Origin of the sequence: Devosia sp., from assembly GCF_017744655.1 — a bacterium.
In the GTDB taxonomy this organism is placed as follows: Bacteria; Pseudomonadota; Alphaproteobacteria; order Rhizobiales; family Devosiaceae; genus Devosia.
The window spans coordinates 168165-280559 of sequence record NZ_JAGIAW010000007.1 but is presented as its reverse complement, the minus strand read 5'-3'; the positions used below and the strand labels follow the sequence as shown (position 1 = coordinate 280559).

113 protein-coding genes, 2 tRNA genes and 2 pseudogenes (2 of these 117 running past the window's edge) are annotated in these 112395 nt (G+C 62.3%); 46 read left to right on the top strand and 71 right to left on the bottom strand.

Annotation, left to right across the window (positions count from 1 at the left end):
• From J7557_RS15105 to J7557_RS15065, 9 genes are all read left to right on the top strand, one after another.
• Positions 1–86 carry the 3' end of an acyl-CoA dehydrogenase gene (locus J7557_RS15105; protein WP_291420873.1) on the top strand. The gene continues 2380 nt to the left of window position 1, outside the view, so only the last 86 of its 2466 coding nucleotides appear in the window; its start codon lies off the left edge, out of view; it ends in the stop codon at positions 84–86.
• Positions 87–129: 43 nt separating this feature from the next.
• Complete coding sequence (locus J7557_RS15100; protein WP_291420872.1) at positions 130–2091, top strand: 3-hydroxyacyl-CoA dehydrogenase NAD-binding domain-containing protein; 1962 nt, start codon at positions 130–132, stop codon at positions 2089–2091.
• Positions 2092–2105: 14 nt separating this feature from the next.
• The gene (locus tag J7557_RS15095) at positions 2106–3392 is read left to right on the top strand and encodes an acetyl-CoA C-acetyltransferase (protein WP_291420871.1); all 1287 of its coding nucleotides are present in this window, start codon (positions 2106–2108) and stop codon (positions 3390–3392) included.
• Positions 3389–3550, top strand: a complete 162-nt coding sequence (locus tag J7557_RS15090; protein ID WP_291420870.1) for a hypothetical protein — start codon at positions 3389–3391, stop codon at positions 3548–3550. Before J7557_RS15095 ends, J7557_RS15090 begins: the two co-directional genes overlap by 4 nt.
• A 325-nt stretch (positions 3551–3875) precedes the next feature.
• The gene (locus J7557_RS15085; RefSeq protein ID WP_291420869.1) at positions 3876–5492 is read left to right on the top strand and encodes a peptide ABC transporter substrate-binding protein; all 1617 of its coding nucleotides are present in this window, start codon (positions 3876–3878) and stop codon (positions 5490–5492) included.
• A gap of 164 nt (positions 5493–5656) precedes the next feature.
• The gene (locus tag J7557_RS15080; protein ID WP_291420868.1) at positions 5657–6580 is read left to right on the top strand and encodes an ABC transporter permease subunit; all 924 of its coding nucleotides are present in this window, start codon (positions 5657–5659) and stop codon (positions 6578–6580) included.
• Positions 6580–7500 (top strand): ABC transporter permease, encoded by a 921-nt coding sequence (locus J7557_RS15075; protein WP_291420867.1) that lies wholly within the window; start codon positions 6580–6582, stop codon positions 7498–7500. Before J7557_RS15080 ends, J7557_RS15075 begins: the two co-directional genes overlap by 1 nt.
• A gap of 12 nt (positions 7501–7512) precedes the next feature.
• Positions 7513–8355 (top strand): ATP-binding cassette domain-containing protein, encoded by an 843-nt coding sequence (locus J7557_RS15070; protein WP_291420866.1) that lies wholly within the window; start codon positions 7513–7515, stop codon positions 8353–8355.
• On the top strand, positions 8352–9224 hold the full coding sequence (locus J7557_RS15065) for an ABC transporter ATP-binding protein (RefSeq protein ID WP_291420865.1): 873 nt from the start codon (positions 8352–8354) through the stop codon (positions 9222–9224). Before J7557_RS15070 ends, J7557_RS15065 begins: the two co-directional genes overlap by 4 nt.
• Positions 9225–9259: 35 nt before the next feature.
• Here the strand turns inward: J7557_RS15065 and J7557_RS15060 are convergent, their stop codons facing one another.
• The 9 genes from J7557_RS15060 to J7557_RS15020 form a co-directional block, all read right to left on the bottom strand.
• Positions 9260–10051 carry an anti-sigma factor gene (locus tag J7557_RS15060; RefSeq protein WP_291420864.1) on the bottom strand — a complete coding sequence of 264 codons (792 nt, stop codon included), beginning with the start codon at positions 10049–10051 and terminating at the stop codon, positions 9260–9262.
• Positions 10048–10554 carry a sigma-70 family RNA polymerase sigma factor gene (locus tag J7557_RS15055; protein WP_291420863.1) on the bottom strand — a complete coding sequence of 169 codons (507 nt, stop codon included), beginning with the start codon at positions 10552–10554 and terminating at the stop codon, positions 10048–10050. Before J7557_RS15055 ends, J7557_RS15060 begins: the two co-directional genes overlap by 4 nt.
• A 14-nt stretch (positions 10555–10568) precedes the next feature.
• A complete protein-coding gene (locus tag J7557_RS15050) occupies positions 10569–10961 on the bottom strand; it encodes a hypothetical protein (protein ID WP_291420862.1) in 393 nt (130 codons plus the stop codon).
• 81 nt (positions 10962–11042) lie between these two features.
• Positions 11043–11588 carry a hypoxanthine phosphoribosyltransferase gene (gene hpt, locus J7557_RS15045; protein ID WP_291420861.1) on the bottom strand — a complete coding sequence of 182 codons (546 nt, stop codon included), beginning with the start codon at positions 11586–11588 and terminating at the stop codon, positions 11043–11045.
• Positions 11589–11856: 268 nt separating this feature from the next.
• Positions 11857–13284, bottom strand: a complete 1428-nt coding sequence (locus J7557_RS15040; protein ID WP_291420860.1) for a glutamate synthase subunit beta — start codon at positions 13282–13284, stop codon at positions 11857–11859.
• 11 nt (positions 13285–13295) lie between these two features.
• Entirely contained in the window at positions 13296–17969 is a 4674-nt protein-coding gene (gltB, locus tag J7557_RS15035; protein WP_367272905.1) for a glutamate synthase large subunit, read from the bottom strand.
• A 591-nt stretch (positions 17970–18560) separates the two neighbouring features.
• The gene (locus J7557_RS15030; RefSeq protein ID WP_291420858.1) at positions 18561–19607 is read right to left on the bottom strand and encodes a hypothetical protein; all 1047 of its coding nucleotides are present in this window, start codon (positions 19605–19607) and stop codon (positions 18561–18563) included.
• A gap of 106 nt (positions 19608–19713) precedes the next feature.
• Positions 19714–20187, bottom strand: coding sequence for a DNA starvation/stationary phase protection protein Dps (dps, locus tag J7557_RS15025; RefSeq protein WP_291420857.1), 474 nt, complete (start codon positions 20185–20187; stop codon positions 19714–19716).
• 147 nt (positions 20188–20334) lie between these two features.
• Positions 20335–20790, bottom strand: coding sequence for an Hsp20 family protein (locus J7557_RS15020; protein WP_035086989.1), 456 nt, complete (start codon positions 20788–20790; stop codon positions 20335–20337).
• A 570-nt stretch (positions 20791–21360) separates the two neighbouring features.
• Here J7557_RS15020 and J7557_RS15015 point away from each other — a divergent pair.
• Genes J7557_RS15015 through J7557_RS15000 form a run of 4 tightly spaced genes read left to right on the top strand, consistent with a single transcriptional unit; the run spans position 21361 to position 24799 of the window.
• Complete coding sequence (locus J7557_RS15015; RefSeq protein ID WP_291420856.1) at positions 21361–22335, top strand: alpha/beta fold hydrolase; 975 nt, start codon at positions 21361–21363, stop codon at positions 22333–22335.
• Between the two features lie 60 nt (positions 22336–22395).
• Entirely contained in the window at positions 22396–23751 is a 1356-nt protein-coding gene (locus J7557_RS15010) for a TadE/TadG family type IV pilus assembly protein (RefSeq protein ID WP_291420855.1), read from the top strand.
• Positions 23748–24281 (top strand): TadE/TadG family type IV pilus assembly protein, encoded by a 534-nt coding sequence (locus J7557_RS15005; protein ID WP_291420854.1) that lies wholly within the window; start codon positions 23748–23750, stop codon positions 24279–24281. Before J7557_RS15010 ends, J7557_RS15005 begins: the two co-directional genes overlap by 4 nt.
• Positions 24278–24799: a TadE/TadG family type IV pilus assembly protein gene (locus J7557_RS15000; protein ID WP_291420853.1), complete on the top strand. Its 522-nt coding sequence runs from the start codon at positions 24278–24280 to the stop codon at positions 24797–24799. The genes J7557_RS15005 and J7557_RS15000 overlap by 4 nt, the downstream gene beginning before the upstream one ends.
• Before the next feature lie 2 nt (positions 24800–24801).
• On the opposite strand, the gene hisN is transcribed toward J7557_RS15000, so the two are convergent.
• On the bottom strand, positions 24802–25596 hold the full coding sequence (hisN, locus tag J7557_RS14995) for a histidinol-phosphatase (RefSeq protein ID WP_291420852.1): 795 nt from the start codon (positions 25594–25596) through the stop codon (positions 24802–24804).
• Between the two features lie 344 nt (positions 25597–25940).
• Entirely contained in the window at positions 25941–26771 is an 831-nt protein-coding gene (locus tag J7557_RS14990; protein WP_291420851.1) for an N-formylglutamate amidohydrolase, read from the bottom strand.
• Positions 26772–27024: 253 nt separating this feature from the next.
• On the opposite strand from J7557_RS14990, the gene cpdR reads away from it, so the two are divergent.
• The 3 genes from cpdR to J7557_RS14975 all read left to right on the top strand — a co-directional run bounded on the left by cpdR (position 27025) and on the right by J7557_RS14975 (position 27720).
• Positions 27025–27384: a cell cycle two-component system response regulator CpdR gene (cpdR, locus tag J7557_RS14985; protein ID WP_035086991.1), complete on the top strand. Its 360-nt coding sequence runs from the start codon at positions 27025–27027 to the stop codon at positions 27382–27384.
• A gap of 157 nt (positions 27385–27541) precedes the next feature.
• Positions 27542–27616: transfer RNA gene (locus tag J7557_RS14980), tRNA-Val, on the top strand.
• A 29-nt stretch (positions 27617–27645) separates the two neighbouring features.
• Positions 27646–27720, top strand: a tRNA-Val gene (locus J7557_RS14975).
• A 70-nt stretch (positions 27721–27790) separates the two neighbouring features.
• Here J7557_RS14975 and J7557_RS14970 read toward each other — a convergent pair.
• Positions 27791–28471, bottom strand: coding sequence for an outer membrane protein (locus tag J7557_RS14970; RefSeq protein WP_291420850.1), 681 nt, complete (start codon positions 28469–28471; stop codon positions 27791–27793).
• 171 nt (positions 28472–28642) lie between these two features.
• Here J7557_RS14970 and J7557_RS14965 point away from each other — a divergent pair, with 171 nt between their 5' ends.
• The gene (locus tag J7557_RS14965; RefSeq protein ID WP_291420849.1) at positions 28643–30616 is read left to right on the top strand and encodes a PhoX family phosphatase; all 1974 of its coding nucleotides are present in this window, start codon (positions 28643–28645) and stop codon (positions 30614–30616) included.
• An 84-nt stretch (positions 30617–30700) separates the two neighbouring features.
• Here J7557_RS14965 and J7557_RS21490 read toward each other — a convergent pair whose 3' ends face one another.
• The 4 genes and pseudogenes from J7557_RS21490 to J7557_RS14950 all read right to left on the bottom strand — a co-directional run bounded on the left by J7557_RS21490 (position 30701) and on the right by J7557_RS14950 (position 33119).
• Positions 30701–30904, bottom strand: coding sequence for a phytase (locus tag J7557_RS21490; RefSeq protein WP_367272902.1), 204 nt, complete (start codon positions 30902–30904; stop codon positions 30701–30703).
• Positions 30905–30930: 26 nt separating this feature from the next.
• Positions 30931–31767, bottom strand: a pseudogene (locus J7557_RS14960) (phytase); the annotation flags it as partial.
• Positions 31760–32419 carry a hypothetical protein gene (locus tag J7557_RS14955; protein ID WP_291420847.1) on the bottom strand — a complete coding sequence of 220 codons (660 nt, stop codon included), beginning with the start codon at positions 32417–32419 and terminating at the stop codon, positions 31760–31762. The gene J7557_RS14955 and the pseudogene J7557_RS14960, both read right to left, overlap by 8 nt.
• A gap of 79 nt (positions 32420–32498) precedes the next feature.
• On the bottom strand, positions 32499–33119 hold the full coding sequence (locus J7557_RS14950; RefSeq protein ID WP_291420846.1) for a pyridoxamine 5'-phosphate oxidase family protein: 621 nt from the start codon (positions 33117–33119) through the stop codon (positions 32499–32501).
• A gap of 125 nt (positions 33120–33244) precedes the next feature.
• On the opposite strand from J7557_RS14950, the gene msrB reads away from it, so the two are divergent.
• Positions 33245–33646: a peptide-methionine (R)-S-oxide reductase MsrB gene (msrB, locus tag J7557_RS14945; RefSeq protein ID WP_291420845.1), complete on the top strand. Its 402-nt coding sequence runs from the start codon at positions 33245–33247 to the stop codon at positions 33644–33646.
• 199 nt (positions 33647–33845) lie between these two features.
• On the opposite strand, the gene hrpB is transcribed toward msrB, so the two are convergent.
• Positions 33846–36290: an ATP-dependent helicase HrpB gene (gene hrpB, locus J7557_RS14940; RefSeq protein ID WP_291420844.1), complete on the bottom strand. Its 2445-nt coding sequence runs from the start codon at positions 36288–36290 to the stop codon at positions 33846–33848.
• 204 nt (positions 36291–36494) lie between these two features.
• Between hrpB and J7557_RS14935 the strand changes: the two genes are divergently transcribed.
• Positions 36495–37361: an aldose 1-epimerase family protein gene (locus J7557_RS14935; RefSeq protein ID WP_291420843.1), complete on the top strand. Its 867-nt coding sequence runs from the start codon at positions 36495–36497 to the stop codon at positions 37359–37361.
• A 268-nt stretch (positions 37362–37629) separates the two neighbouring features.
• On the opposite strand, the gene J7557_RS14930 is transcribed toward J7557_RS14935, so the two are convergent.
• Positions 37630–39141 carry an ATP-binding protein gene (locus J7557_RS14930; RefSeq protein ID WP_291420842.1) on the bottom strand — a complete coding sequence of 504 codons (1512 nt, stop codon included), beginning with the start codon at positions 39139–39141 and terminating at the stop codon, positions 37630–37632.
• Between the two features lie 89 nt (positions 39142–39230).
• Positions 39231–39854 carry a class I SAM-dependent methyltransferase gene (locus tag J7557_RS14925; protein ID WP_291420841.1) on the bottom strand — a complete coding sequence of 208 codons (624 nt, stop codon included), beginning with the start codon at positions 39852–39854 and terminating at the stop codon, positions 39231–39233.
• A 94-nt stretch (positions 39855–39948) separates the two neighbouring features.
• Between J7557_RS14925 and J7557_RS14920 the strand changes: the two genes are divergently transcribed.
• The 5 genes from J7557_RS14920 to J7557_RS14900 all read left to right on the top strand — a co-directional run bounded on the left by J7557_RS14920 (position 39949) and on the right by J7557_RS14900 (position 47408).
• Positions 39949–40854: a LysR family transcriptional regulator gene (locus tag J7557_RS14920; protein ID WP_291420840.1), complete on the top strand. Its 906-nt coding sequence runs from the start codon at positions 39949–39951 to the stop codon at positions 40852–40854.
• 139 nt (positions 40855–40993) lie between these two features.
• Positions 40994–41671, top strand: a complete 678-nt coding sequence (locus tag J7557_RS14915) for a GntR family transcriptional regulator (RefSeq protein WP_291420839.1) — start codon at positions 40994–40996, stop codon at positions 41669–41671.
• A 98-nt stretch (positions 41672–41769) separates the two neighbouring features.
• On the top strand, positions 41770–43458 hold the full coding sequence (locus tag J7557_RS14910; RefSeq protein ID WP_291420838.1) for an ABC transporter ATP-binding protein: 1689 nt from the start codon (positions 41770–41772) through the stop codon (positions 43456–43458).
• A complete protein-coding gene (locus J7557_RS14905) occupies positions 43455–44429 on the top strand; it encodes an aldo/keto reductase (RefSeq protein WP_291420837.1) in 975 nt (324 codons plus the stop codon). The genes J7557_RS14910 and J7557_RS14905 overlap by 4 nt, the downstream gene beginning before the upstream one ends.
• Before the next feature lie 69 nt (positions 44430–44498).
• Positions 44499–47408 carry an insulinase family protein gene (locus J7557_RS14900; protein WP_291420836.1) on the top strand — a complete coding sequence of 970 codons (2910 nt, stop codon included), beginning with the start codon at positions 44499–44501 and terminating at the stop codon, positions 47406–47408.
• A gap of 77 nt (positions 47409–47485) precedes the next feature.
• Here J7557_RS14900 and J7557_RS14895 read toward each other — a convergent pair whose 3' ends face one another.
• The 8 genes and pseudogenes from J7557_RS14895 to J7557_RS14860 all read right to left on the bottom strand — a co-directional run bounded on the left by J7557_RS14895 (position 47486) and on the right by J7557_RS14860 (position 55974).
• On the bottom strand, positions 47486–48889 hold the full coding sequence (locus J7557_RS14895) for an NAD(P)(+) transhydrogenase (Re/Si-specific) subunit beta (RefSeq protein WP_291420970.1): 1404 nt from the start codon (positions 48887–48889) through the stop codon (positions 47486–47488).
• 8 nt (positions 48890–48897) lie between these two features.
• On the bottom strand, positions 48898–49260 hold the full coding sequence (locus J7557_RS14890; RefSeq protein ID WP_291420835.1) for a proton-translocating transhydrogenase family protein: 363 nt from the start codon (positions 49258–49260) through the stop codon (positions 48898–48900).
• A 400-nt stretch (positions 49261–49660) separates the two neighbouring features.
• Positions 49661–50887, bottom strand: a pseudogene (locus J7557_RS14885) (Re/Si-specific NAD(P)(+) transhydrogenase subunit alpha); the annotation flags it as partial.
• Positions 50888–50944: 57 nt separating this feature from the next.
• Positions 50945–51109, bottom strand: a complete 165-nt coding sequence (locus J7557_RS14880) for an aa3-type cytochrome c oxidase subunit IV (RefSeq protein WP_291420834.1) — start codon at positions 51107–51109, stop codon at positions 50945–50947.
• Between the two features lie 48 nt (positions 51110–51157).
• Complete coding sequence (locus J7557_RS14875; RefSeq protein ID WP_291420833.1) at positions 51158–52960, bottom strand: M3 family oligoendopeptidase; 1803 nt, start codon at positions 52958–52960, stop codon at positions 51158–51160.
• 67 nt (positions 52961–53027) lie between these two features.
• On the bottom strand, positions 53028–53786 hold the full coding sequence (locus J7557_RS14870) for a sulfite exporter TauE/SafE family protein (protein ID WP_291420832.1): 759 nt from the start codon (positions 53784–53786) through the stop codon (positions 53028–53030).
• A 292-nt stretch (positions 53787–54078) separates the two neighbouring features.
• Entirely contained in the window at positions 54079–54801 is a 723-nt protein-coding gene (locus J7557_RS14865; protein WP_291420831.1) for a DUF1013 domain-containing protein, read from the bottom strand.
• 138 nt (positions 54802–54939) lie between these two features.
• Positions 54940–55974, bottom strand: a complete 1035-nt coding sequence (locus tag J7557_RS14860; RefSeq protein ID WP_291420830.1) for an NAD(P)H-quinone oxidoreductase — start codon at positions 55972–55974, stop codon at positions 54940–54942.
• A gap of 78 nt (positions 55975–56052) precedes the next feature.
• Here J7557_RS14860 and J7557_RS14855 point away from each other — a divergent pair, with 78 nt between their 5' ends.
• The 3 genes from J7557_RS14855 (at position 56053) to J7557_RS14845 (ending at position 57420) form a co-directional block, all read left to right on the top strand.
• Entirely contained in the window at positions 56053–56244 is a 192-nt protein-coding gene (locus J7557_RS14855; RefSeq protein ID WP_367272901.1) for a DUF1192 domain-containing protein, read from the top strand.
• Between the two features lie 97 nt (positions 56245–56341).
• Positions 56342–56563 (top strand): hypothetical protein, encoded by a 222-nt coding sequence (locus J7557_RS14850; RefSeq protein WP_291420829.1) that lies wholly within the window; start codon positions 56342–56344, stop codon positions 56561–56563.
• Positions 56564–56904: 341 nt separating this feature from the next.
• Positions 56905–57420 carry a DUF1465 family protein gene (locus J7557_RS14845; protein WP_291420828.1) on the top strand — a complete coding sequence of 172 codons (516 nt, stop codon included), beginning with the start codon at positions 56905–56907 and terminating at the stop codon, positions 57418–57420.
• Positions 57421–57483: 63 nt separating this feature from the next.
• Here the strand turns inward: J7557_RS14845 and J7557_RS14840 are convergent, their stop codons facing one another.
• A complete protein-coding gene (locus tag J7557_RS14840) occupies positions 57484–57783 on the bottom strand; it encodes a DUF1232 domain-containing protein (RefSeq protein WP_291420827.1) in 300 nt (99 codons plus the stop codon).
• Positions 57784–57856: 73 nt separating this feature from the next.
• Positions 57857–58060, bottom strand: coding sequence for a DUF4287 domain-containing protein (locus tag J7557_RS14835; protein WP_291420826.1), 204 nt, complete (start codon positions 58058–58060; stop codon positions 57857–57859).
• A gap of 142 nt (positions 58061–58202) precedes the next feature.
• On the opposite strand from J7557_RS14835, the gene ispG reads away from it, so the two are divergent.
• Positions 58203–59444 (top strand): flavodoxin-dependent (E)-4-hydroxy-3-methylbut-2-enyl-diphosphate synthase, encoded by a 1242-nt coding sequence (gene ispG / locus J7557_RS14830; RefSeq protein WP_291420825.1) that lies wholly within the window; start codon positions 58203–58205, stop codon positions 59442–59444.
• A gap of 66 nt (positions 59445–59510) precedes the next feature.
• Here ispG and J7557_RS14825 read toward each other — a convergent pair whose 3' ends face one another.
• From J7557_RS14825 to J7557_RS14800, 6 genes are all read right to left on the bottom strand, one after another.
• The gene (locus J7557_RS14825) at positions 59511–60698 is read right to left on the bottom strand and encodes a diguanylate cyclase (RefSeq protein ID WP_291420824.1); all 1188 of its coding nucleotides are present in this window, start codon (positions 60696–60698) and stop codon (positions 59511–59513) included.
• A 78-nt stretch (positions 60699–60776) separates the two neighbouring features.
• A complete protein-coding gene (locus tag J7557_RS14820) occupies positions 60777–61211 on the bottom strand; it encodes a PACE efflux transporter (protein ID WP_291420823.1) in 435 nt (144 codons plus the stop codon).
• A 105-nt stretch (positions 61212–61316) separates the two neighbouring features.
• Entirely contained in the window at positions 61317–61973 is a 657-nt protein-coding gene (locus J7557_RS14815) for a methyltransferase (RefSeq protein WP_291420822.1), read from the bottom strand.
• Positions 61955–62422: a YbaK/EbsC family protein gene (locus tag J7557_RS14810; RefSeq protein ID WP_291420821.1), complete on the bottom strand. Its 468-nt coding sequence runs from the start codon at positions 62420–62422 to the stop codon at positions 61955–61957. Before J7557_RS14810 ends, J7557_RS14815 begins: the two co-directional genes overlap by 19 nt.
• A gap of 12 nt (positions 62423–62434) precedes the next feature.
• Positions 62435–63067, bottom strand: a complete 633-nt coding sequence (locus tag J7557_RS14805; protein ID WP_291420820.1) for an MOSC domain-containing protein — start codon at positions 63065–63067, stop codon at positions 62435–62437.
• A 1-nt stretch (position 63068) separates the two neighbouring features.
• The gene (locus J7557_RS14800; protein ID WP_291420819.1) at positions 63069–63971 is read right to left on the bottom strand and encodes a polyprenyl synthetase family protein; all 903 of its coding nucleotides are present in this window, start codon (positions 63969–63971) and stop codon (positions 63069–63071) included.
• An 84-nt stretch (positions 63972–64055) separates the two neighbouring features.
• Between J7557_RS14800 and J7557_RS14795 the strand changes: the two genes are divergently transcribed.
• The gene (locus J7557_RS14795) at positions 64056–64769 is read left to right on the top strand and encodes a transglycosylase domain-containing protein (RefSeq protein WP_291420818.1); all 714 of its coding nucleotides are present in this window, start codon (positions 64056–64058) and stop codon (positions 64767–64769) included.
• Between the two features lie 150 nt (positions 64770–64919).
• On the opposite strand, the gene J7557_RS14790 is transcribed toward J7557_RS14795, so the two are convergent.
• The 3 genes from J7557_RS14790 to J7557_RS14780 all read right to left on the bottom strand — a co-directional run bounded on the left by J7557_RS14790 (position 64920) and on the right by J7557_RS14780 (position 67787).
• Positions 64920–65891, bottom strand: coding sequence for a prephenate/arogenate dehydrogenase family protein (locus tag J7557_RS14790; RefSeq protein ID WP_291420817.1), 972 nt, complete (start codon positions 65889–65891; stop codon positions 64920–64922).
• Positions 65888–66982: a histidinol-phosphate transaminase gene (gene hisC, locus J7557_RS14785; RefSeq protein WP_291420816.1), complete on the bottom strand. Its 1095-nt coding sequence runs from the start codon at positions 66980–66982 to the stop codon at positions 65888–65890. Before hisC ends, J7557_RS14790 begins: the two co-directional genes overlap by 4 nt.
• Before the next feature lie 73 nt (positions 66983–67055).
• Positions 67056–67787, bottom strand: a complete 732-nt coding sequence (locus J7557_RS14780) for a class I SAM-dependent methyltransferase (protein ID WP_291420815.1) — start codon at positions 67785–67787, stop codon at positions 67056–67058.
• Between the two features lie 83 nt (positions 67788–67870).
• Between J7557_RS14780 and gloB the strand changes: the two genes are divergently transcribed.
• Positions 67871–68638, top strand: a complete 768-nt coding sequence (gene gloB, locus J7557_RS14775) for a hydroxyacylglutathione hydrolase (protein ID WP_291420814.1) — start codon at positions 67871–67873, stop codon at positions 68636–68638.
• Positions 68639–69093: 455 nt separating this feature from the next.
• Here the strand turns inward: gloB and J7557_RS14770 are convergent, their stop codons facing one another.
• From J7557_RS14770 to J7557_RS14755, 4 genes are all read right to left on the bottom strand, one after another.
• Entirely contained in the window at positions 69094–69543 is a 450-nt protein-coding gene (locus J7557_RS14770) for a hypothetical protein (RefSeq protein ID WP_291420813.1), read from the bottom strand.
• 58 nt (positions 69544–69601) lie between these two features.
• On the bottom strand, positions 69602–70501 hold the full coding sequence (locus J7557_RS14765) for a 2-dehydropantoate 2-reductase (protein ID WP_291420812.1): 900 nt from the start codon (positions 70499–70501) through the stop codon (positions 69602–69604).
• Positions 70502–70703: 202 nt separating this feature from the next.
• Positions 70704–71762, bottom strand: coding sequence for a Gfo/Idh/MocA family oxidoreductase (locus tag J7557_RS14760; protein WP_291420811.1), 1059 nt, complete (start codon positions 71760–71762; stop codon positions 70704–70706).
• Between the two features lie 16 nt (positions 71763–71778).
• The gene (locus J7557_RS14755) at positions 71779–73263 is read right to left on the bottom strand and encodes a GMC oxidoreductase (protein ID WP_291420810.1); all 1485 of its coding nucleotides are present in this window, start codon (positions 73261–73263) and stop codon (positions 71779–71781) included.
• 166 nt (positions 73264–73429) lie between these two features.
• On the opposite strand from J7557_RS14755, the gene J7557_RS14750 reads away from it, so the two are divergent.
• Positions 73430–74314 (top strand): sugar phosphate isomerase/epimerase, encoded by an 885-nt coding sequence (locus tag J7557_RS14750; protein WP_291420809.1) that lies wholly within the window; start codon positions 73430–73432, stop codon positions 74312–74314.
• 124 nt (positions 74315–74438) lie between these two features.
• On the opposite strand, the gene J7557_RS14745 is transcribed toward J7557_RS14750, so the two are convergent.
• The 4 genes from J7557_RS14745 to J7557_RS14730 form a co-directional block, all read right to left on the bottom strand.
• Entirely contained in the window at positions 74439–75260 is an 822-nt protein-coding gene (locus J7557_RS14745; RefSeq protein ID WP_291420808.1) for a sugar phosphate isomerase/epimerase, read from the bottom strand.
• 125 nt (positions 75261–75385) lie between these two features.
• Positions 75386–76786 (bottom strand): class II fumarate hydratase, encoded by a 1401-nt coding sequence (gene fumC, locus J7557_RS14740; protein ID WP_291420807.1) that lies wholly within the window; start codon positions 76784–76786, stop codon positions 75386–75388.
• A gap of 131 nt (positions 76787–76917) precedes the next feature.
• Positions 76918–77097 (bottom strand): 50S ribosomal protein L32, encoded by a 180-nt coding sequence (gene rpmF / locus J7557_RS14735; protein WP_061908829.1) that lies wholly within the window; start codon positions 77095–77097, stop codon positions 76918–76920.
• Between the two features lie 166 nt (positions 77098–77263).
• The gene (locus J7557_RS14730) at positions 77264–78235 is read right to left on the bottom strand and encodes a DUF2125 domain-containing protein (RefSeq protein WP_291420806.1); all 972 of its coding nucleotides are present in this window, start codon (positions 78233–78235) and stop codon (positions 77264–77266) included.
• Positions 78236–78414: 179 nt separating this feature from the next.
• Between J7557_RS14730 and J7557_RS14725 the strand changes: the two genes are divergently transcribed.
• Positions 78415–78966 carry a gamma-glutamylcyclotransferase gene (locus tag J7557_RS14725; RefSeq protein WP_291420805.1) on the top strand — a complete coding sequence of 184 codons (552 nt, stop codon included), beginning with the start codon at positions 78415–78417 and terminating at the stop codon, positions 78964–78966.
• A 5-nt stretch (positions 78967–78971) separates the two neighbouring features.
• Here the strand turns inward: J7557_RS14725 and J7557_RS14720 are convergent, their stop codons facing one another.
• The 4 genes from J7557_RS14720 to J7557_RS14705 form a co-directional block, all read right to left on the bottom strand.
• Positions 78972–79319 (bottom strand): hypothetical protein, encoded by a 348-nt coding sequence (locus J7557_RS14720; protein ID WP_291420804.1) that lies wholly within the window; start codon positions 79317–79319, stop codon positions 78972–78974.
• 103 nt (positions 79320–79422) lie between these two features.
• Positions 79423–80223 carry a 1-acyl-sn-glycerol-3-phosphate acyltransferase gene (locus tag J7557_RS14715; RefSeq protein WP_291420968.1) on the bottom strand — a complete coding sequence of 267 codons (801 nt, stop codon included), beginning with the start codon at positions 80221–80223 and terminating at the stop codon, positions 79423–79425.
• 143 nt (positions 80224–80366) lie between these two features.
• Positions 80367–81314, bottom strand: coding sequence for an ABC transporter permease (locus J7557_RS14710; RefSeq protein WP_291420803.1), 948 nt, complete (start codon positions 81312–81314; stop codon positions 80367–80369).
• On the bottom strand, positions 81307–81969 hold the full coding sequence (locus J7557_RS14705; RefSeq protein WP_035086807.1) for a cell division ATP-binding protein FtsE: 663 nt from the start codon (positions 81967–81969) through the stop codon (positions 81307–81309). Before J7557_RS14705 ends, J7557_RS14710 begins: the two co-directional genes overlap by 8 nt.
• Before the next feature lie 180 nt (positions 81970–82149).
• On the opposite strand from J7557_RS14705, the gene J7557_RS14700 reads away from it, so the two are divergent.
• Both J7557_RS14700 and J7557_RS14695 read left to right on the top strand, forming a co-directional pair.
• Positions 82150–83181, top strand: coding sequence for a zinc-ribbon domain-containing protein (locus tag J7557_RS14700; RefSeq protein ID WP_291420802.1), 1032 nt, complete (start codon positions 82150–82152; stop codon positions 83179–83181).
• Between the two features lie 104 nt (positions 83182–83285).
• Positions 83286–83696 carry a response regulator gene (locus J7557_RS14695; protein WP_291420801.1) on the top strand — a complete coding sequence of 137 codons (411 nt, stop codon included), beginning with the start codon at positions 83286–83288 and terminating at the stop codon, positions 83694–83696.
• Between the two features lie 201 nt (positions 83697–83897).
• On the opposite strand, the gene lysA is transcribed toward J7557_RS14695, so the two are convergent.
• The 3 genes from lysA to argH all read right to left on the bottom strand — a co-directional run bounded on the left by lysA (position 83898) and on the right by argH (position 87651).
• A complete protein-coding gene (gene lysA, locus J7557_RS14690) occupies positions 83898–85184 on the bottom strand; it encodes a diaminopimelate decarboxylase (RefSeq protein WP_291420800.1) in 1287 nt (428 codons plus the stop codon).
• 159 nt (positions 85185–85343) lie between these two features.
• Entirely contained in the window at positions 85344–86060 is a 717-nt protein-coding gene (locus tag J7557_RS14685; RefSeq protein ID WP_291420799.1) for a gamma-glutamylcyclotransferase, read from the bottom strand.
• A 142-nt stretch (positions 86061–86202) separates the two neighbouring features.
• Positions 86203–87651, bottom strand: coding sequence for an argininosuccinate lyase (gene argH, locus J7557_RS14680; protein WP_291420798.1), 1449 nt, complete (start codon positions 87649–87651; stop codon positions 86203–86205).
• Between the two features lie 23 nt (positions 87652–87674).
• On the opposite strand from argH, the gene J7557_RS14675 reads away from it, so the two are divergent.
• The gene (locus J7557_RS14675; protein ID WP_291420797.1) at positions 87675–88334 is read left to right on the top strand and encodes a redoxin domain-containing protein; all 660 of its coding nucleotides are present in this window, start codon (positions 87675–87677) and stop codon (positions 88332–88334) included.
• On the opposite strand, the gene J7557_RS14670 is transcribed toward J7557_RS14675, so the two are convergent.
• The 3 genes from J7557_RS14670 to J7557_RS14660 form a co-directional block, all read right to left on the bottom strand.
• Positions 88331–88534 carry a hypothetical protein gene (locus J7557_RS14670; protein WP_291420796.1) on the bottom strand — a complete coding sequence of 68 codons (204 nt, stop codon included), beginning with the start codon at positions 88532–88534 and terminating at the stop codon, positions 88331–88333. The two genes, J7557_RS14675 and J7557_RS14670, sit on opposite strands and share 4 nt — an antisense overlap.
• A gap of 10 nt (positions 88535–88544) precedes the next feature.
• A complete protein-coding gene (locus J7557_RS14665) occupies positions 88545–88727 on the bottom strand; it encodes a putative motility protein (RefSeq protein ID WP_291420795.1) in 183 nt (60 codons plus the stop codon).
• Between the two features lie 65 nt (positions 88728–88792).
• On the bottom strand, positions 88793–89368 hold the full coding sequence (locus J7557_RS14660) for a rhomboid family intramembrane serine protease (protein ID WP_291420794.1): 576 nt from the start codon (positions 89366–89368) through the stop codon (positions 88793–88795).
• 6 nt (positions 89369–89374) lie between these two features.
• On the opposite strand from J7557_RS14660, the gene J7557_RS14655 reads away from it, so the two are divergent.
• On the top strand, positions 89375–89611 hold the full coding sequence (locus J7557_RS14655; protein ID WP_291420793.1) for a hypothetical protein: 237 nt from the start codon (positions 89375–89377) through the stop codon (positions 89609–89611).
• Between the two features lie 66 nt (positions 89612–89677).
• Here J7557_RS14655 and J7557_RS14650 read toward each other — a convergent pair whose 3' ends face one another.
• Both J7557_RS14650 and J7557_RS14645 read right to left on the bottom strand, forming a co-directional pair.
• Positions 89678–89878: a twin transmembrane helix small protein gene (locus J7557_RS14650; protein ID WP_035086799.1), complete on the bottom strand. Its 201-nt coding sequence runs from the start codon at positions 89876–89878 to the stop codon at positions 89678–89680.
• Between the two features lie 21 nt (positions 89879–89899).
• Positions 89900–90790 carry a LysR family transcriptional regulator gene (locus tag J7557_RS14645; RefSeq protein ID WP_291420792.1) on the bottom strand — a complete coding sequence of 297 codons (891 nt, stop codon included), beginning with the start codon at positions 90788–90790 and terminating at the stop codon, positions 89900–89902.
• 88 nt (positions 90791–90878) lie between these two features.
• Here J7557_RS14645 and J7557_RS14640 point away from each other — a divergent pair, with 88 nt between their 5' ends.
• Positions 90879–91829 (top strand): NAD-dependent epimerase/dehydratase family protein, encoded by a 951-nt coding sequence (locus J7557_RS14640; RefSeq protein ID WP_291420791.1) that lies wholly within the window; start codon positions 90879–90881, stop codon positions 91827–91829.
• A 195-nt stretch (positions 91830–92024) separates the two neighbouring features.
• On the opposite strand, the gene gluQRS is transcribed toward J7557_RS14640, so the two are convergent.
• Positions 92025–92873, bottom strand: coding sequence for a tRNA glutamyl-Q(34) synthetase GluQRS (gene gluQRS / locus J7557_RS14635; RefSeq protein WP_291420790.1), 849 nt, complete (start codon positions 92871–92873; stop codon positions 92025–92027).
• 4 nt (positions 92874–92877) lie between these two features.
• Here gluQRS and J7557_RS14630 point away from each other — a divergent pair, with 4 nt between their 5' ends.
• The 5 genes from J7557_RS14630 (at position 92878) to J7557_RS14610 (ending at position 95480) form a co-directional block, all read left to right on the top strand.
• The gene (locus J7557_RS14630; RefSeq protein WP_291420789.1) at positions 92878–93549 is read left to right on the top strand and encodes a DNA-3-methyladenine glycosylase 2 family protein; all 672 of its coding nucleotides are present in this window, start codon (positions 92878–92880) and stop codon (positions 93547–93549) included.
• Positions 93546–94199: a phospholipase gene (locus tag J7557_RS14625; RefSeq protein ID WP_291420788.1), complete on the top strand. Its 654-nt coding sequence runs from the start codon at positions 93546–93548 to the stop codon at positions 94197–94199. The genes J7557_RS14630 and J7557_RS14625 overlap by 4 nt, the downstream gene beginning before the upstream one ends.
• 89 nt (positions 94200–94288) lie before the next feature.
• Positions 94289–94846: an HNH endonuclease gene (locus J7557_RS14620; RefSeq protein ID WP_035086793.1), complete on the top strand. Its 558-nt coding sequence runs from the start codon at positions 94289–94291 to the stop codon at positions 94844–94846.
• A gap of 77 nt (positions 94847–94923) precedes the next feature.
• On the top strand, positions 94924–95187 hold the full coding sequence (locus J7557_RS14615; protein WP_035086791.1) for a type II toxin-antitoxin system ParD family antitoxin: 264 nt from the start codon (positions 94924–94926) through the stop codon (positions 95185–95187).
• Positions 95187–95480 carry a type II toxin-antitoxin system RelE/ParE family toxin gene (locus J7557_RS14610; protein WP_291420787.1) on the top strand — a complete coding sequence of 98 codons (294 nt, stop codon included), beginning with the start codon at positions 95187–95189 and terminating at the stop codon, positions 95478–95480. The genes J7557_RS14615 and J7557_RS14610 overlap by 1 nt, the downstream gene beginning before the upstream one ends.
• Here J7557_RS14610 and J7557_RS14605 read toward each other — a convergent pair.
• On the bottom strand, positions 95477–95980 hold the full coding sequence (locus J7557_RS14605) for a disulfide bond formation protein B (protein WP_291420786.1): 504 nt from the start codon (positions 95978–95980) through the stop codon (positions 95477–95479). The genes J7557_RS14610 and J7557_RS14605 overlap by 4 nt on opposite strands.
• Before the next feature lie 79 nt (positions 95981–96059).
• Positions 96060–96887 carry a DUF72 domain-containing protein gene (locus J7557_RS14600; protein WP_291420785.1) on the bottom strand — a complete coding sequence of 276 codons (828 nt, stop codon included), beginning with the start codon at positions 96885–96887 and terminating at the stop codon, positions 96060–96062.
• Between the two features lie 146 nt (positions 96888–97033).
• Here J7557_RS14600 and J7557_RS14595 point away from each other — a divergent pair, with 146 nt between their 5' ends.
• Both J7557_RS14595 and J7557_RS14590 read left to right on the top strand, forming a co-directional pair.
• Positions 97034–97834, top strand: coding sequence for a thermonuclease family protein (locus J7557_RS14595; protein ID WP_291420784.1), 801 nt, complete (start codon positions 97034–97036; stop codon positions 97832–97834).
• Positions 97831–99312 (top strand): M48 family metalloprotease, encoded by a 1482-nt coding sequence (locus J7557_RS14590; RefSeq protein ID WP_291420783.1) that lies wholly within the window; start codon positions 97831–97833, stop codon positions 99310–99312. Before J7557_RS14595 ends, J7557_RS14590 begins: the two co-directional genes overlap by 4 nt.
• A 111-nt stretch (positions 99313–99423) precedes the next feature.
• Here J7557_RS14590 and mutT read toward each other — a convergent pair whose 3' ends face one another.
• The 4 genes from mutT to J7557_RS14570 form a co-directional block, all read right to left on the bottom strand.
• Positions 99424–99831 carry an 8-oxo-dGTP diphosphatase MutT gene (mutT, locus tag J7557_RS14585; protein ID WP_291420782.1) on the bottom strand — a complete coding sequence of 136 codons (408 nt, stop codon included), beginning with the start codon at positions 99829–99831 and terminating at the stop codon, positions 99424–99426.
• Entirely contained in the window at positions 99828–100586 is a 759-nt protein-coding gene (locus J7557_RS14580; protein WP_291420781.1) for a GNAT family N-acetyltransferase, read from the bottom strand. The genes mutT and J7557_RS14580 overlap by 4 nt, the downstream gene beginning before the upstream one ends.
• Before the next feature lie 115 nt (positions 100587–100701).
• On the bottom strand, positions 100702–101937 hold the full coding sequence (gene argJ, locus J7557_RS14575) for a bifunctional glutamate N-acetyltransferase/amino-acid acetyltransferase ArgJ (RefSeq protein WP_291420780.1): 1236 nt from the start codon (positions 101935–101937) through the stop codon (positions 100702–100704).
• A gap of 158 nt (positions 101938–102095) precedes the next feature.
• Entirely contained in the window at positions 102096–102326 is a 231-nt protein-coding gene (locus tag J7557_RS14570; protein ID WP_291420779.1) for a hypothetical protein, read from the bottom strand.
• Between the two features lie 79 nt (positions 102327–102405).
• On the opposite strand from J7557_RS14570, the gene J7557_RS14565 reads away from it, so the two are divergent.
• Complete coding sequence (locus J7557_RS14565) at positions 102406–103047, top strand: TetR/AcrR family transcriptional regulator (protein ID WP_291420778.1); 642 nt, start codon at positions 102406–102408, stop codon at positions 103045–103047.
• A gap of 139 nt (positions 103048–103186) precedes the next feature.
• On the opposite strand, the gene J7557_RS14560 is transcribed toward J7557_RS14565, so the two are convergent.
• Positions 103187–104122, bottom strand: coding sequence for a peptidylprolyl isomerase (locus J7557_RS14560; protein WP_291420777.1), 936 nt, complete (start codon positions 104120–104122; stop codon positions 103187–103189).
• A gap of 447 nt (positions 104123–104569) precedes the next feature.
• On the opposite strand from J7557_RS14560, the gene secA reads away from it, so the two are divergent.
• Positions 104570–107272: a preprotein translocase subunit SecA gene (secA, locus tag J7557_RS14555; protein WP_291420776.1), complete on the top strand. Its 2703-nt coding sequence runs from the start codon at positions 104570–104572 to the stop codon at positions 107270–107272.
• Between the two features lie 201 nt (positions 107273–107473).
• On the opposite strand, the gene J7557_RS14550 is transcribed toward secA, so the two are convergent.
• The 5 genes from J7557_RS14550 to J7557_RS14530 all read right to left on the bottom strand — a co-directional run.
• The gene (locus tag J7557_RS14550) at positions 107474–108463 is read right to left on the bottom strand and encodes an esterase-like activity of phytase family protein (protein WP_291420775.1); all 990 of its coding nucleotides are present in this window, start codon (positions 108461–108463) and stop codon (positions 107474–107476) included.
• Positions 108463–110349: a cobaltochelatase subunit CobT gene (gene cobT / locus J7557_RS14545; RefSeq protein ID WP_291420774.1), complete on the bottom strand. Its 1887-nt coding sequence runs from the start codon at positions 110347–110349 to the stop codon at positions 108463–108465. Before cobT ends, J7557_RS14550 begins: the two co-directional genes overlap by 1 nt.
• 12 nt (positions 110350–110361) lie before the next feature.
• Complete coding sequence (locus tag J7557_RS14540) at positions 110362–111102, bottom strand: bifunctional 2-polyprenyl-6-hydroxyphenol methylase/3-demethylubiquinol 3-O-methyltransferase UbiG (protein ID WP_291420773.1); 741 nt, start codon at positions 111100–111102, stop codon at positions 110362–110364.
• A gap of 156 nt (positions 111103–111258) precedes the next feature.
• A complete protein-coding gene (gene cobS / locus J7557_RS14535; RefSeq protein WP_291420772.1) occupies positions 111259–112242 on the bottom strand; it encodes a cobaltochelatase subunit CobS in 984 nt (327 codons plus the stop codon).
• Positions 112243–112349: 107 nt separating this feature from the next.
• Positions 112350–112395, bottom strand: the final stretch of a protein-coding gene (locus J7557_RS14530; protein WP_291420771.1) for a J domain-containing protein. 581 nt of this gene lie beyond the right edge of the window; the window shows 46 of its 627 coding nt (coding positions 582–627); its start codon lies off the right edge, out of view; it ends in the stop codon at positions 112350–112352.

Here is a 112395-nt window from a genome sequence, read left to right as displayed (position 1 = left end):
ATGAGGCGACGGAACGCGCCGTGCATGTCGATGATTTCGACAAGGACGTTTTGAAGCATGCCGAACCGCGCGCGGCAGCCGAATAAAATAAGAAGCCGGCGGATCGACAGGGAATACCGAGGAGCAAGCATGATCGCCCCACAGGCAACCGAGACCAAGCACTGGAGTTTCCATACCGATATCGAGAATATCGGCTGGCTCATCATCAACTCGCCGGGCGGCTCCGTAAACGTGCTGAGCCGCGAGGCGATCATGGAGCTCGAAACGCTGGTGGCGCGGTTCGAGGACCTGGCCAACAGCAAGGAACTCGTCGGTGTGGTGCTGCTCTCGGGCAAGGAGAGCGGTTTTATTGCCGGAGCGGACGTTGCCGAATTCGATGCGATGAGCGATTTTTCGGTGCTGCCGGAGGCGCTGCGGCGGACGCATGCGCTGTTCGCACGGATCGAAAATCTGAAGATTCCGTTCGTGGCCGGCATTCATGGGTTTTGTCTGGGCGGCGGGCTCGAACTGGCGCTGGCGTGCCACTACCGCATTGCCGTCAATGACGACAAAACCCGCATCGGTTTTCCTGAGGTCAATCTGGGGATTTTCCCGGGCTTTGGGGGCACGGGCCGTTCCATTCGGCAGGCCGGACCTGTGGATGCAATGCAGATCATGCTCACCGGCAAGATGCTGAAGGCTGGCACGGCGCGCGGGCTCAATCTCGTCGACAAGCTGGTGCGGCATCGCGACATGCTGCGCTGGGAAGGCCGCAAGGCCGTGCTGCAGAATCGGAAGTCCGTTCCAGCCGGTTTTGCCAAGCGCGCCATGGCCGGGTCGCTCCTCCGCGACTATGTCGCCAACAAGATGCGCGAAGAGGTTGGTAAGAAGGCCAACCGCGTCAATTATCCCGCGCCCTATGCACTGATCGAGCTGTTCGAAAAGCACGGCAATGACTGGCAGGCCATGGTGCGCGGGGAGGTCGATGCCTTCGTGCCGCTGATGGGCTCGCCGACGGCGACCAATTTGCGGCGCGTGTTCTTCATGTCCGAGGGGCTGAAGAAGCAGGGGCTCAAGGGAGCAAAATTCTCGCGGGTGCATGTGATTGGCGCGGGTGTCATGGGCGGCGATATTGCGGCCTGGTGCGCCTATCGCGGCATGAGCGTCACGCTGCAGGACCTCGATATGGCGCGCATTCAGCCGGCGCTCGATCGGGCCAAAAAGCTGTTCCAGAAGCGCTACAAGAAGAAGCACGAAGTCGATGCCGCCATGCTGCGGCTGACGCCGGACCCGCAGGGCAATGGCGTGCCGCGGGCTGATGTGATCATCGAGGCCGTGGTCGAAAAGCTCGAAGTGAAGCAGTCGATCTTCTCGGGCGTCGAAGGCAGGCTGAAGCCGGGCGCGATCCTTGCGACCAATACGTCTTCCATTGAGCTGGAGCGGATTGCCGAAGCGCTGAAGGAGCCGGGGCGATTGATCGGGCTGCACTTCTTCAACCCGGTGGCGCAGTTGCCGCTGGTTGAGGTGATCAAGTCGAAATTCAATTCGGACGAGGCGATCGGCAAGGGCGCGAGTTTTGCGCTGGCGATTGGTAAGTCGCCGGTGGTGGTCAAGTCGGCGCCGGGTTTCTTGGTCAATCGCGTGCTCATGCCCTACATGCTTGGCGCTGTGGAACGGGTCGAGCGCGGCGAGAGCAAGGAATTGCTCGATGCAGCAGCCGTGGCCTTTGGTATGCCGATGGGGCCGATCGAACTGATGGATACGGTCGGGCTCGATGTCGGCAAGTCGGTGGCGACCGAGCTAGGGCATTCCGTGCCGTCGGATAGCAAGTTTGCCCGGCTGATTGCCGAGGGCAAATTGGGCCGCAAGACCAATGAAGGCTTTTACAAATGGGAGAATGGCAAGGCCGTGAAGGGCTCGACGCCGCCCAATGCCGATCTCGTGGCGCTCGGCCGTGAGCTGGTAAAGCCGCTGGTCGATACGACTGAGATCGTGGTGGGCGAGGGTGTCGTCGCCAATGCCGACCTGGCCGATATCGGCGTCATCATGGGTACGGGCTTTGCGCCATTCCTCGGCGGGCCGATGCGCGCCCGTGCGGATGGTCGGGCCTAAGGGGGAACAGAAGAATGACTGAACTCAAGCGCGTTGCCATTGTCGGCTCGGCTCGCATTCCCTTTGCCCGTGGTGGCACGGCTTATGTGGATGAAACCAATCTCTCCATGCTGGCGGCGACCCTCGGGGGGCTCGCGGACAAGTATGGGCTCAAGGGAGAAAAAGTGGATGAGGTGATTGCCGGGGCGGTGATCAACCACTCTCGAGACTTTAATATCGCTCGCGAAGCCCTGCTCGATGCTGGCCTTTCGCCGCGGACGCCGGGGACGACGTTGCAGATCGCCTGTGGCACGAGCCTCCAGGCGGCGCTGGTTCTGGCGGGCAAGATTGCTTCTGGGCAGATCGATAGCGGCATTGCCGCCGGGTCGGATACGGTTTCGGATAGCCCCATCGTTTTCGGTTCAAAATTCCAGCATCGGCTGCTCAGTGCCAATGCGGCCAAGACGACGGGTCAAAAGATAAAGGCCTTCACCAAGGGCTTTTCCTTTGGCGAACTGACTCCGGTGGCGCCCTCGGTCAATGAGCCGCGCACCGGGATGTCCATGGGCCAGCATTGCGAATTGATGGCCCGCGAATGGGGTATCTCGCGAAGGGCGCAGGATGAATTGGCGGTGGCGAGCCACCAGAACGCGGCAAAAGCCTATGACGAGGGGTTCCATGATGACCTGCTCGTCCAGTGCGCGGGCCTCGTGCGGGACAACAATGTTCGGGCGGACAGCAATCTCGACAAGATGTCGACGCTGAAGCCGGCCTTCGACAAGTCGTCGGGGCATGGCACTTTGACGGCCGGCAATTCGACGCCGCTGACGGATGGTGCTTCGAGTGTGCTGCTGGCGAGCGAAGAATGGGCCAAGGCGCGGGGCCTGCCGATCCTTGCCTATCTGACGGTTGGCCGTGTCGCCGGTAATGATTTCGCGCATGGCGAGGGCCTTCTCATGGCGCCGACCATTGCGGTTTCGGAAATGCTGCAGCGTGCCGGCCTGGGCTTTGCCGATATCGACTATTTTGAGCTGCACGAGGCTTTTGCTGCGCAGGTATTGTGCACGCTCAAAGCCTGGAAGGACCCGACCTATTGCAAGGACGTGCTGGGGCGCGACAGCGTGCTCGGAGAAATCGATCCGGCAAAGATCAATGTGAAGGGTTCGAGCCTTGCTTACGGCCATCCCTTTGCGGCGACGGGCGCGCGCATCCTGGGCCTGACGGCAAAACTGCTGTCCGAACAGGCAAATAAAAGAGCGTTGATTTCGGTGTGTACGGCGGGTGGCATGGGCGTCGCGGCGCTGGTAGAAAGCGCGGCATGAGTGACAATGTCGTAAAATTCCGCCGGCCCGAAAAGCAGCCCGAACCCCCAAAGGTCCGGCCGCCTAGAGGGCCCATGCCGAACTGGCTGCCTTTTGTCGTGCTGTTGGCTTTGGCGCTGGTTATCTATTTCGTCCAGCAGGCCGGCCTTATCGGCTGACGCCCTGCGCCAATTCGCCCCACGGAAAATTCAAAGGCACCGCTGCGTCCCGCGCAGGGGTGCCTTTTTGTCTTTCGGCAGGTTTGCGGAAAGTGCTGCTGCCAAACAATTGTGAAGTGAAAAGCCTTGCTATGGCTTCCGAGATGTTAACAAAAAGACGCACGTTTACGCTTAGGTCAATGTTTTGCTTGTCAGTGGACGCTTTTGCAAGATACCGTCCAGCAATCTTGACCGAAGGGACAAACCCTTTGCGTAAGGGGTGGAGCCGCGTGGGCAAACATGCGGGTCAACAAGCTCAAGAATTCCACAAGGAGATGGGACGAGAATGAAGTTCACCACTGCCATTAAGGCGATTGCGACTGCCGGCGCCATGGCGCTGATGATGTCGACGGCGGCTTCCGCCGTGACCCTGCAGATGCACAATGGTGGCGATCCGGGCACGCTGGATCCGCACAAGGCCTCGGGCGACTGGGAAAACCGCGTTATCGGCGACTATATCGAAGGTCTGCTGACCGAGAATGCCAAGGCTGAAGCCATTCCGGGCCAGGCCGAAAGCTGGGAAATCTCGGAAGACGGCACCGTCTACACCTTCAAGCTGCGTGATGGCATTCAGTGGTCCGATGGCACTCCGGTGACCGCTGGCGACTTCGTCTTCGCCTTCCAGCGTCTGTTCAACCCGGCAACTGCTGCGGACTACGCTTACCTGCAGTTCCCGATCAAGAACTCGGAAAAGATCAACTCGGGTGAAATCACCGATTTCAACGAGCTCGGCGTCAAGGCTATCGACGACAAGACGCTCGAAATCACCCTCGAAGCGCCGACCCCGTTCTTCCTCGACGCGCTGACCCACTACACCGCCTATCCGGTGCCGAAGCATCTCGTCGAGAAGTTCGGCGATGACTGGACCAAGGTCGAGAACATCGTCGGCAATGGCCCGTACCTGATCAAGGAATGGCTGCCGGGCTCCTATGTCCGTTCGGAAAAGAACGCCGACTACTACGATGCCGCCAATGTCCAGATCGACGAAGTGTTCTACCACGTGCTCGAAGATCAGGCCGCGGCGCTCAACCGCTATCGCGCTGGTGAATTCGACATCCTGACCGACTTCCCCGCTGATCAGTATCAGTGGCTGCAGGACAATATGCCGGGCCAGGCTCACGTGGTGCCGTTCCTCGGCGTCTACTACTATGTGATGAACCAGGAAGAGGGCCAGGTGCTCTCCGACGTCCGTATTCGTGAAGCGCTCTCGACCACCGTCGTTCGCGAAGTCATCGGGCCCGATATCCTGGGCACCGGCGAACTGCCGGCCTATGGCTGGGTCCCGCCGGGCACCAACAACTATGTCGACACGGCCTATGCTCCGGAATGGGCTTCCATTCCCTATGAAGAGCGTGTTGCCCATGCCAAGGAACTCATGACCGAAGCCGGTTATGGTCCGGACAAGCCGCTGACCCTGCAGCTGCGCTACAACACCAATGACAACCACCAGCGCATCGCCGTGGCGATTGCCGCCATGTGGGAGCCGCTCGGTGTCAAGGTTGAGCTGTTCAACGCCGAAACCGCCGTGCACTACGACGCACTGCGCGCTGGCGACTTCCAGGTCGGCCGTGCCGGCTGGCTGCTCGACTACAACGATCCGTCCAACACGCTCGACCTGCTCAAGACTGGCATCAGCCAGGACGGCACGATGAACTGGGGCAACAACTACGGCCGTTATTCCAACGCCGAATATGATGACCTCATGAAGCAGGCTTCGACCGAACTCGATCTCGTCGCCCGCGGCAAGCTGCTTGCCAATGCCGAAAAGATCGCCATGGACGAATTCGCTGCGATCCCGATCTACTGGTACGTGTCCAAGGACGTCGTATCGCCCAAGATTTCGGGCTTCGAAGAGAACGCCAAGAACATCTTCCGCACCCGCTGGCTCTCGAAGTCGGAATAAGCGGAAAAAATGAGATCGTGGGGGCCAGCGGCCCCCACGGTTCTTTTGCCGTATAGCGCCCCCCGGCCTTTCCGTTTCCGGCGCTTCGGAGGTTTAATAGAGCATCGGATAGGTCCGAAAACCGCTTTGCACTTTTCGGTCCGATGCCCTTGGAGTCCTAACACATGTTGGCCTATGCCTTCCGGCGCGTGCTTTCGGCTATTCCGATTGCACTGATCGCCGTTACAGTCTGTTTTTTCATTCTTCGCCTGGCGCCCGGTGGCCCCTTCGACGGCGAGCGCGCGCTGCCGCCGACCGTGCTGGCCAACCTGCGTGCGCATTACAGCCTCGATCAACCGCTGATCATGCAGTACTTCATTTATGTGGGGCGTCTGCTGCAGGGTGACCTTGGCCCCTCCATGGTGATCGACGGCTTCCGCGTCGCGGACCTGATCCGCATCGGCTTCCCGTTCACGCTGACGCTGGCGCTTTATGCCTTCGTGATCGCCACTGCCATCGGCGTCGTCGCCGGCATCATTGCCGCGGTGAACCAGAACAAGTGGCCGGACTATGTGCTGGTGCTGATTGTGATGATCGGCGTGGTCATTCCCAATTTCCTCAATGCCGCCCTGCTGCAGCTCGGCTTTGCCGTGCATCTGCGCTGGCTGCCGGCGGGTGGCTGGGTTTCCGGGTCCATCGCTCATTTGATTCTGCCGGTGACGGTGCTCGCCTGGCCGCATGCGGCACGTATCAGCCGCCTCATGCGTGGCTCGATGATCGAAGTGCTGGGCTCCAACTATGTGCGAACGGCCCGTGCCAAGGGGCTTGGCGAGCGTCTGGTTCTGGCGCGTCACGCCATCAAGCCGGCGCTTCTGCCCGTCGTGTCCTATCTCGGACCGGGCCTTTCCTATCTCCTTACCGGCTCGCTGGCCGTTGAGCAGATCTTTGGCCTTCCCGGTATCGGCAAGTACTTCGTGACCGCGGCGCTCAACCGCGACTATGGCATCGTGCTCGGCACGACGATCCTCTACATGTTCATCATCCTCGCCCTCAATCTGATCGTCGACCTCGTCTATGCCTGGCTCGACCCCAAGGTGAGGTATCGCTGATGCCCGGCCTTACCGGTAAAGACCAGGTCCTGACGGACTACGCCAACAAGCTGGCCGTGCTCGACGCGCCCAAGGGCCGTTCCCTGACACAGGACGCGCTGCGACGCCTGTCCAAGAACAAGGCTGCGGTCGTTTCGATCGGGATCGTCGTTCTGATCATCCTCGTTGCCTTCATCGGCCCCTATTTCGTGCCGTGGGGTTATTCGGAAGTTGACTGGACCTCCATCCGCAAGCCACCTGATTTCGATAAGGGCCACTTCCTCGGCACCGACCAGAACGGTCGCGACATGCTTGCCCGCGTGCTGCAGGGCACGCAGATGAGCCTGATCGTGGCGGCCGTGGCAACCGTGGTTTCGGTCACCATCGGCGTCATCTATGGCGCTGTGTCGGGCTATTTCGGTGGTCGCGTCGACTCGCTGATGATGCGCTTCGTCGACGTCATGTATGCGCTGCCCTACATCCTCTTCGTCATCATCCTCGTCGTGATGTTCGGGCGTAATCCGGTGCTGCTCTTCGTCGGTATCGGTGCGATCGAATGGCTGACCATGGCGCGTATCGTGCGTGGACAGACCCTCTCCATCAAGGAGAAGGAGTTCATCGAAGCGGCCCGTGCGAGCGGGGCAAAGCCTTTCGCCATCATCATGCGTCACATCGTGCCCAACCTTTCCGGGCCCGTCGTGATCTATGCCACCTTGACGATCCCCGAGATCATCATCGCGGAAAGTTTTCTGTCTTACCTCGGCCTTGGTGTGCAGGAACCGCAGACGTCTCTTGGCACTCTCATCTCTGCCGGTGCGCCGGTGGCGGAAGTGCTGCCCTGGATGCTGTTGGGACCGGCAGCCGTGCTCGTCACGCTGCTGCTCTGCCTCACCTATATCGGCGACGGTCTGCGCGACGCGCTCGACCCGAAAGACCGGTAAGGAGGCACAGTTATGGCATTGCTAGAAGTCAAGAATCTCAAGATCGACTTCCTCACGCATGACGGCCCCGTCCATGCAGTGAAGGATCTCAACTACACGCTCGAAAAGGGCAAGACGCTTGCCATTGTGGGCGAAAGCGGTTCGGGCAAGACCCAGGGCGCCTTCGCGCTGATGGGGCTGCTGCCAAAGAACGGTCGCGCCTCCGGCTCGGTCATGTTCGATGGCAAGGAAATCCTCAACCTCCCGACCAAGGAGTTGAGGTCCTACCGCGCCGAGCGCATCGGGATCATCTTCCAGGATCCGATGACCTCGCTTAATCCCTATCTGCGCATCTCGCGGCAGATGACGGAAGTGCTGGAACTGCACCGTGGTATGAGCCACGCGGCGGCGCTGGCCGAGAGCGTGCGCATGCTCGAAGCGGTGCGGATTCCGGACGCGAAGAACCGTGTGCATATGTATCCGCACGAGTTTTCGGGCGGTATGCGTCAGCGCGTGATGATCGCCATGGCGCTGCTGTGTAGCCCAGAGCTGCTCATCGCCGACGAACCGACCACGGCGCTCGATGTGACCGTGCAGGCCGAGATCATTGATCTCCTCGTCGACCTGCAGGAAGATTTCAACACCGCCATCATCCTCATCACCCACGATCTCGGCATCGTCGCGGGCACCTGCGAGGATACGCTGGTGATGTTCGACGGGCGGGTGATGGAATATCGCAAGACCGCCGATATCTTCGACAAGCCCGAGCATCCCTATACACAGGGGCTCCTGGCGGCGGTGCCGCGGCTCGACAAGAAGGTCGATCGCCTGTCGACCGTTTCCTACGACTTTATGGCCGCAAAGGGTGAAGCATGAGCGCGAGCGAAAGAGAACCCATCCTGAAAGTCCGTGATCTGTCGGTGGAATTCACCCTCGGCTCCAACGGACTTTTCGGCGGCAAGAAAATCCTGCGTGCGGTCAAGGGCGTGTCCTTCGACCTCTATCAGGGCGAGACGCTTGGCATCGTGGGCGAAAGCGGTTGCGGCAAGTCCACGCTGTCGCGCGCGATCATCCGGCTGCTGCCGGCGAGTGCGGGCGAAGCGGTGTGGCTTGGCCGTGATATCCAGAAGATGAACTCGAACGAGCTTCTGGACCTGCGCAAGGATATCCAGATGATCTTCCAGGATCCTCTGGCCTCGCTCAATCCCCGCATGACGGCGGGCGATATCATCGCCGAGCCGCTCAAAATCCACATGCCCAATATCGGCAAGGCCGAGCGGGCGGTCCGGGTCGCCGAGATGATGCAGAAGGTTGGCCTGCTGCCGACCATGATCAACAAGTATCCGCACGAGTTCTCGGGCGGCCAGTGCCAGCGTATCGGCATTGCGCGGGCTTTGATCACCAATCCCAAGCTGATCATCTGCGACGAGGCCGTGTCGGCGCTCGACGTGTCGATCCGCGCTCAGGTGGTCAACCTCTTGATGGACCTGCAGAAGGAACTGGGCATTTCGCTCCTGTTCATTTCGCACGATATCGCCGTTGTCCGGCACATCGCCCAGCGCATCATGGTGCTCTATTTCGGCGAAGTGGTTGAGATCGGCGAGGCGGAACAGGTGACTATGGACCCGCACCACGATTACACCAAGCGCCTGATTGCCTCGGTGCCGGTGCCTGATCCCAAGGTGGAAATGGAACGCCGCGAAGAGCGGCGCAAGCTGCGCAGAGCTGCTGCCAAGGCGGCGTAGAGATCAAAAGGCCGGGGAGACCCGGCCTTTTTGTTTCAGGTCCGATAATCCGGTCCGGACGGATTGAGCTGCGAGAATACCGTCTTGGCGATGGCTTGCAGTCTGTCGGCCGGGTAGGGGGCGGTGATGGTGCAACTGATGACATCGTCGGCCCAGAAGAGCGCCGTATCGAGACCGAGATTGGCCAGCTCATAGCTTGGCGTATTGGGACCGGGCGAAGGAGTCACATAGAGCGTCAGGCGGGCGCCGGTAGTGTCTTCGTACATGAGCTGCGCTGCGCGTCCCCCGGGCACATTGGGGGCGGGAAGCAGGCGGCCGCCGAGGAAGGTGAGGCCCGAGGCGCTGAGATCAGGCATGGCAAGCGTCGTCTGCAGCCGGTTAGAGAGCCAGGAGGACAGGTGCTCGCTATCGGCGCCGTTTACTTCCACGGCGTGGCGGTTTTCGAGGACATAGACAGTGTGGGCGCTGACGGCGTCGGCGATGAGCTGATCAGCGATGCCGGGCGTATCCGCCTGGCCGCGGAGTAGCCAGCCGGAGCCGAGGCCGAGACCAACGAGGACGACGGCGGCGGCGGCGCTGGTCCAGAATCTGCTGCGGCGCTTTTGTTGGGTTTGAAGCAGCTTGTCGACCGAGAGGCGCGGCGGCACGGGCTCGGCGGCGACCGGTCCATAAAGCGTGCGAATGGCATTTGCCTGACGCTGCATCAGCGCGACTTCAGTTGCCGCGTCCGGGCGATCGGCGAGATAGGCGTCCACCTCCGCGCGCTCCGCCGGGGAGAGCGCGCCGTCGGCATAGGCCATCAATGTGTCGCGGCTGATCTCGCTCATTTCACGGTTCTTAAATGCGGTTCGGAAGGGGTGCCAGTCATGGTCTTGAGCGTGGCACGGGCCCGGCCGAGCCGGCTCATCAGTGTGCCGAGCGGAATGTCCAAGATTTGGGCTGCTTCGGCGTAGGGTAGGCCTTCAAGGGTCACCAGTAGCAGGGCCTCCTTCTGTTCGTTTGGCAGCGTGCCTATGGCGCGGTCAAGTTCGGCGAGCGCCATATGGCCGGGCTGCGGCGCTGGCACCGAGAGCTCGGGAATATCGGCCAAATCCACCACCTCGCCGCGGCGACGCGTGCCGCGCAGGCTATTGCGGTGGACATTGACCAGAATGGTGAAGAGCCAGGCGCGCACCGGACCTTTCGGCCGGAAGAGACCGCGCTTGGCGAGGGCCCGTTCGAGACAATCCTGCACGAGGTCATCGGCGCGATCGAAGTCGCGCGTCAGCGCCCGGGCATATCGCCTGAGCGCCGGCACAGCGGCCTCGATCTCGTGAAGGATGTCGACCAAGAAAGGCCTCGATATTATTCGATGGCAAGATGCCAGACGCCACCGACGCCGTCACCCTTGATGTCGCCGGGGGCCATGTCTTCATACCAGTAGTAAAGCGGCATGGACTTGTAGGCCCACATCTTGGTGCCATCGGTACGGTCGACCAGGGTGAAGTCACCTTCAGCCTTGGCCGAGGCATCGGCGAAGAGCGGGGGCCACTTTTCGGCGCAGGTGTCATAGCAATTGGTGACGCCGGCGGTGTCCTTGTCGAAGATGTAGAGGGTCATGCCATTGGCATCGGTCAGCACCATCTTGCCGCTGATGTCGGTGGATTTGACCGCGCCGCCGAGATAGTCGGTGGCAAAGGTCGGGGCGACGATGAGGGCGAGGGCCGCTGCACCGGCGAGAAGCGAACGCAGGATCATGATTTGTCTCCTCTTGGCGAGCGCTTGATGCGGCCCGCAAAGAGAAGAACACCAGTGTAGCGGGTTTAATCCCGCCGGGGATTAATTTTCTTCGGTGAAGCGGACGGCGCCGATGTGGGGGAGGTTGCGGTTGCGCTGGGCGTAGTCGATGCCATAGCCGACAACGAACCGGTCGGGGATTTCGAAGCCCAGCCATTTGGCTTCGATGTTGGTCTCGCGGCGGCTCGGTTTCGAGAGCAGGGCGCAGACTTCCATGCGGCGGGGATGGCGCGTTTCGAGGATTTCGAGGACGTGCTTGAGGGTGTGTCCGGTGTCGATAATGTCTTCTACAACAAGGACATCGCGGCCAGCGATCTCGCCGCGCAGGTCTTTCAAAATGCGCACCTCGCGGCTCGATTGCATCGCGTTTCCATAGGAGGACGCTTCGATGAAATCGACTTCCACCGGCAGGTCGAGTTCGCGGACGAGGTCGGCGATGAAGATGAAAGAGCCGCGCAGGAGCCCGACGACGACCAGCTTGTCGGTGTCGGCGAAGTGGGTCGAAATCTCTTTGGCGAGGGCTTCGACGCGAGCGGCGATGGCCTTGGCGGAGATCAGTTCGTCGACGACGTAGGGCTTTTGGGTCATGGCGAGTCCGAGTAGCGCAAGCGCGAGTCTGTTAGCAGACTGTTGGCATCGAGGGTAGCGCCGGGACCGAATAGGTCACAGAACGGCGACACCTCCGGAGGTGATCCGGAGGTATCGGTGTTTGCTGCTGCTATTTTTGAGTGTGACCCCTCGAGTTGAGGCGGAGGGCGTCGGTGTCTGTGGAGGCTGTTTGCTGGAAACTGCTGGAGACTGTTAAGTGCAGAACCCTCGGGTCGAGCCCGAGGGTGACGCGTTGCTGTGGGTGTGACTACCGCGGCAAATCCGTCTTGCCCATGAGATCGAAATCGATCGAGCGGGCGGCCTGGCGGCCTTCGCGGATGGCCCAGACGACGAGCGACTGACCGCGACGCATGTCGCCGGCGGCGTAAACCTTGGGCTTGGTCGTGCGGTAGGTCATGGTGTCGGCAAAGAGATTGCCGCGCTTGTCGTAGTCGGCGCCGAGTTCGGTCAACATGCCTTCGTGCACCGGACCGGCAAAGCCGATGGCGAGGAGCACGAGGTCGGCCTTGATGATGAATTCCGAGCCGGGGATCGGCTGGCGCTTGCGGTCGACACGGGCGCATTCGACGCCGATGACGTCGCCGGCGGCATTGCCGATGATCTTCATGGTGCCGGCGGAGAACTCGCGGATGGCGCCTTCGGCCTGGGAGGACGAGGTGCGCATCTTGACCGCCCAGTTGGGCCAATTGGTCAGCTTGTTTTCGAGTTCGGGCGGCATCGGGCGGACGTCGAGCTGGGTCACGGCGATGGCGCCCTGACGGAACGAGGTGCCGACGCAGTCAGAAGCGGTGTCGCCACCACCGACGACGACGACATGCTTGCCGGCGGCAGTGAGCTGGACTTCGTGGGAAACGTCTTCGTAGCCGACGCGACGGTTCTGCTGCACGAGGAAGGGCATGGCGTAGTGGACGCCATTGAACTGCTGGCCATCGACGTCGACTTCACGGGGACGTTCCGAGCCGCCGCAGAGGAGGACCGCGTCGTGGTCGCGCTGCAGGTCGGAGAGCGGGACGTTGACGCCGATATTGGCGCCATAGTGGAAGGTCACGCCTTCGGCTTCCATCTGGGTGGCGCGGAAGTCGATGTGGTCCTTCTCCATCTTGAAGTCGGGAATGCCATAACGGAGCAGACCACCGGCCTTGGGCTCGCGCTCGAAAAGGTGGACATCGTGGCCGGCGCGGGCCAGCTGCTGGGCCGCCGCCATACCGGCGGGACCCGAGCCGACGACAGCGACCTTCTTGCCGGTCTTTTCCTTGGGGAGCTGCGGCTTGACCCAGCCCGAACGGATCGCCTTGTCGGCGATGGCCTGTTCGACCGTCTTGATGGCGACCGGAACGTCTTCCAGGTTCAGCGTGCAGGCTTCCTCGCAGGGAGCGGGGCAGATACGGCCGGTGAACTCAGGGAAATTGTTGGTCGAGTGGAGGTTGCGCGCAGCCTCTTCCCAATCGTTGTTGTAGACGAGGTCGTTCCAGTCCGGGATCTGGTTGTGGACCGGGCAGCCGGTGTCGCCGTGGCAGAACGGAATGCCGCAATCCATGCAGCGCGCCGCCTGGTCGACGATGCGACCTTCCGTCATCGGAATGGTGAATTCGCCAAAGTGACGGATGCGGTCGGAAGCCGGCTCGTAGCGCGGTTCTTCGCGTTCGATCTCGAGAAAGCCTGTTACCTTACCCATTTGCTCTCTCCTTACTCAGCAGCCACGTGTGCGCCAGACGAGCGCTTGCGTTCCATCTCGAGGATGGCGCGGCGATATTCAACCGGCATGACCTTTACGAACTTCGGACGCATCTCGACCCAGTTGTCGAGGATCTGCTTGGCCTTGGTCGAACCGGTATAGTGCAGGTGGTTCGAGATCAGCTGGTGCAGGCGCTCGTCGTCGTGCTTGGTCATGTCGCCGGAAATGTCGACACGGCCATGCCATTCCAAGTCGCCACCGTGGTGGTGGAGCTTGCGCATCAGGTCTTCTTCTTCCTGCACCGGTTCGAGATCGACCATGGCGAGGTTGCAACGGCTGCGGAAGGTCTCGTCCTCGTCGAGGACATAGGCCACGCCGCCCGACATGCCGGCTGCGAAGTTCCGGCCGGTGGGGCCGATGACGACGACGAGGCCGCCGGTCATGTATTCGCAGCCATGATCGCCCGTGCCTTCGACAACGGCGATGGCACCCGAGTTACGCACGGCGAAGCGTTCGCCGGCGATTCCGCGGAAATAGGCCTCGCCCTTGATGGCGCCGTAGAGAACCGTGTTGCCGACGATGATCGACTTGGTCGGATCGAAGGACACCTTGTCGGACGGGCGCACGACGATGCGGCCGCCGGAAAGACCCTTGCCGACATAGTCGTTGGCGTCGCCGATCATGTCGATGGAAATGCCCTTGGCGAGGAAGGCGCCAAAGGCTTGGCCAGCGGTGCCGCGGAGGGTGATGGACACCGTGTCCTCGGGCAGGCCTTCATGGCCGTACTTCTTGGCGAGGGCGCCAGAGAGCATGGCACCGGCCGAACGGTCGCGGCTGCGGATCGGGAGTTCGATCTGCACCGGCTTGCCCTCTTCGAGGGCGGGCCTGGCGAGTTCCACCAGCTTGCGGTCGAGCACGGCTTCGAGGTGATGGTTCTGCAGTTCGGAGTGATAGAGCGTGTCGCCGCCGATGGGCTCGGGCTTGTAGAAGACCTTGCTCAAGTCGATGCCTTCGCTCTTCCACTGGCCTTCGGCGCGGCGCTGGTCGAGGAGATCGGAACGGCCGATCAGCTCGTTGAGCGTGCGGGCGCCCATTGCGGCCATCAGGCCACGCAGTTCTTCGGCGATGAAGAAGAAGTAGTTGATGACGTGTTCGGGCGTGCCCTTGAAACGCTTGCGCAGCACCGGGTCCTGGGTGGCGACGCCAACCGGGCAGGTGTTGAGGTGGCACTTGCGCATCATGATGCAGCCGGCAGCGATCAGCGGCGCGGTCGAGAAGCCGAATTCGTCGGCACCAAGCAGGGCACCGATGAGCACGTCACGACCGGTCTTGAGACCGCCATCGACCTGCAGCTTTACGCGCGAACGCAGGCGGTTCAGCACAAGGGTCTGATGGGTTTCGGCGAGGCCGATTTCCCATGGGCCGCCGGCATGCTTGAGCGAGGTCAGGGGCGAAGCGCCCGTGCCGCCATCGTAGCCGGAGATGGTGATGTGGTCGGCGCGGGCCTTGGCAACGCCGGCCGCAACCGTGCCGACGCCCATTTCCGAAACCAGCTTGACCGAGATGTCGGCCTGCTCATTGACGTTCTTCAGGTCATAGATGAGCTGGGCGAGGTCTTCGATCGAATAGATGTCGTGGTGCGGCGGCGGGGAAATGAGGCCCACGCCCGGGGTAGAATGGCGCGTCTTGGCGACGACCCAATCGACCTTGTGGCCGGGCAACTGACCGCCTTCGCCGGGCTTGGCACCCTGCGCGACCTTGATCTGGATCTGGTCGGAATTGACCAGGTATTCGGTGGTGACGCCGAAGCGGCCGGAAGCGACCTGCTTGATGGCGGAGCGCAGCGGGTTCTGCGAACCATCGGCCAGGGGCTTGTAGCGATCGGGCTCTTCGCCGCCTTCGCCGGTGTTCGACTTGCCGCCGATCCGGTTCATGGCGATGGCCAGCGTCGTATGGGCCTCGCGGCTGATCGAGCCGAAGGACATGGCGCCGGTGACGAAGCGCTTGACGATGGTGGCAGCGCTTTCGACTTCTTCGAGCGGGACTTCAGGCCCGAGCGGCTTGATGTCGAAGAGGTGGCGAATGGCGAGATAGCCGTTTTCGCCCGAGTTTACGCGCTCGGCAAAGCTGTTGTAGCGGTCCTGCGCGGTTTCCGGGCTTTCCTCGAAGGTGCGGACGGCATGCTGGAGGTCGGCGACGACGTCGGGCGACCAGGCATGCTTTTCGCCGCGGATGCGATAGGCATATTCGCCACCGATATCGAGCGCCTTCTTGAGCACCACGTCGTCGCCAAAGGCTTCGGCGTGACGACGCACGGTTTCCTCGGCGACTTCGCCGAGGCCGACGCCTTCGATGGAGGTGGCGGTGCCGAAGAAATACTTCTTCACGAAATCGGAGTTGAGGCCGACCGCGTCAAAAATCTGGGCGCCGCAATAGGACTGGTAGGTCGAGATGCCCATCTTGGACATGACCTTGAGGAGGCCCTTACCGACCGACTTGATGTAGCGGTAGACGACTTCGTCGGCCGAGACTTCTTCGGGGTAGTTGCCCTCGGCATGCAGGGACTGCAGCGCCTCGAAGGCGAGGTAGGGGTTGATGGCTTCGGCGCCGTAGCCGGCCAGCATGGCGAAGTGGTGGATTTCGCGGGCTTCGCCAGTTTCGACCACGAGACCGGTGGAGGTGCGAAGGCCCTTGCGGATCAGGTGATGATGCACGGCAGCGAGCGCAAGCAACGTCGGAATATCCAGACGGTCCGCTGCAATCAGGCGATCGGAGAGGATGATGATGTTGTATTCGCCCCGCACGGCTTCTTCGGCCGCGTGGCACAGCGCTTCGATAGCCCCTTCCATCCCTGCCGCGCCGTCGGCGACGGGGTAGGTGATGTCGAGCGTCTTGGTCTTGAACTGGTTGTCTTCGATGTCGCCGATGCCGCGGATCTTTTCGAGATCCTCGTTGGTCAGGATCGGCTGGCGCACTTCGAGGCGCTTGACCGTGGAAAGACCTTCAAGATCGAAGAGGTTGGGGCGCGGACCGATGAAGGAGACGAGGCTCATCACCGATTCCTCGCGGATCGGATCGATGGGCGGGTTCGTGACCTGCGCAAAATTCTGCTTGAAGTAGGTGTAGAGGAGCTTCGACTTGTTGGAGAGCGCCGAGATCGGCGTGTCCGTGCCCATCGAGCCGACGGCTTCCTGGCCGGTGGTGGCCATGGGCGCCATCAGGAGCTTGATGTCTTCCTGGGTATAGCCAAAGGCCTGCATACGATCGAGGAGGGCCTCGGTCGGCTCCGGCGCCTTGGGGGCGACAGCGGGCAGGTCTTCGAGCACGATCTGGGTGCGGGCGAGCCAATCGGCATAGGGATTGGCGGTCGCGAGCGTCGCCTTGATCTCTTCGTCGGAGATGATGCGGCCCTGCTCAAGATCGATGAGCAGCATGCGGCCCGGCTGCAGGCGCCAGCGCTCGACAATGTCCTCGTCGGGAATGGTCAAGACGCCCGATTCCGAGGCGAGGACCACGTGACCTTCCTTGGTCACGAGATAGCGTGCCGGACGCAGACCGTTGCGGTCGAGCGTGGCAACGACATAGCGGCCGTCGGAAAGGGACATGGCGGCGGGGCCGTCCCACGGTTCCATCAGGGACGCATGGTACTGGTAGAAAGCGCGACGCTTTTCATCCATCAGCGGATTGCCGGCCCAGGCTTCCGGGATCAGCATCATGGCTGCGTGGGGCAGCGGATAGCCGCCGCGCACGAGGAATTCGAGCGCGTTATCGAAGCAGGCCGTGTCCGACTGGCCCTCGTAGGAGATCGGCCAGATTTTTGAGATATCGTCCCCGAAGTACTTCGAATGGACCGAGGCTTGGCGGGCCGCCATCCAGTTGACGTTGCCGCGGATGGTGTTGATTTCACCATTGTGCGTGGTCATGCGGTAGGGGTGCGCGAGCTTCCAGGACGGGAAGGTGTTGGTCGAGAAGCGCTGGTGCACGAGGGCGATGGCGCTTTCGAAGTCTTCGTCGTGGAGGTCCGGGTAGAAGGCGCCGAGCTGGTCGGCAAGGAACATGCCCTTATAGACGAGCGTGCGTGCCGACATGGAGACGACGTAAAACCCGTTGTCGCCGTTGCTCTCGGGGACCTGAGCGTAGACGGTGTTGGAGATCACCTTGCGCACGATGAGGAGCTTGCGCTCGAATTCGTCGAGCGTCAGACCTTCGGGGCGGGCGATGACCATCTGCTCGATGATCGGCTGGGTGGCGATGACGCCTTCGGAGAGCTTCTTGTTGTCGGTGGGGACGACGCGCTCGCCAAGAAGCGTCATGCCTTCCTTTTCGAGGCAGGCGCGGACGGCGGCGGCGCAGCGATCACGCAGCGCGACGATGTTGGGATAGAAAATCATCACCACGGCGTAGTGGTGCTTTTCGGGCAGATCGAAGGGCAGCACCTTCTGGAAGAAGGCGTGCGGGGTCTGCACGAGAATGCCGGCGCCGTCGCCCATCAGGGGATCAGCGCCAACGGCGCCGCGGTGTTCGAGGTTCTCGAGGATTTCGAGACCCTTCTCGACCACTTCGTGGCTGGGCTTGTTCTTGATGTTGGCGATCATGCCGATGCCGCAGGCGTCATGTTCCTGCATGGGATCGTAGAGACCCTGGGCTTCGGGGCGGCCGGCGACGATGCGTCCGTTTTCGATCAGAGTGGTTTTGCGAGTATTGGCTTTCGCGGTGACCGGAGAAAATTGTCCGTTCTGCTGGGGGGCCATGTCTTAATCCTCGCTGTCTGATCGCACCCGTTGCCGGGCTTGGTTCGCTATGTCGTGTGCATCCTGATGGTGCCGGTGCCGGCCCGCTGGATGCAGTCTTGGTCCTCAGTGGGCACACTTCTCAATCGGGTCGTACTTTCAGTACGGCTCGGATGAACAAGTGCATCCATGCGTGGGGAGCGGCGCTGCATCCAAATGGCCGCTCATATTCGAGCTATCTTAGCTCCGCCTGTCCGTTTCCGCTATCGTCTAGCGGTCCAGCCGGACCAGCGTGCGCCGCTTGCCGCGGAGAGCGGGGCGACGCGTCAGATAGGACAGAAGCACTGCCCTAACAGCTCCACATTTGCATAATTCAAAACTAGGCACAAGCGGTTTTGCCAAATTCGCGACACAAAAAATAGGACTTTCCTACTTTCTGTGTAGGAAAGCATAGGAATTGGGTCGGAAAAGGCGCTGGAAACGATTGGGACCGCCCTGGAGGGCGGCCCATTCGGTTAAGAAAGGATGAGAGTTTCCTATTTTTCGCTAGGGGAGCACGACGTCCGCCTCGTTTCCATCCATGTCATAGGCGACGCGGCCGCCGGTCCATTGATCTGATGCTTCGGCGCGGACTTCCACCAGCAGGCGATCGTCCTCGGGCGTCATGAAGAGCGTGTTGCGCGAGATGGTGTAGCGGAAGACGGTCATATCAGGCATCTCCATGCGGGCGAGTGTGCGGGCTTCGAGGTCGGTGAGGCAGGCGACATCGAGGTTTGCGACATCGGCCAGGGTGAAGGCGCGGTCGAGGGTGGGCGCGAAAGGATTGGGCATGGGCATGTTCGAGGACGAGCGGGTGATCTTTTCGGCGTCCATGTAGAACTCGGCGGTGCCGCCGGGATTCTGCGGGTCTTCCATGGTGATGAGGGCCTTACTGTCATCGATCATGATTTCGAGGAAATTTGCATCTGTGCCGAATTCGTCGGCAAGTCGCGACAGAGTGTTTTCGACGGTGGCGGGGGCGAGCCAGGGGCCGAGGGTGGCAGCGGTGGCGGAGCCTTCGGGGAGTTCGACGTCGACGACCTGGCCAAGGGCAGTGAGCCAGACGGTGCCGGTCTTGCCACTATTGGTGGAGAGGGTGACTTCCCAGAGCGGGAGGAGCTTTTTGCTGGTGCGGGTGGTGGGTTGGCTCGCCTCGATCTCGACGATGCGGCTACCGGGTGTCGCAAAGGCGGCGATGGCGGCAGCTTTCACTTCGGGCAGTTTGTCGAACTGGAGCTGATCGAGCGCGAAGGGTTTGGTGTCGCCCATGCCCAGGGCGGAGAAATTCACAAAACTGCCGGAGCGGCGAACTTCGGACTGGTCCCAGGAATAGTCGACGGTTTGTTCGGCATCGGTCGGGTGACCGGCGGTGATGCGGATGCTGTCGGCGTCGATGGTGATTTCGTGGACGAGATCGCCGCGGATCAGATTGGCGAACTCGTCCTGCGCCTTGGCCATGGGCCAGGCATTGTCGACGAGGAGATTGGCCGCCTCAACGGGAAGGGCGAGGGCGGCAAAAGCTGTGGTCAGGTAGGCAAGGCGCAGTCGGTACATGGCGAGCCTCCAGAGATTTCGGGCGATGATACCCTATCTCTGGAGGCGTGGCACTGAGCGGAGGATGAATGGCGCGTTCAGCCCGATGACGGACGCGCGTGCGCTGCTATTCGAGGTGCGACTTGATGAACCAGAGGTTCTTGTCGAGATCGCGCGAAAAGGCGGTGAGGATATCAGCACTGTCCGCGTCGCCGGCTTCGTCCGTCGCGTCGATATCTTCGCGCACCTGATTGGCGAGGGCGGCGTAGCGCTCGGCCAAGGCGGCGAGATGGTCGGCGACCTTGCGGATATCGGTTGGATAGGCTGCCAATTTGCTCGCCTTGGCGACGATCTGGCTGGTGCCGAGGGCAATGCCGTCGAGCTGGGCGACGCGCTCGGCAATGGTGTCGACATGGTCGTCGAGCTGGGTGCGCATGGGGTCGAGCATTTCATGCACGGCGATGAAATTTGGACCCTTGAGGTTCCAATGCGCCTGCTTGGTGATGAGGGCGAGATCGATGGCGTCGGCGAGACGCGCATTGAGAATGTCGATGATAGCCGACTTGGCATTGGATTTGAGGGTGATGGAGGGAGTCTTCATGGGAATATCCTGACGCTGGGGAGGAAAGCGCGAGCGCCTTACTCAACTTGCGGCGGTATGACTCGTTCCCGCCGAAGAGGTGAAGACAAACAAAAAGCGCGGCCCTTTTGGGGCCGCGCCTCTGTCGTCTCAGGGAGGAGAAACGAATTAATTGACCGACTTGTCCTCGATGGTAGCCGTGCCACCATTGATCTGAATGGTGCGCGGTTTCTTGCTTTCGGGCAGTTCGCGCTTCAGTTCGAGATGGAGGAGGCCATTTTCGAGGGCAGCGCCCTGAACCTCGACATAGTCGGCAAGCTGGAAGCGCAGCTCGAAGGCGCGCTCGGCAATGCCGCGATGGAGGAATTCGCGCTTGGTGTCGGTGTTTTCAACCGGCTTGGCGCCCTTCACGACGAGGCTGTTTTCCTTGGTTTCGATGGCGATGTCGCCATTGGAAAAGCCGGCCACGGCGATGGAGATACGATAGGTGTCTTCGCCAGTGCGCTCGATATTGTAGGGCGGGTAGGACTTGGCTTCCTGGGTGCCCAGGGTGTCGAGGCGGTTGAACAGGCGGTCAAAGCCGACGGTGGAGCGATAGAAGGGGGAAAAATCGATGGTCTGCATTTTCACATTCTCCAGTTGAGCAACGTGGTTGAAGCGATGCCTTGCGGCACGCCGATTCCGGTGCCTCCCGTGGTGCTCCCAGATGTGGCGAGCGACCTTTTCGGCAGGGCCGGTGTCCCCGGTTTTCCGGCGGACCAATCATATTTAGGAAAGGGTTTTGGGGCTTCAAGGGGGAGGGAGATTCTAGAAAATGGTGTGTGCCGGCACCCCCTCCCATCCTCCCCGTCAAGGGGGAGGTGCCGCATCGAGGGTGGGGGCAGGCTACGGGGTAAAACCACCGGCCCGGCACCCTCCCCCTTGCGGGGAGGGTCGGGGAGGGGGATGGGGGGCAAGGAGCTGTGCAAGGCGGTGGAGAAACTGAACCGAAAATGAACAGGCCGGTCCAAACCCATTCAGGCTGACCCGTGCATAAAGATAACCGTGAGGCCGCCGCCGCGGTCCTCATGCAGCGGGTCCGTCATCCGCCCCCCGCACGGACCCGCCCTCAAAAGGCCAGCATTCCTCAACCCGGAATGCTGGCCTTTCTTTACTTCGCGACGTTATCGTGCGGCAAAATCGTGGAGGCGCGTCTTGACCGCATTGGTTGATCCCACTGGCCCAAAGCTTACCGTTGTTCCGTCCAATCCCGTGCCGGCAGGGGTACGGGTCGGCTATATGACAACGCCGGACCGGGTAAAGTTGCGCTATGCCATCTGGCCGAAATCGGCCGGGCCGCATCGGGGTACGGTGTGTCTCGTGCAGGGGCGCACGGAATATATCGAGAAATATTTTGAGACGATCGCCGACTTTCAGGCGCGTGGCTTTGCCGTTGCGACCTTTGACTGGCGCGGCCAGGGCGGTTCGGACCGGCTGATCGGCAATCGCACCGTGGGTTATGTTGACCGGTTCGACGATTACTGGACCGATCTCAGGACCTTTCATGCCGAAATCCTGCTGCCCGATTGCCCGCCGCCCTTCTATCTCGTGGGCCATTCCATGGGCGGGCTGGCTTCGCTCTATGCAACGACGCGCGACCGGATGATGTTCGATCGCGTCTTTCTTTCGGCGCCCATGGTGTGCCTCCATGGCATGGAACATAGTATTGGCGGTTTCGGAGCTCTTGCCGAGACGCTGAGTTTCCTCGGGCTTGGCGCCGTGCCGCTCAAGCGTAGGGGTGACAAGCGCCCGGACGAGGCCGGGTTTTTGGACAATCCACTGACCTCGGACCTCCTGCGCTATACGCGCATGGTCGACACCATTCGCGCCGATGACAGCCTCTATATCGGTTCGCCGAGCTTTCGGTGGCTCGCTGCCTCGATGAAGGCAATGGTGGAGGCCAATCGCGAGGATTTTGCCGGCAGGCTGCAGATTCCGCTCTTGGTGCTGGCGGCGGCACGCGACACGATCGTGTCGACGCCGGCGCTCGAGCAATTGGGTCTGCGGCTGAGGAACGGGCGGCATATGGTGATTGCCGGGGCCAAGCACGAATTGTTCATCGAGACCGATCCGATCCGCGGTCAGGTGCTGGCGGCGTTCGATGCCTTCATCACAAATCAGACGCGCTAAACCTTTCGTAACAACCGATATCTAGTGTTCGCTCGACCCAGGAGGGTCGTGGGGACCCCGATGGATCAGTTGAGGCGCTTGCTGAAGGATCAGCAGGGTAATGTCGCGGTTATTTCGGCGCTGATGTTAATACCCATGCTGGTTCTGGCAGGCGGGGCTACCGACATTGCCCGCTATGAGGCTTTTCGCGCGCAACTGCAGGACGGGGTGGACCGGGCCGTGCTCGCGGCGGCGTCGCTGTCGCAGGGGCGAACGGCCGAAGAAACGGTCGACGAATATCTCAAGAGTCTCGCCTTTATCGAAGAGGTGGAACTCGCCGTCGACCAGGTCGACACCATAAACTCCAAGTCCGTCACCGTGACCGCCAGCTATAATATGGCGACGGCCTTCCTGCCTTTGATCGGTATCAACATGTTGCCGATGAGCGCGGTAGCCTCGGCCGAGGAACGGCGCAGCAATATCGAATTGTCGCTGATGCTCGATCTTTCCGGGTCGATGAATGACAACGGCAAGTATCCGGCCCTGAAGTCTGCCGCCACCAGTTTCATCCAGGCCATGGTTACTCCGGAGACGGAGGCCTATACCACCGTCAATATCGTGCCCTATGCTGGTCAGGTTTCCCTCGGCTCCAGCTTCTTCGATAATTGGGGTGGAGTGCGCAGCCATAACAACTCGTCCTGCGTCGAGCTCTACAAGCCCGATTTCTATGCGTCGACGATCAACCTTGCGACCCATGCGCAGGTGCCGCATTTCACCAAATGGAATGGCAGCGCCGACAAGCCGACATTGCCCGCCAATATGAACCCCGGCTGGTGCCCGTCCGACAATACGGCAGTGACGCTGATGTCGAACGATGCCGACGCGCTTATCTCACGCATTGCCGGCTTTCAGATGTATGACGGCACCGGAACGGCTATCGCCATGAACTGGGGCTTGCGCTTTCTCGACCCGGCGCTGCGCCCGCAAGTGCAACAGGCGGTAGCGGCGGGGCAGATCAACTCAGCTTTCCTCAATCGCCCGGCTGCTTTCGACGATGCCGAGACGCTCAAGGTCATGGTGCTGATGACCGACGGGGCAATCACCGAGCAGTACACGGCCAAGGATCCAAATGCCGGTGTGCGCACCAGCAAGAACGACAAGGCGTTTTACGATCCCTATTGGAAGAAAAATATCGGCGCCGACCAGGCCAAGGAGTTGATGAACACCATCTGCGCGACGGCCAAAAGCCACGGCATTCTGGTCTTTACCATCGGCTTTCAGCTTAGGGATAGCGACAGCAACCAGCTCAAAATGAAGAACGAGCTGCGCAACTGCGCATCGAGTGCCAGCCATTATTATGACGTACAGGGCCTCAATATCGCTGCGGCGTTTCAATCGATCGCCAGCACGATCCAGCGCATCAAGCTGACGCAATGAGCAAGCGCGGCATCTTTGGGCGCAGACGCTTCGGGCGGCACCAGGGTGGTGCGGCCGCCATCGAGTTCGCGCTGCTGGTGCCGATCCTGCTTGCCATCATCTTTTCGACACTCGAAGCCGGCTGGCTTATGGTGCAGACGATCATGCTCGATCGGGCGCTGGACCTGACGGTGCGCGAATTGCGGATCGGCAGCTTTGCCAATCCGACCCAGGAAGCCATGCGGGAGCGCATCTGCGCGCAGGCCGTGGTGCTGGTCGATTGCCAGAAGACCCTGGCGCTCGAACTCATCCCGATCACCAGTGCGGCGAGCTATCCGACCGATGCGGCGCGGTGCCTCAATCGGGATACGACACTGCAGCCGGTTTTGCGCTTCGACGCCGGGCAGCGGACCCAGACCGTGTTCGTGCGCGCCTGTTATGTCGTCGAGCCGTTCACGCCGGGCCTTGGCCTGGGACTGGTGCTCTCCAAGGACGAGACGGGGGCCGTGCGGCTCGTGTCCAAGTCCGGCTTCATCAACGAGCCGGCATGATGGCGAGGCGGGGGTTACGGCAGTTCCAGCGAAGCGAGCGTGGGGCAACGATCATCGAATTCGCATTGCTCGCGCCGGTGCTGCTCTTGGTCCTGCTGGGTTCGGTGACCGCTTTCGATCTTTTCCGCAATGCGCAGAGCGTTGAAAAAGCGACGTTCACCATTGGCGACATGCTGTCGCGGCAAACTTCGGTCTCGGCCTCGACCCTGACCGACATGCTCAATCTCATGCTCAATGTGGTGCCGAGCGCGCATGATGGCGGGTTGCGCATCAGTTCGATCGCGAGGGACAATGGCGCTTTCGTGCTGCGCTGGTCGCGCAGCGTCGGCAGCAATGTGCCGACAACGCCGATACCGACCGCGATCCTGCCCGATATTGCCAATGGCGATACGGTGCTGGTGACGGAGAGCTTTGTGCCGCACGAGGCCATGTTTGCCGGCTTTGGTTTTACCGACATCACCTTTACGGCCAATGCGGTGCACCGGCCGCGCTTCGTTACGGCGATCCCGTTCCAGTAGGTTTATGCCGCGTTGATCAGTTCGAGCGTCTTGTCGAGGAGGGCCTGGCTGGCTGCCGCGACAACATTGCCGCCACCGGTGGGCTCGGAGCCGTCCCAGCAGGCGATGGCGCCGCCGGCTTCGCGGATAATCGGGACGAGCGCGGCGATGTCATAGGTATTGAGATGGGGCTCGATGACGAGGTCGGCATGGCCTGACGCGAGGAGGGCATAGCCATAGCAATCCATGCCGAAGCGCTGGAGGCGCGTGGCGCCTTCGACGGCGTGCCACTTGGCAGCGAGCGACGACGTGTTGAAGAGTTTTGGCGTCGTCGTAAAGACGCGGGCCGGGGCGAGGTCGGTGAGGCCGCTGACGCGATTGGGCTGGGTGAGGCCGCCGCGCTCGTAGCGCGAATGGCCGGGGACGGCAATGAAGGTTTCCCCGATAAAGGGCTGGCTCATGATGCCCGCCTTGGCGACTCCATCGACGGCAAAGCCGATCAGCGTGCCCCAGACCGGCGCGCCGGAGATGAAGGCGCGGGTGCCGTCGACGGGGTCGATGATCCAGGTATAGGGGCTTTCCCCGCTCGTGCCCCATTCTTCCCCGATCACCGCGTGGTCGGGAAAAGCGTCGGCGATGATGGCGCGGATGACCTTTTCGGCCCCCTTGTCGGCCTCGGTGACGGGGTCGAAGCCTGATGTCAGCTTGTTGTCGATGGCAAGGCCGGTGCGAAAGAGCGGCAGGGTGTGCGCCGCGGCGGCATCGGCGGCGGCGAGGAGGGTGGCTTCGATACGGGTGAAATCGAGTTGCGTGGCCATGAAAATCCTTCAGCGGCAGGCGAAGCTGGTTTAGGAGGCGGCGCGGCATGGAGCAAGCGGACAAATGCCGACGCGCCTCAAAGAGTTACGCTTTTTGCCCGAGAATCGTGACGGCTTCTGGGGTGGAAATGTCGTCCATCCGTCATGATTCATTTTTGCAACAAGCGTGTGTCGAACGGCAGGCGAGGCCGTGTGGAGCCTTGTGCGGAACCGAAAAGAGGTTCAGCCTTCATTGGCATGATGTGCATTCCGGTCCTTGCGGCAGCTCTTGCGCCGGACCGGAGCGCATCGTTCCTCCCTTGACTGGGCCGCCTTTAGGGGCGGCCCTTGTTTGTGTGGAAGGGCTACTCGGCCGCGGCGCGCTCGGGGGCGGCCAGGGTCATCAGGTCGAGACCGATAAGGGCGTGGATCATGCCCTCGATCAACTGGCGCAGCGGCTCGAAGCCGGCATTCTTCTCCAGCGTCGCCTCGTTCATATAGAGATGCCGGCTGACCTCGATCTGCAGGGCATGGACGCCGTGTTGCGGGCGGCCATAGGCGCGGGTGCAGAAGCCGCCGGCATAGGGGCGGTTGCGCGCCACTTTCAGCCCCGCGGCGATGAAGCCGGTTTCAACAAGATCGATCAGGGCCGGGGAGCAGGTCGTGCCATAGCGGTCGCCGAGGACGATATCGGGCGTCGCCCGCTCGCCGTGGCGGCCGAGGCGAGGCATGGAATGGCAATCGATGAGGACGGCGACACCAAAGCTGGTGGCGGCTTCGGTAAGGAGATTTTGCAGGGCCGCGTGATAGGGGTGATAGATGCCCTCGATGCGCATGCGCGCATCATCGAGGGTCAGCTTTTCGCGGTAGATCGGCTTATTTTCGGCAACGACGCGGGCCAATGTGCCGAGGCCGGCGGCGACGCGCGGCGAGCTGGTGTTGAACCGGTCCGAGAGGGCATCGACGAACATGGTGGGATCGAGTTCCCAGGGCTCGCGATTGACGTCGAGATAGGCGCGCGGGAAATGCGCCCGCAATAGGGGGGCGCCCAGATGTGGCGCGCGCGCAAAGAGCTCATCGACAAAGGCGTCCTCGGACTGGCGGATCGAGAGATGATCGAGCCGGGTCATGGCGAGGAAGCGATCAGGATAGCTCCGGCCGGAATGGGGCGAATTGAACACAATTGGCGCGACCATACGACGGGGCCGTATGGTTTCGAATGCCGGTTGATCCCAATAGTCGGATCGCACGCTGCCTCCACGGGGGCCGCGCTTCCGGCGCGGTCGAGTGATTTGCTGTCACCCAAGTGTCGCGCGGCGGAGCCAACTTGTCCAGTTGATTGCAAAAAGTCGCACAGGCGGCGTGAGGCCGTTTGCGTTGGGACAAATCTGAATTAAACATCGACTTAATACGACTCACTGCCGGACTGGCGCCGAAAGAAGGTTTTTGATGAAGCGAATCCTGCTCGCCGAAGACGATAACGACATGCGCCAGTTTCTGACCCGGGCGCTGAAAAACGCCGGCTATGAGGTCGTCTCTTTCGACAATGGGCTGTCGGCCTATGAGCGGCTGCGCGAAGAGCCGTTTTCGCTGCTGCTCAGCGACATCGTGATGCCGGAAATGGACGGGATCGAACTGGCGCGTCGCGCGACGGAACTTGATCCCGACCTCAAGGTGATGTTCATCACCGGCTTTGCCGCGGTGGCGCTGAACCCGGACAGTGACGCGCCCAAGGATGCGTCGGTGCTGTCAAAACCCTTCCATCTCAAGGATCTCGTGTCCGAAGTGGAGCGGCTGCTCGCGGCCTGAAGCCCTGCATGCCCTTGACTAAAACTGGTTTCGCGTTTTGCGGGGTATGCGCAAAGAAGAAATCCACAGGCGTGAGATTGACCCCTTGACCGCTACGGTTCTTTTGTGGTCTATCCGCGCCACCGGAGAGGCAAACGCCGAACCGGCCCGGAGAGATGGGCGTATAGCTCAGCGGGAGAGCACTACGTTGACATCGTAGGGGTCACAAGTTCGATCCTTGTTACGCCCACCATCTCTTCTTTTTCCCTGCGCAAGCGCAGCGGGTGCGTAGCTCAGCGGGAGAGCACTGCCTTCACACGGCAGGGGTCACAGGTTCAATCCCTGTCGCACCCACCATTTTCATGACATTGCTGTTTATCGGCGCTGACCAGCGCTGTTTTGGCGCGTCCGGCGTTTGGGTCGCGGACTAGAAGCGGTAGTTGAGGCCGGTGCGGACGATATTGAGGTAGGGGGAATCGGCGCGGTGCAGGTAGCCGCCGCCCATGGCGCCGATTACGCCGGTTTCGACGGCGCCCAGGTGGATATGCAGATATTCGGCGCGGAGGCTGAGATTGTCGGCGAGCGCCCATTCGAGGCCGGCGCCGGCCGCCCAGCCGGAGGCCAGATGGCGGCTGGTGAAATTGTTCGAGCTGTCGCCCTTGCTGAAATCGGCTGCGGCGAGACCTGCCGTGGCATAGACCAGCAGATTGTCATGGGCGAGGCCGATGCGGCCGCGCAGCGTGCCGAAGCCTGAAATGTCGATAGTGTTGACGAGGCCGGCAAACTGGGAGTCGTCGCCGCGGAATTGTCCGAGCGAAAGATCGGCTTCGGCGCCGATGACGAAGGCATTGAACTGGTGCTGATAGCCGGCATGCAGACCGGCCAGCAGGCTTTGATATTGGATGTCGCCATCGGGCTGCCAGGGATCGACAGGCGTCGATCGCCACTGGTTCGCGGACTGGCCATAGCCATAGCCGAGATGCCCGCCGATATAGGCGCCTGACCAATCGTGGGCGCTGGTGGGGGCGCGGAGCGAGAAATCGCCGTAGACGTCGGCCGCCATGGCGGCGGGCGCAGAAAGCAGCGCCAGACAAGAAAATAGGCACACCAGTTTCATCTTCGGGTCCCACCTTCACCGACCATGGATTTTGACGACTTATGGTTAATGGAGAGTGAAAGGCGGTTGCCGGGGGTAGTGGTGCAGAAGGCCGCAGTCGTCACGGTAGCTTCGTCTCGTGGTGCAATGGATCGGGTCCAGCAGCCACTGTGAGACCCCCAAATGACTGATCGCCAGAAGACGCGCGAGCGTCCGAATCCGCGCCGTGCTTTCGCCAGGAGCTATGGTTCCCTGCTTCATGAAGGTTTTAATCGCCGCACCGTGCTCAAGGGGTTCCTTGCGAGTTCGGCAATTGCCGCGCTCGGCAATGGTTTCGGCGTCCGGGCTGTCGCTGCGGCGGAAGCCACTTCGACGCTGACCTTTTCCGAGCTGAACCGGGTGCGCGACGAGCATGACCACTGGCCCGAGGGCTATGAGCGGCAGGTCCTGCTGCGCTGGGGCGACGCGATCTTTCCCGATAGCCCGGAATTCGACCTTGCCAGCATTGATGGTCCGGCGGCCGAGCGCCAGTTTGGCTACAATAACGATTTTACCGCCTTCCTGCCGCTGCCGCTCGGTTCAAATGCTTCGGACCGGGGCCTGCTGCTGGTCAGCCATGAATATGCCTCGCCCTACCTGATGTTTCCCGACCTCATCTATGAGGACTATCGCGAAAAGCTGACCGATGCGCAGATTCGCACGATCATGGCGGCGACCGGCGTCAGCATTGTCGAAATCAAGCGCAATGGGGCGAATTGGGAAGTGGTCCGGGATGGCCAGTACAATCGCCGTATCCATATGAATACCGAAATGGTGATTTCGGGACCGGCGGCGGGCGATGACCGGCTCAAGACCAAGGCCGATCCGACGGGCACGGTGGTTTTCGGCACCATTTCCAACTGCAATGGCGGCGTGACGCCATGGGGCACCATGCTGTCGGGCGAAGAAGGGTCCATGGACGTCTTTGCGGGCGACTATGGCGTGCTCGACAATCAGGAACTGGTCGAGCGGCAGGGCTGGGACGAGGACGAGAACGATATCTATTCGGTGTCGCGCGTGGCGCCGCGCTTCTCCTTCGAGACCGAACCGAATGAATGGATGAAGTTCGACTGGGTGGTCGAGATCGATCCGCTCGACCCGACAGCCAAGCCGATCAAGCGCACGGCGCTGGGCCGCATGACCCATGAAGGGGCACAGGTGAGCCTGGCGCCCGACGGGCGGGTGGTGGTGTTCATGGGTGACGACGACGATTTCGAATACCTCTATCGCTTCGTCACCGAGGGCAAGTTCAACCCGGACGATCGGGCGGCCAACAAGGACCTGCTCGATCACGGCACCCTGTCGGTGGCAAAATTCGAAAGCGATGGCACCATGGCCTGGATTCCGCTGGTGGCCGGCATGGGGCCGCTGACGGCAGAGAACGGCTTTGCGAGCCAGGCCGATGTGGTGCTGAACACGCGTGCGGCGGCCGACCTCGTAGGGGCGACGCCGATGGACGCGCCTGAAGGTTTCATTCCCCATAGCGGCACCGGCAAGCTCTATGTCGCCATGACTGAGAACGAGGACCGCCTGCCGGCAGGGGAAGACGAATTCGAAAGCGTCAATCCGGCCAATCCGCGTGGGCCCAATCCGCATGGGCACCTCCTGGAACTGGTGCCGCCGGGCGCGCCTGATGCTCCTGACCATGCCGCCGACAGCTTTACCTGGGATGTTTTTGCGCTTTGCGGTGATCCGGCCAAGCCCGAGGATGAAAGCCTTTATCATCCCGAGACGACGGAAAGCGGCTGGTTCACCGACCCGGACAATATCGGGGTCGATCCCAAGGGCCGTATCTGGGTGACGACGGATGGTCCACCGCCCGACGGCATGGCCGACGCGGTCTATGCCATGGACACCGAGGGCCCGGGCCGGGCGCTGCCGCGCCTGTTCTACATTCCGCCGACGGGCTCGGAAGTCTGTTCGCCGGCTTTCTCGCCCGATGGGACGAGTCTCTTCCTGTCCGTGCAGCATCCGGGGGAATTGCGCCTGGATGACATGGAAGATGCCGAGAGCATGGACGAAGCGGGCACCAGTTGGCCCGACTTTGCCGAGGGCATGCCGGCTCGTCCATCGCTCGTCGTTCTGACCAAGCGCGATGGTGGCGTCGTCGGTAGCTGAGGCTCGTCGTTGAAACGAGAACGCCCCCTTTCGCGATGGAAGGGGGCGCTTTCTTTGTCGCGTGGCGCCAAGGGGTGGAGCGTTTTAGTCCGCGAGTTGCATTGCTTGTATGACATCCGCCCAGGAGACGAACTTGAAGTTGCGACTAAAACCTTCGTTGCGGTCGTCCTGCACCACCATCAGGCCCTTAGGGAAGGTTTCCGAGAGAGCTGATGTGGTGACGTCGAGGCCGTCAGTCTCCGAGACCGGATCGGTGGCGCCGGTGACGAGTTGAAGCTGCCGTAGCAAGGCTGGTTGCCATGGGCGTCGGGCTGGCGGGCATAGAGGACGTAGCGATTGACGCCCTGGGCTGAGGCGAGGATATAGCCGGAATTGTCGGCGCCCTTGACCACGGCGAGGCCTTCGAGATCGTCTTCGGGGAGGCAGGCGGAGCCGACCTTGTCGACGAGGTGACCTGATGTGTCGGCATCGGGGGCGGCGGCGAAGCGCCAGAGGCCGCCGTCTTCTTCGCCGACATAGATGAAGGCGAGTTCGTCGTCGGCGACGACGCCTTCGGGCTGGGTGGGGACGGCGAGTTCGCGGGTGAAGGCGAGGCTCAACTGGCCCGCATTGGAGGTTATTTCCCACTGCATGATTTCGCCGGTCTTAAAACTGGCGATGACGAAGAGACGACGGGCACTGGCATCGTGATAGAGGCCGATGCCGTAGATGTCGTCGTCGATCTTTCGCGGGGCGCCGGGGAAGGCGAAGGGTGTCACCTGGGTCAGCGTGCCAGTCTTGTCGACGGTGTAGAGCACAATCGTATCGTCATTGCGGCGCGAGGCGGCGACGAGGCTCAGGGTTTCGTCGCCCAGGGTCACATCCTGGCGGATATCGACGTTGTTGAGCCGGCCGTCGTTGAGGCGCTGTACGATCTTGCCGTCGAGATCGAAGACGACGAGGCCGACATCCTTGTCGGTGCCGATGACGCGGCTTTTCTCAGGATTGGCCGCGTTGATCCAGATAGCCGGATCATCGGGGTCGATGTCGACATTCTCGGTTTCGAGCGTCGCCGAGATGCTGGCAAAGATCGGCTCGGGCTGGGCGAGGGCGGCGCAGGTCCAGCAGAGGCTGAGGGCGAGGAAGGCTAGGGCCGGGCGCGGATCAATCATCGATTTCGGCTTCCGTCACCGGCACGGTGAAGGAGAGGGCGAGGGTCTTGCCATCGCGCGTGAGGCTGGCGAAACCGCCGATGAGGCCATTGGCGGCGGTGCCTTCGGCATCGGCCGTGCCTTCATTGAGCGCGAGATCGAGAGTGCCGCTATCCACGAGGCCTTCTTCATTGACGATGGTGCTCTTTTCGACCCATTCCCATTCGAACTGCACTTCAAGGCTCGCCTTGGCGCCTTCTGGGAATTCCTCGTCGGGCGAGAGGGCAAAGCTCAGCGGCAAGGTGTGGGCGTTGAAATCGGCATTGGCGAATTCGAGTTCGATGGTGCGCTCGATATCGTTCATCACCGCATTGACGGCGACTTCGAAGTCGATGAGGCGCAGCGCGCCGGCATCGTCGTGGCCATATTCGCGCTTGCCGACAACTTCGGCCGCGGTGCCTTCGAGGGTGGGCAGGTTGACGTTGAAACCATAGTCGCCAAAGGCGCCGACCATGACGAAATGCGGCGTGGCGCCGAGCCAGGCGGTTGGTGCCTCGGCGGTTTCGCCCAGGGTGGCGTTGAGGTTGATCGCCTGATCTTCGGCCGAGAGGGTCTGGGCGAAGGCGGGCGTGGCGGCGAGCAGCAGGGCGAGAGTTGCGACCTTGAGGCGCATAATCGGCTTCCAGCGTGAGGGTGCGCTGTTGTCGACCATCTGCGTGTCGGGGCGATGACGGTTTCGTGAACGGTCGAGCCTACCACATGGTGGCTTTGGCGCGCTCCGGCCAGGCCTTGTCATAGGGCTCGCCGCCGACCTGGTTTTCGCTCATGGCGGCGAGGATCTGGCCGGGGGATGGGAGCGTTGCCGGGTCGATATGGCGGTCCGGATTCCAGAGTTCGGAGCGGACGATGGCGCGGGCGCACTGGAAATAGAGTTCGTCGATTTCGAGGACGATGACGGAGCGCGGGGCTTTTTCGTCGATGGCGAAGCTTTCGAGGAAGGCTGGGTCAATGGAAAGGTGGGCACGGCCATTGGCGCGCATGGTGGTGCCGGAGCCGGGAAGAAGGAACAAAAAAGCGCAACGCGGATCGCGGACGATGTTGCGCAGGGAGTCGATGCGGTTATTGCCGCGGCGGTCGGGCATCATCAGGGTCTTGTCGTCGTGAATGCGGACGAAGCCGGCCTTGTCGCCGCGGGGCGAGCAATCAATACCTTCCGGGCCCACGGTGGCGAGGGCAGCGAAGGGGCTGGCTTCGATGAGGCGGCGATATTCCGGTGTCATCGCGTGGGCGACCTTTACGGTCGAGGCGGCGGCGGGGGCGGGCAGGTAGAGCGCTTCGAGCTCAGCAATGGACGAGACGATATGCTGGGACATGAAGACCTCTTTGGGCGCGGCGACTGGAGGGTGGTCAGCGCGGTTATGATGAACCTGGCGCTGGCAGATGCGTGTAACTAAACTTATATCTCGAGCGAATAACAGTGCGACAAAGGAGTTAAGCCATGGATGCCCATGCCTATCCCGTGACCCGGACCGACGCTGAATGGCGGGAGCGTTTGACGCCTGAGCAATATTACATCATGCGCCAGCATGGCACCGAACGGCCCGGTAGTTGTGCACTGCTGCATGAAACGCGCGAAGGCACTTTTGCCTGTGCTGGTTGCGATACGCCACTCTTCGGGTCGACGCTGAAGTTTGAGAGCGGTACCGGTTGGCCGAGTTTCAATGACCCGCTGCCCGGTGCCGTCGAAAGCACGATCGACCGCAGCCATGGCATGGTGCGCGAGGAAGTGCATTGCGCCACCTGCGGCAGCCATCTGGGGCATGTGTTCCCCGATGGTCCGCCGCCTACCGGCCTGCGCTATTGCATCAATGGCGTGGCGCTGAATTTTACGCCGGCCTGAATGAACGAAACCCGCGGTGCGAGCCGCGGGTTTTTTGTTTGTGGCGGCACGGGCTCCCTTTTTCTTCTCCCCATCGGGGAGAAGGTGGTGCGCATGCGCCGGATGAGGGGGGGCTTCCGCGAGAATGGAGAGCGCCCCCTCACCCGTCTCGGCCTGCGGCCGATCCACCCTCTCCCCGATGGGGAGAGGAATAGGGGGCTCACGTTCCTCTCGGCTTGGCGCGGCTAGTGGCTGGGGCGGCAATTGGGTCTTCGGGCCAGGGGTGGCGGGGGTAGCGACCTTTCAAGTCCTTGGCGACATCTTTCCAGCTACCGCGCCAGAAGCCGGGGAGGTCGCGCGTCGTCTGGATGGGGCGATGGGCGGGGGAGAGCAGGATCAGGAGCAGGGGGATGCGGCCGTTGGCGATGGCGGGGTGGCGGTCGAGGCCGAAGAGTTCCTGCACGCGGATTTCGAGGGCCGGGCCGTTTTCGGCGGTGTAGTCGATGGGTAGATGGCTGCCGGAGGGGGCCGAAAAGTGGCTCGGGAGCAGGCGGTCGATTTCTTGTTTCTTGGCCCAGGGAAGAAGGGTGTCGAGGGCCTGGCCGAGGTGATCGGCGCTGATGCTTGAGAGACGGGTTTCGCCGGTGATGTGGGGCACAAGCCAGTCTGGGTTGGCGGCGAGGGCGGCGTCGGACAGGTCAGGCCAGTCTTCGCCGAGAGTCTGGCGGAGGAAGGTGGCGCGGGCGCGGAGGGCTTTTTGGTCCTTGCTCCAGGGGAGGGTTTCCGGGCGTTTTAGGGCGGCTTCGGCGAGAAGCTCGGCGGCGCGTTCGAGATCGGTGACGGGGGCTGGTTCGTCGGCGAGGCGCAGGGCGTCGAGGCGGCGCTGGTGGCGGGCCCTAACGGAGCCGGAGGCGGGGTCAAAGGTGAGGGTGGTTTCGCTCGTGATGTGATTGCCGAAGAGGGTTTCGAGATCGGCGGGATCGAGGGCGGCGGCGGAGCGGATGCGGCCCTGGGTGGCGCTGCCGGTGATATCGGCGACGACGAGGAAATTTGCGTCGGCGAGGGAATGGGTTTCGTCGACCTGGGCCTGGCGGCCATTGGCGAGGCGGAAGCGGCCGCGCGGGCCGGCGGGTTGGGCGACGCGATCGGGGAAGGCGCGGGCGAGGTGGTGACCGGGGTCTCGGGGGTCTTGGCTGGTGCCGCCTACGAGTTTGCTCCAGCGTTTTGCCATGGCGCGGGCGTCCTGGGCGCGGGGGGAGCGGTCGGTGTGGAAACGCTCGAGGCGGCGGGCGAGGTCGGTGTCGTCGCCGCCAAGGCCGCGTTCGCCGATGAGGACGGCGAGTTCGGCTGCGGTTTCGGCGTCGCCGTCTTCGGCACCGGCAACGACCATATGGGCGAGGCGCGGGTGGAGCGGGAGTTTGGCGAGGGCTTTGCCGGCTGGGGTGAGATGGCCGCCCTCGTCGATTGCGTCTAGGCGGATGAGCAGCGCTTTGGCTTCGGCCCAGGCGGGGGCGGGCGGGGGATCGAGGAAGGCGAGGGTTTGAGGGTCGCTGACGCCCCAGGCGGCGAGGTCTAGGACCAAGCCCGAAAGATCGGCGGAGAGGATTTCGGGCGTTTCGAAGGCTTCCAAAGCTGCCGTTTGGCCTTCGTTCCAGAGGCGGATGGCGACGCCGGGTGAAGTACGGCCGGCACGGCCGCGGCGCTGGTCGGCGCCGGCGCGGGAGACGCGGACAGTGGCAAGGGTCGTGAGCCCCGTGGCGGGTTCGTAGACGGGGACGCGGCGGAAACCGGAATCGACAACGATGCGGACGCCTTCGATGGTCAGCGAGGTTTCGGCGATGGAGGTGGCGAGCACGATCTTGCGGCGGTCGGCCGGGGAGGGCCGGATGGCGGCGTCCTGTTCGGCGGGGGTGAGTTGGCCATAGAGCGGAGCGAGGTCGGTGTTTTGAGGCAGGCGCGTCGCGAGGCGTTCGGCGGTGCGGGTGATTTCGCCCTGGCCAGGGAGGAAGACGAGGGCGGAGCCTTCGTGCTCGCGCATGGCTTTCAGGACGGCTTTTGTGACCTGGTCTTCGAGGCGTTCCAGAGGATCGGGCTCGGCATAGATGGTGTCGACCGGAAAGGTGCGGCCGGGGCTGTCGATGACGGGGGCGTCGTCGAGGAGTTTTGCAACGCGGGCGCCGTCGATGGTGGCCGACATGACGAGGAGCTTTAGGTCTGGTCGCAAAGCGCGGGCATCGAGCGCGAGGGCGAGACCGAGATCGGCGTCGAGGCTGCGTTCGTGGAATTCGTCGAAGAGGACGGCGGCGACGCCTGAGAGTTCGGGATCGTCCTGCAGCATGCGGGTGAAGACGCCTTCGGTGACGACTTCGATGCGGGTTTTGCTCGAAACCTTCGATTCCATGCGGACGCGGAAGCCGACCGTCTGGCCGACGTCTTCGTTGAGGAGGTTTGCCATTTGCCGTGCGGCGGCGCGGGCGGCGAGGCGGCGGGGTTCGAGGACGATGATGCGGCCATCATGGCGCCAGGGGGAATCGAGGAGGGCGAGGGGCACGCGGGTGGTTTTACCGGCGCCGGGCTGGGCGACGAGCACGGCGCTGCTTCCCTTCGCTAGGGCATCGGCCAGGGCCGGCAGGGCGGCATCGATGGGCAGCGGCGGCATGGGCATGGGCGCAAAAATCCTTTACCCGCTGCTTACTCGCGACCTGCTAATCACTCAAGCGATTGCCTGTGGCCAGGTTTTTGCCGCGCCTTCACGTCGCAAAAGTGATCCCATCGTTTTTGGTGGAGGTGTTTCAGGTGGTTTCCTTGATTATTCAACAAGGCTAGGGTCCGCTGCCCCGCCTAAAGAGAGATTGCCTGGAGGACGCACATGCAACTCACTCGAATCAGCAATAGCGATCTCACCGTGGACGTGGCGGCTCTGGGAGCCGAAATGCAGTCGCTATCGACCCGGGATGGTCGAAACTGGCTGTGGAGCGGAGATGCCACTTATTGGACCGGCCGTTCGCCGGTTCTGTTTCCCATGGTGGGCCGCGCCCCCATGGATGTGGTCAGTGTTGGAGACCAACGCTACCAGATGGGTCAGCACGGCTTTGCCCGGCGCAGTGCCTTTACGCTGGTGGAAGAATGGCGCGAGCACTGCATCTATCGGCTCGAAGCTTCGGAAGCGAGCCGGGCCATGTTCCCGTTCGATTTCCAGCTCGATGTGGAGCATCGGCTGGAAGGGCGGGCGGTGATCGTTACCGCGACAGTGACCAATCGCGATGACAAGGTCATGCCCTATGGGGTGGGTTTCCATCCCGCCTTTGCCTGGCCGCTGCCGGGGGGTGAGGGGCAGAAGCACAGCGTCACCCTGGAGAATGGCGGGGAGCCGGCGTTGTTCCGGCTTTCGGGTGGGCTCGTCAATCCCGAGCCGCTGGCTTCGCCCTTTGTCGGCGGCGCGCTGGCGCTCAACCATGCCGATTTCGAGAAGGATGCGATGATCTTTCCAGAGGGGGCAGGAGCGGGGCTTGTCTACAGGGCCGAGAACGGGCCGAGCATTCACTTCACCTGGGAAAATTTGCCCAACTTTGCGCTCTGGACCAAGCCGGGGGCGGGGTTTATCTGCCTCGAGCCGTGGCAGGGAACGGCGGCGGAAGTGGGCGGGTCGGATGCGCTGGATCAGCGGCCGTTTACGGCGCTGTTGGGGCCGGGAGCCAGTGCGAAGTATTCGTTCAGGGCGGAGTTGGTGGGGTAACACCAAGACGAAGCCACAGCCACTGCACTTCCTTCTCCCCTTGCGGGAGAAGGTGGCGCGAAGGATCACCGAATTCGCGCTGGCGAATTCGGTTGGGATGAGGGGTCCACGGTCTCTCACCACCGATAGAGCGTGGGGAGAGAACCCCTCACCCTGGATTTTTGCTGAACGCAAAAATCCTTTCCCTCTCCCGCAAGGGGCGAGGGGTCACCGAATTCGCAATAGCGAATTCGGTTGGGGCCGGTGGGTGGGAAGGTACTGAAGGGGACTACTCCGCCGCCCCTCTTTCCTCCGCCAGCATATCCGGGCCATTGGGATCGCCCGGGGCTGTTTCTACCCCCAGGTCAGGGAAGGCGGCGATGCGCTGGTTGCGGAAGTCGGTGCGGATGACGATCAGGCCGCGCTCTTCGAACCAGGTGAGAAGACGACGGGCGCGGCTGGTCGAGTGCGTGCCGTAGAGGCGGGCGATGGTGGCGTCCGAGGGGCAGGGGCCGCCGGTGAGGGCGGCTTGCGCGAGGACCAGGAACACGCCTTGCACGTCGTCGGTGAGCGTTTCCGAGAGGGTCAGGGCCTGCTGCCAGCCGTCGGATGAGGCGGTTTCTTCGTCGGGGGCGACGCGGGCGACGGCGAGGAGGCGCTTGAAAGCCGGGAGGGCCGGCGGTTCGCCCGGCACGCGGCGGATGCGGCAGCGAACGAGAAAATCCTGATAGAGCTGGGCGGTGTTGCGGAAACCCGCATCGGGGTCGCTCATCAGTTCGATCATGACCGACTTGATGGTTTCTTCGCGCTCGGCTTCATCGATTTCGGGGAAGAGCGAGGTCGGTTCCGGTTCGCGTTCCGCGCGGGCACGGGCGACCTGAGCCAAAAGTTCGTTGGTTGAGGGCGGCGGGGGCGGCGCGGGGCGGCGCACGACCGGGCGGGCCATTTCGTCCGGGTCCATGGTGAAGATCAGGTCGGCGGCGTCGACCGGGGCTTCGGGGAGCGGGGTCAGTTTGGGGCTCGTGGAGCGCGCCGAGGTTTCGACGGGTCCGATGACGATGGGCAGGGGGCGGCGCGAGACAGCAGGGCCGAGGGCGACGAAGTGTCCACGCGCCAGATCGCGAAATTGTTCGGCCTGGCGGCGGTCCATGCCGAGGAGATCGGCGGCGCGGGCCATATCGATGTCGAGAAAAGTGCGGCCCATGAGGAAGTTGCTGGCTTCGGCCGCCACGTTTTTCGCGAGTTTTGCCAGACGCTGGGTGGCGATGACGCCGGCAAGACCGCGCTTGCGCCCGCGGCACATGAGGTTGGTCATGGCACCGAGGGAAACTTTGCGGGCTTCGTCGGAAACTTCGCCTGCAGCGGCGGGGGCAAAGAGCTGGGCTTCGTCAACGACGACGAGGACGGGGTACCAGAAATCGCGATCGGCATCGAACATGCCGCCCAAAAAGGCGGCGGCGGCGCGCATTTGCTGCTCGGCGTCGAGCCCTTCGAGATTGACGACGACCGAGACGCGGTGCTGGCGCACGCGGGTGGCGATGCGTGTAAGCTCGGCTTCGGTGCGGGTGGCGTCGACCACGAGATGGCCGAACTTATCGGCAAGCGTGACGAAGTCACCCTCGGGGTCGATGACGCATTGCTGCACCCAGGGGGCGGATTGTTCGAGGAGGCGCCGCAAGAGGTGGGATTTGCCGGAACCGGAATTACCCTGGACCAAAAGACGGGTGGCCAGCAATTCCTCAAGGTCCATGTGGGCGGTGCCGGAACCCCGGCTCTCGCCCATGTCGATTGCAACCTGCATCTCAACTCCAGCGCATGCGTGGAGGCTGTTTAGCACGCCGAGCCGCCGATTCGGCAAAGCGGTGCTTCAATTCACAGGTGCTTGGGGGTTTAGGCCGGTTTGCGGGCGATCATGAAGACGGCGGCTTTCTTGGTGGGTAGCCATTCGTGTTCGATGGCGAAGCCTGCAGCCTCCATGGTGGCGCGGAGCTGGGTCTGCGTCATGACATCGAGATGGGGCAGGAAGCCCAGGCGATTGCCCAAGGGGGCGACATAGCGAATGAAGGGCATCATGTCGCCCAAACACGCAGTGCTGGTGATGAAATAGCCGCCGGGTTTGAGGGCCTCAAAAACCTTGGCGATGGCGGCCTCCTTGTTCCTCAGAAGGTGCAGGATGGACATGCCGAGCACCATGTCGAGGCTTTGGGGCGCAAGGGTCACACCCTCGATGGAGCCGACTTCGAAGCTGATGTTTTTGGTGCCGGCTTTGTCCGCCTTGCTCTGGGCGATCTCGATCATGCGCTCGGAAAAATCCACGGCGCGGATATGCCTGACATTGGCGGCGTGAATGAGCGCGGTGGAGCCGGTGCCGCAGCCGAATTCGAAGAGGTCCATATCGGGGCGCAAGAGGCGCCGGGTGGCGGCGAGCTTGGTTTGATAGGCGGTTTCGTCGGCGACCGGCTGGGCAGCATAGCGGTCGGCCATGCGATTCCAGAAGGCTTGTTGTCCGCTCATGCCGCTTCTCCCGCGTGTTTGATGGCGAAAAAGATAGAACTTTGTGCGATGCAACAAAATTGCAGAAACAGGCACAAATCATATACAAGAATGCATGGATAGCGGCCAAAACCCTGATTGGAACCAGATGCGCGCCCTCCTCGCGACGGTCGAGGCGGGGTCGCTTTCGGGCGCGGCGCGAAAGCTGGGGCTGACGCAGCCGACGCTCGGGCGGCAGGTGGCGGCGCTGGAGAAAAGCCTCGGCGTGACACTGTTCGAGCGGGTGGGGCGGGGGCTGGTGCTGACCCAGGCGGCGCTGGAACTGGTGGCGCCGCTGCGGGCGATGGGCGAGGCGTCGGAGACGATTGCGCTCGTGGCGTCGCGACAATCGCAATCGGTGGAGGGGCTGGTTCGCATCACGGCGAGCGACGTCTATGCGCAATATCTGCTGCCGCCGATCCTTCTCAAACTCAGGCAGGTGGCGCCGGGGATCGTGGTCGATGTGGTGGCGTCCAATGAGGTGGAAGACCTGATCCGCCGCAGGGCCGACATTGCCATTCGCCATGTGCCGCCGCAGGAGGCGGAACTGATCGCGCGGCGGCTGCCCGATACGGTGGCGAAGATTTATGGGACGCCGGAACTGATCGATCGGATCGGCAGGCCGATGGACGAGCGCGCGCTGAGCCGGGCGGATTTTGTCGGCTATTCGGAGAGTGTCGATATCGTCCTGGCGGAATTGCAGCGTAATGGCCTGACGCTGAGCGCGGCCAATTTTCCGCTGCTTACCAATAGCGGGCTTGTGGCCTGGGACTGGGTGCGGCGGGGCATGCTGCTGGGGTTGATGATGAAGGCTGTGGCGGACCACACGCCGGAAGTGGAGGAGGCGTGGCCCGATTTCGCCGGCGTGCCGGTGCCGACATGGCTCGCGACGCATCGCGAATTGCGCACGGCGCGGCGCATCAGGGTCGTGTTCGACCTCCTGGCCGAAGCGCTGGCGGAAGCCTCGCAGCCGGCGAATTGACAGGACGCGCGAATGCCATTCTTGTATGGAAGGGCGCCAGAAAATAGCAAAAAGCCCAGAAAACTGTGGAAGTCCGCGGGGGCATAGAGCCACGGCCGCCATTTCGGCCCATGGTCGGCAATCAAGGAATCGGTGAGCCATGGCCGCAGCGGCATTGGAACATAGCAAGGAAACCATCGCCAGCCGCGTCGTCGATGCGTTGCGCGACGACATCATCACCATGGCGCTGAAGCCCGGCGATGTGATTTCCGAAAGCGATATTGCCGGGCGCTATGGCGTGTCGCGCCAGCCGGTGCGCGAGGCTTTTATCCGTCTGGCCCAGCAAGGCCTGCTGCTGATCCGCCCCAAGCGGGCGACGGTGGTGAAGAAGATTTCCCCCATCGGGGTGCGGCAATCGCGCTTCATTCGCGAAAGCATCGAGGTGGAAATCATCCGCCGGGTCGCCGGGCAGCCGAGCGACGATGCGGCCGATGTGCTGACCAGACTGATCGCGGATCAGGAAGCAGCGTCCGACGCCAATGATAGCAGGCGTTTTCATACGCTGGACGAGCTTTTTCACCGCACCCTCGCGCGGCTCGCCGGCGTCGAATATGCTTGGCAGCTGATCGATGATCACAAGATGCAGCTCGACCGGGTGCGCTACCTGACGCTCGGTGTTTCTTCGACGCAGCGCGCGATTGCCGAGCACAAGCAGATCGTCGAGGCGGTCGCTAAAGCCGACCCAACGGCGGCAGAGACGGCCATGCGGGCGCACCTGGCTCGGGCCGAATTACTGCTCAACCAGACGATCTCGGATTTTCCTGATTATTTTGAATAGGCTGCGGCGCGGGTTTTTGTCCCCGGCGGGTTGACCCGTCGCGTTCGCCTCTCCAGGTTACGCCTCCTTGCAACGCACCCGGCAGCGAGCGAACGCCCATGACCCGAACGGACTGGACGACGGCATGGCCCGCTCTGCGCGCCATTCTCCAGCATTTCTGGCGTGACTCGCGACCGATGCTGCTGGGAATCACGGCCGTGACGCTGGCCTCGTCGGTTCTCTCGATCGCGACGCCCTATGTGTTTTCGCGGCTCATCGACGAGCTGGCCGCGGGCAATGTGGCAGCCGGCATCGCTGCGGCCTTTGTCGGTTATGCGGTGATGCGGGGCTTTGAGACGCTGTTTGGCTATGCCTCGGGTTTCATGTCGTTCATGACCTCGGAAAACCTGAAATTCAGCGCGGCCACGGAGTTCTTTTCAAAGCTTCTCAAAAAGCCCGGCACCTTTTTCATCGAGCACAATCCGGTCGCCATCCAGACGGCGCGGGCGCAGGGCGAAGGGGCCGTGCAATCGCTGGTGCAACTGGCGCTGATGGTGTTTGTGCCTGGCGTGGCGCAGATCGGGCTTTCAATCGCTTTGCTCGGCACAGCGATCAGCGGCGAGATTGTGGTCATCGTGGTGATCTACGGGCTTTGCTTCATCACGCTGACCTATTTCGCCAATCAGTGGACGCGGCCGCTGCTCGACAAGGCGATCGAAGCCAATCAGGACAATGCGCGTTTTGTCGGCAATTCCGTCAATGCGATGGAGACAATCCGCTACTTCAATGGGGATCGCTGGATCAGCGATAAATTTGCCGAGAAGGCCGAGCTGGCGCGCGCCTCCTGGGTCGGCTGGTCGTGGCGGCGCATTGCGCTGTCGGGGCTGTTTGGGCTCGCGCTCGCCGTGCAACTCGCGGTGACCTACCTGATCCTCCTGCCGCGTTTTGCCGAGGGCCAGATGAGCCTGGGCGATCTGGTGCTGATTAATCTCGTGCTGGTGCAGCTCAATCGGCCGTTCGAAATGATCGGTACGGCGATCGACGAGGTGATGCGGTCCATCTCGCGCTTCAAGCCCTTTGCCGAGATGTGGCAGGCGCCCGATGATCGGGCGAGCCATGGCGACCGCCACCTTGGCGCGGTTGTCGGCGAGATCACCTTTGACAAGGTCGGCTTTCGCTATGGCGACCGGCAGACGCTGGAGGCGGTGTCCTTCGCGGTGAGGCCGGGACGCGTCGCCTTCATCACCGGGCCGACCGGGGTGGGCAAGACGACGCTGTTCCGGCTGGCGCTCAAATCGCTGGAGCCGACCGAGGGCCGCATTCTTGTCGATGGCGTCGATCTCGCCGAGATTGATCGGAGCGACTGGTATGATGCGGTGGGCGTCGTGCCGCAGGATGTGATGCTGCTCAACGATTCCATTGCGGCCAATATCGTGCTTGGGCGGGCTTTCGATATGGAGCGGATGCGGCAGGCGGCGAGCCGGGCTTCGATCCTCGATTTTATCGAAAATCTGCCCGAAGGCTTTGAGACGACAGTGGGCGAGCGCGGGCTAAAACTCTCCGGAGGGGAAAGGCAGCGCGTGTCGATAGCGCGTGCACTTTACGCGAGGCCCAAAGTATTGTTCCTCGACGAAGCGAGTTCGGCACTCGACGAGACAACCGAGGGACAGATCATGCGCGAATTGCGGGGGCTCGATGGCGTGACCATCCTTGCCATTACGCATCGGCGCAGCGTGATCGGGCCGGACGATCAGATTATTGCGCTGGGCAAGGAACCGGCGGAAAGCAAGACGGAGACCCTGGAATGAAGACGCGGCGCTTGGGAAAGACGGGTTTTGAGGTCAGCGAGATCGGCCTCGGCTGCTGGCAGTTGGGCGGCGATTTCGGGCCGGTCGAGGAGGAGGCGGCAAATGCCATTCTCGATGCGGCCAATGGGGCCGGGATCAATTTCTGGGATACGGCGGACGTTTATGGCGGCGGGCTCTCCGAGCGACGCATTGGCGCTCATGCCAAGGGGCCCGGCGTAAAGGTTGCGACTAAGCTTGGCCGTTCGGCGACGCTCTTTCCCAACAAGTATAGCAAGGATCGGGTGCGGGAGAGCCTGGTCGGGTCGGCGCAGCGGCTTGGCGTGGCTTCGCTCGATCTGGCGCAGTTGCATTGCGTGCCGACCGAAGTGCTGCGCGATGGCGCGATCTTTGGCTGGATGGATGAACTCAAGGCCGAGGGGCTGGTGCGTCATTGGGGCGCCAGCGTCGAGACCATCGAGGAGGGCCTGATTTGCCTGGAACAGCCGGGCTGCGCCACGCTGCAGATCATTTTCAACCTGTTCCGGCAGGATGCGGCGGAAAAGCTGTTGCCGCTGGCGGCGGAGCGGGATGTCGGGATCATCGTGCGCCTGCCGCTGGCGAGCGGGCTGCTCAGTGGCAAGTATGACAAGACGTCTACGTTTGAGGCGTCCGACCATCGCAATTACAATCGCGATGGGCAGGCTTTCTCTGTGGGCGAGACTTTTTCGGGCATCAAGTTCGAGCGGGGGGTCGAACTGGTGCAGGAATTGAAGGGGCTGGCGCCCGAGGGTGTACCGATGAGCCAGTTTGCCCTGCGCTGGATTCTCGATCATCCGCAGGTTTCCACCATCATTGCCGGTGTGTCGAAGCCGGAACAGATCGCCGATAATGTTGCGGCTACCGAGCGCAAGAGTCTGTTCCCGGCGCTGATGACCCAGCTCGGCGAGTGGTATCAGAAAGAAGTGAAGCCCGAGATCCGCGGCGGGGTTTAGGCCCGGCCCTAGCGGAACCCACCTGCCGCACCTAGGTTAGCTTCACAAACAACAAGACGAGCCAGTATCATGTCCATCCATCCCGCTTTCGAGCTTGTGCGCGACGAGACCATTGCCGAGATCAATTCGCAGGCGCAGCTCTTTCGGCACAAGAAGACCGGGGCGGAGGTGCTGAGTCTGGTCAATGACGACGAGAATAAGGTTTTTGGCGTAACGCTGAAGACGCCGCCGGATGACTCAACCGGTATCGCGCATATTTTGGAGCACTCGGTGCTCTGCGGGTCGCGAAAATATCCGGTGAAGAAGCCGTTCGTGGAGCTTCTTAAAGGCTCCATGCATACCTTCCTCAATGCCATGACCTTTCCGGACAAGACGGCCTATCCGGTGGCGAGCGCCAATCTCAAGGATTTTTACAACCTTGTGGATGTGTATCTCGACGCCGTGTTTTTCCCGCTGCTGACGGAAGACACGTTTGCGCAGGAGGGGTGGCACTATGAGCTGGACAGTCTCGATGCGCCGCTCGTCTATAAGGGCGTTGTCTTCAACGAGATGAAGGGCGTGTTTTCGTCGCCCGACTCGGTGATGCACGACCAGACGCAGCGGGCGCTTTATCCCGATACGATCTATGGGCTCTCCTCGGGTGGCGACCCCAAGGATATTCCAGCGCTGACCTATGAGCAGTTCAAGCGCTTTCACACGAAATTCTATCATCCGTCCAACGCCCGCGTGGTTTTCTCGGGCGATGACGCGCCGGAGAAGCGGCTCGCGATTTTGGATGAAGTGTTCAGTCAGTTCGATGCGGCGCCGGTGGATGCCGATATTGCGCTGCAGCCGCGCTGGAATGCGCCGCGGCAGGTGAGCGGGACCTATGCCGGCACGGTCGATGGCGAAAAGCGCCGCGATGGCATGGCGAGCGTCAACTGGATGATCGATCCGCCAAGCGGTCGCGAGGAAACGCTGAGCCATGGCCTCTTGAGCTATCTGCTGGCCGGCAATTCGGCGGCGCCGCTGCGCAAGAAGCTGACCGAGAGCGGAATTGGCGAGAGCATGCTGGGCGGTGGGATTTCCACCTGGCTGCGTCAGCCTATGGCTGGGTTTGGGCTCAAGGGGATCGACCCGGCGGACGCTGAAAAGGTCGAAAAACTCGTGCTCGATACGCTGGCGGAATTGGCCGAGACCGGCTTTTCCGAAGAGCAGCGCGAGGCAGCGCTCAATACGTTTGAATTCCATCTGCGCGAGCAGAATACGGGCGGGCAGCCGCGGGGCATGAGCTATATGTTCACCGCGCTCGGCTCGTGGCTGCATGGCGGCGATCCGCTGGAGCCGCTGACCTTCGAGACGGCGCTGGCGGCGCTGAAGGAGAAGGCCGGGCAAGGGCACTTTGAACGCGAAATCCGTCGGCTGTTCCTCGACAATACGCATCGCATTACGTCCAGGATCGAGGCCGATCCGGAAAAAGGTGCGCGGGAGGCCAAGGTCGAGGAAGACAAGCTGGCCGCTGTTCGTGCGGGCATGGATGAAGAGGCGCTCAAGACGACGATTGCGCAGACCGAGAAGCTGAAGGCGCTGCAGGAATCGGTCGACAAGCCGGAAGATCTGGCGAAGATTCCGACGCTGACGCTGGGTGATCTCGAGCGTTCGATCCGCACACTGCCGACCGATGAGAGCGATCTCTTCGGGGCGCGGCTGATGCATCATGATCTGCCGACGCTGGGGATTTTGTATCTCGATCTCGGCTTTGACCTGAAGGTTCTGGAGCCGGCGCTGCTGCCTTATCTGCCGCTGTTCGGTCGGGCGCTGTTGCAGACCGGGACGAGCAAGGAAGATTTTGTCAGCCTGACGCAGCGTATCGGGCGCACGACTGGCGGCATTTCTCAGCACCGCAGCCTTGCGACGCGGCTCGACAATGACGAGACGGCGGCCTGGTTCTTCCTTTCCGGAAAGTCGGTGCCGGCCAAGTTTGGCGACATGCTCGACATCATGGGCGAGGTGTTGCTCGACGCACGGCTCGACAACAAGGAGCGCATTCGCCAGATGGCGCTGGAGGAGAAGGCGGGCTTTGAAGCGCGCATGATCCCGGCCGGCAATTCCATCGTCGATACGCGCCTCAAGGCGGGTCTGACCGAGGCAAGTTGGGCGGCCGAGCAATTGGGCGGCGTGAGCTATCTCAATTTCCTGCGCGATCTAGTGAAGCGCATCGATAGCGATTGGGCCGGGGTGGAAGCCACATTCCGGAGTATTCGCGACCTGCTGTTCAACCGCAAGGGCATGGTGGTCAATCTGACCGCCGACGCTGGGCTTTTTGCTGAGGCGCGTCCGGCGCTGGCCAGCTTCATCGAGGGGTTGCCGCAGCGCGAGGCCCAGGCGCATGACTGGGGTTTTGCGGCGGAGCCGAAGTCCGAGGGCTTGGTGATCCCGGCGCAGGTCAATTATGTGGGCAAGGGTGCGAACCTCAAGGCGCTGGGCTATGAGGCTTCAGCCGCTTCGGCGGTGGTGCTGCGCTTCCTCAACACTACCTATCTCTGGGACAAGGTGCGCGTGCAGGGCGGGGCCTATGGTGGGTCGAGCCGGTTTGACCTGTCATCGGGCAATTTCTCGTTCCTGAGCTATCGCGATCCGAACCTGTTGAAGACGCTGGACGTCTATGACGGGGCGGCGAAGGCGCTGCGGGGGGGGATTGGCGAGACCGATCTGACGCGTTCGATCATCGGCGTTATCGGCGATGCCGATCGGCCGGAGTTCGTCGATGCCAAGGGCTATTCGGCTATGTGGCGGATTCTGACGGGCACGACCGATGCGATCCGCCAGCAGCGGCGGGATGAAATCCTCGGCGCCAGCCAGAAGGATTTTTCGGCGCTGGCCGATGCGCTCGATGTGCTGGCCGAGAAGGGGCATGTCGTGGTGCTGGGTGGCGAGACGGCCATCAAGGCGGCCAATGATCAGCGGCCGGGACTGATGGAAGTCAGCAAGGTGATGTAGGCGCCACAAAAAGAGATCCCCGCTTCCGCGGGGATGACATCGCGGATGAGATGGGGCGCCTTGGGCGCCCCAATCTTTTAGTGGCCGAGGCTCTTCACGATGTCTTCCGTGACCTTCTTGGCGTCGCCGAAAAGCATCATCGTGTTGTCGCGGAAGAAGAGTTCGTTCTGGACGCCGGCGTAGCCGGCGGCCATGCCGCGCTTGATGAAGAGCACGGTGCCGGCGTCTTCGACGTTGAGGACCGGCATGCCGTAGATCGGTGAGGTCTTGTCGGTCTTGGCGGCGGGGTTGGTCACGTCATTGGCGCCGATGACGAAGGCGACGTCGGACTGGGCGAATTCGGAATTGATGTCTTCCAGTTCGAACACTTCGTCATAGGGCACATTGGCTTCGGCCAGCAGCACGTTCATGTGGCCGGGCATGCGGCCGGCGACGGGGTGGATGGCGTATTTGACTTCGACGCCTGCTGCTTTCAGCTGGTCGGCCATTTCGCGCAGCGCGTGCTGGGCCTGGGCGACGGCCATGCCGTAACCGGGCACGATGATGACCTTGCCGGCGTTTTTCATCAGGAAGGCTGCGTCTTCGGCAGCGCCCTGTTTTACGGGGCGATCTTCTTCGGCGCCGCCGGCAGCGGATGAGGTGTCACCACCAAAGCCGCCGAGGATGACCGAGATGAAGCTGCGGTTCATCGCCTTGCACATGATGTACGAGAGGATCGCACCTGAGGAGCCCACGAGGGCGCCGGTGATGATCAGAGCCGTGTTGCCAAGCGTAAAACCGATGCCGGCTGCAGCCCAACCCGAATAGGAATTGAGCATGGAGACGACGACGGGCATGTCGGCGCCGCCGATCGGGATGATCATCAACCCGCCGAGGACGAGGGCGAGCACGGTGATCGCCCAGAAGAGCCAAGGCTCGGCCGTGACCGTAAAGGCCCAGACCAGCGCCAGCAGCACGATGCCGAGGACGATGTGGATCAGGTGGCGGGCCGGCAGGATGATCGGCTTGCCACTCATATTGCCGTTGAGCTTGGCAAAGGCGATGACCGAGCCGGTGAAGGTGAAGGCGCCGATGGCGACGCCGATGGACATTTCGATCAGCGCCTGGGCGTGGATATCGCCGGGTACGCCGATGCCGAAGGCTTCGGGGGCGTAGAGGGCTGCGGCGGCAACGAAGACGGCAGCAAGGCCGACCAGCGAGTGGAAGGCGGCGACAAGCTGGGGCATGTCGGTCATCTTCACTTCGCGGGCGATATAGGCGCCGATGCCGCCACCGAGGCCCAGGCCACCGATGATGAGCAGCCAGCTGACCCAATCACTGGGCGCAGCCACGAGGAGGGTGGTGACGACGGCTATGGCCATGCCGACCATGGCATTGAGATTGCCCCGGCGGGCCGTGGAGGGGCTCGAAAGCCCGCGCAGCGCCAGGATGAAGAGCACGCCCGCAACGAGATAAAAGAGGGCGGCGATATTGGCGTCGATCATTTCGCTCAGCCCTTCTTCTTGTACATGGCCAGCATGCGCTGGGTCACGAGGAAGCCGCCGAAAATGTTCACGGAGGCAAAGACGAGGGCGATGAAGCCGAAGACCTTGCTGACCCAGCTGGCGTCATTGGCGAGGTGTACGCCGACGGCGAGCAGGGCGCCGACGACGATCACCGAGGAGATGGCGTTGGTCACGCTCATCAGCGGCGTGTGGAGAGCGGGGGTGACGCTCCAGACCACAAAGTAGCCGACAAAAATCGCCAGAACGAAAATGGCGAGGCGGAAGATGAAAGGGTCGATGGCCCCGCCAATGGCGCCATGGGCCACGGCAGCCGCGACATCGGCGACCTGTCCTGCGGTTGTTTCCATCTTACTTGCCCCCCTCCGGTGCGGCAGTCTTCTTTACAGCCGGTTTTCTGGTCGCCGGCTTCTTTGCCGCGGGCTTTTGGGCGGCGGCAGAATGGTCTTCGACGTGCTCGGCCGGCTTGGTGGCCGGTTTTTTGGTAGCACGGGGCTTTGGCGCAGCCGGTGGGGCTGCCGCGCTGTGGTCGGGTTCGGCCGCAGCGGGCGCAGCCTTCTTGGCCACAGGCTTTTTCGCGGTGACAGTTTTGGTGGCTGGTGCCTTGGCCGGAGCGTGATCTTCGACATGTTCGGCTGGCTTGGTGGCCGGTTTCTTCGTGCCGGTTTTTGGCGCGGGCTTGGCGATCGAGACGCTGTGGTCGATCTTGTGCTCGGCGGGCTTGGCCGGGGCCTTGCGGGTCGCGCCGGTCTTGGCTGGCGCGGCCTTGGCTTCGACCTTGCTGCTTGGAGCCTTGGGCGCGGGCTTTGGCACGGCGACAGGCGCAGCAGGAGCAACAACAGCCGGAGCTGCTGCGGCCGCAAAATTGGGGTGCACCACGGCGCCGTCGCGGGTGAGGACGGTGGCCTTGACCAGTTCGTCGTCCCAATTGATCGCGAGTTTCTTCTCCTTCTTGTCGATCAGCGTTTCGAGGAAGGAGAGGAGGTTTTTGGCGTAGAGCTGGCTGGCGGTGGTGGGAATGCGGCTTGCGAGATTGGTGAAGCCGATGATGGTGACGCCATTGTGGTCGACGACTTCGTCAGCGCGGGTCAGTTCGACATTCCCGCCGCGTTCGGCCGCGAGGTCGACGATGACGGAGCCGGGGGCCATGCTCTCGACCATGGCCTTCGTGACCAGCTTTGGTGCTGGGCGACCGGGAATGAGGGCGGTGGTGACGACGATGTCCTGCTTGGCGATGTGGCCGGCGACGAGTTCGGCCTGGGCCTGCTGCTCGACGAGGGTCAGTTCGCGGGCATAGCCGCCGGTGCCCGAGGCGTCTTTGAGCGCATCGGTCATGATGAATTTGGCGCCGAGCGATTCAACCTGTTCGCCGGCAGCGGCGCGCACGTCGGTGGCCGAGACCACAGCGCCGAGGCGGCGGGCAGTGGCGATGGCCTGGAGACCGGCAACACCGGCACCCATGACGAAGGTTTTGGCCGGGCGGACGGTACCGGCGGCGGTCATCATCATGGGGAGGGCGCGGCCGAAATGGGCGGCGGCTTCGATGACGGCCTGATAGCCGGCGAGATTGGCCTGGGAGGAGAGAATGTCCATCACCTGCGCGCGGGTGATGCGCGGCATGAATTCCATGGCGATGGCGGTGACGCCTGCTTTGGCGAGGGCGACGACTTCGCCTTCATTGCCATAGGGGTCGAGCGCGGCGATGAGGAGGGCGCCGGGATTGGTGCCGGCGAGCGCCTTGGCGGCGGGGCGGCGCACGGCGAGCACGATGTCTGCCGATTTGACGGCCTCGGCAGCGGAAGCGGCGAGACTGGCGCCGGCCTCGGCGAACTGGGCATCGCTGATGCGAGAACCCTGGCCCGCGCCTTTTTCGACGCTGATGGTGGCGCCGAGCCCGATCAGCTTGGCGACGGTTTCGGGCGTGGCGGCGACGCGATGTTCGCCTGCCACGGTTTCCCGCAGAACCGCAATTTTCATGAGAACTCTCCTACCCGCCTGCCGGCGGGCAGGCAGCTCTTGGCCTGCTAGAAATGTTTAGGGCTGGACCACGAAGAACAGGATCACCAGCAAAGCGGCCAGGGAAATGACCGACCACTTCACCGCGGCAATGAAGCCATTATAGGTCTTTTCGTGTTCGGCGTAGTCCATTGCGGATTCCAGTACCGGCTCGGAGTGGTGTACGGCGTGCTTTGTGGCCATCTCGTCCTCGAAAGTATAGTCGTCTTTAAGTCTATTCGGTCTACCAGCTCAGGGCGAAGTCGCCTCGAGTTCGTCGATCAGCCCTTCGATCATCGAGAGGCCAAGCGACCAGAAGTTGGGGTCTTTTGCATCCAGCCCAAACGGCGCCAGAAGTTCGGAATGATGCTTGCTCCCCCCGGCCTTCAGGAGCTCGAAATAGCGCTCCGCAAAGCCTTCACTCGACTTCTCATACTGTGCGTAGAGCGAGTTCACAAGGCAATCGCCGAAAGCATAGGCGTAGACGTAGAAGGGCGAATGGATGAAGTGCGGGATATAGGTCCAGAAGATGTCGTAGCCTTCGTTCTGGATGATCCCATCGCCGAGTGACTCGGATTGCACATCGAGCCAGATCTGGTTGATTTCCTCGGTGCGCAATTCGCCCTGGCGACGCGCGGTGTGGACACGGCGCTCGAAGGTATAGAAGGCGATCTGGCGGACCACGGTGTTGAGCATGTCCTCCACCTTGGAGGAGAGGAGCGCAAAGCGCTGCTTGGGGTCGGTGGTCTTGTCGAGGAGCGCCCGGAAGGTCAGCATTTCGCCAAAGACCGAGGCGGTTTCGGCGAGCGTAAGCGGGGTGTTGGCGAGAATCGGGCCCTGCGCGGCGGCGAGGCGCTGGTGCACGCCGTGGCCCAGTTCGTGGGCGAGGGTCATGATATCGCGGGTGCGACCGAGATAGTTGAGCATCAGGTAGGGATGGGCGCTGGGCACGGTCGGGTGCGCGAAGGCGCCCGAGAGCTTGCCGTCGCCGGTCGGGGCGTCGATCCAGCCTGAATTAAAGAAGGGTTTTGCGACCTCGGCAAGGTCTGGCGAGAAGCGGCCATAGGCGTCGAGGACGGTCGAGACAGCCGTGTCCCAATCCCAGATGCGCTCGTCGCTGGTCGGCAGCGGGGCATTGCGGTCCCAGGCGTTCAGCTTTTCCTTGCCGAACCATTTTGCCTTCATCTTGTAGTAGCGGTGCGAAAGGCGCGGATAGGCGGCTTCGACGGCGGACTGCAGGGCGTTGACGACTTCGCGCTCGACCGAATTGGCCATGTGGCGGCTGTCGGCGATGTCTTCGTAGCCGCGCCAGCGGTCCGAGATTTCCTTGTCCTTGGCGAGGACATTGGTGATGTGGGTGAAAAGACGGCCATTGGCCCTAAAAGTTTTCGCCAGCGCGTTGAAGGCGCTTTCGCGCTTCTTCTCGTCCTTTTCGGAGAGGAGATGCAGGGTCGATTCAAGGTTCAGCGTCTCGCCATCGACTTCGAATTCGAGGGCGGACATGGTCTCGTCGAAGAGGCGGTTCCAGGCGGAGAAGGCGGTGACGGACTTGTCGTGGAACAGCTCTTCGAGCTTGTCGTCGAGCTGGTAGGGTTTTGCTTTTCTGAGTTCGGCAAACCAGGTCTTGTAGCGGCCAAGCTCTGGGTCGCGCGCGATGGCCGCGTCGAGCTCGGCGTCGTCGACGCGGTTGAGTTCGAGTTCGAAGAACAGCACGCGAGTCGAGAGTGTGGTCAGCGCTTCATTGGTATCGCCCATGAATTTGGCGCGGTCAGGGTCGGTCGAACGCTGGGCGTATTGGAGGAAGGCGAAAGAGCCGATGCGGCCAGTGAGGTCGCCGAGGACTTCGCTGTCCTTGATTGCCTTGATGAGGCCGCCCGACTTGGTCAGGGCTACCAACTTGCCCTTGTAGTCGCTCTCGAATTTTGCGGCGAGCGTCTTGGCTTCTTCGAGGCCGGCCTTGAATTCGGGGCTGTCCTTGCCGGGATAGAGATCGTTGAGGTCCCAGGTGGGCAGGTTGCCAAACTGGTTGTGGCCCTTTTGTGTGGCAGCGCTCATCAAACTCGACTCCTCAAGACTAAACCGGCGGGACCTTAGCCAGCCGGGACAGTCCTGTGAAGGTGCTTCACCCCGCCATCAGCTTTGATGCGCCATCCCAGATCAATTGCAGGGCGAGCAGGAAAACCAGCCAATAGGCGATCCGATAAAAGAGCTTCATCGAGATGCGGCGCACTAGATAAATGCCGAGGAAGACGCCGAGCACGCCGACCGGGGCCAATGCGGCCGAGAGCGTCAGGTTGTGGACGTTGAGCTGGCCGAGGAAAAAATAGGGGATCAGCTTGGCCGTGTTGACGATGGCGAAGAACACCGAGGTGGTGCCGGCATAGATGGCGGGCGGCAGTTTGCGCGGCAGGACGTAGATCTGGAACGGCGGACCGCCGGTATGGGAGATGAAGCTCGTAAAGCCGGCAATGCCGCCCCAGAACGTGCCCCAGGGTTTTGAGGGCGGCAGGCCTTCCAATTTTTTGCGAATGGGGAAGACCGCGTCGATGACGAAGATCAGCGTCACGATGCCGACCATGAGCAGCACGACGGCATCGCTGACCAGGGCCCAAAGCGCCCAGCCTAGCAGCGTGCCGACGGCTGCGCCCGGGAGCATGATCTTCAAGAGCGAGAGGTCGAATTCCTTGCGGTACATCCAGACGGCCACCGCATCCATGCAGAGCAGCACCGGCAGCATCATCCCCGCCGCATCGCGCGCCGGCATGACGAGGGCGAGGAGCGGCACGCCGACAACGCCGAGACCCCCCAACAGCCCGGCCTTGGACAAGCCGACAATGAGCACCGCAAAGACGGCGACGGCAACGAAGATGGGGTCAATCATGGGAAAGGCGAATCCGGCGGGTAGGGTGGGTATGAGCACTCTTGTATGGTTGGTTTGTCAACGGGGGTCGGTCGGATCGCGTGTGCGGCCCCACCCCCTCCCATCCTCCCCCATCAAGGGGGAGGTGAAGGGACGGCGAGTTAGGCAGGATCGTGCCACAGGCTCGATGCGGCACCTCCCCCTTGATGGGGGAGGATGGGAGGGGGCGTTGGCGTCCACCGGCACTCAGCACCCCAAAACAAAAATCCCCACCACAAGGGCGGGGATCTTCAATTTCAAAATTCCGAAAGACTTATTCGTCCGCGTCGGTCTTGAGCGACTTGAGCTTGGAAAACACGGAATCTGCGTCGAGGTCTTCGTGGGCCTGGGTGCGGCGGCCTTCGCCTTCGCCCTCGGCGCTGCCATATTCTTCCTGGCGGGCGGTGGCGCGGGCCAGGGCTTCCTCGGCGGTGAGCAGTGTCGTGCCTTCGGATACTTCGTTGGGAATGCCGGCATCCTTACTGGCGCGCTTGACCTCGAGGTCGAGCTCGATCTGGCTGCAAAGGCCCAAGGTCACCGGGTCCATGGCGGTCAGGTTGGCTGCGTTCCAGTGGCTGTTTTCGCGCACGGACTCGATGGTGGACTTGGTGGTACCCACGAGCCGCATGATCTGCGCATCCTTGAGTTCGGGGTGATTGCGCACCAGCCACTTGATGGCATTGGGGCGCTCGTTGCGGCGCGAGATCGGGGTGTAGCGCGGGCCCTTGCGCTTGACGGCGGCGACGCGGACCTTTGGATCGGACAGCTTCAGGCGATAGTTGGGATCAGCCTCGCCCTTCTCGATCTCTTCCTTGGTCAGCTGACCGTTCTGGATCGGATTGACACCCATGATGCCGGAGGCGACGTCGCCATCGGCAATGCCCTGAACTTCAAGCGGATGCAGCGTGCAGAAGGCAGCGATCTGGTCGAAGGACAAAGCCGTGTTGTCCACGAGCCAGACAGCGGTTGCCTTGGGCATAAGTAGGGGCTGGGACATGGTAAAACTCTCCTGCTGGCGCGGCCGGTTTTCCTCCGGACCGCTCCGCCTCAAAAGCCAAATGCTGAGGGGGAACTGCTCACAATATAGAGTTTTGGCCCGGTTTCCGCAACGCTGAAGTCAGGCCATAACCATTTATTAGCGCAAATTTTCTTGGGTTCGTCCGAAGGCGGTCAAGAGAACCAGCTTGCCGATATGGTTTCTTGTCTCCATTTGCTCATGCGCGCGGGCGGCATCTTCAAGCGGGAAAGTGGTGATCCTGGGCTTTACCCAGTCGGGCATAGAAAGATGTAGCAGCAGCGAGAAGGCGATGCGCTCGGCAATGGCGGCCTTGGTCTCGCTCGATTGCGGCCGGAGGGTCGAGCCGGACATGGTGATGCCCTTGGCCATCATCTGGCGCAGCGGTACTTGGGCTGTGCCGCCTTCGAGCGTTGAGATGAGCACGATATGACCGGAGCGGGCGGAGGCGGCGACATTGACCGCGGCCATGTCTCCGCCGACGACGTCAACGACGCGGTCGACACCCCGCCCTTCCGTGAGGGCGAGGACGCGCTCGGCAATATCCTCGCTGCGGTCGATTGTGGCCACGGCGCCGAGCGATTTGGCATAGGCTGACTTTTCCGGGCTCGAGGTGATGCCGATCGCTTTGGCCCCGAGGAGCGTCGCGATCTGGATGGCCGCGCCGCCAATGCCGCCCGAGGCGCCGTGGATGAGGACGGTCATGCCCTCGGTCAGGCCGGCGCGCATGACGAGCGTCTGTGTCACCGTGAACCAGGTTTCGGGCAGGCTCGCGGCTTCGGCAAAGCTCCAGCCATGGGGCATGGGGAGAACCTGGCCCTCGGGCACCGCGACATATTCGGCGTAGCCGCCGCCATTGGTCAGGGCCATGACGCGGGCGCCGATGCGGTGACGATTGCTGCTCTCGCCTGAAGCCACAACCACACCGGCGACTTCGAGGCCGGGCAGGGGAGAGGCGCCGGGCGGTGGGTCATAATGGCCGCGCCGCTGCGCCAGGTCTGGTCCATTGACCCCGGCGGCCGCAACGCGGATCAGCACCTCGCCCGGTTTCACTTCAGGCAGAGGCAGGTTGGTCACCTGCAGCCCATCGGGGGCGCCGGGCGTTGCAACATGGACGGCCGACATGGTCGGGGGGAGGGTGATTTGCTCGCTCATGCACGTATGCTGACGTAAAGCGGGCTTGCCCGGCAAGGGCGGCACGGTCATCTTGTGGAGCAATTTTTGGAGGCCGCTATGATGGATGATGAAGAACAGCGCCGCAAAAAGCCGGTGGCGCATGATGTCGGCATGGTTCTCGATACGCTTTCCGTGTCGGAACTCGAGCAAAGGATCGCCCTGCTCGAAGGGGAAATCCTGCGCCTCAAGACGGCTATCGATGCGCGCGGCGACACGCGAAAAGCTGCTGATGCGGTGTTCAAGTTCTGATCGGTAAAAGTCGTCGGATTAAGGTTAAGAAGGACTAAAGGTTCGGGTGGGTTAACGGCTGCGCTAACACTCCGTGCAAAGGCAGGGAGTCGCCGTCATGTCGTGGAACATTCTGGTATTGCTGGCGCTGGTGCTTGCCGCGGGTACTGCTGCATTGGTCTATGCGCTGCGCCTTGCCGGGGTCGAAGATGGCAGCCCGCTCAATGCGCCGGCGCCCTACATTCGCCCCGACCAGGCCTGGCGGGAAGAGCCGATCCAGACCTTCATGTGGCAGGTGCAGGTGGCGCGCTATTGGCAGCCGCCGTTCCGCCGGCGTTGATTTTTTGTCAGGGTTAAGAAATCGACTCCTGTTAACGCACAATTAAGACTTTGCGGTTAAGGTGAAGTTATTCAGATTTTTCTGAATTTTTCAGAGCGGTTCTCCCTCTGTTTGACGCCTCCCTGTTAACTTCGAGAGCCGTGGTTCACGGCTCTTTTTCTTTTTGGGGCGTCTGTTTCTCTCTTTGGCACCACGATAACACCCTGCCGTGCAACCACTTGTTGAGGCTAGTTGCGCTCGCAGGATGACGCTGGCCTCATTTCCGCCTAGCATGGCAGGGAAACGAGAGGCGGGATTCTTCTCTCCGATAATTCCTAGAGCTGGGATGGACCGTGGCGGATATGAGCGAGACGAGCAGTTCGGCTGTTGCCCTGGGCCCGCGCATTGCGGCCTCCGGAGGCTTTGACCTGCTCTATCGCGAGGGCATGGGCCTCATCGAAGCTGTTGCCGCTTATCTCGACCAGGAAGGGCGCGAGGACAGCCGGCTGCTGCCGCGCGAGGCCTCGTTCCTCTATGCCACCGAATCCATGCGCCTGACGACGCGCCTGATGCAGATTGCCTCCTGGCTGCTGCTGCAGCGGGCGGTCAATGAGGGTGAGATTTCTCGTGAGAATGCGCGCACCGAAAAGGAAAAGGTGCAGTTTTCAGCCACGCCCTCGGAACGCGGCGGGCCGGGCTATGATCACCTGCCGGAGAAGCTGCGCGGGTTTATCGACCAAGGCGATCGGCTCTTTGACCGTGTCACTCAGCTTGACCTGCTCGAGCGGGGCAAATTGCCCGAGGTTGCCGCCGGCCAAGCCAATGGCATTGCCGATCAGTTTTCGCGGCTCCATGCCGCGTTCAAGCGGTCGGAATAATCTTCCAGACAAGCCAAAGGCGCCCAGCGGGCGCCTCTTTCATTTCGTTCAACGCTTCGGGGATTACATCCGCCGGGCGGTGCCATCGACAGTCTTGCCGTATTTTCCGGCATAGACCCGGGCTGGAACCGGAAGGCGGGAGACGATCCAGCTCACCATCAGCGGCACGAGGACAATGTCATCGACCCATCCCAGGATCGGGATGAAATCGGGCACGATGTCGAACGGATTGATCAGATAGAAGGCAACGAACAGCGTCGCCGTCTTCAGGTAGAACGGTGTCTCGGCAGCCCAGAAGGCCTTCCAGAGCTGCACGACTTCCTTGCGAAACAGAATGAGGCGGGGGAGGAGCATGTTCATCATGACTGATAAATGGTCCTGCGGGCGGTGGGTTCAATACCCCGCCCATCACATCTCGTTGCGGGCGCCTAGTTCGTCAGCCCCCTTGCTCTTTCAGCAGTTTGTAGATGGCCATGGCGTGGCCGTGTCCGAGCTTGTAGTCGGCCTTGAGCCAATCGGTGATTGCGGTCGCCTTGGTGCCGGATTTGGTAAAACCCTTTTCGGTGGCGAGGCGGATGAATTCGTCGGGGCTGATGCCGGTCTGCTTTTCGATATTGCTGAGATAGGCGGCGAAGGTCATGGCTTTGCTCCTGTTCAATACCACGACGAACGGCATCTGCCGATTTCGACCGGTGGGTCTGGGTCGTACCGTCACGCTATTGTCCAGTTGCGCGCGCAGATGGGAAGGCCTATTTCGAAGATACGCGTGAATGAGGATGAAGATGGCCGGTCCAGCGCCGCGTAGGCAGTCAGTCGGGGTCAATGTTGGTGGCGTGATGGTCGGGGGCGGGGCGCCCGTCGTCGTCCAATCCATGACCAATACCGATACGGCCGATATCGACGCGACCGTGAAGCAGGTGATGCAGCTGGCGCGCGCCGGCTCGGAAATCGTGCGCATCACCGTCGATCGCGACGAGAGCGCGGCGGCCGTGCCGATCATTCGCGATCGTCTTGCCTTCATGGGCTATGACGTGCCGCTGGTCGGTGACTTTCACTACATTGGCCACAAGCTTCTTACCGACCATCCGGCCTGTGCCGAGGCGCTGGCCAAATATCGCATCAATCCGGGCAATGTCGGGTTCAAGGCCAAGCGCGATACGCAGTTTGCGACGCTGATCGAGATTGCCAACAAGTACAACAAGCCGGTGCGCATCGGGGTCAATTGGGGCTCGCTCGACGAAGAACTGCTTACAAAACTGATGGACGAGAATGCCGTGTCCGAGGCGCCGATCTCGGCTGCCGCCGTGCAGCGCGAGGCGATCATTCAGTCGGCGCTGCTCTCTGCGGCGCGCGCCGAAGAGCTGGGCATGCGCCGCGATCAGATCCTGCTCTCGACCAAGGTGTCGGATGTGCAGCATCTTATCGCCGTCTATCAGGACCTTGCGGCGCGCTGCGACTATGCGCTGCATCTGGGGCTGACCGAAGCCGGCATGGGCTCGAAGGGCATTGTCGCTTCGTCGGCTGCCCTAGGCATTCTGCTGCAGCAGGGTATTGGCGACACCATTCGTATCTCGCTGACGCCTGAGCCGGGTGGCGATCGCACGACCGAAGTGAAGGTTGCGCAGGAACTCCTGCAGACCATGGGTTTCAGGCAGTTCCTGCCGGTTGTGGCGGCGTGCCCCGGCTGCGGACGCACCACCTCGACGACCTTCCAGACCCTTGCGAAAGATATTCAGGACCATCTCAATATCTCGATGCCGGAATGGCGCGAGCGCTATCCGGGCGTCGAAACGCTCTCGGTGGCGGTGATGGGCTGCATCGTCAACGGGCCGGGCGAAAGCAAGCACGCCAATATCGGCATTTCGCTGCCGGGCACGGGTGAGACCCCGGCCGCGCCAGTCTTTGTCGATGGGCAGAAGGTGGCGACGCTGCGCGGGGCCGACGTTGCCGATCAGTTTAAGGTGATGGTGGCCGATTATATCGAGCGCAAGTTCGGCACCGGACGGCAGAACGCAGCGGAATGAACGAGCGCAATACACGACGCCTGTTCTGGCTCGCGGCCCTTATCATCGTCCTCGGCGTGCTGAAGTTTACCGGGCATTTGGGATAGGCTGCAGGTCGGTGCTGAGCCGATTACGGCCTGCTTCCTTGCTGCGATAGAGCAGATGGTCGGCGCGACGATAGAGCGCCTCCAGGCCTTCATTCCGAGCATTGGTGGCGCCGATGCTGATGGTCAGGCGCTGACCGCCGACATCGAGATCGGCGATGCGTTCGCGCATGGTCTCGAGGAGGGGCTGGGCTCGAACGAGATCGGTGCCGAAGAGTAGCAGGGCAAATTCCTCGCCGCCGAGGCGGGCGGCCATATCCATCGGCCGGCGGGCGGAATCGGCGATGAGATCGGCTACGGCGCGCAGGGCGAGGTCGCCGGCAGCATGGCCATTGAGGTCATTGAACTGCTTGAAGTGATCGATGTCGATGACGGCTAGGGTCATGGCCTCGTCGGTGCGGGCCGCGTGGGCCAGGGCTGCATTGGCGTGACGCTCGAAAAGGCGCCGATTGGCGAGATTGGTCAAGGCATCGAACTGAGCCTGATGGGCAAGCAGCGCGGCGAGCAGGAACTGGCGGCGATGGGCATATTCGCGCAGGTATCCGCCGATGGCCGCGATGGGCACGGCCAGCAGCATGACCGCGACAAGGGCCATCTGTTCGGTATTGATCGCGGGCGGCAGTGCCAGGACGCCGAGCACGACAGAGAACACCACGATGGAAAAACTCGCAAAGAGCGAGCCGTAAAAGCGCAGGCCGATGGGCAGGAAGCCCGACATGACGATCACGATCTGCATGGTCTCGATCGATTGCAGGCCATTGAGCCGATAGATCACCGAGGTCAGGCAGGCGCCGAAGCCGAGCATCATGAAGATGACGAGTGCGCGCCAGCCAAGGGGGATCAGGCGTCCGAAGGCTGGCACCATGTTGAGAATGAGCGCGCCGAGCACCAGCCAGCGGGTGCCGAGCAGCAGCCAGATATCGGGCGCGAGCGGCCAGCGCTCGGAAACATCGAGGCGGACGAAGTCGAATATGGCAAAGCCGGCCCAGACGAGCATGGCCGCGGCATTGATGATCAGGGTGGGGCGCTGGGCTTCTTCGGTGAGGACGGCGCGATATTCCGCCTCGAGCTTGGACTCGAAGCGGAGCATTTCAAAACCATTGCGCAATTGCAGCGCGTAGCAGTCGTGAGCCCCGAGAGGCGAGGACAATGTCAGATCGTGAATGGGCACGTCGCTCTCGCCTCGGCCGAAGGGCCTGAATACCAACCCTAACGGCCGAAGCTTGCAAACCGGTAAAATACCGAGGTTTCAGACGCCTTTGGCGTCCTGCCATTCGGGCAGCGGGAAGACGCGGTCATAGGCCCAGTTAAAGACGAAGGCATAGCCCATGTAGAAGAGGGCCAGCGCAATATCCATGACCAGGGCCTGCAAGAGCGAAATCTGCAGGTACCAGGCGACGAGCGGCAGCATGATTGTGAGAAGGCCAAGCTCGAACAGCACGGCGTGAGCGACACGGATGCGCGTCGTCTTGGCGGTGCCGCCGGTGAAACGCTGCATCAGGTGGTCGAAGCCGAGATTGTAGATGTAGTTCCAGAGCATGGCGACGGTGGCGCTGGCCACGACGATCACCGCAGAGTCTCCACCGGGCAGGTGAAAGGCAAAGGCCGCGAGCGGCGTTGCGATGATGATGCCGATGACTTCGAAACTGACAGCGTGGCGAATACGGTCGGCGGTGGTCCGCATGGGAACCCCCTTGGTTCCGGGCCGTCCCGTGCGCTGAACCCTGAATGGGGGAGGTCGTCCTCGCTTGGTGTGGGATATAGGATTTTCCCGATTTTCGGGCAAGCGCTATGGGGCATTTCCGATATTCCCCGGACGCAGGGCGAAGACACCAGCCCGAACCGGTGCGCCGCCGCCCATGTCGGGCACGGTGTATGCGGCGATGAGATCGAGATGGTCGAGGGGTAAATCGCGGCGGAAGGGATCGCCGACGAGGACTTTTGTCCGTTCGGCCGCGGCAGCGAGGATCGGGAGGGTGTGGCGGGTGACGGAGGTGTCGTAAAAGACGTCGCCGGCTAGGATGACATCGACCTCGGGCAGGGCGGGTTCGGTCCAGGATGCGATGGCAGTGCCATTGGCTTCCGCGTTGAGCATCATAGCGGCGTGGGCGTTGGGATCGGGTTCGATGGCCCAGATTTTTGTGGCGCCCGCCCGCGCCGCGGCGATGCCGACAAGCCCGGAGCCAGCACCGAAATCGAGCACGGTTTTGCCGGCGACGATTTCGGGATGGTCCTGCAGATAAAGCGCGAGTACGGCGCCGCCGGCCCAGGCATAGGCCCAATAGGGCGGTTCATCGGCGCGGCCCTGCTGGGCGAGAAAGCCGATCAGCCCGCTTTGCGGGGTTGGGCGATAGAGCGAAATGTCGGGGCGGGAGGGGAGCGGCGCCAAGGCAAAGCGCTGGCGGATGAACTCTTCCGGGGACAGGTTCACTCCGGAAGCTGGCAAGCATCCACCCATTTGTTGCCACAGAGTTCGGCGAGGCGGTCGACGCTCAGTTTAACCGAAGCATGGGTATCGCCGCCAGCGGGGATGACGAGGTCGTAGATTTTGAGGGAGGTGTCCAAAAAAATCGGGAGCGGGGCGGGGAGGCCGAAGGGGCAGACGCCGCCGACCTGATGGCTCGTGAGGCGCAGCACATCTTCGGCGCCCAGCATGCGGGGGCGGCCACCGAAGGCGCTTTTGGATTTCTGGTTGTCGAGGCGGGCGTCGCCGCGGGTGACCAGCAGCACCTCCTCGTCGTGGATGCGGATGCAGAGCGTTTTGGCGATCTGGCCGGGTTCGACGCCATGCACTTCGGCAGCAAGCTGGACCGTGGCGGTGGAATTGTCGGTGACTTCAACGGCGAGGTCAGGCGCGCGGGCGGCAAGGTCGGAGCGGACGGATTCAAGGCTCATCGGCAAAACAACTCAGAAGAGATCGGCGAGGCGGGTTTCGTATTTGAAGCGGGTCTTTTCGCGAATCGGCGTCGTCACCGCGCGGCGCATAAAGTCGAGCGGCAGGTCTTTCGAGGTGTCGAAGGACATCAGCTCGGACACCGTTACCCGCTCGCCGGCATAGGGCGTCACGGTGATGTCCATGCCGGCTTCAATCGTGCCCGGGGTCAGGACGCGGCAATAGGCGCCGGGGCGATTGGCGCGGTGGAAGCGCTTGACCCAGAACTTGTCGTTCATCTTGGCGGCGAAGGTCATGCAGGGGGTGCGGTGATAGGTGACTTCCAACAGGCAGTCGCCGATGTGGTAGCGGTCGCCGATGGCGGTGTTGGCGCTAATGGGCCCATCAATGACGAGGTTTTCGCCGAAAAGGCCGGGGGTGGAGGCGACGCCTTCTCGCGCCCACCAGTCGTAGTCACCCTGGAAGTAGATGTAGATTGCCTGATCGGAGCCGCCGTGGTGCTGGCGGTCGAGAATAGCGTCTTCGGCAATGCCTTGCGGGCCGATGGGGACAGTGCCGGAAACTGCGCGCTTGTTGATGCCGGTCAGTGGGCTATAGCCCTCGATATGTTCCGCCTTGCCGACGCAAACTGCGAGGAGCTTGGCCATGCTACTTCTCCCGGCTCGCAAAGTATTTTGCCGTGGCGCGGAGACCATCGGCTTTGGGGCCGAAGGTGCGGAGGGCCAGGATCGCCTCGTTGACCGTGTCGTTGAGCACTTTTCTTGCGCCGTCGACGCCGAGTTTTGAAACGAGCGTCTGCTTGCCGGCGTCGGCGTCCTTGCCGGTGGCCTTGCCCATGGCTTCGGGCGTGGCGGTGACATCCAAAATGTCGTCGGCGAGCTGGAAGGCGCGGCCGGCGGCTTCGGCATAGGCGGTCATGGCCGAGAGGGCGCGCGGATCGGCGCCGCCCAAAATCGCGCCCATGCGGACGCTGGCGCGGATCAGGGCGCCGGTTTTCATTGCCTGCATGATGGAGATTTCGCCTTCGGAGAAACCACCCTTTTCACCTTCGATATCGCGCATCTGGCCACCGACCATGCCGCCGGCGCCGCTGCCCAGAGCGAGTTCGGTGACGAGGCGGATGCGGACGGCGGGATCGGGGTGGCAGGAGGAGTCGCCGAGGACGGCGAAGGCATGGGTGAGGAGGGCGTCGCCTGCAAGAATGGCTGAGGCTTCGTCAAAAGCCTTGTGGACGGTGGGGCGACCGCGGCGCAGGTCGTCGTCGTCCATCGCCGGCAGGTCGTCGTGGATCAGCGAATAGCAATGCACCATTTCGACCGCGAGGCCGGTCAGCAGCGAAGCGGAGGGCGGCAGCGAGAAGATAGCGGCGGCCTGGCGCACAAGTAAGGGGCGCAGGCGCTTGCCGCCTTCGAGCGCGCCATGGCGCATGGCGGCCACGACGCGATCGGCCGCCGGACCGGGGCCGGAGAGCCGCGCGCCGGTCAGAAAATCGGAAAGACCGGCCTCAACGGCGCGGGCGCAATCTGCACTGTCGGCGGAAAAGTCGTACATGGCTCGTTGCTAACCCGTTGGCATCAAGGCTTCAAGGGGACTTCCGGCCTTGGCCCTGAGGCCGTCTGCCGCTATCACCATGCCATGGCACGAAAAGCATCCAAGGGTTTCTGGCGGGCATTGCGCTTTCTTGGCACCGTCATTGCGGTGCTGGTCGCCATTCCACTGGTGCTGACGCCGGTTTACCTGGTGGTTGATCCGATCTCAGTGCCGATGCTGGAGCGCTATGTCTCCGGTCGGCCGGTGGTGCGGACATGGCGCGATATCGACGATGTTTCGGACAGGCTGAAGGCCTCCATCATCCTCTCGGAAGATGGGCAGTTCTGCCGGCACTGGGGCGTTGATGTTGGTGCCTTACAGGCCGAGATCGACAATTTCATCGCGGGTGAACCGACACGCGGCGCTTCGACGCTGACCATGCAGGTGGCGCGGAACCTCTTTCTCTGGAACGATCCCGATCCTATCCGCAAAGCGCTGGAAGTGCCGTTGGCGGTCTATGTCGATTTGATCCTGCCCAAGAAGCGGATCATGGAGATCTATCTCAACATCGCCGAATGGGGGCCGCAGGGGGAGTTCGGCGTGGCTGCCGGTAGCGAGCGGGCCTTTGGGCGGGAGCCGCAGAATTTGGATTGGCGCACGGCAAGCCTCCTCGCGGTGACGCTGCCCAATCCTATCGTGAGGAATCCAGCGCAGCCGAATGCGGGGCTGCTCAGGGTTGCCGGGATCGTCGAGGAGCGGGCGCGAGCCTATGGGGACCGCGCGGCCTGTGTGGGGAAGAACGGGCGGTTGGACCTTTAGGTCTACGCTTGCCACCCCCCCTCCCAGCCTCCCCCATCAAGGGGAGGTGTGGCATCGAGTGTTTGGCACTTTCTCGTCACTACCACTGTCTCTTCACCTCCCCCTTGATGGGGGAGGCGGGAGGGGGTGGCCAAGAGAGTGGAGCTATGACTAGGCGTCGTCGCCGCCGCCGTGTTCCCTAACGATGTTGGTCTCCGGAACCGGCGGGGCTTCGTGTGGGCGGCCGAAGTCGGGCGCGGCGGTTTCCTGGCCGGCATTGATGATCGAGCGGCGGATGGCGCGGGTGCGGGTAAACATGGCTTCGAGTGCCTCGCCGTCCCCGGTGCGCACGGCGCGCTGTAGCACCGAGAGATCCTCGGAAAAGCGACCCAGCATTTCCAGCACCGCGTCGCGATTCGTAAGAAAGACGTCGCGCCACATGACCGGGTCAGAGGCGGCGATGCGGGTGAAATCGCGAAAACCGGAGGCCGAGAACTTGATGACTTCGGACTGGGTTGCGGTTTCGAGATCGGCCACCGTTCCCACGATATTGTAGGCGACGAGGTGCGGAATGTGGCTGGTGATGGCCAGCACCATGTCGTGGTGCGCGGCATCCATGCTTTCGACCTGCGAGCCCATCGCAGCCCAGAAACTGGCGAGCTTTTCGGTCTCAGCCGCGGGCACTTCGGGGCCGGGGGTGAGGACGCACCAGCGGCCGGCGAAGAGCTCGGGGAAACCGGCGGAGGGGCCGGAATGTTCGGTGCCGGCGATGGGGTGGCCGGGAATGAAATGCACATTGGCCGGCAGATGCGGGGCAACAACCTTGACGACGTGCTCTTTGACCGAGCCGACATCGGAGACGATGGCGCCGGGTTCGAGGGCGGGCGCGATGGCTTTTGCCAAGGTGTCATAGGCGCCGACGGGGGCGCAGAGGATGACGAGATCGGCGCCGCGTACGGCTTCGGCGGGATCGAGCGTGTAGATGTCACCGAGGCCCAGCTCGCGCGCTTCATCGAGCGTTTCCTGGCGACGAGTCGAGATGGAGATGACGTCCACCAGACCCTGGCGACGGGCGGCGAGGGCGATGGACGAGCCGATAAGGCCGATACCGATCAGGGCAAGCTTACGAAAATGGGTGCTCATTGGGCTGGTCCCATGGATTTGAGAATTTTGGCGACGCCGCGCATGGCCTCTTCGGAGCCGATGGAAATGCGCAGGCCATTGTGGATGTCGTAGGATTTGCCGACTTCGCGCACGACATAGCCGCCTGCCATCAGCGTCTCGAAGGCGCGGGCGGCGGTTTCGGCGTCGGGGAAGAGCACGAGGATGAAATTGGCCTGGCTCGGCAGCACGCGCATGGAATTGCCGCTGAGTTCGGCCGTCAGCCATTCGCGCCATTTGGCATTGTGCTCGCGCAGTTTGGCGTTGAATTCCAGGTCGCGCGTTGCGGCGGCACCAGCCAGTTGAGCGGGCAGGTTGACGTTGAAGGGGCCGCGAATGCGGTGGGTGGCGTCAGTGACGTGGTCGGGGGCGACCATCCAGCCGATGCGGGCGGCGGCGAGGCCCATCTTGGAGAAGGTGCGGACCATGACGACGTTTTCGGCCTCGCCAACGAGGTCGAGGCCGACGGAATAGTCTGCGGCGGTGACATATTCGGCATAGGCGCTATCAACGACGAGCAGGATATCCGGGCGCAGGCCGGCATGGAGGCGCCGCACTTCGGCATCGCTGAGATAGGTGCCGGTGGGATTGTTGGGATTGGCAAGCCAGATCACCTTGGTCCGCTCGGTGACGGCGGCGAGGAGGGCGTCGACGTCGGCGGTAAAATCGGTTTCGTCGACCATGACGATCTTTGCGCCGGCAGCCATGGTGATGATCGGATAGACCGAGAAGCCGTAGCGGTTCATCACCGCCTCGTCGCCTTCGCCGAGATAGGTCTGGGCGAGGAGGTGCAGCAGGTCGTCCGAGCCATTGCCGCAGATGATGCGGGCGGGGTCGATGCCATGCACTTCGCCAAGGGCTTCGCGCAGGAGGCGCGAGGAGCCTTCGGGGTAGATTTCGAGGTGCTCGGCTGCGGCCGCGAAGGCGGCCACGGCCTTGGGGCTGGCGCCGAGCGGGGATTCATTGGCCGAAAGCTTGACCGTCTTGCTGCCCGGCGCGCCGGATTTGCCCGGCAGATAGGGCGCGATATCAAGAATTCCGGGCTGCGGGGTCGGGCGAGTGGGAGCGGTCATGACGCACTTTTATGACAGGCAGGAAAGGCCGCGCGGACCATATGCAAAAGGGGGATTAAAGGCAAAGCCTCTCTCAGCTTGAGCGGGCGGTGGCCGCGGAGAGGCCGGGCAGGCGCACATAGCGTTCGGCGCGTTTGCGGCGGGGAATGGCCGGGAAGGCCTCCTTGCGGGCCCTGACGCAGATGACGCCGCTCATCGGTGGGCCGAAGAGGCGGCCGACGCGCTCGAAAAAGCGGGCGGAGCGCAGCACGATCGAGGACTGGATCGGCGGCATGAAGAGGCCGTCGCGCCAGGCTTCGGGCACAAAACTATGGTCGCGGAGGAGCTTTTCCAATTGCCCGCCGGAATAGGGATTGCCCTGGCCGAAGGGAGTCGCATCGCGCTGGGCCCAGATGCCGCGGCGGCGGGGCACGACCATGACGAGGTGGCCATTGGGGGCGGTGATGCGCCAGAGTTCGCGCATCAGTTCCTCGGCATCCGCTACATGTTCGAGCGCGTGGACGGCGATGGTGATGTCGATGGAGGCATCGGCCAGCGGCATTTCGAGGGGGTCGCAGAGCACGGTATGCGACGGGCCCTCGCGCGGCCAGGCCGAGGCGCCCTGGCGTTCGGGCATGGCGGCGAGGACACGTTCTGCTGGTTCGAGCGCGAAGCGCAGGTAAGGCGTTGAAAAACCTAGGCCCAGCACGCGGCGGCCCTTGAGATCGCCGGAGAGGGCAATGATCTGTTCGCGCACCAAAGCGCGGGAAATCCGCCCGAGGGGGGACTTGTAGTAGGAGATCAGGCGGGTGACATCGCTGGTCATGAATCAAGTCTAGACAAAGCTGCGTGGGTTGTCATCGCGAGGTGTCGGTCCTAGCCTGTTGCGACAGTTAAGAGGAGTTTTAGATGGCCGTGATCGTTGACGTTTTTCCCGCCCGACAGGACAATTTCGGCTACCTCATTCATGACGAAGCGACCGGCCGTACGGCGGCGCTCGATGCGCCGGAGGCGGCGGCGATTCGCAATGCCTTGCAGATGCGCGGCTGGACGCTGAGCGATATTTTCATCACCCATCATCACCTCGATCATGTTGAAGGCATTGGGGAATTGAAGGCGGCCTTTGGTAGCCGGGTGGTCGGGCCGCGGGCCGAGGCGGACAAGATCGAGGGGCTCGATGAACTGGTTGGTGATGGCGACCGGGTGATGCTGGGGGAAACGGCGTTCGATATCATCGCGACGCCAGGGCATACGCTGGGGCATATCGTCTATCATGATGCCCAGAACAAACACCTTTTCTCGGCCGATGCGCTGTTTTCGCTCGGCGTCGGCAGAATGTTTGAAGGCACGCCGGGACCGATGTGGGCGGGGCTTGAGCGGCTGCGGGCGCTGCCGGATGAGACGCTGGTCTATTGTGGGCACGAATACACCGAGAGCAATGCGCGGTTCGCCCTCAGCGTCGATCCTGACAATCTCGCCCTGCAGGCGCGGACGGCCGAGGTGAAGGCGCTGCGGCTGGCGGGGCGGGCGACGATTCCGTTCGGACTGGGCGAGGACAAGCGGGCCAATCCGTTCCTCCGCGCCGATGCGCCGGAGCTGGCGCACTACTATGGCCTCACCGGAAAACACCCGTCCGAAGTCTTTGCGGCGATCCGCAAGGGCAAGGATAATTTCTGAGAACAGGTCACATTCCGGGATCCCAAATCGTTAACAGACTGTTAACGTCTGGCACGCGCCTTGCACCTTTACGTGCAGGGGCCCGTTGATCCGTCTCAAAGTGGAACAGCTGGCCCTCGATGACACAGGCGAGGGACCAGAATGAGCGAGATTGAAACACAGCGGACGCAGCTTCCCGTACCGGTCTCGGTCGCAGGCCCGCGACCCTCGCTCGCCTGGAGCGCACCGAGTGCCGCGTTTGTGAGTCAACTCATCGCCGCGCGGGAGCATCTACCAAGCCAGCGCGAGCGCCGGACGGCGAGTGTCGATCGGGCGGTGGGAGCCTATCGGCAGGGGGCCGGGGTTGCCGTCAAGCGGATGCCGGAAGGTTATCGCAAGACAGTCGTTGCCTGATCGGTACAAAAAGAAATCCCCGCCTCGAGAGCGGGGATTTTGTTTTTCTGGGCCAGTTGCGCTCAGCTCATCGAGACGTCGCGGCTGGCGCTGGTGATCGAAACCGTAAAACCGGCGACGACATCGATCAGGCTCATGACCATGAGCAGGAAGAAGACCGAGCTCGAAGCTGCGCCCACCAGCAGGAACTCGATCAGGAAGACCACGAAGAGCAGCATAGAGAACATGTGCTCGATGATGGAATTGCGCGCCGTCTGGGTCGATTTCAGGACTTCGAAGAACAAAGCCACAATGCCGACGACCAGCAGCAGATCGCCCGCTGTGATCGCCCAGGGCATGCCGGAGGGCATGGGGATGGAAAAGAGGCCCGCGCCCCAATTAACGGGATTGCCGCCGAAGAAGAGGAAGACGGCGATATTGTAGAGCACGAAGGGCACGACCAGCAGCGGCACGACAAAGGTATTGCCGCGGCGCGGTGTGCGTTGGGTGGGCAGGACGACGGTTTCCGTCATGAGGGCCTCCGGTTGGTTTCCGGAAGATGCCAGAGGAATAAGGCGGGCGGAAGAGCGCTTAGCTTGGTGTTTTTTCGATCCATGGCGCGCCGGAGGCGGTGAGGAGGGTCACCAGTATCTTGTTCATCGGCGTTGGGATGCCGTGCTTCTGGCCGAGGCGGACGATGACGCCATTGCGGGCGTCGACCTCCATGGGGTGACCGGCGAGGCGATCGGCATGGAGCGAGCCGCCCGAGGCGCCTTCGGGCATGTTGCGCGAATTGCTGATGGCTTGTTCGACGAAGTCTTTGGGGATGGTGGCGCCTTCGGCGCGGCCGACGGCGGCGCATTCTTCGACGACGCCGCGGACTATGGTTTCGAGATCGAGATTCCAGACAGGGCCGGTGGCTCGCAGGGTCAGCGACGGTACAATGGCGATGGAATTGCCGGTGAGTTTCAGCCAGGCCTCGGAGATGAAATCGGCATGGGCTGCGGCTTCGATTTCGGTTTTAGCAAAGAGAGCGGCAAATTCCTCGCCGTTTTGTCCGGCGGGCACGGAGATGATGCCGTGGCGATGCTGGGCGATGCGGCCGGGTGCACTGCGGGCGGCGGGCAGGTTGATGATGACGGGAACGATGCGGGAGGCGGGTACGAGGTGCGCGAAGAGGCGCTCGTGTTCGACCCCGTTCTGGATGATGGCGACGCGGGTGTGATCGGTCAGGAGGTGGTCGAGCCAGGGTTTTGTGGCGTCGGCGTCGTAGGTTTTGGTGGCGATGAGCACCCAGTCGACGGGGGTGGCGTCGGCGGGGTTGGTGATGATTTTGGGCGTGGCCGTGATCAGGCCCTGGGGCGTTTCGACCTGCAGATCAGTAAAGGGGGTGCGGGCGCAGACTGTCACCGTGATGGATGGGTCCTGGGCGAGCCAGGCTGCCACCGTGCCGCCAATGGCGCCGGGTCCGATCAGGGCGATGGTGGGCATGGGGAACTCCGGAGGCGGGCTGTGGTGGTGAGATAGATGCGATTATGCCCGCCTAGTGTGGCGGCGCAAGCAGGGTTTGCGGCGTGAGGGGTTTCCTTTTGCCACCGGCTGTCATCCCGGCGAAGGCCGGGATCCATCTTGATATCTGAGGATGGGCCCCGGCCTTCGCCGGGGTGACAATCGTGCGAGAGGGTGCTGCGCCCTAAAGCTTTACCGCCAACCCGGTCCGCACGCTTTCGTCGGCCGCGAGGCAGATGTGGAGCGAGGTGACGGCGTCGTTCATGTGGCGGGTCAGGTCAAAATTCTCGGTGATGGCGCGATAAACAAAATCCTGTTCGCGATCGCAAAGGCCCTGATGGTCGGGCTCGCCATGCATGTCGAGCCAGTCGTCGGGGCGGACGGGCTTGTTGTTGGCATCGAGCGCGCCGTGGTGGACGAGGATGCGCGAGGTTTGGGTGTGGGCGTTGATATCGGCCGAGGCTGCGCCCTGGTCCATGACGATGGAGACCGAGCCATTGGGGGAAATGACATCCTTCACGAAGAAGGCGGTTTCCGACATCATCGGGCCCCAGCCGGCTTCATACCAGCCGACGCTGCCATCGTCGAACAGCACCTGGAAGTGGCCGTAATTGTACATGCCCTGGGGCAGGCCCTTGGCAAGGTTGACACCCATGCCGCGCACTTCGACCGGCTTCGCATCGGTGATCTGGCACATGACATCGACATAGTGCACGCCGCAATCGACGATGGGCGAGGTGGTCTGCATGATCGAGCGGTGGATGTCCCAGGCGGGGCCCGAGGACTGCTGATTGAGGTTCATGCGGAAGACATAGGGGCCGCCGAGGTTTCGCGATTCCTCGATCAGTTTTGTCCAGGAGGGGTGGTGCCGGAGGATATAGCCAATGATGACTTTGCGATCGTTCGCCACTGCTGTGTCGACGACGCGCTGGGCATCGGCGACGGTGGCGGCGAGGGGCTTTTCGACGAAGACGTGGGCGCCGGCTTCAAGGGCGGCGACGGCATAGTCGGCATGGGTATTGGTGTGGGTCGCGATGGAGACGACGTCGGGTTTGAATTCGGCAAGGGCCGCCGCATAGTCGTTGCGGATGGGGTAGCCGGTCAATTCAGTCGGCAGGGTTGGCGTCGAGCGATTGACGAGGCCGACGATCTCGAAGCCGGGATGGGTGTGATAGGCGATGGCGTGGCTCTTGCCCATCTGGCCAAGCCCGACGACCAGGACTTTCAGTTTCTTGTCGGTCATTGTTTTGGTCTCCTGGTCAGATGGTGCGGCGGGCGGCGGCGATCTGGCGGGCGCCGAAGGTGGCCAGAGCGGTCGAATAGAGGGTCGGATTGGTGGCGGTCACCGTGGGGATGACGCCATTGCCGGCGACATAGAGATTGTCAAAGCCCCAGACGCGGCTGTTGCGGTCGCAGACGCTGGTGCCATCGTCCTTTTCGCCCATGCGGATCGTGCCCTGATAGTGGAGGGAACTGCCGACGGGCTGCATGATGGTGGCAAAGCCCGGGGCCGGGCGGCCGATAATATTGGCGACGCGGATGGCGACGGCCTTGGCCTCTTCGACGCGGGCCTTGTCGGCTTCGGACGGTTTCCACTTGATCGAAATGGACGGCAGGCCGCGCCAATCGGGCTTGGTTTCGTCGAAGACGACGCGATTGTCCCAATCGATATCGGTGGGGCAGAAGACGCCCATGCCGACGGGTTGGCCGGTGAAATCGGGTGTCTTTTCGATCGAGGACAGGGTGGTGGCGTGGATGGTCACCGAGAAGGGGAATTCATTGGTGGCCGGTATCCAGTTCATGGCGCGCATCGGCGGATCGCTGCGCATTTCGGCCATTTGCGAGATGATGAAATGGTCGTTGAGGTTGCGGCCCAAGGCCTCGGGGCGGATGCCGGAGGCGAAGAGCAGTTGCGGGGTATGGAGGGAATCGCAGGCGACAACGACAGTGCCGGCGGCGAGGAAGAAGGTTTCCGTTTCGCCGGCACGGACCAGGTCGACGCCCACGGCGTGACCATTTTCATGGACGACGCGGCGGCAGATGGTTTCGGCGAGAATCTGGAAGGTTTCGGCGCTCTCGTTGACCAGCGGACCCAGAACCACGTCAGTACCGTGATAGCGGAGGCCTTCCGGGCCGGGTGTAGCAGCGAGCGGCATGGCGCGAACCGTGCGGTCTGGGCTGCGGCCGGCATTGAAGGCCTCGCCGAGTTTTTCGCGCAGGGCGATGGCAGTGGTGTCGCCGGCGCGCGGGTCCTTGTTGGTGCCCAAGAGGCCTTCGGCAATGCCGATTGCCGCTTCGAATTCGTCGGCGGGAATGAAGGGGACGCGCTCGGCCTCAGACGGGGTCGGGGTGCCGGTCGACCACTTCGTGCCCATGCCGCCGACATTGGCGGCGGAAAAACCGGCAAAGAGGTTTTCCGAGGGGTCGGATTCATTGGCGATGTAGAGGCCGGAGCGGCGCAGGAAAGACGCATCGAAGCCACCGGCGCGGCGGGCTTCCCACTCTTCCTTGCTGATCGACAGGCGCGGGGAGCGATCGCCGCCCTGGGCCAGGATTTCGAGCTCGGCGCGCTTGTCGAGATCCAGCACATTGTCGAGATGGGCGCCGACCTCAGGCAGGATCTGCGGGCCTGCTTCCACCATCACGATGCGGGCTTCCGGCCAATCGCGGCGGATCACCCGCGCATAGGCGCTGCCGGTGGGACCGCTGCCAATGATCACGACATCAGTTGAGGGGGAAGGCATCGCGATTTTCCATTCAAAGTGCTGGTATGCAATTGGTATCAATGGTTCTAATTGGTATGTAAAGTCAGAATGCGACGTTGCAAAAAATTCTCATCCAATTGGACGCATGTCCTGGTCGCACGACCGGTATCCGCTTTCGGAGGACATGTTTTTAGGAGCGCTCGAAATGAAGATTGGCCTGTCCTCTTATAGCTTCCGCCCCATGCTGACCGATGGCAGGCTGACCATTGAAACCCTGTTTGACTGGCTCAAGGAACATGGTGCCGAGCACCTTGAAATTGCGACCTTTTCCTTTGCCGGTGCGGGCACCGAAGCGGGCTATGACCTGAGCACGGACGAAGCCGTGCTCAAGCGGCTGGAAGCGGCGGTGGCGCGGACGGGTGTGCCGATTTCGGGCTTCTGCCTGGGGGCGAGTTTTCTCGAGGGCGAGGAGCGGCGGGCGCAGATTGATCTCGTGAAGAGGCATGTCGAGCTTTGTGCGCGGTTCGGCGCGGGTTTTCTGCGCCATGATGTCGTGCCGTGGGCATTGCGGCCCAATGATGCGGGCGAGGTTGAGGCGGCGTTTTCGTTCATCGTCGATGGCTGCCAGGAGGTGGCGGAATTAGGAGCGCAGCATGGCGTCGTTACCAGCGTCGAGGATCATGGGTTTTTCATGAATGGGGCGGAGCGGCTGCTGCGGCTCGTTCACGCGGTGGGGCATCCGAACTTCAAGCTGACGGTGGATGTGGGCAATTTCCTTTGCGTCGACGACAACCCCTATGTCGCGACGCGCCGGACGCTGCCGCATGCGAGTTTCGTGCATGTGAAGGATTTTTATACGCGCCGTGCTGAACCGGGACCGGGCTGGCTGAAGACGGCGGGCGGGGAGTTTATCCGCGGCTCGGTGTTTGGTTTTGGGGATCTCGATACCAAGGCGCTGCTTGGGAGTGTCGTGGCTTCGGGTTTTGATGGGTTCTTGTCGCTCGAATATGAGGGAGCGGAGCCGACGCTGTTTGGGTGCGAGGTGGGGCTGAGCAATATCAAGCGGATGCTCAAGGAGATTGAGGGCTGAGGGCTCACGCGCGGTATAGTCGTCACCACTCGGCTTGTCCGGGCGGTCCATTCTTGTGGTGGCATGGATTGCCCGGATGAACCGGGCAATGACGATGGGGTGGTGGGAGTGGTCCCCCGGCTGATTAGAGCCCGACGATGCGATCCAGTCGTGCCTTGATGTCGGCGAGACGCTCGCGCTTGCCGCCGGGGACTTCGGCGGAGACCCAGCCATTGTAACCGGTCGTGGCGAGGGCGCGGTTGACTGAGGCCCAGTCGATATCGCCTTCGCCCAGTTCGACCTCAAAACCCTTCCAGGGGCCTTCGGCGTTCATGCGGGTGAGGCTATATTCCTTGATGTCGATGCGGAAGATTCTGGCGCCGAGGGCTTCGATCCAGTCCGTGGGGCTGCCGTAGCGCATGACGTTGCCGACGTCGAAATACCAGCCGAGGCGGGGATTGTCGAAGCCGTCGATGAGGTGGGCGGCTTCGAGGGGGCTCAGAAGAAAGTTGTTCCAGACGTTTTCGAGCGCGATGGAGATGCCGATTTCTTCGGCGTACGGCAGCAGGCGGTCGATGCCTTCGACGGCGCGGTCATAGGCCATGGCGTAGGAGGTCGTGGCGTTGACGACGCCGGGGACCAGCAGCATGGTTTCGGCGCCGTAGCTCTTGGCTTGTTTCATGGCTTCGATACTGGCGGCGACGCAGGCTTCCCGGACGGCGGGATCGGGGTCGGTGAGGGGCGTTTTCCAGTGCGCGGAATTGACGACGCCGGGGATGGCGAGGCCAGTGGCGTCGCGGGCGGCGAGGATTTCGGCCTGGTTTAGGTCGTTGGGGGAGTCCAGTTCCACGCCGTCAAAGCCGAGGTCGGCGAGGAGCTTGAACTTGTCGAGGATGGACAGGTCCTCCTCGATCATCGACCATTTTAGACTGGTCTTGGCCATGGGGCGGTTTGGGGAATTGGTCATGGTTCACCTCTCTTACCGTGATGCTAGACCAGCCGCTTCACATGGGCCAAGGCGCGAAATGCCTCAGCCCACAAACAAAAATGCCGCCCGGTGAGAGGCGGCATTTCGAGGTCAGTCGCGAAGAATTACTTCTTGATCGTCAGTGGGCCGACCATCTGTTCGGGCTTCACTTCGGCGTCGAATTCTTCGCCGGTGAGGAGGCCGAGTTCGATGGCGGTTTCGCGCAGGGTCGAACCGTTCTTGTGCGCGGTTTTCGCGATCTTGGCGGCGTTGTCGTAGCCGATCTTGCGGTTGAGCGCTGTGACCAGCATCAGGGACTGATCGACGAGCTGCTTGATGCGCTTGCGGTCGGGCTGGATGCCGATGGCGCAATTGTCGTTGAAGCTCTTTGCTGCGTCGGCGAGGAGGCGCACGGACTGCAGGAAGTTGTAGGCGATGACGGGCTTGAAGACGTTGAGCTCGAAATTGCCCTGGCTGGCGGCAAAGCCGATGGCGGCGTCATTGCCCATGACATGGGCGACGACCATGGTCATGGCTTCGGACTGGGTCGGGTTGACCTTGCCCGGCATGATCGAGGAGCCGGGTTCGTTCTCCGGAATGGTCAGTTCGCCGAGGCCCGAGCGGGGGCCGGAAGCGAGCCAGCGCACGTCATTGGCGATCTTCATGAAGGCGACGGCGAGCTGCTTGAGGGCGCCCGACGTGCCGACAAAGGCGTCGTGGCCGGCCATGACGGCATATTTGTTCGGCGCGGTGATGAATTCGTGGCCCGAAAGGGTGGAGATTTCGGCGGCGACGGCGACGGCATAGTCGGGATGGGCATTGAGGCCGGTGCCGACGGCGGTGCCGCCGAGGGCGAGTTCGCGCAACTGGGGCAGGGTGACTTCGATGGCCTTGATGGCGAGATCGATCTGGGCGACCCAGCCGCTCATTTCCTGGCCGAGCGTCAGGGGCGTCGCGTCCTGGAGATGGGTGCGGCCGATCTTGACCACGTCCATGAATTCCTCGGCCTTGGCATCGAGCGTATCGCGCAGGATTTTGACGCGCGGGAAGAGGTAGTTCACGACCGCTTCGACGGCGGCGATGTGCATGGCCGTGGGATAGGTGTCGTTGGACGACTGGCTCATATTGACGTGGTCATTGGGGTGCACGGGCTTTTTCGAGCCCATGGTGCCGCCGGCCATTTCGATGGCGCGGTTGGAGATGACCTCGTTGACGTTCATGTTCGACTGGGTGCCGGAGCCGGTCTGCCAGACGACGAGCGGGAAATGATTGTCGAGCTTGCCGTCGATGACTTCATCGGCTGCAGCGACGATGAGGTCGCGCAGGGCCGGGTCGAGGAGGCCGAGCTTGGTATTGGTGATCGCCGCGGCCTTTTTCAGGATGGCGAAGGCGGTGATGATTTCCTTGGGCATCTTTTCCCCGCCAATGTCGAAGTTGGCGAGGCTGCGAGCCGTCTGAGCACCGTAATATTTGTCGGTGGGCACGTTGATGGTGCCCATCGTGTCCGATTCAATACGCATGGTCATTTAAGGCTCTCCGAGTTGCTGGCCGCTCTTATCGGCGGAATTCATGACGAAAAACAAAACGGCCGACCCTAGAAAGGATCGGCCGCTTAAAAGTATCAGGTCGCGCGCATCAGCGCCGCAAGCCTTTCGGCTTAGCTCTTGACGGCGAGAATCTGCCGGCCGCGATACATGCCGGTCTTGAGGTCGACGTGATGCGGACGACGCAGCTCGCCCGAATCCTTGTCTTCGACATAGGTGGGGTTCGCAATCGCGTCGGCCGAGCGGCGGAAGCCGCGCTTCATCGGCGAGGTCTTTCGTTTTGGCACTGCCATGGTCGGTACTCCGAATTCAAAATCGTTGCGCCGCCGAAAGCGGCCCAGAGACACGTCTCTGTTGGGATTGTGGGGCTCTATAGAGCAGTTGCGCGCGCTTGGCAACAAGGGGATGGGTGGATTCACCGGCGAGGTGAAGGTGACGCCGGTGAATGTGTTCGGAGCCTCAAAAAAGAGGTGGAAGCGACGTGATCGGGACCAAGCCCGAGGACAGCGTGCCACCGCGGAAATTGAGCTGGTTGGTGTGGCGGCCATCGGCGCCGGGGACGCCGAGGACCAGGGTGCGCCAGGGTTCTTCGATCAGAGGGCCGATGCGTTCGGCAACGCCCATGGAATCGATCGAGATCGTGCCGTTTGGGAAGCCTTGCGCGTCGAGGGCGAGCTTGCCCGAGGCTTTGAGGTCGGCATTGGCGTCGCTCATGGTGATGCCGACGATATTGAGTTCGCCGCCGGCACGCTGCCAGGCGGGGAGGATCGGTTCGAGGCCGATGGCGGAGAGTTCGTCGGGGATGCCGCTGAGCTCGGCTTCGACCTTGAGCGCGGTATCGGTCAGGGTCGCGACAGGCAGATCGAGGCCGTCGGCCGTGAGATAGAGCGCGAGCGAGGCGAGGTTCCGTTCGGCATCATGGGCCTCTGGAATGTCGAGGAGATGGGCTTCGGCATGGGTGGCTTTGGCGAGCACAGTGTCGCCAAGCAGCAGATCGTTCCAGGAAATTTCATCGCCGACCACCGAGAGGCGGGCGATGCGATTGTCGGTCAGGCGAAGGCTGCCATTGAGCGCGGTCCAGGAAATGGCCGAGCGCTGGCCGGTAAAGGCGTCGGAGAGCTGGGCCGGGCCTTTGGCCGAGGCGATGACGTGGTTGAAGTCATAGACCATGACGCTGAGGCGCAGGCCCGGCACTTCGGCCATGAGATCGCCCGAGACGACGACCGCGTCGGTGCATTCGATATCGAAGGCAAAGGGGAAACCGCCGATATTGAGATTGGCGCACGTCAGTTGTGGGCTCGTTTCGCCATCGGCAAAGGCGAGGCGTTCCACCTCCTGGCGCACGATGCCGGAGGCATAGAACCAGGCGGCGCTGACGCCAAGGATGACGAGCAGCACGACGGCGCCCAGAATGATGATTCGTTTCTTCATGGAACGGTTTTAACCTTGGACGGGGCAAAGGCAAAACCGGGTCGCGTCCCTCAGCCTTTGTTCATACAAGTTTTGCCTAAGCTGTGGTTGTGGCCATGGCGAGGCTGGGCTTCAATTGTGTGACGATGGCAGTGATGGTGCGGGTACCGCAAGCGGTGGGTGAGAGCAGACTGGTGGGCATGAGCGCAGCGGATGAAGCGGAAAATCATTGGGTCTTTGGTTACGGATCGCTGATCTGGAATCCGGGCTTTCCGTTCGTCTCGACGCATCTGGGACGGCTGAAAGGCGCACATCGCTCGCTTTCGATCATTTCGCACCATCATCGCGGCACGGTGGAGCAGCCGGGGCTGGTTTTTGGGCTGACGCGAGGCGGTTCGGTGCGCGGCATGGTGTTTGAGGTGGCTGGCGCCGATTGGCCATCGGTGCGGGCTTATCTTGAGGCGCGCGAGCAGGTGACGATGGTCTATCGCGACGTGATGCGGCCGGTGCTGCTCGACGATGGGCGAAAGGTTTCGGCCCTGACCTTTGTGGTCGACGAACGGCACGAGCAATTTGCCGGGAACCTGACGCTCGACGAGCAATTGGCCATGGTACGGGCGGGCGTCGGGATTTCGGGGCGCAATATCGATTATGTGGTCAACACCGCAAAGCATCTCGAAAGCCTCGGGATTCGCGACCGGGTGTTGATGGACCTCTTGCGAAAACTCGAGGACGAGGGTCAAGCGGCCTGATGTGTTCAGGCGGCCTGATCGACGGGGGCCGGTACGGCGCCTTCGAGATCGGCAATGATGGAGAGGCGTTCACCGTCCACCTCCGGGCGCGGCAGGCGGAAGACGCCATCGGCGCGGCTGAGAGCCTTGCGGAATTTGAGGCGGATCGCGGGTTCGGCGACGAGATCAAGGCCGCAGCCGACCCAGAGAACGGTATTGCCGCGGGCGATGAGATAGAGATCGGCGCCTTCGAGAATGAAGTCACGCAGGTTTTCGGACGCCAGATGATAGGTGCGGCCGGAAAGGCCGAGCCACTGGTTGATCCGCTTCTGTCGCGCTGCCGGCTCCAAGCCGGCTTCAATCCACGAAAGCATCCCTGTTCCCCCGGGCGAGTAGAACAAAACTAGAACAAATACCGCGAATCAGTCAAGTCGCGTCATGTGCCTACTAGATGTGGTGCTTTGTGGCTTTGTTGCGTCAAGATGAGGGGGCGCGTTGTCGCGCCGCGGCAATGCGGGTGGCCAGGGCGGGATCGATGGGGCGGGAGAGGCCCGAATCGACGGCGGCAAGACTGAGCTCGTCGGAGCGGGTTTCGATGGCGCGCCTGAGGCGCTCGGCGAAGACATCGGGGGCAAGGCCGGGCTCGATGGCGGGCAGCAATTCGCCCCGCGCGGTGCCGGGCCAGATGATGAGGGAATTGCGGCCCCAGAAAAGGCCCGAATTGAGCGCCACGGGCACGACGGGCACGTTGAGTTCGCTATAGAGGCGGACAATGCCCTGGCGATAATCGGCGGGGGCGAGGGCGGCCTTGCGGGTGCCTTCGGGGAAAATGACGATGCGGCAGCCGCGATCAAGGGCGGCATGGGCCTGGCGCATCATTTGCGGAATGGCTTCGGCGCCCTTCTTGCGGTCGATCTCGATGCAATCGAGTGAGCGGGCGGCCCAGCCAAAGAAGGGGATGTTCATCAGCTCCTTCTTAACGATGTAAGCGGGGCGGCCGGTATGCGGAAAGATCGCAAAGACGTCCCAGTCGGACTGGTGCTTTGAGGCGATGATGCAGCCGCCAGGCGGGATGTTTTCGGTGCCTGATATCTCGGTGCGGACGCCCGTGATGAAGCGGAGGAACTGCACGTTCGACCAGCACCAGTATTTGGCCAGGGCCCAGGTAAAGGGCGTGCGGCCGGCGAAGAGGGCGATGACGCCGATGATGATGGCGATGATGGCCGTCTGGCCGATGAAGATGGCGTAGAAAAGCGCCGTGCGGATCGCCTGGATCACGGTTTTCAAGGTTATTCGTCCTCCCGCCCCTCAGATCATTGTCACGTTTTCAAACCGGAAAAGTGGCAGCCACTTTTTCGGAAAACGCTTAGGGCTTGTCTCCTCAATAAAGCGGAGAACGCGGAATGGCGAGATGGGTTACCTCAGGAGGCTTCGCTGAGGTAACGCCGGACAGTCAGGCGCGACGTGATGGCGGTGAGGGCCGCAATCACAGGCACGACGAGGGCGATGAAGATGATGCCATCGGGCCCGAGGACGAAACTGCCAAAGACATAGCCGACCTGGGCAGTGGCCTCAGTCGGAAGGACGGAGCCGGCGGCGGTGCCGATGAGGAGGAAAAAGAGCGCAGCGAGGAGGGCGCCGAGGAGGCCGCCCTGGAGGCCGATGGACAAAAAGCGCCCCTGGAATTCGCCGGCAATGAATTTGTTGGATGCCCCGATGAAATGGAGCACGTCGACAATTTCGCGGTTGGAGGCCATGGCGCCGCGGGTGGCAAAGATGATGGCGAGGACCGTGGCGACGCCGATCAATCCCAACACGAGGAGGCCGGAGACGACGACGGTGCCGGCCATTGTATTGAGCTGTTGTCGCCAGGCGGCGTGGGTGTCGAGGCTCGCGCCCTTGATGGCTCCGAGATTGCGTTGGAGTTGTTCGATATCGGCATCAACGGGATCGGCCAATTGCACGACGACGAGGCGCGGAATGGCGATGGCCGAGAGATCAAGCCCGGCGCCGAGCCAGGGTTCGAGCAGGGCCTGGCTTTCCTCGATGGTGAGGGCGCGCGCGCCGGCAACGCCGGGCGTGGCTTCGGCCAGCGAGACGGCGGTGCGGAGGTTACTGTCCATCACCTCGCCCTCGACCGGGCGGATCTGGATGGTCATTTCACGGCCGACATCGGCGGACCAGGCAATGGCCGATTTTTGCACCAGCACCACGCCGCCGAGGGTCACGGCGGAGAGAAAGCTCATAATGGTGATGAGGAGAAGCAAGGTGCGGCCGGCAACGGAATGTTCGGGCACGATGGGGGCGCCGCCGCCGCGACGCGGGAAAGGCAGCCAATGGGGCAGGCGGGAGAGGAGGCTCCTAGTCATGGATGGTCAGAGCCCCCTTGTTGAGCACCATGCGCGGATAGGAGAAGCGATCGAGCAGCGGCAATTCGTGCGTGGCGAGAATGATGGTCATGCCCAAAGTGCGGTTGAGCTCGGCAAAGAGGTGCACGAGCCGGCTCGAAAGATCGGGATCGACATTGCCGGTCGGTTCGTCGGCGAGGAGAATTTTGGGGCGGGCGATGACGGCGCGGGCAATGGCGGCGCGCTGTTTTTCACCGCCGGAGAGAACGGTGGGCAGCGCGTGCATGCGTTCGCCGAGGCCAACCCATTCGAGCAGTTCGGTGACGTTGGGGCGATATTCGCTTTCCGGCTGGCCGAGGACGCGCAGCGGCAGGGCGACATTTTCGAAGGTCGTCAGGTGGTCGAGGAGGCGGAATTCCTGGAAGACGATGCCGATATGGCGGCGCATCTGCAGGAGACTATCCTGATCGAGTTTGCCCACATCCTCGTTGAACATCGTCACCTTTCCGCGGCTCGGCTTGAGCGAGAGGAGCAGCAGGCGCAGGAGGCTGGTCTTGCCTGAGCCGGAGGGGCCGGTGAGGAAATGGAAGGAGCCGGGCTCGATGGAAAAGGTGAGATCGCTGAGGATTTCAGGACCATTGCCATAGCGCAGGCCGACATCGGAAAAATCGATCAAGAACGGGTGCTCCCCAGCTCGTCCGGTGGTCTCAACGCAAAAAGCGAATCACGAGTGGGCCGCATCATAGCAGCGCTGGCACGCGTTCGCGGCATTGCTCCCCGCTATGCCGGGGGGAAAGCGGCACAATTGTGATTTCTCATGGGTTTGAGGAGTATTAACCCAAGCGGGGATAGGGTCATGGCAATACCCGACACGGTTGCCGGCGCGATGATCATTACCTGCCCCAATTGCCAGACGAAATACCAGGTGACCTATGAGGCCATCGGCTCGGCTGGCCGCAAGGTGCAGTGCGCCTCGTGCCACCAGTCCTGGCAGCAATCGGCGCTGCCCGATCCCAAACCGGACCTGAAGCTGGTGCCGCCGGCCGATCCCGAATCGGACCGGCTGTTTGAATCCATGGCCGAAGAGGCGCTCGATGCCGCCATCGAGGCCGAAGAAAAGACCATTGTCGATGTCGAGCCGCGGGTGATCGAACCCGTCGAGCCTCGGCCAGCCAAGAAGCGCGAAACCGCTGCCGAAATGCGGGCGCGGCAAAAGGCGCTGTCGCGCCGGCAGACCGCCATGGTGTCGCGCCTGCCGCTGGCCCGCATGCGGCGCTATGCGCGGGTGGTCGGCGCGGTCGGGTTGGCCGGTATTCTGGGCATTGCCTATTTCGGGCGCGTGCAGATCGTCGAGCGCAATCCCGATCTGGCGGGGCTTTATGAGGCGGTTGGGCTGGGCGTGAATGTCGTCGGGCTTGAGCTGTCGCATCTGCAATCGACGCGCGGCCTTTCCGAAGGCAAGGAAGTGCTCGTGGTTTCGGCCCAACTCGTGGGGCTGATGCCCAATCCCGTGCCGGTGCCGCCGGTGCTGGTGAGTCTGCTCGATGACACCGGGCACACGATCTATGAATGGAGCGTCACGCCGCGCATTCGTGACCTGATGGCCGGCGAGCGGGCGACGCTCGATACGCGTCTGCCTCTGCCGCCGGGCGAGGCGGTCAAGGTGCGACTGACCTTTGCCGGGGGGCGCGCCGCCAACAATGCCGGCGAACAGGCTCCGCCACCGGTTGCCGAAGCGCAACCCGCCCATGGCAATGCGGAAAGCGCGGCGCCCGTGTCCGGACATGGCGAAGCAGCGGGCCATAGTGGCGAGGCTGCGGATGCCGGCGAGGCCGCCCATCCGGCTGAACCTTCTGTTGAAGCCGCCGCGCCCGCTGTTCACCACTGATGGGATCGTTCCTATATTGAAGCGAGCGTGTGACCTGTCACCTTTGCCCCTGACAGGTCCGGTCGGTGCCACTTGGCTACCGATCCGCCGCCCGGAGACTGCCTATGGCCCGTATTCTTGTCGCTGAAGACGACCCATCCGTTCGCGCATTCGTGGTGACCGCGCTCACCATGAAGGGCCATGAGGTCGTGGCCGAGGAAGATGGCGGGCTGGCCGCCGAAACCATGGAAGCGGAAGGCGGCAAGTTCGACCTGCTGCTGTCCGATATCAAGATGCCGGTGATGGACGGGATCGCGCTTGCCCTGCAGGTGGGCTCGGCTTTTCCGGATGTGACGATTGTGCTGATGACCGGCTTTGCCGACCAGCGCGAGCGCGCGCATGGGCTCGAGGCGCTGGTTTACGATGTGATCGTGAAGCCGTTTACGCTGGCGGAACTGCTGGCGAAGGTGGAAGACGCGCTGGAGGGGCGGCCGGTTGAGGTGCTGTCACTGGCGCGGCAGGCGAGAGAAGAGTAGGGCGGCTTCGGCGCCCACTTCAGCGGTCGAACGCCGCTCTGTTCTTCTCCCCATCGGGGAGAAGGTGGCGCGAAGCGCCGGATGAGGGGGAGCTTCAGAGGATCGCGTCTGTGGCGAGAGTCCCCCTCACCGACTCGGCTGCGCCGAGCCACCTCTCCCCGATGGGGAGAGGAATGGGCCGGTGGCTAGCCTGGATTTGCGTCACACCCAGTCTGGAACGCTATCCAGTGCCAGCAATTCCTCAATGGATTTGCGCGGGCGGATAACGTGCCAGCGCGGGCCGTCGACGAGCACTTCCGGGATCAGCGGACGCGAATTGTAGGTGGAGGCCATGACGGCGCCATAGGCGCCGGCGCTCATCACGGAGAGCAGATCGCCTTCCCTAACGCCCGGGATGGTGCGGCCTTTTGCAAGATAGTCGCCGGTTTCGCAGACGGGGCCGACGATGTCGCCGGTGATGGGCGGCAGGTTGGACTGGTTGACCAGTTCGACGTCGTGATGGGCTTCGTAGAGTGTCGGTCGGATCAGGTCGTTCATCGCCGCGTCGACGATGATGAAGTTGGACGAGCCTTCCTTTACATATTCGACCTTGGTGATGAGCACGCCGGCATTGCCGACGAGGAGGCGGCCAGGTTCGATCACGAGGGTGCAGCCAAGCTGGCCGACCTTGTCGCGCACGACTGCGGCATAGGCTTCCGGATGCGGCGGGGCCTCTTGGTCGTGGTGATAGGGAATGCCGAGGCCGCCGCCGACATCGACATGGTGGATGTCGTGGCCGTCGGCGCGCAGGGCCTGCACCAGTTCAGCCATGAGGCCGAAGGCGTTGCCGAAGGGTTCAAGGTCGGTGATCTGCGAACCGATGTGCATGTCGACGCCGACGGCGACGATGTTCGGTAGCTCGGCAATGCGCTGATAGACCTCGCGGGCACGCTTGTAGGGAATGCCGAACTTGTTCTCGGACTTGCCGGTCGAAATCTTGGCATGGGTGCGCGCATCGACGTCGGGATTGACGCGGACGGAGACGCGGGCGGTGAGGCCCATGTCGCTAGCGATCATGGAGAGGCGTTCGAGTTCGGGTTCGCTCTCGACGTTGAAGCACTTGATGCCGGCCTCAAGACCCTGGCGCATTTCGGCGACGGTCTTGGCGACGCCGGAGAAGACGATCTTTTCGGCGGGGATGCCGGCCGCAAGGGCGCGCTGGAGTTCGCCGCCCGAAACGACGTCGGCGCCGCACCCTTCGCGCGCCATCAGCGTGAGCACGGCCTGATTGGAATTGGCCTTCATGGCATAGGCCATCAGCGTAGGGATGCCCTCAAAGGCTTCGCGCACGACGCGGACATGGCGGCGGAGGGTCGCCGAGGAATAGACGTAAAACGGGGTGCCGACCTTTTCAGCCAGCTCGTTGATATTGACGTCCTCGGCATAGAGGGTGCCGTCGCGGTGCTGGAAGTGGTGGACCAAGGTGTCATCCTCAAGTGCGCCAACCACACAGTGTCACCCCGGCGAAGGCCGGGGTCCATCCTGAGATTGGGGTAATTTGCTGCACTTCAGGATGGGTCCCGGCCTTCGCCGGGATGACAGCCTGAGTGTTTGATGGGCTTTCGGGAAAAATCCCTATGCCAAGCACGGCCAAAACAAAAGTGAGACTTATCGATCCGTCTCATAAACGGCTTCGATGCGCTCGGCGACGAGGTTTTGCAGGCGCCAGAGATGGGCGTCGTGGAGGCCCATCTGTTCTAAGTGCTCTACCGTCGAGAACAGGTATTCGGCCATGGAGCCGCGGCTGCCGACGGCCTTGGCGAGGACATCGGCGATTTCGTCTTCGGAGAGGCCCGTGACATAGCGGCCGGAATGGCGGTCGATGCAGAAGGTCAGGGCGCGGATATTTCGGTCGCCGGAGCGGACCGTCACCATGCGCGGGGGAAAGGCGGTGGGCTTCCAGCCCATTTCGCGCTCGAACAGCTTTATCAAACACTCGTCGCGCTTATGGGGCGGCAGGCGATAGAGCGCGCCCTTGCAGGCGCCGCCGCGATCGAGGGCGAGCATGAGGCCGGGGTTTTGATCGCTACCGCGAAAGCGGTTGTTCCAGCCCAGGCAAAAGGCGCGGTGCCAGCCGTGAAGCAGGCCGGTACGGATTTCAACGTAATCGCAGGCCGGTTTCCAGATCAGCGAGCCATAGGCAAAGATCCAGGTCTCGTCTTGATCCTCGGGGCCGAAAAATCTGGCGATGGTTTCGCGGTGGTCGGCTTCGCTCGCCTCGGTCATGCCCTCTGGCGGAGGCGGCATGACCTCGGACGGATTTTCGGGCGTCAGATAGGCGACATGGCGCGGGGTGAGGCGCATCTGTCGCTGGTCTTTAGGCATTCGGCCTCCGTCTTCTCCCACACCCACAGCGTCATTCCCGCGAAGGCGGGAATCCCTGGCGGTGAAGAGAGATCCCCGCTTTCGCGGGGATGACGCGGTGAACGCTCAGGATTCGGCGTTCAGATTGCCCGAGTGCACTCGCCTACTCAACCCCGCCATCGCCATGGCCGCCATGCTTCTTCTTGGTGAGGGCGCGGGGCTGGTGGTCTTCGCCGGTGAGGGCCGATTTCCAGCGGGCGGCCTGGGCCAGAACGTTGATCGGGGCGGTGCCGCCATAGGATTTTCGCGCCGCGACGGAGGCTTCGACCGTCAGCACCTTATGGATGCGGCTATCGATGCGGGCGTCGACGGCCTTGAAATCCTCGATGGTGAGACCTTCGAGGCCGCAGTTCTTGGATTCGGCGAGGGCGACGACCTGGCCGGTGATGTGGTGGGCATCACGGAAGGGGATGTTGAGTTCGCGCACCAGCCAGTCAGCGACGTCGGTGGCGGTCGAGAAACCGGCCGAGGCCGAGGCGTGCATCTTTTCGCGCACGGGCTGCATGTCCGAGACCATGCCGGTCATGGCGGCCAGCGACAGGGAGAGCGCGTCGAGGGCGTCGAAGGCGACTTCCTTGTCTTCCTGCATGTCCTTGGAATAGGCGAGCGGCAGGCCCTTCATGACGACCAGCAGGGAATTGAGCGAACCCATGATGCGGCCGATCTTGGCGCGCACCAGTTCAGCCGCATCCGGATTGCGCTTCTGCGGCATGATGGACGAGCCGGTGGTGAACTTGTCCGAAAGCTTGATGAAGCCGAACTGAGCCGAGGACCAGATGACCATCTCTTCCGCGAATCGGGAAAGGTGCATGGCGCAGATCGCGGCGGCGGCAAGCGTTTCGAGAATGAAATCGCGGTCGGCGACGGCGTCGAGCGAATTGGCGGTGGGGCGGTCAAAGCCCAAGGCATTGGCCGTCATGTCGCGGTCGATGGGGTAGGGCGTGCCGGCGAGAGCGGCAGAGCCGAGCGGATTTTCGTTGAGGCGGCGACGGGCATCAGTCAGGCGGCCGGCATCGCGGCCGAGCATTTCGACATAGGCGAGCAGATGATGCCCGAAGGTGACCGGCTGGGCGTTTTGCAGGTGCGTGAAACCGGGCAGGATGGTTTCGGCCTCTTCCTCGGCGCGCTTGACCAAAGCCAGTTGCAGTGTGTGGATCTGGGCGACCAGGTGGTCGATGGTGTCGCGGACATAGAGCTTGAAATCGGTCGCGACCTGGTCGTTGCGCGAACGGGCCGTGTGGAGGCGCCCGGCGGCATCGCCGATCTTTTCGCGGAGGCGCGATTCGACATTCATATGGATGTCTTCTAGTGCCCGCGAGAATTTGAACGAGCCGTTCTCGATTTCCGCCAGCACCTCGTCTAGACCCAAAAGGATAGCGTCGCGATCGGACTGCGTCAGAATGCCTGTTGCGGCGAGCATTGTGGCATGGGCTTTTGATCCGGCAATATCCTGGCGGAACAGGCGCTGGTCGAAACCGATCGAAGCGTTGATTTCTTCCATGATGGCGTCGGGGCCGGATGCGAACCGTCCACCCCACATCTTGTTGCTCATCGTCTGCCTTTCAGGAGTAGCCCATGTCGGACACCAGCCAACCCAAGCCAGAAGGCCGGAACTATAGGGCTCTTGCCGTGCTGGGGGTGGCCGTTGCGGGCGTAGCTATAGCTTCGTGGGTTTATCTCGGCAATGCCGCCTCGGCCAACTCTTGCCCGGTTCAGGCGGCGCAGGCGCAGATCGTCGACGCGGCCGCGGTGGGCGAACTGGCGGCGGTCAATGGCACGGGCGAGGGGCGCGGCTATGCCGATTTGGCCTTCAAGGCGGCCGATGGCACGGAGATGACGCTGGGCGATTTTGCGGGCAAGGCGCTGCTGGTGAATTTCTGGGCGAGCTGGTGCGTGCCGTGCCGCGAAGAAATGCCGGCGCTCGATGCGATTGCCACGGAATACAATTCGGACAAGTTCCAGGTGGTGCCGATCAATCTCGATATTGGCGAGGGAGGCTTGGCGAAGGCCGAGGAATTCCTGGCCGAGGGACAGTTCAAGAATCTGCCGCTTTATGCCGACAACACTTTTGCCGCCTTTGATCGGCTGAAGCGCGAGGCGGTGGCTGTGGGCCTGCCAGCAACTCTGCTGCTCGATCCGGAAGGGTGCGAATTGGCCGTGCTGCAGGGGCCGGCGGAGTGGCATAGTAAGGATGGCAAGGCGGTGGTCGAGGCGCTGATCGGTCTGCGCGGCTAGACCAGCATATCCACTTCAGCCCCGTTTACGGGATTGCGCACAATGGCGGGCAGGGCTTCGGGCTCTGCCTTGTTTTGCGTGAGGGCCATTTCGCCGCGCATTTTTGCGACTTGCGCCAGGAGCGTGTTGGCCGAAGCGCCTTCGCGGGTAGCGATGCGGTTGATCATGACCGATGTGCTAGTGCCCAGGGCATTGCTCATCGGGAAAATCTCAGGCGGTCTTGTCGACCTGCGTGCCCTGGCCCGGGGGAAGTGTTGCCTGGGCAGGCTGCAGCAGCATGTCGAGAAGCTGGGTCTGCATGTCGTGGGCCTTCTTGAACACCGCGATCTGCACGGACTGCTGGGTCTGTGCGGTGCGAGCCACCATGAGGCTGGAGGCGAGATCGGTGTCCATGGGCTGATTTCCCTACGCGATACTAAAGACGCCGGGAGCTTAGCAAGGCACGGTAAAGAAACCTTCTACCGGCCGCCGAAGAGCATGACATCGCGGCGGCGCATGACCGCGGCAAGCCCGACGCCAGCAACGAAGCCGCCGATATGGGCCCACCAGGCGACGGATTCCTGCGATCCTATGACCACATAGAAGAGCTGCGTGGCGACCCAGAAGCCCAGCATCCAGAAAGCCGGGACCGGCAGGGGAATGGGGATGACGATGCGCGCGAGGACAAAGACACGGGCATGGGGGAAGAGGAGAATATAGGCGCCCATGACGCCGGCCACGGCGCCCGAAGCGCCGATCAGCGGGCCATTGCCATCGAGGTTGAAGAGAAGGTGGGCGACGGCGGCGAGCACGGCGCAGGCAAGGTAGAAGACAAGGAAGCGCAGATGCCCCATGGCGTCTTCGATATTGTCGCCAAACACCCAGAGGAACAGCATGTTCGAGAGCAGATGCAGCCAATCGGCATGGAGAAAGGCATAGGTGACCAAAGTTGCCCAGTCCGGCAGCCAGGGGAGGGGCGCGGGATAGATATCGCGCACGACGATGGGAATCATGCCGAAATAGATCGTCGCTTCATCGAAGGCCGCGGGTGGCAACGTCGCTTGGACGATGAAGACCAAAATATTGAGCGCGATCAGCCCATAAGTGACGTAGGGAAATCTGACATGGCGATGCGGATTGACGTCATGCAGGGGCAGGAACAGGGCTTTTCTCCTCGGGTGCGCGGGTATTCACGTGATGTCGGGCTGCAAACGGCCATTTTCTGCGCTTCCGGTGCTCACGTACTGATGTACGCTCCGCTCCGGTTCTCGAAAACCACCGTTTTCGCCTCGCCCTGACGTGAATCCCCCCACACCCGCGCGCGGCCAGAAGGGAGGTCTGCGGAGTTCTCAGGAACCGGCAAGTTAGCCGCGGCCGCCGCCGAAGAAGAAGAGGGCGCCGATCAGCAAGAGGATGGCAACGGCCTGGCCCATGACGCGCAGGCGCATGAGGCGCTGGCTGGTATTGGCCGAGCCACCCTTGGTCATATTCCAGAGGCCCATGCCCAGAACCACGATGACGAACAGCAGGGCCAGCGCGATGCCGATATTGAGAAGAGTCTGCATGGGTTTGGCCTCCTTGCCGGTTCAGCTCTCAATATAGGCGAGAAGGCCCGCCGCCAAGGCATCATAAACGGCGCGGATGCGGTGGGAGGTGTACAATTCCCTGTGCGTCGTCAGCCAGACCGGCAAAGGCGGGATGGCGATATCGATGGGCAGGGCGACAAGGCCGGACGTGCGGCGCACGAGATTGGCCTGGGCAAAGCCGATGCCGAGCCCGGCACGCAGCAATTCCCAGAGATGGGGCTGGTCGTCGGAGCGAATAACAAAATTTTCGCGATTGAGCGAATAGCCGAGTTTTCGGGCGTGGGTGACGATGGCGCTGGAGCGGTCGAAGCCGAGCATGTCGTGCTGCCAGAGTTCGGCGAGGGTCGTGGGGCGGCCGCGGCGGGCGAGGTAGCGCTCATGAGCAACCGGGACGAGAGGGATGTCGCCGAGGTGTTTTGTCACCAGTTCGAGTTGGGTGGGGCGGAACATGCGGATGGCGATATCGGCCTCGCGCATGAGGATGTTTTCGGCTGAATCCGAGGGGACAATTTCAAGGGCGATGCGCGGATGGAGGGCGCGGATGGGGACGAGGATTTCCGGCAGCACGTAGTTTGAGATCATGGCGCTGGCCGTGATCCGAACCGTGCCGCCGGTATCGTCCTGGGCACCCTCGGCCATCATATTGGCCTCGGCCAGAGCGGTTTGCGCCTGTGCTATGGGGCCATAGAGTTTAAGGGCCGTGCTGTTGGGCTTGAGGCCCGAAAGGCTGCGCTCGAAGAGCTGTAGGCCGAGTTGGGATTCCAGGAGTTCGATATGGCGGCCGATGGTCGGCTGGCTTGAATTGAGGGCGCGGGCGGCGGCGGAAAGCGAGCCATGCTCGATGACACCGGCAAAACTGCGCCAGAGGGACCAGTCAGGCTCTCTATTCATGATTGAATATCAAATCTCGAAATTTGGCCAATCGCTATAAAAATCTGTAGCGGGCAATCTCGTCTCCAGCAAGTCAAGGAGATGTAGAATGACCAAGGGTGAAGTGACGGTTCTGGGCAGCAACGGCCATATTGGCAATGCGGCGATGATCGCCTTTCGCGATGCGGGCTGGAGCGTGACAGGGCTGGGGCGGACGAACCGCAAGCCGGTTGCTGGCACGACGTTCGTGGCCGGCGATGCGGATGACGTCGAGGTGGTGCGGGCGGCGATTGCGGAGGCGGATGTAGTCATCCATGCGCTGCACCTGCGCTATGACCAGTGGGGCAATGGGCGCTCGGAAAAGCAGTTGCAGGTTGTCATTGATGCGCTTGGAAGTAGCGGCAAGACGCTGCTGTTTCCGGGGACGATCTACAATCATCGCGCCGACGACCGGACGATTTCGCCGGCAACGCGGCAGAGCGCCGAGGCGCCGCGCGGGGAAATCCGTATCCGGCTCGAGACCATGCTGCGCGAGGCTTCGGCGGCAGGGAAGTTCCAGACGATCATTTTGCGCGGCGGCGATTTCTTCGGGCCGGGCAATCGCGGGGAATGGTTCGAGGCGGCGATGATGATGGATATCGCTAAGGGGAAACTCTACCACATGGGCGACCTGAAACTGCGCCATAGCTGGGCTTACTTGCCCGATCTTGCGCGCGCCTTTGCGGTGCTGGCGGAGAAGCGGGAGACGCTTGGAAAATTCGAAAATTTCCATTTTGCCGGACACTGGGTGTCGCATGGGCAAATGATGGGGGCGATCCAGACGGCGCTGCCGGGGAAGGTTGCGGTGTCGCCGCTGCAGTGGTGGATGATCCGGGCGGTGGGGCTGTTCAACCCGGTCATGCGGGACATCTACCGCATGCGGTATCTGTGGCTGAATGAGATGGAGCTGGTCGATCCGCGGCTCGATGCGCTGCTGGGGCCGGATTTTGGGACGCCGTTTGAGGAGGCGGTGGCGGCGACGGTGGAGGAGCTGGTGGGGGCGGGGAAGGTCGCGGCTTGAGTGTTCACTGAGGTTTTGGCTCTTTGGCCTTCTCCCCTTGTGGGAGAAGGTGCCCGAAGGGCGGATGAGGGGTATTCTTGCAGGGTCTGCAACTCGCTCCTCTGCGGAGGAGAGAATACCCCTCACCCTGATTTTCTGCTGAACGCAGAAAATCTTTCCCTCTCCCTCAAGGGGCGAGGGAAAGGCCGGTGGTCTCTAGAAGCCAACTGCCCTTTGCACATCCTCGGCAGTCCAACCCTCGCTGCGTAAATCGGCGAGGGTTTTGCTGTTTTTGGATTTGGCCAGTTTCTGGCCGTCGTCGCCGAGGAGGAGGCGGTGGAAGTGGTAGATGGGCGTTGAGAAACCCAGGAGCATCTGGAGGAGGACGTGGATGTCGGTCGCCGCTTCCATGTCGCGGCCCCTAGTGATGTAGGTCACATTTTGCGCGGCATCGTCGACGACGACGCTGAGGTGGTAGCTGGTGCCGATGTCCTTGCGCTGTAGCACGACATCGCCCCAGCGCAGGGGGCGGGCGTAGCGGATTTGCGGGCGATCGCGGAGGGTTGGGCCGATGACGGTAAAGGTCAGCATGCCGGCTTCTTCAATGGCGCGATCGGTATGGAGGCGGAATTGCACGGGGTCGCCGCGCTCTAGCCGCTCGATGCGCTCGGCATTGGAAAGGTGCTTGCAGGTGCCGGGATAGATGGGGGCGCCGTCGGGGTCGGTGTCTTCTGCTTTGGACGCGATATCGGAGCGGGAGCAGAAGCAGGGATAGATGAGATCGCGCTGGCGAAGGCGGTTGGCGGCTTCGGCATAAATCTCGAAGCGGTCGGACTGGATGAGGACGGGTTCGGGCCAGGAGAGGCCGAGCCATTTCAGGTCCTCGAAAATGTCTTCGGTAAATTCGGGTTTACAGCGCGTGATGTCGATGTCTTCGATGCGCAAAAGCGTCGTGCCGCCGAAAATTTCGGCGGCCTGCCAGGTCACGAGTGCGGAAAGCGCGTGGCCGAGATGCAGGCGCCCATTGGGGCTAGGGGCGAAACGAAGAATTGGTTTTTTGGACATGACTTTGACGACTACCACTTTTGCGCCCGGAGCGTCACCGCGGATCGATACGGCTGAAGGGGTGGCGGTGCATCTCGACCATTTGATGGCTCTGGTGCCGCAATTACTGCCGATGCGGGAGCGCGTTGGGGCGGTGCTGCCAAGGGTCAATCCCAAGGGATTTGCCGGCATGGCCAAGGTGATCTGCGGGCAGCAGCTTTCGGTACGGAGCGCGGCGGCGATCTGGGGGCGATTTGAAAAACTGCCGGGATCGCTGGAGCCAGAATCTTATCTACTGCTCGATGAAGAGACGGTGCGCGGCTCCGGGTTTTCGCGCGGAAAATTTCTGGCTGTGCGGACGATTGCCGAGGCGGTTGGGGCGGGGGAGCTCAACTTTGCCGAGGTGGATGCACTACCGGCCGAAGAGGCGATCAAGGCGCTGGTGGCGCTGAAAGGAATCGGGCCGTGGACGGCCGAAGTCTATCTGCTCTTTTGCGCCGCCCATCCCGACATCTTCCCGGCGGGGGATCTCGCTTTGCTCAAAGCCGCGCATCATGGGCTTGGCCTTGACGAGCGTCCGACGATCAAGGAGATGATCGGCATGGCCGAGAACTGGTCGCCGCACCGATCGGCCGCGGCGCTGCTGTTCTGGCGCTATTTTGCCATTCTGCGCGACAAGGAAGGGATTTTGCTGTGACCAAGCTTTCGGGGCCGATGATGCCGCCAGCCAATGGCCAAGCGCCCGATGCTGCGGTGGTTCTGCTCCATGGCTATGGCAGCGACGGCAATGATCTCATTGGTCTCGCCCCGCATTGGCGGCACCTCCTTCCCGGCGCGCTGTTCGTTTCGCCCAATGCGCCAATTGGGACAGAAATGGGTGGGTTTCAGTGGTTTCCCATAGACTGGACCGGTGATCGGCTGGCGAGCCGGCAGACAGGCGTGATCGAAGCTCGACCGGTGCTCGAAGGCTTCCTGCGCGATCTCTGGGCGCAGACGGGAATCACGCCGGAGCGGACGATCCTCGCAGGGTTCAGCCAGGGCGCGATGATGGCGCTGCATGTGGGCACGGGGCTTCCCGAAAAGCTCATGGGTGTCATCGGATTTTCGGGTGCTTTTTTGCCGCCGGAAGGATTTGGCGGCGAGACGTTCGCAAAGCCGCCGATCTGCCTTGTGCATGGCGATCTCGACGACGTGGTCGATCCCAATCTTTCGAGCGAGGCCAATACCTTGCTTAGTGGGGCCGACTTTGATGTCAGCTATCACGTGAGCCGCGGCGTGGGGCACGGAATTGCCCCGGATGGTCTGGGTTTCGCCGCCGATTTTATCGGGCGTGTCGCAGCGAAATAAGTCCTTCATCCCCGCTTCACAGCCCTGACACAAAGGGCTTACTATAAAGGGGCTATGGACTTAACAGATTCCCGCTTCGGGAGACTCTCGTGACCATCCATGTGTCGCCTGAGGCCTGTCCCGCTCTCGTGCTGAACGCCGATTTCCGGCCGCTCAGCTATTATCCCTTATCGTTGTGGTCGTGGCAGGACGCGATCAAGGCGGTGTTCCTCGAGAGGGTGAACATCGTTTCGCACTACGACACGGTGATCCATTCACCCAGCTTCGAAATGCGTCTGCCGAGCGTGGTGTCGCTCAAGGACTATGTGCGGCCGGCACGGCATCCTGCCTTTACGCGCTTCAACGTTTTCCTCCGCGATCGCTTCCAGTGCCAATATTGCGGCTCGCGCGATGATCTGACGTTTGATCACGTCATTCCGCGCTCGAAGGGTGGTCTGACGACTTGGGAGAATGTCGTGGCGGCCTGTGCGCCATGTAATCTGCGGAAAGCCAATCGGCTGCCGAGCGAGATAAAAATGTTCCCGCATCAGGCTCCGTTCGCCCCGACGGTGCACGATCTGCACAATAATGGCCGGGCTTTTCCGCCCAACCACCTGCACAAGAGCTGGCTCGATTATCTCTATTGGGACATCGAGTTGGAGCCGTAGGCCGTTCGCAGACATCCGGACTTGCTGCGGGTTCATCCAATAACTATTATTGGGTGGGCTTTGCGGGAGATGGTGCCATGGCGATCAGTGCGGATCTGGGTGCGACGCTCGAAAAGGTCGTGAACGATCTCGTCGAGAACGGGCGATACAACTCAAAGAGTGAAGTTTTGCGCGAAGGCGTGCGGCTGGTCCAAGAGCGCGAAGCGCGGCTGCGGGAGTTGGATGCGATGCTTGCCGCGGGACAGGCCGATATCGACGCTGGCAGGACCAAATCATTGGAAGAGGTGATGGCTAACGTCCAGCGACACATCGCTGCAATTGCCGCGAAGAAAGCCTCTTGATGCGGGTCCGGCTTTCCGATCTCGCCGAACAGGATTTGCTGGACATCGCCACTTTCATTGCCGCCGACAGTGTCCTTCAGGCGGAGATCTATACCGATAAACTCTTGCAAGCCTGCGCAGGACTGGCCGAGAGCGCAGAACGTTATGCGCTCATCCCAAGATACGAAGGCCGAGGATATCGGCGGCGGCCATTCGAGAATTACGCGATCATCTGCGTCGTGACCTCAGATGAGGTCGTCGTCGTCAGGATAACGTCCTCAGCTCGAGATATTGATACATTGCTTGACGACTAACGCTTCCGCTTTGCCTGAAACACGATTGCCCCGATCAGCAGGGCGACAATCGCCAGCGAGATCAATGCGTTGTAACCGGCGAGCGACATGCCGAGGAAGCGGAACTGCACCACGTCGCAGCCGATGACCGGGGTCATGCTGTTGAGCTGGTCGAAGCTGAAGCTGTCACCGACGCCGGTGCAGGCGGTGGGGCCGGGCCAGAAGCCCCATTCAACGCCAGCGTGGTAGGACCCCATATAGGTGCCCCAGGCGAAGATGCCGGTGACGATGAACATTCCCAGATACCAGACAGGCAGAGGCAGGCGGTTCCAGAGAACGAGGATCAGCGCCAGAAGCGGCAGGCCCCAGTAATAGGCCATGCGCTGTTCGAGGCAGAGCTCGCAGGGATAAAGTCCGCCGATATATTGGCTGCCAAGCGCGCCAAGGATGGTGGCGAGGCCAAGGAAAAAAGCGGCGCCGGCGGCGAGCTTGTCGAGGGGGCGGCTGGTGGCAATGGCCATGGAAATTCTCGAATGACGCTAGATGGCAGGCGGTCTAGACCCGCTTTGTGGCAAAAGCCAGCGGGGCACGGTGTCGTGATCAGGTCGCGGGCTTGATACCAAGTTTCTCGGCCAGCGCCATGGCATTGGCCGGGGCGTGCAGTTTGTCCTCGTGGACGAAATAGGCATAGGTGTCGATGCCGGTATCGCGCCAATCGGCGAAGGTCTTGGCGAGTTCGGACATGTCCGATTCTTCATAACCGGCGGCGCCGGGGCGGGCAGGGCCCTGCAGGCGGCAATAGGCGAAATCGGCGGTGAGGTCGAAGCGCGGGTTTTCCGGCGTGTCGGCGATTACGCGGGCGACATTGTGCTCGCGGAGGAGCGCATCGACTTCCGGCTTGTTGAAGCTTTCATGGCGCATTTCCACGGCGTGGCGGAAGGTCTTGTTGCCATTGGCTTCGAGATAGGGCGGTGCCTTGGCGCCGTCGGCTTTGCTCGCGAGGGCGAGATAAGCGTCGATATCGCGCGGGAGCTGGGCGAGAAAGGCCGAAAAGCTCGTGGGATCAAAAGCCAGATTGGGCGGCAATTGCCAGATGAAGGGGCCGAGGCGGTCGCCGAGGGCGAGAGGGCCCGAGGCGAAGAAGCCAGCCAGAGCATCCTCGCAGTTTTTCAGGCGCTTGATATGGGTGACCAGTTGCGGGCCCTTGATCGAGAACTGAAAACCTTCGGGCGTCTCGCCAGCCCATTTGGCAAAGCTCTCGGGCTTCTGGTTGCCGCGGAAGGTGGCGTTGATTTCGATGCTGGTCAGGTGGCGGCTGGCATAGTTGAGTTCTTTCTTCTGGACGAGGCCAGTTGGAAAGAAGGTGCCGCGCCAGGGTTCAAACACCCAGCCGGCCGTGCCCGTGCGGATTGTTCCCGTCTTGTTCATTGCCCGTCTCCTCGTTGGGCCCAACTTGGTCCGAGAAGGGCCGATTGGCAATCTCTCTTGCCTGTGATCGCGCGCCGTCAGGTTCTGGTAATGCTTTTTTGCCTTAATCGTCCCTATGGTGAACAAAGTGTTGTGGGGGCAGATTCTTGCGCGGGACCACGCTGATATCGACGGCCGCCTTTGCCTTGCTCGCCAGCACCACGCTGGCCTGCGAGGATTTGACTATGGCACCAGGTGGTGTCGTGGTCGAGGTGACGGACGGTGATACCGTTGTCCTCGATGATGGGCGCAAGATCCGGATGATCGGTACCCAGGCGCCGAAACTGCCGCTTGGGCGCGAAGATTTCGAGACCTGGCCGCTGGCGCCCAAGGCGCAAAAGGCGCTGTCAGAACTGGTGCTGAATAGACACGTTCGCTTGGGATTCGGCGGCGAAGAAATCGACCGTCACGAGCGGGTTTTGGCGCATGTCTTTGTCGAAACCGATGCAGGCGAGGTCTGGACCCAGCTTTTCATGGTCGGAGCGGGCCTCGCGAGGGTCTATTCCTTCCCCGACAACCGGAAATGTCTTGAGCCACTCTTTGCCGCCGAGGCGCGCGCGCGCGTCGATCGGCTTGGCATTTGGGCCAATCCCTATTACAGCGTGCGTGCGGCGGACCGACCGGGCGAATTGCTGGATCGTGTGGGACATTATGAACTGGTGGAAGGCAGGGTACTCCTCGCCGACCGCAGTGGCTCTCGCATTTTCCTCAATTTTGGCCGGTTCTGGAAAGAAGACTTCACCGCCGTGATCGAAGGGCCCGCCTTGCGGCTCTTCGAGACTGCTGGACTGGACCCATTAGTGCTTGAGGGGGCGCTGGTGCGTATTCGAGGATGGGTGGACGACCGGGATGGTCCACGCATCGAAATTACCCATCCCGAACAGATTGAGGTTTTGGCGACGCGATGACGGCGCTTTCTCTGTCCAAAAAAACAATGCGCCTCGGCGCTCTGGCCGTTTCGCTCCTCGCTCTCGGGGCTTGTTCGTCTCTGACCGGGTCGTCGGTGGCGGTGAGCCGCACTGGCGATACGCCCGCACCCATGGTCGTGCCGGAAGGCACCGAGCCCGATGATGTCGTTATCGGCCGGCGCGAGCATCCGCGGATCATCGCGGCCTATGGCGGGGTCTATTCCGACCGCGAAGCCGAAATCATGGTGGCGCGGATTGTGGGCCGCCTGCTGGCGGCGGCTGATCAGCCCAATGCGCAGTTCCAGGTGACGATCCTCGACACCTCCGAGGTCAATGCCTTCGCGCTGCCGGGCGGCTATATCTATGTGACGCGCGGTATTCTGGCGCTGGCTTCGGATACGAGCGAGCTTGCAGCGGTCCTTGCGCACGAAATCGCTCACGTGACGCTGCGCCATGCGCGTGCGCGCACCGACAAGACGCGGACGACGCAGATCGTCGATCGCGTTATTACCGGCATCTTTGGTGGCGATACCTCTACTGACGCAACCGCCAACCGTACCCGCGAGTCGCTGGCCGCCTTCGGGCAGAGCCAGGAGCTGGAAGCGGACCGCGAAGGCATCAAGTTTGCCGGCAAGGCAGGCTTTGATCCGCAGGCCGCGGCGCGCTTCCTTGGCGTGATGAGCCGGTTTGCCGCCTTTTCGGCGGGCGATCAGGCGGGGGACGACGGTTTCCTCTCCTCGCACCCCTCGACGCCGGCGCGCATTCAGAAGGCCATGGATACGGCCCGCCAGATGTTCGGCAGCTCAAGCGTCGGCGAGACCGATCGCGATGGCTATATGGCGGCGATCTCCGGCATGGCGTTTGGCGACAGTCCCGCGCAGGGCTCCATTGTCGGCAATCGCTTCATCCATTCGGGCTCGAAGTTCACCTTCACCGTGCCGCAGGGCTATGCGCTGCAGACGGCACAGAGTGCCGTGGTCGGTGTTGCCGGCGATGGCGAGGCCGTGCGCTTCGACAGCGCCGATGTGCAGGCCAATATGGCGCTGACCGATTATCTCAAATCGGGCTGGATCGCCGGGCTCAAGGCCGACACGGTCACCTCGCACAATTACAATGGCATCGAAATGGCTTCGGGCCTGGCGCAGACAGACCAGTGGTTCTTCCGTGTTGCCGTCATGCGGCTCGATGGCGCTGTCTATCGCTTCATCTTTGCGGCCAAGGCCGACAGCCAGCGCTTTGCGCAGGGCGCAGAGGCGACGATCCGCAGTTTCAAGCGCGCCGACGCGGCCGAACTCAACCAGATCCGCAAGCTTTCCATGCGCGTCATTACGGCCAAGGCCGGCGACACTGCCGACAAGCTTGCGGCGCAGATGGCCAATATTCCGGGCGGCCGCGACCTGTTCTTCATTCTCAACAACCTCTATCCGGGCGATGCCGTTAGGGTTGGGGCGAAGTACAAGGTTGTGGGGCTGAACTAGGTTTCTCCCCACAGCGTCATTCCCGCGAAAGCGGGAATCCAGTCTAGGAACAGAGATTCCCGCTTTCGCGGGAATGACGTCGTGGCTGGGGTGGGCGTAGAGCCCCGGCGATTAGAGCAAATCACACAATGCGGCGATCAGCGGCTCATCCGCTGGCGGCATGGCGTAGTCGCGCAGGTTTTGGGGGCGGACCCATTTGAGCGCCTGATGCTCCTTGGCGACGGGCGTCCCCTGCCAGCGGCGGCAGACATAAAGCGGCATCAAGAGGTGCATGTGCTCATAGGTGTGGCTGGCAAAGGAAAGCGGGGCAAGGCACGCTTCCTTGGTTTCCACGTCAAGCTCTTCGCGTAGTTCGCGAATGAGCGCGGCTTCCGGGGTTTCGCCGGGATCGATCTTGCCGCCGGGAAATTCCCACATATTGGCCATGTGCTTGCCCTCGGGGCGCTGAGCGATCAGTACGCGGCGGTCGGCGTCGACGAGCGCACAGGCGACGACGAGCAGGATGGGTTTGTCGCTCATTTGGGTGCCCCGGGAATGCGGTAGGAATAGTCGTATTGGTGCTGGTAGCCGAGGCCTGCATAGAGGGCCTTGGCGGCGGGGTTATCCGCCTGGACGTTGAGGGCGGCGATTGTTGCGCCCTTTTCGTGGGCCCAGTTGAGGCCGGTGCGCATCATGGCGGCGGCGAGGCCCTGGCGGCGGCGGCTGGGGTCGGTGATGACATTGCCGGTGATGACGATGCCGTTGGAAATGGCCATGAGCCCCGAGGCGACCGGTTCGCCATCGCGCTCGATGACGATGCCGGTGGCGGGCACGGTCATGACGGCGAGCAGGGCTTTCATGCGCGCCATCATCGCATCGTCATGGCCCTGCAGCTTTTGCTGGGCGGCGAGGAAGGCGGGATCGAGGAGGGGCAGGAGTTTTCCCTGCGCGTCGGGTTCCTGGGCCACGAGCGGCATAGCGTAGAGGTGCGACTGGTCGATCTCGTCCCAGCCGGCATCATCCAGCGCCTCGTTGAGCGCCGGGGCAGAGAGGGGCGTGATGCGGAACACGGGTTTGACGCCGCGCACGACGAGCCAGGAGCTGGCGCCGATGATACGGTCTTCCACATCCGCATCATCATGGGGGTCAAAACACTGGGCGGAATTGGCGCGCTTGGTATAGCCGCCGGCAGCACGTCGGACCCAGTTGCCATCCCACTTTGTCTCAATGCCGGGCCAGGCTTCGAGGCCGGCGCGTTCAAAGGTTTCGACGTCTGGGAGGGTGGATTGGGTCATGATGTTACTTTGCTCGGTGTCATCCCCGCGAAAGCGGGGATCTCCGTTTCTGGTGCCCAAACAGGGATTCCCGCTTTCGCGGGAATGACACTGTGGGTGAAGGAGGGGCCCGCCCTCAGCTCCGGTAGTCGCCGTTGATGGTGATGTAGCCGTGGGTGAGGTCGCAGGTATAGACCGTGGCCGTGCCCTCGCCGAGGCCGAGGGAGACGGTCACTTCCAGCTCTTCGCCCTTCATATAAGCCGAGGTGGCGGCTTCGTCGTAGACCGTGGCGCGTTCGCCGTTTTCGGCGACCAGCAGGTCGCCGAAGCGGATGGCGAGGCGGTCGCGGTCGGCGGGTTCGCCGGCCTTGCCAACGGCCATGACAACGCGGCCCCAATTGGCGTCTTCGCCGGCAATGGCGGTCTTCACCAGCGGCGAGTCGGCAATGGCCTTGGCGATGCGGAAGGCCGAGGCGTCGGAGGTGGCACCTTCGACATTGACGGCGACCTGCTTGGTAGCGCCTTCGCCATCGCGAACGGTCAGAATGGCGAGTTCGAAGAGGACATCGAAGAGCGCTTCGCCGAAGAATGCTGCGCGCGGATCTTCGAGCGTGGTGATCGGCTCGACCTTGGCCTTGCCGGTGGCGAAGGCGAGAAGGGTATCCGACGTGGACGTGTCGCTGTCGACGGTGATGGAATTGAAGCTCTTCTGCACGTGCTCGCTGAGGAGAGCCTGGAGCACGTCGGCAGCGATGGGCATGTCGGTGACGACGAAGGAAAGCATGGTGGCCATATCGGGCGCGATCATGCCCGAGCCCTTGGCGATGCCGTTGATCCGGACTTCGACATCGTCGAATTCGAGCACGGCGCCCGCAAGCTTGGGGAAGGTGTCGGTGGTCATGATCGCCTTGGCCGGGTCGATCCAGGGCGTCTCGGCAAGGCGCGTAGCGGCTTCGTCGAGAACGCCGGCAAATTTGGACGCCGGGAGCGGTTCGCCGATGACGCCGGTCGAGGCGAGGAAGATTTCGCTCGTGGAGCAGCCGAGGGCCTTGGCGGCGTATTCGGCGGTGAGCTGAACGCTTTCCTTGCCCTTGGCGCCGGTAAAGGCATTGGCATTGCCCGAATTGACGACGAGGCCGCGGGCTTTGCCGCCCGGCAGATTGGCGCGGCACCAGTCGACGGCGGCCGAAGAGCACTTCGAGCGTGTCAGAACGCCGGCAGCGGTTGTGCCTTCGTCAAAAGCCATGAGCAGAACGTCGGTGCGGTTCTTGTACTTGATGCCGGCTTCGGCCGTGGCATAGCGCACGCCGTCGATGGCCGGCAGATCCGGATAGGATTTTGGGGCGAGCGGGGAAACCGGATGGGCAGCCATGACAGAAGAACCTTCAACGGACAGAGGGTGCTTCGATGTGCCCCAAGAGTGTGACGGACGCAAGGCTTTGAGCCGTCTCCCACCCAAACTCCCCGCAGAAAAGGAAATCCCCGCTTGCGCGGGGATCACGGGGTCTTCTTCCGGCCGTCAGGTGTGGATCAGGCGACGGCCTTCTTCTTGCCGGCGATGAAAGCGCCGAAGCGGGTGGTGATGAAGGGGACGATGAAGAAGACGATGGTCGAGGCCATGAAGGGGACCAGGATCAGGCTGCGCTGCCAGAATTCCCAGCCGGGCGTGAGTGCGCCGATGATGGAGGCGTAGACAACGACGACGGGATAGACGGCGAAGGTCATGAGGAAGGCCATACGGGCACGGGCGGAGAAGGGCATGTGAACCTCTAATGAAACGGTACGTTTCGTTATGTAGCGAAACGAGCCGTTTCGTTCAAGTCTTTTCTTCGGGAGTCTTTTGACCCATATTGTGGGCATGGAAACGAGCACTGAAGACATAGACGATGGCGCCCGCCGCTCTATCGGCGCGCGACGGAATCCCGCGAGCCAGGAAGCCATTCTCGATGCGGCCGAGGCCGTGCTGAAGGAAAGCGGCATTGGCGGCTTTTCCATCGAGGCGGTGGCCCGTCGTGCGCGGGCGGGGAAACCAACGATCTATCGCTGGTGGCCCAATCGGACTGCGCTGATGCTCGATGTTTATCAGCGCTTCAAGAATGCGCGCGGTTTTCCCGACACCGGCTCGCTGCGGGGCGACCTTATTTCGCTACTCGAAAACCACCTGCTGGGGTTCTGGAAAGACAGCCTTTGCGGCGTGGTCTATCGCGCGATCATTGCCGAGGCGCAGAGCGATCCCGACGCGGCTGCGGTGCTGTTCGCCTATCAGGCCGAGCGCAAGAAGGCGACGGCGGTGATTGTGGACCGCGCCAAGGCGCGCGGCGAGGTGGCGGCAGATGTCGATGGGGATTTGATCGTCGACATGATCGTGTCCTTCGCCTGGCACCAGCTTCTTATTGGGCGGGTCGATGAGGCCATGAAGGTCATCGACGGGGTGGTCGATGGGGTGTTGATGGGCTGTGCGGGGTATAAGGCCAAGGGGTAGCGCTGGTTCGCGGGGCTCCACCCCTCCCAGCCTCCCCCTTGATGGGGAGGCTGGGAGGGGTGTCGGCAAGCGCCAGACCCCCAAAACAAAAAGGCCACCCGATCGAAACCGGGTGGCCCAAAATCCAAAAACCCAAAACTTACTGCTGGGCCGCTTCGCCTTCAGCGGGAGTAGCCTGGGCTGCGTCCTGAGCGTCCATGGTGGCCTTGAGCGCGGGATCGGTGACGTCGATGGTCACGCCGGCCATCAATTCCTCGACCTTTTCGTTGAAGACGCGCATCAGCACCTGCTGCTGAATCTGCGGGGCGACCTGTTCGAAGGCAGGCGGCTGGGTCGGGCGCTTTTCTTCGAGCTTGATGATGTGCCAGCCGAACTGGGACTGAACCGGCTCAGAGATATCGCCGGGATTGGCGAGGGCAAAGGCGGCGGTTTCGAATTCGGGAACCATCATGCCCTTGGCGAAGAAACCGAGGTCGCCGCCATTGGCGCCTGAACCCGGATCGATCGACTTTTCCTGGGCGATGGTGGCGAAATCGCCGCCGGCCTTGAGTTCGGCCTCGATCGCGTCAGCTTCTTCCTTGGTTTCGACCAGGATGTGAGCGGCGTGGACTTCTTCCTGCGGCTGGAACTGGGCGACGAAGGCGTCATACTCAGCGCGGACAGCTTCCTCTGTCACCTGACCGGCAATGGCGTCGGCGAAGTAAGCGCGGCGCAGGGCGCGTTCTTCAAGATACTTGAGGCGCTGGGCGAAAAGTTCGGTCTGGTCCATGCCAGCCGTCTTGGCCGCGCCGGCCATGACCTTCATGTCGATGAGGACGCGCAGCAGGAAAGCGCGACGCTCTGCGGCCGGCATCTGCGCGAGGTCCTGGGCCAGGTCTTCGGCGGCAAAGCTGAGATCGGCTTCGGTGATGTTTTCGCCGCCAACGGTTGCGACGACGGTTTCAGGAGCGATCGCAGCTGGTGCTGCAGCTTCCGGGGCCGGGGCTTCCTGAGCGAAGCTGCCGACAGCAGGCGCAGCACCGATGAGTGCTGCAAGGCAGATGGTGCGCAACAGGCGCGAGGAAAGCTTCATCATGAACGTCCTGGATCTCCTTGGCCGGTCCAAAGCGGGCCGGGCATGATCAAACGGGGCGGCGGGCCCGAGAATGTGCGGTGCCTCACACAACAAGGGGGCCAAATTGTGCCGGTTTCGGGCATGTTCCGGTGGGCCTTCGGGAAGGCCCCATCCGCCGTGCGCTTGAGGTGTCGCCCATTTCGCCAACATTGACAAGACACCCCCTCACTCTTACATCTCAGCCGCTTTTTCAAAGCGTGGAGCATGGTTGCCGCATTGGCCCAATGTCCTCCACGGATCAATCCACACGGGGAGCCAAAAGGGCTTCCTAGAAGTTGTGACGAGGCGAGATGGGCCGCTGGCGCCCCCAGCGTTTTCGAAAAGTGGTCAACACTTCTTCTTGAAAACGCTTTAGTGCAAGCCGCCCGCCCCTTTCGCCACGCCACTGAATGCAAAAGGATGACACGAATGGCTCTAGCTGCGCTCGCCCGGCGGATTTTCGGATCGCCGTCGGATCGGCAGGTCAAGCGCTACCAGGGCAAGGTCGCCGCGATCAATGCGCTGGAGCCCGAACTCGCCAAGCTCACCGACGACGAGCTCAAGGCCCGTACCGCCGAGTTCAAGGCCCAGCTCGAAAAGGGCGCTTCGATCGACGACCTGATCGTGCCCGCCTTCGCAACTGTGCGTGAAGCGTCCAAGCGCGTTCTCGGCATGCGCCACTTCGACGTGCAGCTCATCGGCGGCATGGTGCTCAACGATCGCGCCATTGCCGAAATGCGCACCGGTGAAGGCAAGACGCTGGTTGCAACCCTCGCGGTTTACCTCAATGCGCTCGCCGGCAAGGGCGTGCACGTCGTGACCGTCAATGATTACCTCGCCCGCCGCGACGCCGGCTGGATGGGGCAGATCTACAATTTCCTCGGTCTTTCCACTGGCATTATCGTGCATGGCCTGACCGACCAGCAGCGCCGCGACTCCTATGCCGCCGACATCACCTACGGCACCAATAACGAATTCGGCTTCGACTACCTGCGCGACAACATGAAGTATTCGCGCGCCCAGATGGTGCAGCGCGGTCACTCCTTCGCCATCGTCGACGAAGTCGACTCCATTCTCGTCGACGAAGCGCGCACGCCGCTGATCATCTCCGGTCCGTCCGAAGACCGGTCCGAGCTCTATATCAAGATCAACTCCTTCATGCCGCTGATCGGCGAGGGCGATTTCGAGCTCGACGAAAAGCATCGCGCCGCGACCTTTACCGATCAGGGCGTCGAAAAGCTTGAAGCCGCGCTTTCGGAAGCGGGTCTGCTCAAGAGCGCCTCCATGTATGACGTGGAAAACGTCGCGCTGGTGCATCACGCGAATTCCGCGCTGCGCGCCCACAAGCTTTTCCGGAAGGATAAGGACTACATCACTCGCGACACGCCGGAAGGCGGCGAGGTCGTCATCATCGACGAATTTTCCGGCCGCATGATGCCGGGCCGTCGCTATTCCGAAGGTCTGCACCAGGCGCTGGAAGCCAAGGAAGGCGTCAAGATTCAGTCTGAAAACCAGACGCTGGCGTCGATCACCTTCCAGAACTATTTCCGCCTCTATGAAAAGCTCGCCGGCATGACCGGTACGGCGGCGACGGAAGCGGAAGAATTCGCTGACATCTATAGCCTCGGCGTCGTCACCATTCCGACCAACCTGCCGGTGCAGCGTATCGACGAAGACGATGCGATCTACCGCACGGCGGCCGAAAAGTTCGACGCCATCGCCGAATTGATCAAGGAATGCCAGGAGCGCGGCCAGCCGGTGCTCGTCGGCACGACCTCGATCGAAAAATCGGAAATGCTGGCCGATATCCTCCGCAAGAAGAATGTGGGCCAGATGAACGTGCTCAATGCTCGTCACCACGAGCAGGAAGCCTTCATTGTTGCCGATGCCGGTCTGCCGGGCGCGATCACCATCGCGACCAATATGGCCGGTCGCGGTACCGACATTCAGCTCGGCGGCAACCTTGAAATGCGCATCGAGCGCGAGGCCAGGGAACTCGAGGGCGATGCCCGCGAAGCCAAGATCGCCGAGATCAAGGCCAAGATCGCCGACGAAAAGCAGAAGGCGCTGGCCGCCGGCGGCCTGATGGTGATCGGTACCGAACGCCATGAATCGCGCCGCATCGACAACCAGCTTCGCGGTCGTTCGGGCCGCCAGGGCGACCCCGGCCACTCGAAGTTCTACCTGTCGCTGCAGGACGACCTGATGCGCATCTTCCCGGTGGATTCGATGGATTCCATGCTGGGCAAGCTCGGGCTCGAACAGGGTGAAAGCATCACCCATCCGTGGGTGACCAAGGCCATTGAACGGGCCCAGGGGAAGGTCGAGTCGCGCAACTTCGACATCCGCAAGAACATCCTTAAATACGACGACGTGATGAACGATCAGCGCAAGGTGATCTTCGAACAGCGTCTCGAATTCATGGATGCCGAGGACGTCAGCGAGACCATCGCCGAGATGCGTCATGACGTGGTCGACAATATCGTCTCCAAGGCCATTCCGGCGCGATCCTATCCCGAGCAGTGGAATACCGAACAGCTTGAAGCTGCGGCGAAAACCTATCTTAACGTCACCGCTCCCGTGGGCGAATGGGCCAAGGAAGAGGGCATCGACGCCGAAGTGGTCGAGAACCGCATCCGCGAGGCAGCCGATGCCGTCATCGAGGCCAAGTCGGACAAATATGGTCCGGTGATGCGTCAGGTGGAAAAGTCGATCCTGCTGCAATCGATCGACGGGCTCTGGCGCGAACACCTCGTCATGCTCGACCACCTTTCCAAGGTCGTTGGCTGGCGCGGTATCGCCCAGCGCGATCCGCTGAACGAATACAAGCAGGAGGCCTATGAGCTGTTCCAGGCTCTCCTCGGGAATCTCCGCGAACTCGTAACGACACAGATGGGCCATATCGAAATCCAGATGCGTCCGCCCGAGCCGGCGCCGGCGATTGATCCGGCGCAGCTGGCGACCACGCATATCGACCCGGTGACGGGCGAGAATGATGCAGTGGGTGACGATTCCGACGAGGGCGCGCTGGCCCCGCTCGATCCGAAACTGCTGGTGGGCCTGTCGCGCAACGCGCCTTGCCCCTGTGGCTCGGGCAAGAAGGTCAAGCACTGCCACGGCGCGTTTGTGTAAGGCGTTTTGGGTTTTGGAATTTTGGGGCTCCGGGAAACCGGGGCCCTTTTTGTTTTGAGCTTTCCCCACACTCGATCTCCCTTCTCCCCTTGCGGGAGAAGGTGCCCGAAGGGTCACCGAATTCGCGTTCGCGAATTCGGTTGGGATGAGGGGTATGGGATCTACCGTGCAGCTTGGCGGTGGATGGGGATGGCTGGAGCGTCACTCCACCAGCGAAAACTCCAACAGCAATTGCCGCTGCCAGTCATTAAAGTTGTTGTCGGAGCCGATGAGGATGCGGGTCTCGCCGCCTGGGGTCGTGTGCACCATGATCGACTCCATGTTGTCGATCTCCGCGCCTTCGGCAGATAGCAAAAGCTCGCCTTGCATGGGATTGCCGGGGCGCACTTCTGCCGCCGGAACGCGGCGCAGGTTCATGACGAAGCTGAAGAGGGCGACGCCGCGCTCGAGGACCAGCAGATCGCCATTGGGCAGGAAGGCGCAGTCGGTGGGGTTGACCACGGGCGAATTGACATAGGTCACCGGGCCCTTGTCGTTCTGTCCCAGAAAATGGCCGCGGTGATTGCCGTTTTCGTCGAGCGCTTCTTCGGTCAGGAGCAGGGTCGAGCCGGCAATGGGCGATGCGGGTGGGGCGATGCAGATGGCTTCGAGGGATTTGTTGGTCCTCAAATCCGTCAGCCAATCGGGAATGGTAATTTCGCGCGCCGGGCCGCCGGGGCGGCCCTCGGTGATGGCGAAATCGGCGACGCGGGTGAGATTTTCAAAGCTCACGCGGACCGCGGCAGGCAGGCCATCGCGAAAAACCGTGTCCATGCCCTCGGCATCCCTCGCAAACTGGCGGGGCAGGGGTTGGCCACCCGAGTTCTGGATGGGGTCCATGGTGACCCCGATCAGGCTCAGCAGGCGATCGTTTTGGTCATAGGCGAGTTTTCCGGAGACGAACTGGCCGCGATCGGTGACGAAGGCGATGTTCTGGTCGGGGCCGGTCACGGTGACGCTCGATAGGCCACCGAACATGTCGTCCTGCGACTGGAGCGTCAGGCCGCCGCGAAAGATCAGTGGGCCGATTGGTTCATCGAGCCCGACGCCTTTGAAGCGGGAGACCTGGGCCGACGTCACGGTGACGTCGACCGCCAGAGCGGGCTGGGCGAATAGCGCAACGAAGGCTATCGGGGCCCAGCGCCGGAACATCAGCGACCGCGCCGCCTTGCGGGGCCGGGCATTTCTTCATCGAAAAGCGCAGCCAATTCGTCGGTGAGGGCACCGGCCAGTTCCTCGGCATCGAGGAGGGTCACGGCGCGGCGATAATAGCGCGTCACGTCGTGGCCGATGCCCACGGCGACGAGCTGGATCGGCGAGCGGGTTTCGATGTCTTCAATGACCTGCCGCAGGTGCGCTTCGAGATAGTTGCCGGCATTGACCGACTGCGTCGAGTCGTCGACCGGCGCACCGTCCGAGATCACCATCATGATGCGGCGCTGTTCGGGGCGGGCCATCAGGCGCTTGCGCGCCCATTCGAGGGCTTCGCCGTCGATGTTTTCCTTGAGGAGCCCTTCGCGCATCATCAGGCCGAGATTGCGGCGCGCATGGCGCCATGGCTCGTCGGCGGCCTTGTAGATGATGTGGCGCACGTCATTGACGCGGCCGGGATTGGCCGGGCGATTGGCTTCGAGCCATGCCTCGCGGGACTTGCCGCCCTTCCAGGCGCGGGTCGTGAAGCCGAGGATTTCGACCTTGACGCCGCAGCGCTCGAGCGTACGGGCGAGGATATCGCCGCAGATGGCCGCGATGGTGATCGGCCGACCGCGCATAGAGCCGGAATTGTCGATCAGCAGCGTGACGATGGTGTCGCGGAAATCTGTGTCGTTCTCGACCTTGAAGCTGAGGGCCTGCATGGGGTCGGTGACGACGCGGGTGAGGCGGGCAGTGTCGAGCAGGCCCTCTTCGAGATCGAACTGCCAGGAGCGGTTTTGCTTGGCCATCAGGCGGCGCTGCAGCTTGTTGGCAAGGCGCGCCACGGCGCCGGCGAGGTTTTCCAGTTGCTTGTCGAGGAGACCGCGCAACTGGTCCAGTTCGTCGGGCGGGCAAAGCTCGGCCGCCTTCACCACTTCGTCGAATTTTGTAGTGAAGACCTTGTACTGGAACTGGTTGGACAGCCGCTCGCCGCCGTCTTTGGCGGGCGGGGGCATGGGCGCGTCCTCGCCGGCTTCGGCCTCGGCATCGTCGTCGACATCGGCCATGTCGGCTTCCATGCCTTCGACGTCGCCGGTTTCTTCGCTTTCACCGGCCTGCTGGTCTTCTTCCGATTCAGCCTGCTCGTTCTCGCCTTCGCCCTGTTCGGGCGACTGGTCGGAGCCCTGGGCCTGTTCGGGCTGGCTGTCGTTGGCATCATCCTCGTCCGACGCGTCCGGGTCTTCCATGTCGCTTTCGGCGATGAGGTTGAGGTCGCGCAGCACGGCCTTTACGGCCTTGGAGAACTCTTCCTGGTTCTCATAGGTCGAAAGCAGCTTGTCGATTGACGTGGAAGCCTTGGCTTCGATTTCCTTGCGCCAGAGATCGACCAGCGCATGGCCCGAGGGCGGCACGGGGACACCAGCGAGCTTCTCGCGCAGCATCAGGCCAAGCGCTTCGGCAAGCGGGGCTTCGTTCTTGTCGTCGACTTCGGCGAAATTGGCGCGGAAGAGGCGGTCTTCCAGCATTTCGTGGATGTTGCCGGACATGCCGGGCATGCGGATGACGCCGAGGCTCTCGACGCGGGCCTGCTCCAGCGCATCGAAGGCGGCGCGGGCCTGCGGGTCCATGGGTGAACGCTTGCGGTGCGTGTCGGGGTCGTGGCTAGCGAGGCGCATGGCCATGGCGTCGCCCTGGCCGCGGGCAATGGCGATGTCGCGCTTGGTGGGGAGGCGCGGCAGATTGGCAAGGCGCGCCTTGTCAGACGTCAGCAACGGCCGGTCGGCGGTGAAGGTAACCTCAAGCTCGGGCTTGGCACCGATGGCGCGGACCGTTGCGCCCATGGCCGATTTGAAGGCCTGGGTCTGGTCGGGCTTGTTGGGCTTGCTGCGCGGGGGCTGTGCCATGATTGGATACCGTTAGGGCTTGGGGGCCGCGTGTGTGGCGAAGAGCAGGAACATGGGCTCGTAGCGTTCCTTCTCCCATTCGGGATGGGCAGCGATATCATCGTCGCTCGCGGCCCATTCCTCAATGGCGTCGAGCTCGAAGCCGGCGCGCTTGAGAGCCATGATCGTGGTCGAGATCAGGCGATGATATTTTACGATATTGTCCGCGATCCAATTGGTGCGGCGTTCGCCCTCGCGAAGATATTCGGCAATGGCCGCGACCTGCCGGCCGCTGGCATCGGTGACGAATTCGGGATTGGCGCGAGCGGCGAAAACCGGGTGCTCCATGGAAAAGACGAAGCGACCGTCGTCGCGAACGGCTTTTCGCACGCGGGCGAGGAACGCGTCGAAATCGGCGAGGTAGTGGACGGCGAGCGAAGAAAAGACCAGGTCGAATTGGTCGGTGCCGAGATCAGCGGTTTCGAGATCGGCGCGGGCCAGGGTCACCGGCAGGCCGGCGCAGTTCTTTTCTGCTTCGGTCAGCATCTTTTCCGAGAGATCCAGGCCGGTCACATGCGCGGCGCCTTCGGCCACGGCCCAGCGGGCGAAATAGCCAAAGCCGCAGCCGAGATCGAGAACATTGAGGCCCGCCATGGGCGGCAGCATGGCGCGCAGGTGCGGCCATTCGGCAGCAGCGGCAAGCCCCTGGGCCGATCGCGGAAACTGGCTGTAGCCTTCAAAGAAGGTCGCATCATCATAGATGTTCTGGGCCATGGGGATGGTTCCTGTTGTAGGAAAAGGCTCCCTCATCCGGCCCTGCGGGCCGACCTCTCCCCCGGAGGGAGAGGTGTCGCTGCGCGACTTTGGCAACCACCCACCTCTCCCTTGGGGTAGAGGTCGCCGCAAAGCGGCGGGTGAGGGGGCCTTCTATTAAGCCGTGACCGCCAGATTGGCCGAGGATTCGGGCAGATCTTCGCCGAACACGCGCTGGTAGAACTCGGCAACCACGGGGCGTTCGAGTTCGTCGCACTTGTTGAGGAAGGTCAGGCGGAAGGCAAAGCCGACGTCGCCGCCAAAAATCTGGGTGTTTTCGCCCCAGGTGATGACCGAGCGCGGCGACATGACGGTCGAAAGATCGCCATTGATGAAGGCCGAACGGGTGAGGTCAGCCAGGCGCACCATGTTGGAGACCAGCTTCTTGCCCTTTTCGGTTTCGGTGAAGGCTTTGTTCTTGGCCAGAACAATGCCGACTTCCTTGTCGTGGGGCAGGTAGTTGAGCGTCGTGACGAGGCTCCAGCGGTCCATCTGACCCTGGTTGATCTGCTGGGTGCCGTGATAGAGGCCCGAGGTGTCACCCAGACCAATGGTATTGGTGGTCGAGAACAGGCGGAAGGCCGGGTGGGGCACGATGACGCGGTTCTGATCGAGGAGCGTCAGGCGGCCCGACTGTTCGAGCACGCGCTGGATCACGAACATCACGTCCGGGCGGCCGGCGTCGTATTCGTCAAAGACCAGGGCGATATTGTTCTGCACAGCCCAGGGCAGAATGCCGTCACGGAATTCGGTGATCTGCTTGCCGTCCTTGAGGACGATGGCGTCCTTGCCGACGAGATCGATACGCGACACATGGCTATCGAGATTGACGCGGACCAGCGGCCAGTTGAGGCGGGCAGCAACCTGCTCGATATGGGTGGACTTGCCGGTGCCGTGATAGCCTTGGACCATGACGCGGCGGTTATAGGCAAAGCCAGCCAGAATCGCGAGCGTGGTGTTTCGGTCGAAGAGGTAATCCGGATCGATCGGCGGTACGTGGTCGGTACGCTCTTTGTAGCCCTTGACCACCATATCGGTATCGATGCCGAAAAGCTCGCGGGCCTTGTATTCGGTGTCGGGCAGATTGGTGAACTCGGTCATGGCAAGGGCTCGTGGATCAAGAGATTTTCTTTTGGCGGGAGGCGCATTGGCCCGTGGCTCTATAGCAGCATTGCTGACGTGCTGGTAGCCAAACTGTCACGTGACAGCTACCGGGCGACAAACCCCATTTTCTTGAGGTGGCTATAGGCCGCG

Bases quoted from the DNA above. Each gene is read 5' to 3' on its own strand.
- J7557_RS14910 (WP_291420838.1), top strand. From the start codon at position 41,770: ATGACCCGAACGGACTGGACGACGGCATGGCCCGCTCTGCGCGCCATT.
- ispG (WP_291420825.1), top strand. From the start codon at position 58,203: ATGGCCGGTCCAGCGCCGCGTAGGCAGTCAGTCGGGGTCAATGTTGGT.
- msrB (WP_291420845.1), top strand. From the start codon at position 33,245: ATGGATGCCCATGCCTATCCCGTGACCCGGACCGACGCTGAATGGCGG.
- J7557_RS14795 (WP_291420818.1), top strand. From the start codon at position 64,056: ATGGCACGAAAAGCATCCAAGGGTTTCTGGCGGGCATTGCGCTTTCTT.
- J7557_RS14730 (WP_291420806.1), bottom strand. From the start codon at position 78,235: ATGAAGAAACGAATCATCATTCTGGGCGCCGTCGTGCTGCTCGTCATC.
- J7557_RS14560 (WP_291420777.1), bottom strand. From the start codon at position 104,122: ATGATGAAGCTTTCCTCGCGCCTGTTGCGCACCATCTGCCTTGCAGCA.
- J7557_RS14780 (WP_291420815.1), bottom strand. From the start codon at position 67,787: ATGACCAGCGATGTCACCCGCCTGATCTCCTACTACAAGTCCCCCCTC.
- J7557_RS14955 (WP_291420847.1), bottom strand. From the start codon at position 32,419: ATGCGCCTCAAGGTCGCAACTCTCGCCCTGCTGCTCGCCGCCACGCCC.
- rpmF (WP_061908829.1), bottom strand. From the start codon at position 77,097: ATGGCAGTGCCAAAACGAAAGACCTCGCCGATGAAGCGCGGCTTCCGC.
- J7557_RS14685 (WP_291420799.1), bottom strand. From the start codon at position 86,060: ATGCCTAAAGACCAGCGACAGATGCGCCTCACCCCGCGCCATGTCGCC.
- mutT (WP_291420782.1), bottom strand. From the start codon at position 99,831: ATGAGCGACAAACCCATCCTGCTCGTCGTCGCCTGTGCGCTCGTCGAC.
- J7557_RS14990 (WP_291420851.1), bottom strand. From the start codon at position 26,771: ATGGTCGCGCCAATTGTGTTCAATTCGCCCCATTCCGGCCGGAGCTAT.
- J7557_RS14650 (WP_035086799.1), bottom strand. From the start codon at position 89,878: ATGCAGACTCTTCTCAATATCGGCATCGCGCTGGCCCTGCTGTTCGTC.
- J7557_RS14640 (WP_291420791.1), top strand. From the start codon at position 90,879: ATGACCAAGGGTGAAGTGACGGTTCTGGGCAGCAACGGCCATATTGGC.
- gluQRS (WP_291420790.1), bottom strand. From the start codon at position 92,873: ATGTCCAAAAAACCAATTCTTCGTTTCGCCCCTAGCCCCAATGGGCGC.
- J7557_RS14710 (WP_291420803.1), bottom strand. From the start codon at position 81,314: ATGACTAGGAGCCTCCTCTCCCGCCTGCCCCATTGGCTGCCTTTCCCG.
- J7557_RS14900 (WP_291420836.1), top strand. From the start codon at position 44,499: ATGTCCATCCATCCCGCTTTCGAGCTTGTGCGCGACGAGACCATTGCC.
- J7557_RS14840 (WP_291420827.1), bottom strand. From the start codon at position 57,783: ATGATGAACATGCTCCTCCCCCGCCTCATTCTGTTTCGCAAGGAAGTC.
- argH (WP_291420798.1), bottom strand. From the start codon at position 87,651: ATGAGCAACAAGATGTGGGGTGGACGGTTCGCATCCGGCCCCGACGCC.
- J7557_RS15030 (WP_291420858.1), bottom strand. From the start codon at position 19,607: ATGTACCGACTGCGCCTTGCCTACCTGACCACAGCTTTTGCCGCCCTC.
- J7557_RS14870 (WP_291420832.1), bottom strand. From the start codon at position 53,786: ATGATTGACCCCATCTTCGTTGCCGTCGCCGTCTTTGCGGTGCTCATT.
- J7557_RS14765 (WP_291420812.1), bottom strand. From the start codon at position 70,501: ATGCCCACCATCGCCCTGATCGGACCCGGCGCCATTGGCGGCACGGTG.
- J7557_RS14610 (WP_291420787.1), top strand. From the start codon at position 95,187: ATGCGGGTCCGGCTTTCCGATCTCGCCGAACAGGATTTGCTGGACATC.
- J7557_RS14915 (WP_291420839.1), top strand. From the start codon at position 40,994: ATGGCCGCAGCGGCATTGGAACATAGCAAGGAAACCATCGCCAGCCGC.
- argJ (WP_291420780.1), bottom strand. From the start codon at position 101,937: ATGGCTGCCCATCCGGTTTCCCCGCTCGCCCCAAAATCCTATCCGGAT.
- J7557_RS14930 (WP_291420842.1), bottom strand. From the start codon at position 39,141: ATGCAGGTTGCAATCGACATGGGCGAGAGCCGGGGTTCCGGCACCGCC.
- J7557_RS14725 (WP_291420805.1), top strand. From the start codon at position 78,415: ATGAGCGCAGCGGATGAAGCGGAAAATCATTGGGTCTTTGGTTACGGA.
- J7557_RS15000 (WP_291420853.1), top strand. From the start codon at position 24,278: ATGATGGCGAGGCGGGGGTTACGGCAGTTCCAGCGAAGCGAGCGTGGG.
- J7557_RS14580 (WP_291420781.1), bottom strand. From the start codon at position 100,586: ATGACCCAATCCACCCTCCCAGACGTCGAAACCTTTGAACGCGCCGGC.
- J7557_RS14920 (WP_291420840.1), top strand. From the start codon at position 39,949: ATGGATAGCGGCCAAAACCCTGATTGGAACCAGATGCGCGCCCTCCTC.
- J7557_RS14700 (WP_291420802.1), top strand. From the start codon at position 82,150: ATGGCAATACCCGACACGGTTGCCGGCGCGATGATCATTACCTGCCCC.
- cobS (WP_291420772.1), bottom strand. From the start codon at position 112,242: ATGACCGAGTTCACCAATCTGCCCGACACCGAATACAAGGCCCGCGAG.
- J7557_RS15065 (WP_291420865.1), top strand. From the start codon at position 8,352: ATGAGCGCGAGCGAAAGAGAACCCATCCTGAAAGTCCGTGATCTGTCG.
- fumC (WP_291420807.1), bottom strand. From the start codon at position 76,786: ATGACCATGCGTATTGAATCGGACACGATGGGCACCATCAACGTGCCC.
- J7557_RS14935 (WP_291420843.1), top strand. From the start codon at position 36,495: ATGCAACTCACTCGAATCAGCAATAGCGATCTCACCGTGGACGTGGCG.
- hisC (WP_291420816.1), bottom strand. From the start codon at position 66,982: ATGACCGCTCCCACTCGCCCGACCCCGCAGCCCGGAATTCTTGATATC.
- J7557_RS14835 (WP_291420826.1), bottom strand. From the start codon at position 58,060: ATGACCTTCGCCGCCTATCTCAGCAATATCGAAAAGCAGACCGGCATC.
- J7557_RS14905 (WP_291420837.1), top strand. From the start codon at position 43,455: ATGAAGACGCGGCGCTTGGGAAAGACGGGTTTTGAGGTCAGCGAGATC.
- J7557_RS15095 (WP_291420871.1), top strand. From the start codon at position 2,106: ATGACTGAACTCAAGCGCGTTGCCATTGTCGGCTCGGCTCGCATTCCC.
- J7557_RS15070 (WP_291420866.1), top strand. From the start codon at position 7,513: ATGGCATTGCTAGAAGTCAAGAATCTCAAGATCGACTTCCTCACGCAT.
- J7557_RS15075 (WP_291420867.1), top strand. From the start codon at position 6,580: ATGCCCGGCCTTACCGGTAAAGACCAGGTCCTGACGGACTACGCCAAC.
- J7557_RS14790 (WP_291420817.1), bottom strand. From the start codon at position 65,891: ATGAGCACCCATTTTCGTAAGCTTGCCCTGATCGGTATCGGCCTTATC.
- J7557_RS14760 (WP_291420811.1), bottom strand. From the start codon at position 71,762: ATGACCGACAAGAAACTGAAAGTCCTGGTCGTCGGGCTTGGCCAGATG.
- J7557_RS14590 (WP_291420783.1), top strand. From the start codon at position 97,831: ATGACGGCGCTTTCTCTGTCCAAAAAAACAATGCGCCTCGGCGCTCTG.
- J7557_RS14810 (WP_291420821.1), bottom strand. From the start codon at position 62,422: ATGAGCCTTGAATCCGTCCGCTCCGACCTTGCCGCCCGCGCGCCTGAC.
- J7557_RS14770 (WP_291420813.1), bottom strand. From the start codon at position 69,543: ATGACGGAAACCGTCGTCCTGCCCACCCAACGCACACCGCGCCGCGGC.
- J7557_RS14605 (WP_291420786.1), bottom strand. From the start codon at position 95,980: ATGGCCATTGCCACCAGCCGCCCCCTCGACAAGCTCGCCGCCGGCGCC.
- cpdR (WP_035086991.1), top strand. From the start codon at position 27,025: ATGAAGCGAATCCTGCTCGCCGAAGACGATAACGACATGCGCCAGTTT.
- J7557_RS14865 (WP_291420831.1), bottom strand. From the start codon at position 54,801: ATGTCCCAGCCCCTACTTATGCCCAAGGCAACCGCTGTCTGGCTCGTG.
- dps (WP_291420857.1), bottom strand. From the start codon at position 20,187: ATGAAGACTCCCTCCATCACCCTCAAATCCAATGCCAAGTCGGCTATC.
- J7557_RS14805 (WP_291420820.1), bottom strand. From the start codon at position 63,067: ATGGCCAAGCTCCTCGCAGTTTGCGTCGGCAAGGCGGAACATATCGAG.
- J7557_RS14875 (WP_291420833.1), bottom strand. From the start codon at position 52,960: ATGAGCGCTGCCACACAAAAGGGCCACAACCAGTTTGGCAACCTGCCC.
- J7557_RS15100 (WP_291420872.1), top strand. From the start codon at position 130: ATGATCGCCCCACAGGCAACCGAGACCAAGCACTGGAGTTTCCATACC.
- J7557_RS15010 (WP_291420855.1), top strand. From the start codon at position 22,396: ATGGATCAGTTGAGGCGCTTGCTGAAGGATCAGCAGGGTAATGTCGCG.
- J7557_RS14890 (WP_291420835.1), bottom strand. From the start codon at position 49,260: ATGGAAACAACCGCAGGACAGGTCGCCGATGTCGCGGCTGCCGTGGCC.
- J7557_RS14615 (WP_035086791.1), top strand. From the start codon at position 94,924: ATGGCGATCAGTGCGGATCTGGGTGCGACGCTCGAAAAGGTCGTGAAC.
- J7557_RS14845 (WP_291420828.1), top strand. From the start codon at position 56,905: ATGAGCGAGACGAGCAGTTCGGCTGTTGCCCTGGGCCCGCGCATTGCG.
- J7557_RS14540 (WP_291420773.1), bottom strand. From the start codon at position 111,102: ATGGCCCAGAACATCTATGATGATGCGACCTTCTTTGAAGGCTACAGC.
- hpt (WP_291420861.1), bottom strand. From the start codon at position 11,588: ATGACCCAAAAGCCCTACGTCGTCGACGAACTGATCTCCGCCAAGGCC.
- J7557_RS14670 (WP_291420796.1), bottom strand. From the start codon at position 88,534: ATGAGCAATGCCCTGGGCACTAGCACATCGGTCATGATCAACCGCATC.
- J7557_RS14695 (WP_291420801.1), top strand. From the start codon at position 83,286: ATGGCCCGTATTCTTGTCGCTGAAGACGACCCATCCGTTCGCGCATTC.
- J7557_RS14860 (WP_291420830.1), bottom strand. From the start codon at position 55,974: ATGAGCGAGCAAATCACCCTCCCCCCGACCATGTCGGCCGTCCATGTT.
- J7557_RS14820 (WP_291420823.1), bottom strand. From the start codon at position 61,211: ATGCGGACCACCGCCGACCGTATTCGCCACGCTGTCAGTTTCGAAGTC.
- J7557_RS14950 (WP_291420846.1), bottom strand. From the start codon at position 33,119: ATGTCCCAGCATATCGTCTCGTCCATTGCTGAGCTCGAAGCGCTCTAC.
- J7557_RS14570 (WP_291420779.1), bottom strand. From the start codon at position 102,326: ATGCCCTTCTCCGCCCGTGCCCGTATGGCCTTCCTCATGACCTTCGCC.
- J7557_RS14720 (WP_291420804.1), bottom strand. From the start codon at position 79,319: ATGCTTTCGTGGATTGAAGCCGGCTTGGAGCCGGCAGCGCGACAGAAG.
- J7557_RS14675 (WP_291420797.1), top strand. From the start codon at position 87,675: ATGTCGGACACCAGCCAACCCAAGCCAGAAGGCCGGAACTATAGGGCT.
- J7557_RS14600 (WP_291420785.1), bottom strand. From the start codon at position 96,887: ATGAACAAGACGGGAACAATCCGCACGGGCACGGCCGGCTGGGTGTTT.
- J7557_RS14665 (WP_291420795.1), bottom strand. From the start codon at position 88,727: ATGGACACCGATCTCGCCTCCAGCCTCATGGTGGCTCGCACCGCACAG.
- J7557_RS15080 (WP_291420868.1), top strand. From the start codon at position 5,657: ATGTTGGCCTATGCCTTCCGGCGCGTGCTTTCGGCTATTCCGATTGCA.
- J7557_RS15085 (WP_291420869.1), top strand. From the start codon at position 3,876: ATGAAGTTCACCACTGCCATTAAGGCGATTGCGACTGCCGGCGCCATG.
- J7557_RS14855 (WP_367272901.1), top strand. From the start codon at position 56,053: ATGATGGATGATGAAGAACAGCGCCGCAAAAAGCCGGTGGCGCATGAT.
- J7557_RS14880 (WP_291420834.1), bottom strand. From the start codon at position 51,109: ATGGCCACAAAGCACGCCGTACACCACTCCGAGCCGGTACTGGAATCC.
- J7557_RS15005 (WP_291420854.1), top strand. From the start codon at position 23,748: ATGAGCAAGCGCGGCATCTTTGGGCGCAGACGCTTCGGGCGGCACCAG.
- J7557_RS14800 (WP_291420819.1), bottom strand. From the start codon at position 63,971: ATGTACGACTTTTCCGCCGACAGTGCAGATTGCGCCCGCGCCGTTGAG.
- J7557_RS15050 (WP_291420862.1), bottom strand. From the start codon at position 10,961: ATGATCCTGCGTTCGCTTCTCGCCGGTGCAGCGGCCCTCGCCCTCATC.
- J7557_RS14925 (WP_291420841.1), bottom strand. From the start codon at position 39,854: ATGAGCGGACAACAAGCCTTCTGGAATCGCATGGCCGACCGCTATGCT.
- J7557_RS14750 (WP_291420809.1), top strand. From the start codon at position 73,430: ATGAAGATTGGCCTGTCCTCTTATAGCTTCCGCCCCATGCTGACCGAT.
- gloB (WP_291420814.1), top strand. From the start codon at position 67,871: ATGGCCGTGATCGTTGACGTTTTTCCCGCCCGACAGGACAATTTCGGC.
- J7557_RS14550 (WP_291420775.1), bottom strand. From the start codon at position 108,463: ATGTTCCGGCGCTGGGCCCCGATAGCCTTCGTTGCGCTATTCGCCCAG.
- J7557_RS14850 (WP_291420829.1), top strand. From the start codon at position 56,342: ATGTCGTGGAACATTCTGGTATTGCTGGCGCTGGTGCTTGCCGCGGGT.
- J7557_RS15020 (WP_035086989.1), bottom strand. From the start codon at position 20,790: ATGCAGACCATCGATTTTTCCCCCTTCTATCGCTCCACCGTCGGCTTT.
- J7557_RS14745 (WP_291420808.1), bottom strand. From the start codon at position 75,260: ATGACCAATTCCCCAAACCGCCCCATGGCCAAGACCAGTCTAAAATGG.
- hrpB (WP_291420844.1), bottom strand. From the start codon at position 36,290: ATGCCCATGCCGCCGCTGCCCATCGATGCCGCCCTGCCGGCCCTGGCC.
- J7557_RS14645 (WP_291420792.1), bottom strand. From the start codon at position 90,790: ATGAATAGAGAGCCTGACTGGTCCCTCTGGCGCAGTTTTGCCGGTGTC.
- J7557_RS15040 (WP_291420860.1), bottom strand. From the start codon at position 13,284: ATGGGTAAGGTAACAGGCTTTCTCGAGATCGAACGCGAAGAACCGCGC.
- hisN (WP_291420852.1), bottom strand. From the start codon at position 25,596: ATGGCCACGCAACTCGATTTCACCCGTATCGAAGCCACCCTCCTCGCC.
- J7557_RS15090 (WP_291420870.1), top strand. From the start codon at position 3,389: ATGAGTGACAATGTCGTAAAATTCCGCCGGCCCGAAAAGCAGCCCGAA.
- J7557_RS14965 (WP_291420849.1), top strand. From the start codon at position 28,643: ATGACTGATCGCCAGAAGACGCGCGAGCGTCCGAATCCGCGCCGTGCT.
- J7557_RS15060 (WP_291420864.1), bottom strand. From the start codon at position 10,051: ATGAGCGAGATCAGCCGCGACACATTGATGGCCTATGCCGACGGCGCG.
- secA (WP_291420776.1), top strand. From the start codon at position 104,570: ATGGCTCTAGCTGCGCTCGCCCGGCGGATTTTCGGATCGCCGTCGGAT.
- cobT (WP_291420774.1), bottom strand. From the start codon at position 110,349: ATGGCACAGCCCCCGCGCAGCAAGCCCAACAAGCCCGACCAGACCCAG.
- J7557_RS14755 (WP_291420810.1), bottom strand. From the start codon at position 73,263: ATGCCTTCCCCCTCAACTGATGTCGTGATCATTGGCAGCGGTCCCACC.